General features: G+C 62.2%; 108 protein-coding genes (2 of these 108 running past the window's edge). 48 read left to right on the top strand and 60 right to left on the bottom strand.

Going from position 1 to position 113,336, the window contains the following annotated elements; all coding sequences use genetic code 11:
- Positions 1-1,431, top strand: the 3' portion of a protein-coding gene (gene thrS, locus AC6I6U_RS03735) for a threonine--tRNA ligase (RefSeq protein ID WP_497880715.1). Its footprint begins 462 nt before the window's first position; 1,431 of the gene's 1,893 nt are visible here — the last part of the coding sequence; its start codon lies beyond the left edge, outside the window; it ends in the stop codon at positions 1,429-1,431.
- A 138-nt stretch (positions 1,432-1,569) separates the two neighbouring features.
- Here the strand turns inward: thrS and AC6I6U_RS03730 are convergent, their stop codons facing one another.
- Positions 1,570-2,085: a DUF3617 domain-containing protein gene (locus AC6I6U_RS03730; RefSeq protein WP_497880714.1), complete on the bottom strand. Its 516-nt coding sequence runs from the start codon at positions 2,083-2,085 to the stop codon at positions 1,570-1,572.
- Between the two features lie 128 nt (positions 2,086-2,213).
- Between AC6I6U_RS03730 and cls the strand changes: the two genes are divergently transcribed.
- A complete protein-coding gene (gene cls, locus AC6I6U_RS03725; protein ID WP_497880713.1) occupies positions 2,214-3,653 on the top strand; it encodes a cardiolipin synthase in 1,440 nt (479 codons plus the stop codon).
- Between the two features lie 2 nt (positions 3,654-3,655).
- Here cls and cfaB read toward each other — a convergent pair whose 3' ends face one another.
- The 5 genes from cfaB to hflK (AC6I6U_RS03700) form a co-directional block, all read right to left on the bottom strand.
- Positions 3,656-4,840 carry a C17 cyclopropane fatty acid synthase CfaB gene (gene cfaB / locus AC6I6U_RS03720; RefSeq protein WP_497880712.1) on the bottom strand — a complete coding sequence of 395 codons (1,185 nt, stop codon included), beginning with the start codon at positions 4,838-4,840 and terminating at the stop codon, positions 3,656-3,658.
- 119 nt (positions 4,841-4,959) lie between these two features.
- Positions 4,960-6,870 (bottom strand): cation-translocating P-type ATPase, encoded by a 1,911-nt coding sequence (locus AC6I6U_RS03715; RefSeq protein ID WP_497880711.1) that lies wholly within the window; start codon positions 6,868-6,870, stop codon positions 4,960-4,962.
- On the bottom strand, positions 6,867-7,925 hold the full coding sequence (gene hflK, locus AC6I6U_RS03710; protein WP_497880710.1) for a protease modulator HflK: 1,059 nt from the start codon (positions 7,923-7,925) through the stop codon (positions 6,867-6,869). Before hflK (AC6I6U_RS03710) ends, AC6I6U_RS03715 begins: the two co-directional genes overlap by 4 nt.
- Positions 7,922-8,983 carry a protease modulator HflC gene (hflC, locus tag AC6I6U_RS03705; protein WP_497880709.1) on the bottom strand — a complete coding sequence of 354 codons (1,062 nt, stop codon included), beginning with the start codon at positions 8,981-8,983 and terminating at the stop codon, positions 7,922-7,924. Before hflC ends, hflK (AC6I6U_RS03710) begins: the two co-directional genes overlap by 4 nt.
- Positions 8,980-10,941, bottom strand: coding sequence for a protease modulator HflK (gene hflK / locus AC6I6U_RS03700; protein ID WP_497880708.1), 1,962 nt, complete (start codon positions 10,939-10,941; stop codon positions 8,980-8,982). The genes hflC and hflK (AC6I6U_RS03700) overlap by 4 nt, the downstream gene beginning before the upstream one ends.
- A gap of 654 nt (positions 10,942-11,595) precedes the next feature.
- Here hflK (AC6I6U_RS03700) and AC6I6U_RS03695 point away from each other — a divergent pair.
- The 8 genes from AC6I6U_RS03695 to lpdA all read left to right on the top strand — a co-directional run bounded on the left by AC6I6U_RS03695 (position 11,596) and on the right by lpdA (position 19,907).
- Complete coding sequence (locus AC6I6U_RS03695; protein WP_497880707.1) at positions 11,596-11,934, top strand: hypothetical protein; 339 nt, start codon at positions 11,596-11,598, stop codon at positions 11,932-11,934.
- A gap of 237 nt (positions 11,935-12,171) precedes the next feature.
- A complete protein-coding gene (locus AC6I6U_RS03690; RefSeq protein ID WP_497880706.1) occupies positions 12,172-12,786 on the top strand; it encodes a CDP-alcohol phosphatidyltransferase family protein in 615 nt (204 codons plus the stop codon).
- 178 nt (positions 12,787-12,964) lie between these two features.
- Positions 12,965-14,722: a bifunctional alpha/beta hydrolase/class I SAM-dependent methyltransferase gene (locus tag AC6I6U_RS03685; RefSeq protein ID WP_497880705.1), complete on the top strand. Its 1,758-nt coding sequence runs from the start codon at positions 12,965-12,967 to the stop codon at positions 14,720-14,722.
- Entirely contained in the window at positions 14,719-16,080 is a 1,362-nt protein-coding gene (locus AC6I6U_RS03680) for a phosphatase PAP2/dual specificity phosphatase family protein (RefSeq protein WP_497880704.1), read from the top strand. Before AC6I6U_RS03685 ends, AC6I6U_RS03680 begins: the two co-directional genes overlap by 4 nt.
- Positions 16,070-16,525 (top strand): hypothetical protein, encoded by a 456-nt coding sequence (locus tag AC6I6U_RS03675; protein ID WP_497880703.1) that lies wholly within the window; start codon positions 16,070-16,072, stop codon positions 16,523-16,525. Before AC6I6U_RS03680 ends, AC6I6U_RS03675 begins: the two co-directional genes overlap by 11 nt.
- Positions 16,526-16,534: 9 nt before the next feature.
- Complete coding sequence (locus tag AC6I6U_RS03670; protein ID WP_497880702.1) at positions 16,535-17,155, top strand: lysophospholipid acyltransferase family protein; 621 nt, start codon at positions 16,535-16,537, stop codon at positions 17,153-17,155.
- A 1-nt stretch (position 17,156) separates the two neighbouring features.
- Positions 17,157-18,089: a phosphatidate cytidylyltransferase gene (locus AC6I6U_RS03665; protein WP_497880701.1), complete on the top strand. Its 933-nt coding sequence runs from the start codon at positions 17,157-17,159 to the stop codon at positions 18,087-18,089.
- A gap of 417 nt (positions 18,090-18,506) precedes the next feature.
- Complete coding sequence (gene lpdA / locus AC6I6U_RS03660; RefSeq protein ID WP_497880700.1) at positions 18,507-19,907, top strand: dihydrolipoyl dehydrogenase; 1,401 nt, start codon at positions 18,507-18,509, stop codon at positions 19,905-19,907.
- Here lpdA and AC6I6U_RS03655 read toward each other — a convergent pair.
- Positions 19,904-20,386, bottom strand: a complete 483-nt coding sequence (locus AC6I6U_RS03655; RefSeq protein WP_497882974.1) for an Lrp/AsnC family transcriptional regulator — start codon at positions 20,384-20,386, stop codon at positions 19,904-19,906. The genes lpdA and AC6I6U_RS03655 overlap by 4 nt on opposite strands.
- A 145-nt stretch (positions 20,387-20,531) precedes the next feature.
- Here AC6I6U_RS03655 and AC6I6U_RS03650 point away from each other — a divergent pair, with 145 nt between their 5' ends.
- Complete coding sequence (locus AC6I6U_RS03650; protein WP_497880699.1) at positions 20,532-21,158, top strand: LysE family translocator; 627 nt, start codon at positions 20,532-20,534, stop codon at positions 21,156-21,158.
- Between the two features lie 91 nt (positions 21,159-21,249).
- Positions 21,250-22,752: an aldehyde dehydrogenase family protein gene (locus AC6I6U_RS03645; RefSeq protein WP_497880698.1), complete on the top strand. Its 1,503-nt coding sequence runs from the start codon at positions 21,250-21,252 to the stop codon at positions 22,750-22,752.
- 139 nt (positions 22,753-22,891) lie between these two features.
- Here AC6I6U_RS03645 and AC6I6U_RS03640 read toward each other — a convergent pair whose 3' ends face one another.
- The 4 genes from AC6I6U_RS03640 to AC6I6U_RS03625 all read right to left on the bottom strand — a co-directional run bounded on the left by AC6I6U_RS03640 (position 22,892) and on the right by AC6I6U_RS03625 (position 27,523).
- A complete protein-coding gene (locus AC6I6U_RS03640) occupies positions 22,892-24,937 on the bottom strand; it encodes a 2Fe-2S iron-sulfur cluster-binding protein (RefSeq protein WP_497880697.1) in 2,046 nt (681 codons plus the stop codon).
- Between the two features lie 21 nt (positions 24,938-24,958).
- Complete coding sequence (locus AC6I6U_RS03635) at positions 24,959-25,588, bottom strand: glutathione S-transferase family protein (protein WP_497880696.1); 630 nt, start codon at positions 25,586-25,588, stop codon at positions 24,959-24,961.
- 140 nt (positions 25,589-25,728) lie between these two features.
- On the bottom strand, positions 25,729-26,631 hold the full coding sequence (locus tag AC6I6U_RS03630; RefSeq protein WP_497880695.1) for a LysR family transcriptional regulator: 903 nt from the start codon (positions 26,629-26,631) through the stop codon (positions 25,729-25,731).
- A 76-nt stretch (positions 26,632-26,707) separates the two neighbouring features.
- Complete coding sequence (locus AC6I6U_RS03625; protein ID WP_497880694.1) at positions 26,708-27,523, bottom strand: alpha/beta fold hydrolase; 816 nt, start codon at positions 27,521-27,523, stop codon at positions 26,708-26,710.
- 300 nt (positions 27,524-27,823) lie between these two features.
- Here AC6I6U_RS03625 and AC6I6U_RS03620 point away from each other — a divergent pair, with 300 nt between their 5' ends.
- The gene (locus AC6I6U_RS03620) at positions 27,824-29,020 is read left to right on the top strand and encodes a putative sugar O-methyltransferase (RefSeq protein WP_497880693.1); all 1,197 of its coding nucleotides are present in this window, start codon (positions 27,824-27,826) and stop codon (positions 29,018-29,020) included.
- Positions 29,021-29,204: 184 nt separating this feature from the next.
- Positions 29,205-29,618, top strand: coding sequence for a hypothetical protein (locus tag AC6I6U_RS03615; protein WP_497880692.1), 414 nt, complete (start codon positions 29,205-29,207; stop codon positions 29,616-29,618).
- A 37-nt stretch (positions 29,619-29,655) separates the two neighbouring features.
- Here AC6I6U_RS03615 and AC6I6U_RS03610 read toward each other — a convergent pair whose 3' ends face one another.
- The 22 genes from AC6I6U_RS03610 to rpmH form a co-directional block, all read right to left on the bottom strand.
- Positions 29,656-30,927, bottom strand: a complete 1,272-nt coding sequence (locus tag AC6I6U_RS03610) for a carbohydrate porin (RefSeq protein ID WP_497880691.1) — start codon at positions 30,925-30,927, stop codon at positions 29,656-29,658.
- 351 nt (positions 30,928-31,278) lie between these two features.
- Positions 31,279-33,114 (bottom strand): glutamine--fructose-6-phosphate transaminase (isomerizing), encoded by a 1,836-nt coding sequence (gene glmS, locus AC6I6U_RS03605; RefSeq protein WP_497880690.1) that lies wholly within the window; start codon positions 33,112-33,114, stop codon positions 31,279-31,281.
- A gap of 11 nt (positions 33,115-33,125) precedes the next feature.
- A complete protein-coding gene (locus tag AC6I6U_RS03600; protein ID WP_497880689.1) occupies positions 33,126-33,893 on the bottom strand; it encodes a DeoR/GlpR family DNA-binding transcription regulator in 768 nt (255 codons plus the stop codon).
- A 280-nt stretch (positions 33,894-34,173) separates the two neighbouring features.
- Entirely contained in the window at positions 34,174-35,541 is a 1,368-nt protein-coding gene (gene glmU / locus AC6I6U_RS03595; RefSeq protein ID WP_497880688.1) for a bifunctional UDP-N-acetylglucosamine diphosphorylase/glucosamine-1-phosphate N-acetyltransferase GlmU, read from the bottom strand.
- Between the two features lie 111 nt (positions 35,542-35,652).
- Complete coding sequence (locus AC6I6U_RS03590) at positions 35,653-36,078, bottom strand: F0F1 ATP synthase subunit epsilon (RefSeq protein ID WP_010447599.1); 426 nt, start codon at positions 36,076-36,078, stop codon at positions 35,653-35,655.
- Positions 36,079-36,123: 45 nt separating this feature from the next.
- Entirely contained in the window at positions 36,124-37,500 is a 1,377-nt protein-coding gene (gene atpD, locus AC6I6U_RS03585) for a F0F1 ATP synthase subunit beta (RefSeq protein ID WP_010447598.1), read from the bottom strand.
- Between the two features lie 27 nt (positions 37,501-37,527).
- The gene (gene atpG / locus AC6I6U_RS03580) at positions 37,528-38,388 is read right to left on the bottom strand and encodes a F0F1 ATP synthase subunit gamma (protein ID WP_040071850.1); all 861 of its coding nucleotides are present in this window, start codon (positions 38,386-38,388) and stop codon (positions 37,528-37,530) included.
- 50 nt (positions 38,389-38,438) lie between these two features.
- The gene (gene atpA / locus AC6I6U_RS03575; RefSeq protein ID WP_497880687.1) at positions 38,439-39,983 is read right to left on the bottom strand and encodes a F0F1 ATP synthase subunit alpha; all 1,545 of its coding nucleotides are present in this window, start codon (positions 39,981-39,983) and stop codon (positions 38,439-38,441) included.
- Positions 39,984-40,004: 21 nt separating this feature from the next.
- Positions 40,005-40,541, bottom strand: a complete 537-nt coding sequence (locus tag AC6I6U_RS03570) for a F0F1 ATP synthase subunit delta (protein WP_497880686.1) — start codon at positions 40,539-40,541, stop codon at positions 40,005-40,007.
- 12 nt (positions 40,542-40,553) lie between these two features.
- The gene (locus AC6I6U_RS03565) at positions 40,554-41,024 is read right to left on the bottom strand and encodes a F0F1 ATP synthase subunit B (protein ID WP_497880685.1); all 471 of its coding nucleotides are present in this window, start codon (positions 41,022-41,024) and stop codon (positions 40,554-40,556) included.
- A 52-nt stretch (positions 41,025-41,076) separates the two neighbouring features.
- The gene (atpE, locus tag AC6I6U_RS03560) at positions 41,077-41,334 is read right to left on the bottom strand and encodes a F0F1 ATP synthase subunit C (RefSeq protein WP_002555987.1); all 258 of its coding nucleotides are present in this window, start codon (positions 41,332-41,334) and stop codon (positions 41,077-41,079) included.
- Positions 41,335-41,482: 148 nt separating this feature from the next.
- A complete protein-coding gene (gene atpB / locus AC6I6U_RS03555; protein ID WP_497880684.1) occupies positions 41,483-42,355 on the bottom strand; it encodes a F0F1 ATP synthase subunit A in 873 nt (290 codons plus the stop codon).
- Between the two features lie 16 nt (positions 42,356-42,371).
- Positions 42,372-42,779 (bottom strand): F0F1 ATP synthase subunit I, encoded by a 408-nt coding sequence (locus AC6I6U_RS03550; RefSeq protein ID WP_497880683.1) that lies wholly within the window; start codon positions 42,777-42,779, stop codon positions 42,372-42,374.
- Between the two features lie 148 nt (positions 42,780-42,927).
- Entirely contained in the window at positions 42,928-43,800 is an 873-nt protein-coding gene (locus AC6I6U_RS03545; RefSeq protein ID WP_497880682.1) for a ParB/RepB/Spo0J family partition protein, read from the bottom strand.
- Positions 43,801-43,809: 9 nt separating this feature from the next.
- The gene (locus AC6I6U_RS03540) at positions 43,810-44,604 is read right to left on the bottom strand and encodes a ParA family protein (protein ID WP_017902425.1); all 795 of its coding nucleotides are present in this window, start codon (positions 44,602-44,604) and stop codon (positions 43,810-43,812) included.
- Between the two features lie 18 nt (positions 44,605-44,622).
- A complete protein-coding gene (gene rsmG, locus AC6I6U_RS03535; RefSeq protein ID WP_497880681.1) occupies positions 44,623-45,267 on the bottom strand; it encodes a 16S rRNA (guanine(527)-N(7))-methyltransferase RsmG in 645 nt (214 codons plus the stop codon).
- The gene (mnmG, locus tag AC6I6U_RS03530; protein WP_497880680.1) at positions 45,264-47,162 is read right to left on the bottom strand and encodes a tRNA uridine-5-carboxymethylaminomethyl(34) synthesis enzyme MnmG; all 1,899 of its coding nucleotides are present in this window, start codon (positions 47,160-47,162) and stop codon (positions 45,264-45,266) included. Before mnmG ends, rsmG begins: the two co-directional genes overlap by 4 nt.
- A gap of 648 nt (positions 47,163-47,810) precedes the next feature.
- Complete coding sequence (mnmE, locus tag AC6I6U_RS03525) at positions 47,811-49,181, bottom strand: tRNA uridine-5-carboxymethylaminomethyl(34) synthesis GTPase MnmE (RefSeq protein WP_497880679.1); 1,371 nt, start codon at positions 49,179-49,181, stop codon at positions 47,811-47,813.
- A gap of 81 nt (positions 49,182-49,262) precedes the next feature.
- Positions 49,263-50,942 carry a membrane protein insertase YidC gene (yidC, locus tag AC6I6U_RS03520; protein WP_497880678.1) on the bottom strand — a complete coding sequence of 560 codons (1,680 nt, stop codon included), beginning with the start codon at positions 50,940-50,942 and terminating at the stop codon, positions 49,263-49,265.
- A 2-nt stretch (positions 50,943-50,944) separates the two neighbouring features.
- Entirely contained in the window at positions 50,945-51,190 is a 246-nt protein-coding gene (yidD, locus tag AC6I6U_RS03515; RefSeq protein WP_497880677.1) for a membrane protein insertion efficiency factor YidD, read from the bottom strand.
- Positions 51,183-51,584: a ribonuclease P protein component gene (gene rnpA / locus AC6I6U_RS03510; RefSeq protein WP_497882973.1), complete on the bottom strand. Its 402-nt coding sequence runs from the start codon at positions 51,582-51,584 to the stop codon at positions 51,183-51,185. The genes yidD and rnpA overlap by 8 nt, the downstream gene beginning before the upstream one ends.
- Before the next feature lie 16 nt (positions 51,585-51,600).
- Positions 51,601-51,735 carry a 50S ribosomal protein L34 gene (gene rpmH / locus AC6I6U_RS03505; RefSeq protein ID WP_003213577.1) on the bottom strand — a complete coding sequence of 45 codons (135 nt, stop codon included), beginning with the start codon at positions 51,733-51,735 and terminating at the stop codon, positions 51,601-51,603.
- A gap of 564 nt (positions 51,736-52,299) precedes the next feature.
- On the opposite strand from rpmH, the gene dnaA reads away from it, so the two are divergent.
- From dnaA to gyrB, 4 genes are read left to right on the top strand one after another with little or no spacing between them, the layout of a single operon-like run.
- Positions 52,300-53,823 carry a chromosomal replication initiator protein DnaA gene (gene dnaA / locus AC6I6U_RS03500; protein WP_497880676.1) on the top strand — a complete coding sequence of 508 codons (1,524 nt, stop codon included), beginning with the start codon at positions 52,300-52,302 and terminating at the stop codon, positions 53,821-53,823.
- 38 nt (positions 53,824-53,861) lie between these two features.
- On the top strand, positions 53,862-54,965 hold the full coding sequence (gene dnaN / locus AC6I6U_RS03495; protein ID WP_010447564.1) for a DNA polymerase III subunit beta: 1,104 nt from the start codon (positions 53,862-53,864) through the stop codon (positions 54,963-54,965).
- Positions 54,966-55,000: 35 nt separating this feature from the next.
- Positions 55,001-56,104 carry a DNA replication/repair protein RecF gene (recF, locus tag AC6I6U_RS03490; protein ID WP_497880675.1) on the top strand — a complete coding sequence of 368 codons (1,104 nt, stop codon included), beginning with the start codon at positions 55,001-55,003 and terminating at the stop codon, positions 56,102-56,104.
- Between the two features lie 4 nt (positions 56,105-56,108).
- The gene (gene gyrB, locus AC6I6U_RS03485) at positions 56,109-58,526 is read left to right on the top strand and encodes a DNA topoisomerase (ATP-hydrolyzing) subunit B (protein WP_497880674.1); all 2,418 of its coding nucleotides are present in this window, start codon (positions 56,109-56,111) and stop codon (positions 58,524-58,526) included.
- A gap of 55 nt (positions 58,527-58,581) precedes the next feature.
- Here gyrB and AC6I6U_RS03480 read toward each other — a convergent pair whose 3' ends face one another.
- On the bottom strand, positions 58,582-59,469 hold the full coding sequence (locus AC6I6U_RS03480) for a LysR family transcriptional regulator (RefSeq protein WP_497880673.1): 888 nt from the start codon (positions 59,467-59,469) through the stop codon (positions 58,582-58,584).
- 135 nt (positions 59,470-59,604) lie between these two features.
- On the opposite strand from AC6I6U_RS03480, the gene AC6I6U_RS03475 reads away from it, so the two are divergent.
- Positions 59,605-61,236 (top strand): GMC family oxidoreductase, encoded by a 1,632-nt coding sequence (locus tag AC6I6U_RS03475; protein ID WP_497880672.1) that lies wholly within the window; start codon positions 59,605-59,607, stop codon positions 61,234-61,236.
- Positions 61,237-61,451: 215 nt separating this feature from the next.
- Positions 61,452-63,074: an MFS transporter gene (locus AC6I6U_RS03470; protein WP_497880671.1), complete on the top strand. Its 1,623-nt coding sequence runs from the start codon at positions 61,452-61,454 to the stop codon at positions 63,072-63,074.
- Between the two features lie 174 nt (positions 63,075-63,248).
- Here AC6I6U_RS03470 and AC6I6U_RS03465 read toward each other — a convergent pair whose 3' ends face one another.
- The 4 genes from AC6I6U_RS03465 to glyQ form a co-directional block, all read right to left on the bottom strand.
- Positions 63,249-64,019: a lysophospholipid acyltransferase family protein gene (locus tag AC6I6U_RS03465; protein ID WP_497880670.1), complete on the bottom strand. Its 771-nt coding sequence runs from the start codon at positions 64,017-64,019 to the stop codon at positions 63,249-63,251.
- 83 nt (positions 64,020-64,102) lie between these two features.
- Positions 64,103-64,636 carry a D-glycero-beta-D-manno-heptose 1,7-bisphosphate 7-phosphatase gene (gmhB, locus tag AC6I6U_RS03460; RefSeq protein WP_497880669.1) on the bottom strand — a complete coding sequence of 178 codons (534 nt, stop codon included), beginning with the start codon at positions 64,634-64,636 and terminating at the stop codon, positions 64,103-64,105.
- A 9-nt stretch (positions 64,637-64,645) separates the two neighbouring features.
- Positions 64,646-66,703: a glycine--tRNA ligase subunit beta gene (gene glyS / locus AC6I6U_RS03455; protein ID WP_497880668.1), complete on the bottom strand. Its 2,058-nt coding sequence runs from the start codon at positions 66,701-66,703 to the stop codon at positions 64,646-64,648.
- Positions 66,700-67,653, bottom strand: coding sequence for a glycine--tRNA ligase subunit alpha (gene glyQ / locus AC6I6U_RS03450; RefSeq protein WP_186686546.1), 954 nt, complete (start codon positions 67,651-67,653; stop codon positions 66,700-66,702). Before glyQ ends, glyS begins: the two co-directional genes overlap by 4 nt.
- 82 nt (positions 67,654-67,735) lie before the next feature.
- On the opposite strand from glyQ, the gene AC6I6U_RS03445 reads away from it, so the two are divergent.
- The 3 genes from AC6I6U_RS03445 to AC6I6U_RS03435 all read left to right on the top strand — a co-directional run bounded on the left by AC6I6U_RS03445 (position 67,736) and on the right by AC6I6U_RS03435 (position 69,541).
- Positions 67,736-68,299, top strand: coding sequence for a DNA-3-methyladenine glycosylase I (locus AC6I6U_RS03445; protein ID WP_497880667.1), 564 nt, complete (start codon positions 67,736-67,738; stop codon positions 68,297-68,299).
- A 37-nt stretch (positions 68,300-68,336) separates the two neighbouring features.
- On the top strand, positions 68,337-69,224 hold the full coding sequence (locus tag AC6I6U_RS03440; RefSeq protein WP_497880666.1) for a lysophospholipid acyltransferase: 888 nt from the start codon (positions 68,337-68,339) through the stop codon (positions 69,222-69,224).
- Between the two features lie 71 nt (positions 69,225-69,295).
- Complete coding sequence (locus AC6I6U_RS03435; RefSeq protein WP_497880665.1) at positions 69,296-69,541, top strand: PilZ domain-containing protein; 246 nt, start codon at positions 69,296-69,298, stop codon at positions 69,539-69,541.
- Here AC6I6U_RS03435 and AC6I6U_RS03430 read toward each other — a convergent pair.
- The 5 genes from AC6I6U_RS03430 to def form a co-directional block, all read right to left on the bottom strand.
- Positions 69,528-69,851: a tetratricopeptide repeat protein gene (locus tag AC6I6U_RS03430; protein ID WP_497880664.1), complete on the bottom strand. Its 324-nt coding sequence runs from the start codon at positions 69,849-69,851 to the stop codon at positions 69,528-69,530. The two genes, AC6I6U_RS03435 and AC6I6U_RS03430, sit on opposite strands and share 14 nt — an antisense overlap.
- A 207-nt stretch (positions 69,852-70,058) precedes the next feature.
- The gene (gene trkA / locus AC6I6U_RS03425; protein ID WP_497880663.1) at positions 70,059-71,432 is read right to left on the bottom strand and encodes a Trk system potassium transporter TrkA; all 1,374 of its coding nucleotides are present in this window, start codon (positions 71,430-71,432) and stop codon (positions 70,059-70,061) included.
- 51 nt (positions 71,433-71,483) lie between these two features.
- Entirely contained in the window at positions 71,484-72,794 is a 1,311-nt protein-coding gene (rsmB, locus tag AC6I6U_RS03420) for a 16S rRNA (cytosine(967)-C(5))-methyltransferase RsmB (protein ID WP_497880662.1), read from the bottom strand.
- On the bottom strand, positions 72,791-73,735 hold the full coding sequence (gene fmt, locus AC6I6U_RS03415) for a methionyl-tRNA formyltransferase (protein WP_497880661.1): 945 nt from the start codon (positions 73,733-73,735) through the stop codon (positions 72,791-72,793). Before fmt ends, rsmB begins: the two co-directional genes overlap by 4 nt.
- A gap of 146 nt (positions 73,736-73,881) precedes the next feature.
- Positions 73,882-74,388: a peptide deformylase gene (gene def / locus AC6I6U_RS03410; protein ID WP_497880660.1), complete on the bottom strand. Its 507-nt coding sequence runs from the start codon at positions 74,386-74,388 to the stop codon at positions 73,882-73,884.
- Positions 74,389-74,541: 153 nt separating this feature from the next.
- Here def and AC6I6U_RS03405 point away from each other — a divergent pair, with 153 nt between their 5' ends.
- The 3 genes from AC6I6U_RS03405 (at position 74,542) to tsaC (ending at position 77,359) form a co-directional block, all read left to right on the top strand.
- A complete protein-coding gene (locus AC6I6U_RS03405) occupies positions 74,542-75,564 on the top strand; it encodes a LysM peptidoglycan-binding domain-containing protein (RefSeq protein WP_497880659.1) in 1,023 nt (340 codons plus the stop codon).
- Between the two features lie 103 nt (positions 75,565-75,667).
- On the top strand, positions 75,668-76,768 hold the full coding sequence (gene dprA / locus AC6I6U_RS03400; protein ID WP_497880658.1) for a DNA-processing protein DprA: 1,101 nt from the start codon (positions 75,668-75,670) through the stop codon (positions 76,766-76,768).
- Between the two features lie 33 nt (positions 76,769-76,801).
- On the top strand, positions 76,802-77,359 hold the full coding sequence (tsaC, locus tag AC6I6U_RS03395; RefSeq protein ID WP_497880657.1) for an L-threonylcarbamoyladenylate synthase type 1 TsaC: 558 nt from the start codon (positions 76,802-76,804) through the stop codon (positions 77,357-77,359).
- A gap of 311 nt (positions 77,360-77,670) precedes the next feature.
- Here tsaC and AC6I6U_RS03390 read toward each other — a convergent pair whose 3' ends face one another.
- Positions 77,671-78,648 (bottom strand): NADPH:quinone reductase, encoded by a 978-nt coding sequence (locus AC6I6U_RS03390; RefSeq protein WP_497880656.1) that lies wholly within the window; start codon positions 78,646-78,648, stop codon positions 77,671-77,673.
- Positions 78,649-78,817: 169 nt separating this feature from the next.
- Between AC6I6U_RS03390 and hemF the strand changes: the two genes are divergently transcribed.
- Both hemF and aroE read left to right on the top strand, forming a co-directional pair.
- The gene (gene hemF, locus AC6I6U_RS03385; protein ID WP_497880655.1) at positions 78,818-79,729 is read left to right on the top strand and encodes an oxygen-dependent coproporphyrinogen oxidase; all 912 of its coding nucleotides are present in this window, start codon (positions 78,818-78,820) and stop codon (positions 79,727-79,729) included.
- Between the two features lie 78 nt (positions 79,730-79,807).
- Positions 79,808-80,629, top strand: a complete 822-nt coding sequence (gene aroE, locus AC6I6U_RS03380) for a shikimate dehydrogenase (protein ID WP_497880654.1) — start codon at positions 79,808-79,810, stop codon at positions 80,627-80,629.
- A 38-nt stretch (positions 80,630-80,667) separates the two neighbouring features.
- On the opposite strand, the gene AC6I6U_RS03375 is transcribed toward aroE, so the two are convergent.
- The 3 genes from AC6I6U_RS03375 to betC form a co-directional block, all read right to left on the bottom strand.
- Positions 80,668-82,236, bottom strand: coding sequence for a SulP family inorganic anion transporter (locus AC6I6U_RS03375; protein WP_497880653.1), 1,569 nt, complete (start codon positions 82,234-82,236; stop codon positions 80,668-80,670).
- Between the two features lie 172 nt (positions 82,237-82,408).
- Positions 82,409-83,329: a choline ABC transporter substrate-binding protein gene (gene choX, locus AC6I6U_RS03370; RefSeq protein ID WP_497880652.1), complete on the bottom strand. Its 921-nt coding sequence runs from the start codon at positions 83,327-83,329 to the stop codon at positions 82,409-82,411.
- An 18-nt stretch (positions 83,330-83,347) separates the two neighbouring features.
- Positions 83,348-84,862, bottom strand: a complete 1,515-nt coding sequence (gene betC, locus AC6I6U_RS03365; RefSeq protein ID WP_497880651.1) for a choline-sulfatase — start codon at positions 84,860-84,862, stop codon at positions 83,348-83,350.
- 115 nt (positions 84,863-84,977) lie between these two features.
- On the opposite strand from betC, the gene AC6I6U_RS03360 reads away from it, so the two are divergent.
- Together AC6I6U_RS03360 and AC6I6U_RS03355 are read left to right on the top strand one after the other, a co-directional pair.
- Entirely contained in the window at positions 84,978-85,928 is a 951-nt protein-coding gene (locus AC6I6U_RS03360; RefSeq protein ID WP_497880650.1) for a choline sulfate utilization transcriptional regulator, read from the top strand.
- Between the two features lie 38 nt (positions 85,929-85,966).
- Complete coding sequence (locus tag AC6I6U_RS03355) at positions 85,967-86,293, top strand: DOPA 4,5-dioxygenase family protein (protein WP_497880649.1); 327 nt, start codon at positions 85,967-85,969, stop codon at positions 86,291-86,293.
- 22 nt (positions 86,294-86,315) lie between these two features.
- Here the strand turns inward: AC6I6U_RS03355 and AC6I6U_RS03350 are convergent, their stop codons facing one another.
- The 5 genes from AC6I6U_RS03350 to trpB all read right to left on the bottom strand — a co-directional run bounded on the left by AC6I6U_RS03350 (position 86,316) and on the right by trpB (position 91,529).
- A complete protein-coding gene (locus AC6I6U_RS03350) occupies positions 86,316-86,762 on the bottom strand; it encodes an anti-virulence regulator CigR family protein (protein ID WP_497880648.1) in 447 nt (148 codons plus the stop codon).
- A 136-nt stretch (positions 86,763-86,898) separates the two neighbouring features.
- Entirely contained in the window at positions 86,899-88,002 is a 1,104-nt protein-coding gene (locus AC6I6U_RS03345; RefSeq protein ID WP_497880647.1) for a hypothetical protein, read from the bottom strand.
- A gap of 94 nt (positions 88,003-88,096) precedes the next feature.
- Entirely contained in the window at positions 88,097-89,251 is a 1,155-nt protein-coding gene (locus AC6I6U_RS03340; RefSeq protein WP_497880646.1) for a hypothetical protein, read from the bottom strand.
- 248 nt (positions 89,252-89,499) lie between these two features.
- On the bottom strand, positions 89,500-90,309 hold the full coding sequence (gene trpA / locus AC6I6U_RS03335; protein WP_497880645.1) for a tryptophan synthase subunit alpha: 810 nt from the start codon (positions 90,307-90,309) through the stop codon (positions 89,500-89,502).
- Positions 90,309-91,529, bottom strand: a complete 1,221-nt coding sequence (gene trpB / locus AC6I6U_RS03330; protein ID WP_497880644.1) for a tryptophan synthase subunit beta — start codon at positions 91,527-91,529, stop codon at positions 90,309-90,311. Before trpB ends, trpA begins: the two co-directional genes overlap by 1 nt.
- A 111-nt stretch (positions 91,530-91,640) precedes the next feature.
- On the opposite strand from trpB, the gene AC6I6U_RS03325 reads away from it, so the two are divergent.
- Positions 91,641-92,534, top strand: coding sequence for a LysR family transcriptional regulator (locus AC6I6U_RS03325; RefSeq protein WP_497880643.1), 894 nt, complete (start codon positions 91,641-91,643; stop codon positions 92,532-92,534).
- An 89-nt stretch (positions 92,535-92,623) separates the two neighbouring features.
- On the opposite strand, the gene AC6I6U_RS03320 is transcribed toward AC6I6U_RS03325, so the two are convergent.
- Complete coding sequence (locus AC6I6U_RS03320; protein ID WP_497880642.1) at positions 92,624-92,950, bottom strand: ElaB/YgaM/YqjD family protein; 327 nt, start codon at positions 92,948-92,950, stop codon at positions 92,624-92,626.
- A 163-nt stretch (positions 92,951-93,113) separates the two neighbouring features.
- On the opposite strand from AC6I6U_RS03320, the gene AC6I6U_RS03315 reads away from it, so the two are divergent.
- Together AC6I6U_RS03315 and AC6I6U_RS03310 are read left to right on the top strand one after the other, a co-directional pair.
- Positions 93,114-93,329 carry a dodecin gene (locus tag AC6I6U_RS03315; RefSeq protein ID WP_010447520.1) on the top strand — a complete coding sequence of 72 codons (216 nt, stop codon included), beginning with the start codon at positions 93,114-93,116 and terminating at the stop codon, positions 93,327-93,329.
- Positions 93,330-93,454: 125 nt separating this feature from the next.
- Positions 93,455-93,688, top strand: a complete 234-nt coding sequence (locus AC6I6U_RS03310; RefSeq protein ID WP_497880641.1) for a DUF1161 domain-containing protein — start codon at positions 93,455-93,457, stop codon at positions 93,686-93,688.
- Between the two features lie 60 nt (positions 93,689-93,748).
- Here the strand turns inward: AC6I6U_RS03310 and AC6I6U_RS03305 are convergent, their stop codons facing one another.
- Positions 93,749-94,750: an LLM class flavin-dependent oxidoreductase gene (locus AC6I6U_RS03305; RefSeq protein ID WP_497880640.1), complete on the bottom strand. Its 1,002-nt coding sequence runs from the start codon at positions 94,748-94,750 to the stop codon at positions 93,749-93,751.
- A 217-nt stretch (positions 94,751-94,967) separates the two neighbouring features.
- On the opposite strand from AC6I6U_RS03305, the gene AC6I6U_RS03300 reads away from it, so the two are divergent.
- On the top strand, positions 94,968-95,399 hold the full coding sequence (locus AC6I6U_RS03300; protein ID WP_497880639.1) for an OsmC family protein: 432 nt from the start codon (positions 94,968-94,970) through the stop codon (positions 95,397-95,399).
- A 127-nt stretch (positions 95,400-95,526) separates the two neighbouring features.
- Positions 95,527-95,766: a DUF1161 domain-containing protein gene (locus AC6I6U_RS03295; RefSeq protein ID WP_497880638.1), complete on the top strand. Its 240-nt coding sequence runs from the start codon at positions 95,527-95,529 to the stop codon at positions 95,764-95,766.
- 8 nt (positions 95,767-95,774) lie between these two features.
- On the opposite strand, the gene AC6I6U_RS03290 is transcribed toward AC6I6U_RS03295, so the two are convergent.
- On the bottom strand, positions 95,775-96,188 hold the full coding sequence (locus AC6I6U_RS03290) for a PA0061/PA0062 family lipoprotein (RefSeq protein WP_497880637.1): 414 nt from the start codon (positions 96,186-96,188) through the stop codon (positions 95,775-95,777).
- A gap of 135 nt (positions 96,189-96,323) precedes the next feature.
- Here AC6I6U_RS03290 and AC6I6U_RS03285 point away from each other — a divergent pair, with 135 nt between their 5' ends.
- A complete protein-coding gene (locus AC6I6U_RS03285) occupies positions 96,324-97,385 on the top strand; it encodes an aminopeptidase (protein WP_497880636.1) in 1,062 nt (353 codons plus the stop codon).
- 206 nt (positions 97,386-97,591) lie between these two features.
- On the opposite strand, the gene AC6I6U_RS03280 is transcribed toward AC6I6U_RS03285, so the two are convergent.
- Complete coding sequence (locus AC6I6U_RS03280) at positions 97,592-98,236, bottom strand: HAD family hydrolase (protein ID WP_497880635.1); 645 nt, start codon at positions 98,234-98,236, stop codon at positions 97,592-97,594.
- 28 nt (positions 98,237-98,264) lie between these two features.
- Entirely contained in the window at positions 98,265-98,813 is a 549-nt protein-coding gene (locus AC6I6U_RS03275) for a gamma carbonic anhydrase family protein (protein WP_497880634.1), read from the bottom strand.
- Positions 98,814-98,915: 102 nt separating this feature from the next.
- Here AC6I6U_RS03275 and prlC point away from each other — a divergent pair, with 102 nt between their 5' ends.
- Both prlC and AC6I6U_RS03265 read left to right on the top strand, forming a co-directional pair.
- Positions 98,916-100,967, top strand: a complete 2,052-nt coding sequence (gene prlC / locus AC6I6U_RS03270) for an oligopeptidase A (protein WP_497880633.1) — start codon at positions 98,916-98,918, stop codon at positions 100,965-100,967.
- Positions 100,964-101,245, top strand: a complete 282-nt coding sequence (locus AC6I6U_RS03265) for a YheV family putative zinc ribbon protein (RefSeq protein ID WP_497880632.1) — start codon at positions 100,964-100,966, stop codon at positions 101,243-101,245. The genes prlC and AC6I6U_RS03265 overlap by 4 nt, the downstream gene beginning before the upstream one ends.
- 41 nt (positions 101,246-101,286) lie before the next feature.
- Here the strand turns inward: AC6I6U_RS03265 and AC6I6U_RS03260 are convergent, their stop codons facing one another.
- Positions 101,287-101,937 carry a dual specificity protein phosphatase family protein gene (locus AC6I6U_RS03260; protein ID WP_497880631.1) on the bottom strand — a complete coding sequence of 217 codons (651 nt, stop codon included), beginning with the start codon at positions 101,935-101,937 and terminating at the stop codon, positions 101,287-101,289.
- 177 nt (positions 101,938-102,114) lie between these two features.
- Here AC6I6U_RS03260 and AC6I6U_RS03255 point away from each other — a divergent pair, with 177 nt between their 5' ends.
- The 3 genes from AC6I6U_RS03255 to AC6I6U_RS03245 all read left to right on the top strand — a co-directional run bounded on the left by AC6I6U_RS03255 (position 102,115) and on the right by AC6I6U_RS03245 (position 105,875).
- On the top strand, positions 102,115-103,173 hold the full coding sequence (locus AC6I6U_RS03255; RefSeq protein WP_497880630.1) for a PA0069 family radical SAM protein: 1,059 nt from the start codon (positions 102,115-102,117) through the stop codon (positions 103,171-103,173).
- Positions 103,174-103,428: 255 nt separating this feature from the next.
- On the top strand, positions 103,429-104,160 hold the full coding sequence (locus tag AC6I6U_RS03250) for a carbonic anhydrase (protein WP_186686862.1): 732 nt from the start codon (positions 103,429-103,431) through the stop codon (positions 104,158-104,160).
- Between the two features lie 176 nt (positions 104,161-104,336).
- On the top strand, positions 104,337-105,875 hold the full coding sequence (locus AC6I6U_RS03245) for a SulP family inorganic anion transporter (RefSeq protein ID WP_497880629.1): 1,539 nt from the start codon (positions 104,337-104,339) through the stop codon (positions 105,873-105,875).
- Positions 105,876-106,033: 158 nt separating this feature from the next.
- Here AC6I6U_RS03245 and AC6I6U_RS03240 read toward each other — a convergent pair whose 3' ends face one another.
- Positions 106,034-106,684, bottom strand: a complete 651-nt coding sequence (locus AC6I6U_RS03240; protein WP_497880628.1) for a hypothetical protein — start codon at positions 106,682-106,684, stop codon at positions 106,034-106,036.
- A gap of 361 nt (positions 106,685-107,045) precedes the next feature.
- Here AC6I6U_RS03240 and coxB point away from each other — a divergent pair, with 361 nt between their 5' ends.
- From coxB to AC6I6U_RS03220, 4 genes are read left to right on the top strand one after another with little or no spacing between them, the layout of a single operon-like run.
- Positions 107,046-108,173, top strand: a complete 1,128-nt coding sequence (gene coxB, locus AC6I6U_RS03235) for a cytochrome c oxidase subunit II (RefSeq protein WP_497880627.1) — start codon at positions 107,046-107,048, stop codon at positions 108,171-108,173.
- 55 nt (positions 108,174-108,228) lie between these two features.
- Positions 108,229-109,818: a cytochrome c oxidase subunit I gene (gene ctaD, locus AC6I6U_RS03230; RefSeq protein WP_497880626.1), complete on the top strand. Its 1,590-nt coding sequence runs from the start codon at positions 108,229-108,231 to the stop codon at positions 109,816-109,818.
- Positions 109,819-109,834: 16 nt separating this feature from the next.
- Positions 109,835-110,383: a cytochrome c oxidase assembly protein gene (locus tag AC6I6U_RS03225; RefSeq protein ID WP_497880625.1), complete on the top strand. Its 549-nt coding sequence runs from the start codon at positions 109,835-109,837 to the stop codon at positions 110,381-110,383.
- A 34-nt stretch (positions 110,384-110,417) separates the two neighbouring features.
- Positions 110,418-111,314 (top strand): cytochrome c oxidase subunit 3, encoded by an 897-nt coding sequence (locus AC6I6U_RS03220; RefSeq protein WP_497880624.1) that lies wholly within the window; start codon positions 110,418-110,420, stop codon positions 111,312-111,314.
- Between the two features lie 13 nt (positions 111,315-111,327).
- On the opposite strand, the gene AC6I6U_RS03215 is transcribed toward AC6I6U_RS03220, so the two are convergent.
- Positions 111,328-111,531: a twin transmembrane helix small protein gene (locus AC6I6U_RS03215; RefSeq protein WP_497880623.1), complete on the bottom strand. Its 204-nt coding sequence runs from the start codon at positions 111,529-111,531 to the stop codon at positions 111,328-111,330.
- Positions 111,532-111,602: 71 nt separating this feature from the next.
- Here AC6I6U_RS03215 and AC6I6U_RS03210 point away from each other — a divergent pair, with 71 nt between their 5' ends.
- The 3 genes in view from AC6I6U_RS03210 to AC6I6U_RS03200 are tightly spaced (at most 10 nt apart) and all read left to right on the top strand, a layout consistent with a single transcriptional unit that may run on beyond the window.
- Complete coding sequence (locus tag AC6I6U_RS03210; RefSeq protein WP_497880622.1) at positions 111,603-112,349, top strand: SURF1 family protein; 747 nt, start codon at positions 111,603-111,605, stop codon at positions 112,347-112,349.
- On the top strand, positions 112,315-112,908 hold the full coding sequence (locus AC6I6U_RS03205; protein ID WP_497880621.1) for a PA_0111/PP_0108 family redox-active disulfide protein: 594 nt from the start codon (positions 112,315-112,317) through the stop codon (positions 112,906-112,908). The genes AC6I6U_RS03210 and AC6I6U_RS03205 overlap by 35 nt, the downstream gene beginning before the upstream one ends.
- 10 nt (positions 112,909-112,918) lie before the next feature.
- Positions 112,919-113,336, top strand: the start of a protein-coding gene (locus tag AC6I6U_RS03200; RefSeq protein ID WP_497880620.1) for a COX15/CtaA family protein. It continues 662 nt past the right edge of the window; 418 of the gene's 1,080 nt are visible here — the first part of the coding sequence; its start codon is at positions 112,919-112,921; its stop codon lies beyond the right edge, outside the window.

Genomic DNA, 113,336 nt, shown 5'->3' with positions numbered 1-113,336 from the left:
TACAAGGCCGAGCTGATCCGCGCCATCCCGGACGGTGAAATCCTGTCGCTGTACCGCCAGGGTGATTTCGAGGACCTGTGCCGTGGTCCCCATGTGCCGTCGACCGGCATCCTCCAGGCCTTCAAGCTGACCAAGGTGGCCGGAGCCTACTGGCGCGGCGACCGCAACCAGGCGCCGTTGCAACGCATCTACGGCACCTGCTGGGCCGACACCAAGGATCTCAAGGCCTACCTGACGCGCCTCGAGGAGGCCGGCAAGCGCGACCACCGCAAGCTCGGCACCCAACTGGATCTGTTCCACTTCGACGACTGCGCACCAGGCTCAGTGTTCTGGCACGCCAAAGGCTGGACGCTGTTCCAGCAACTGATCGGCTACATGCGCCAGCGCCAGGAGCAGGCCGGCTATGTCGAGGTGAATACCCCGGATGTGATGGATCGCGGGCTGTGGGAAACCTCCGGGCACTGGCAGAACTACCGCGACCATATGTTCACCACAACCACCGAGGACGAGCGGGTGTTCGCCCTCAAGCCGATGAACTGTCCGGGCGCGGTGTCGATCTTCGGCCACGGCCTGAAGAGCTACCGCGACCTGCCACTGCGGATCGCCGAGTTCGGCAAGGTCCACCGCTACGAACCCTCCGGTGCCCTGCACGGGTTGCTGCGGGTGCGCCACTTCACCCAGGACGACGCGCATATCTTCTGCACCCCGGCGCAGATGCAGGACGAGTGCGAAACGGCGATCGCGCTGGTGTTCGATATCTACCGTGAGTTCGGCTTCAGCGAGGTGCTGGTAAAGCTCTCCACCCGCCCGCTCAACCGCATCGGCAGCGATGAAACCTGGGACCAACTGGAAGGTGCACTGATCGGCGCCCTGGGACGGATGGGCATCGACTACCGGGTCAACCCCGGCGAGGGTGCCTTCTACGGACCGAAACTGGAGTTCGTGCTGCGTGATGCCATCGGCCGCGACTGGCAGTGCGGGACGTTGCAGGTCGACCTCAACCTGCCGGAGCGTTTCGACATCGGCTACATCGGCGAGAACGGCGAACGCCAACGGCCGGTGATGCTGCATCGGGCACTGTTCGGCTCACTGGAGCGCTTCATCGGCATCCTCATCGAACACTACAGCGGCGCCCTGCCGCTGTGGCTGTCGCCGTGCCAGGCGGTGGTGCTGAACATCAGCGAGGGCCAGGCCGACTATGCCCAGGATATTGCCCGGCAGCTCAAGGCCCAGGGCCTGCGGGCGGTAGCGGATCTGCGCAACGAGAAGGTCGGCTACAAGATTCGCGAACACAGCCTGCAGAAGGTGCCATACCTGCTGGTGGTCGGTGAGAAGGAAAAGGCGGCGGGGCTGGTCAGTGTGCGCAGCCGGGCGGGCGAAGACCTGGGGACGATGGCTGTCGAGGCGTTACTGCAACGCCTCGCGTCCTGACGAAACAAAACCTCCTGATACACGATACCTGTAGGAGCAGGGCTTGCCCGCGAATGCGACCTCAAGGCCGCCAAAGGCTTCGCGGCGGTTCGGCGCCCCGACAAGCCCTGCTCCTACAGGCTCTCGCGGACCAGAGCTTCAGGACCGCGGCTTCACCGCCCCGCAGTCCTGTCCCAGCCAGACGGCCTTGGTGTCCATGCTGCCATTCTGCTGGATACCGGTGGCATTGAAGGTGCCGCTGACCTTGGTGTTGAACTCGCGGTCACTGACGAAATGCGCGGTGCCCGCCCCCTGGGCCTTCGGACAACTGAAGCGGAATTTCCAGTCCGGGCCCTTGCGCTCGGTGACCTGCTGCTGGCAACCGGACTGAGGGTCGGTCAATGGAATCGACTCGGAAGCCACCTGCTGCGGCGTCAGGCAGACGCGCACGCCCTGCCCGCCCAGGTTGATGCCCTGCTTTTCCAGGGCAGCCCGCTGCTGCGGCGTGGTGTTCTGCTTGAGCACGCCCAACAGCATGCCGACATCCAGCGACTGGTTTTCCACCTGCACATTGCTGGAGGTCAGCTCCCACAACCCTGGCTGCAACACTTGCGCCTGGGCGACGGGAATCACAAAGGCACAGGCGATGGCCAGACCCGGCAGACGAAGGTTCATCGTATAGCTCCTGAGAAATGGTCCTGCTTAGACGTCAGAATCATGCTTGGGTTGCGTGATGAATTAAATAGCGACAATCGCTTCGGAACATGGTCTGTTAGGCATGAGGTTTCAAGATCAGGACCCCCATGGATTTTTTTGGCCCCCATGTATTCGGCTATCTGATAGCCCTGATTCACTCACTCGGGACCCTCGCGGCGATCCACGCCGTATTGACCGTCCGCACCGCCCAGGGCTCGATCGCCTGGGCGCTGTCGCTGATTTTCATGCCCTACCTCACGCTGATTCCCTACCTGGTGTTCGGCCGCAGCACCTTCGACGCCTATATCAAGGCCCGCCGCCAGGCCAACGTGGAAATGCGCAAGGCCATCGCCGACCTCAACTGGCGCCCCTGGGTCGAGGAAGCCCTGGCAGCCCGCAACTCAGAGGCCTATGCCGCACTGCGGGCGATGCCCAAGCTCGGTCGCATGCCCTGCCTGGCCAATAACCAGGTGCGCCTGCTGGTCAACGGCGAGGCCACCTTCGAGGCGATTTTCCAGGCCATCGAACAGGCCCGGCATGCAGTGCTGGTGCAGTTTTTCATCGTCCACGACGACCGGCTCGGCAAGCGCCTGCAGGCCCTGCTACTGAAAAAGGCCGCCGAAGGCGTCGAGGTCTACCTGCTCTATGACGGTATCGGCAGCCACGCCCTGCCCCACGGCTACGCCGACACCCTGCGCGACGGCGGTGTCCGGGTGAAAGCCTTCGCCACCCGCAGTGGCTGGCTCAACCGTTTCCAGGTCAATTTTCGCAATCATCGCAAGGTGGTGGTGGTCGACGGCCTGGTCGGTTTCGTCGGCGGACACAACGTCGGCGATGAATACCTGGGCGCCAAGCCGCCCCTGTCGCCCTGGCGCGATACCCATGTGGAAGTCAGCGGCCCGGTGGTGGCCTGCCTGCAGGAATCGTTCGCCGAAGACTGGTTCTGGGCCGCACGCCAGTTGCCACCGCTGATCCTGCCGGACACCTACCCCGACGACGGCGTGCTCTGCCAACTGCTCGCCAGCGGCCCGGCCGACGCCTTCGAAACCTGTTCGCTGTTTTTCGTCGAGGCGATCCACGCCGCCCGCGAGCGGATCTGGATCACCAGCCCCTACTTCATCCCGGATGAAGCCGTGTTCGCCGCCCTGCGCCTGGCCGCCCTGCGCGGCGTCGACGTGCGCCTGCTGCTGCCCTCGCGGCCCGATCACCGGATCGTCTACGCCGCCTCCAGCCTCTACGCCTTCGAGGCGGTGCGCGCCGGCGTCAAGGTGTTCCGCTATGGCCCAGGCTTCCTGCACCAGAAAGTCGTGCTGGTGGACAACGAAATCAGCGCCATCGGCAGTGCCAACCTGGATAACCGCTCGTTCCGGCTGAATTTCGAGTTGATGCTGCTGACGGTCGACGAGGCGTTCGCCCGCTCGGTGGAGGACATGCTCCTGAAGGATTTCGACCTGGCCCGTGAAGTCACCAGCGAGGACAGCCGTGAAACCCACCGCCTGCAACAACTGGGCATGCGGGTCGCACGGCTGATTTCGCCGATTCTCTGACGTCAGCGATAGAGGTCGGCGCGGGTCCAGGGCAGGTCATGACTGCCATTGGCGAAAGGCTTCACCGCCAGGATCTGGTGCAGGTTGATCCAGCCCTTCTCGAAGGCATAGGCACAGCCGGCCAGGTACAGCCGCCAGATCCGCAGGGCCTTTTCCGGTACCAGCCGGGAAGCGGCGGCGAGGTTGTTCTCCAGGCGCTCGCTCCAGTGGTTCAGGGTCTTGGCGTAGTGCAGGCGCAGGCTCTCGACATCGACCACCTCCAGCCCGGCCTCGCTGACCGCCGCCGAAATCATCGACAAGTGCGGCAGCTCGCCGTTGGGAAAGACGTAGCGGTCGATGAAATCCCCGGCACCGCGTCCGACCGGCCGGCCATCGGTGTGCCTGGCGGTAATCCCGTGGTTCATCACCAGCCCGCCCTCGCGTACCGCGCCGAACAGGATATGGCTGTACTGCTGCAGGTTGGCATGGCCGACGTGTTCGAGCATGCCGACGCTGACCACCTTGTCGAACCGGCCATCCTGCGGCAGGTCGCGATAATCGAGCAGTTGCAGGTCGACCTGGTCCTGCAGGCCCTCGGCCGCCACGCGCTCGCGCGCCAGGGTCAGCTGTTGCTGGCTGAGAGTGATGCCGAACACCCGGGCCCCGAACTCCCGAGCGGCGAAACGCGCCAGGCCACCCCAGCCGCAGCCGACATCGAGCAGGTATTCGCCCGGCTGCAGGCGCAGCTTGCGGCACAGGTGGCGGAGCTTGGCCTGCTGGGCCGCCTCGAGGCCGGTGTCCTCGGTTTCGAAATAGGCGCAGGAATAGACCATGTCGGGGTCCAGCCAGAGCTGGTAGAACGCGTTGGACAGGTCGTAATGATAGGAAATCGACGCGGCGTCGGTGGCCTTGTCGTGGGCCTGGCGCGCGGGAAGACTGTCTCCTTCGTCCTCCAGCAGAGCCTGGCTCAACTCGTCGCAGATCCGCACCACTTCGCTGACCGAGCCTTCGAGTTCCAGCTGGCCCTCGACGAACGCACTGGCCAGCAGCCCCAGGCTCGGCTGGCTGAATTGCGCAACCAGTTGCGGGTCCTTCATGGTGATGGTGATCCTGGGTTGCGGCCCGAGATCGAACTGATGCCCGTCCCAGAGCTTCAGACGCAGCGGTAGCCGCAGATTCTGCAAGGCCGGTGGAAGTTGCGCGAGCATGAGTAGTCCCCCCCTTGGTTTCAGGCGTCTGAATTAAAGGGTAGCGCATTACCGGAAACTGGCAGGCTATCGGCAGGATAGACCCGATTCATGATGTTCACCTGCCGTCACCCCAATCTTCACTCCGGCAATTTGAGCAACGGCTCCTGAAACCGCAGCAGCCGCCCGGCATTGCCCAGGACCAGCAATGTGCTGAGGTTGTGCAGCAGCGCCGCAATCATCGCCCCGGCCACACCCAGCCAACCGAAGGCTGCGGCAGCGACGATCGCCAGGGTCCAGCCCAGGCCGATCACCACGTTGACCTGCAAGGTCCGCCGGCACTGGCGGCTCAGGCGCACACAGGTGCCCAGGCGGCGCAGGTCGCTGCCGATCAGCACCACATCCGCCGACGCCAGGGCGATGTCCGCCCCACCTGCGCCCATCGCCACCCCGACCACCCCGGCCTTGAGCGCCAGCGAATCGTTGATGCCGTCGCCCACCACCATCGGCCGGAAGCCGCTGTCGATCTCGTCGAGCACCCGCTTGAGCTTGTCCTCGGGCAGTGCCTGGGCCACCACATCGCTGAGGCCAACGTCCCGCGCCAGGCTGTCGGCCACACTCTGGCGGTCACCAGTGAGCAGCAATTGCCGCCCCAGGCCCAGCTCGCGCAGCTCGCCCAGCGCCTGCCGGGCCTCGGGCTTGGTGCTGTCGGCGAGCAACAGCCAGCCGAGAAACTCGCCGTCGAGGGCCAGGCCGGCAATCGGCCCGTCGTGCTCGGGTACCGGCGTGGTGGCGATTGCCAAATGGTTGAACAACTCCGGCCGCCCCAGCGCTGCCTGGCCGTGGGCCGTATTGGCGACGACGCCCAGCCCCTGGCGCTCATGCACCTCACTCAGCTCGACATGCTCGGCCGGTTCCACCAGACCAGCCAATGCCCGACTGACCGGGTGGCTGCTCGCCGAACCCAGGCTGGCTGCAAGGCGCCGTAGCGCTTCGCGGTCCTCGACCGCGGTCAGCAGCGATTGCAGGCGCAGGCTGCCGTAGGTCAGGGTGCCGGTCTTGTCCACCACCACCGAGGTCAGGTCGGCCAGCTCTTCGAGAAACGCCGAGCTGCGGATCAGGATGCCGTGCCGCGCCGCCACGGCGATCCCGGCAATCGCCGTGGCCGGGGCCGACAGCACCAACGCACAGGGACAGGCCGCCACCAGCACGGCCAGCATCGCCTGGGCGTCGTTGGTGATGAACCAGGTGACCGCAGCGATCATCAGCACCAGCACCATGTAGCTGCCGGCATAACGCTCCAGCAGGCGGGTGATCGGCGGCTTGGCCCGTTCAGCGCTCTGCATCAGCGCGATGACCTTGCCCAGGGTCGACTCGTGGCCAGTGCGGGTCACTTCGATGCGCAGCAGCCCATCGAGGTTGATCGCCCCGCCGAACACCTGCACGCCGACACTCGCTTCCAGCGGTACCGACTCGCCGGTGATCGGCGCGGTATCGAGGCTCGCCTGGCCGGAGAGCACCACGCCATCGGCCGGCACCCGGTCACCGGCACGCACCTCCACCTGGTCGCCGGCCCTGAGCGTGGCGTTATCCACTTCAAGCACGCTGCCATCGGCCTGTACTCGCCGCGCCTGGCTACGGGTCAGCCGGCCGAGGGCGTCAATGGCTTCCTGGGAGCCGATGACGCTGCGCTCTTCGAGCACGTGGCCGAAAATCATGATGATCGGCAGCAAGGCGGCGGTCAGCAGATCGCCGGTGGCCCAGGCGCCGAGCATCGCCAGGGCGATCAACTGGTCGGTGATGCCATGCAGGCTCGGATAGCGCAGGCTGTACCAGGCCGAGCGCATCACCGGCACCGCTACCAGCACCGACGCGAAGCCGAGCAGCAACTGGCTGACCCCGACCTGCCCCGGCGCCAGCCAGCGCCACGCCAGGCCCAACCCGAGCAGGCCAAGGGCGAGCATCGCCAGCAGCAGTTGCCGGGCCGCGCTGCGCTGTTCGGCACTGCTCAACAGGCTGGCCGGCGGGTTGGCCGTGGTAGACGCACTCATTGTTCAGCTCCCTGGATGATCAGGCGGGAATCGTCCCGGGGGTCGACCGTGGTCACCGACCCGGCCTGTTGCAGAATCTTTGGCATGCGCTCGCGGTAGAGACGCAACAACAGGCCCGGATCGCTGCCGTCCTGTTGCGCCTTCGCCAGGCTTGTCACCGTCGCCGTATCGGCCTGGGCCTTGGCCAGGCGTTCGCTGGCCTGGGCCTTGGCGACCTGCACCAGGCGGTCGGCCTCCTGGGTCGCCGACTGGCCGAGCTTGGCCGCTTCGTTACGGGCGTTGGCCACCGCCTTGTCGGCCTGCTGGCTGGCGGTCAGCACCGCATTGAAGGCATTCACCGCCGGGCCCGGCAAGCTCGACTGGACGTCGACCCGCGCCACCTCGACACCAATCCCCTGCCCGCTCGCCGCCAGTTCGGCCAGGCGCCGATTGACGCCTTGCAGCAGGTCGCCACGCAAACGCTCACGGCGCTCGGCGGCCTGGCTGTCGCTGCCGATCAGTTCCGGGCGCGCCACCAGGATGGTGTCCAGGTCCCGCGCCGCAGTCAGGGCCACCGCGCTACGGCTGACGATCCGGTCGAGGGCCGGCAGCACATGCTCGGCCTGGAGCACGAAGGCGTAGGGATCGGTGACCTTGTAGAACACCCGCACATCCAGCTGCACCACGCCGGCGTCACCGGTCAGCAGGTAGCCGGAGCCGGCCAGCGCGTCGTTGACCGGCGTCGCCAGGGTCGCCTGGCGGTCGGCCTGCAATGCCGCATCGGAACGCAGCAGCCCCTCGACGCGCCGCTCGATCACCCGGTCCGCCGCCGGCAGGATCACCACCTGCTCGAACGGTCGCGGCCAGGCCAGCAGCAGCCCGGCGTTCTGGATGCGCTCCAGCTTCCCGAGGCGCAGGACCACCGCACGTTCCTGGGGATCGATCTGCCGCACGTTGGAGAAGGCCCAGGCCAGCGCCGCCAGTACGGTCACCGCGTACAGGCCGAGAAACGCCAGGCGCCCGGCCTGGATCCACGGACTGTCCAGGCCTCTTGGTTGTTCCGGGTGCCCGCTCATGGCTGCGACCCGGCCTTGCCATCCTGCTTGTCGACCGCACCGGAAGGCCCATCGACCAGCACCCGGAACGGCGCCGCGTCGGTCCGCAGGATCAGCCTGGTGCCCGGTGTGACGATGGTGCCCAGCGTGTCGAGCGAGCGCAGCAGGTTATACAACTGCGGCGAACCGGCGTAGGCGCGGCCATAGATCTGTGCGGCCTCGACCCGCGACTGCGCCTCGATGTCGGCGGCCTTGACCGTCGCATCGGCCTGCAGGATGCGTGCATCGCGCTCGGCGGCGGAACGGATCTGCGCGGCCTCGCGCTTGCCGATCGCCGTGCGTTCGGTGGCGATGGTTTCCCGTTCGGCACGCATGCGGTCGACGGTGGCCGAAAGCGTGACCGACGGCAACGTCAGGCGCTCGACGCCGACCTGCAGGACCCGCACGCCATAGGTGGAGAGCAGTTGCTGGTCGATCTGCTGGCGCAACTGCGCCTCGAAATCGGCGATGCGCACCTGGCTGGCGTCGGTGTTGACCAGACTCGACAGATCGAAGCTGGCGGCGGTGGTTTCCAACGCCGAACCGACGAAGGTGCGGATCTGCCGCGCGGCCTCGTCCGGCTGGTTCTGCACCGCGCGCATGAAACGCTCGACGTTCTGCGGGTCGCCCTGGACCTGCCAGGCTACATAGGCCTGGATGATGATGCGCAGGCCATCGCGGGTACCGACATCCTGCAGGCCACTGGAGGTGGTCCGCAGGCGCAGGTCGACCGGAATCGCCGCCTCGAACGGTGCCGGCCAGCGCCAGCCGAGGCCCGGCTCGAGCAGCACCCGCGACGGGTTGCCGAAGCGGGTGATCACCGTGGCCTCGCCGGAGCGCACCTGTACCAGGCTCGCCGCCGCGACCGCGAACAGGACCAGCAGCAGCGCCCAGCCCATGCGCCGCCACGGGAAAGGCCCGCCGCTGCCAACCTCACCGTGGTGGTGGTGGTGCCCATGATGATGGTGATGCCCGTGATGATGACCGGCATGATCGTGGCCGCCGTGATCGTGCGCTTCGTGGGAATGAGACAGGCTCAAGGGGTGACTCCTTGCTGAACGGCTTTACGTGCAGGCATGGGATCGGCCGGCAGCGTGAATGAACGCAGATCGATGGTAGGGGCGCTATTGGCGCCCAGGCGATGGTCGAGCACCAGCAGCTTGGCCTTGCCCAGCCCCTGGCTCAGTTGCGCCAGGTACTGCTCCAGCACGAAGGCCCGGCCGGCCTGGGCATAGGCCTTTCGCTCGGCGCTGAAACGCAGGTCCGCTGCGCGGGCGCCGGCCTGTACCTCATGGGCGCTGGCCCGGGCCTGGTCCTGGACGATGCTGGCCTGCAGTTGGGCCTGGTTGGCCTGTTCGCTGGCGGCGCCACGTTCGCGGGAAATCAGTGCCTGGGCGCTGATCTGCGCCGCCTGTACCGCGTGATAGGCATTCGCCGCGCCCGCTGGCGGGTGGATCGCCTCGACCACCGTCGCGAGGATCTCCACGCCGCTGTCCAGGCGTTGCAGGTCGGCCTGCACCGCGCGGCCGATATCGTCGGCCAGCGCTGTGCGCTGCTCGCCCAGCAGGCCATCGAGGGTCCGCGAGGCGAAGTCATGCACCAGCACCCGGCTGGCGGTGCTGCGGATCAGCGTCGGCACGTCGGCGCTGTTATAGGTGGCGGCCAGTGCGGCCTGGTCGCTGAGGCCGATGCGATAGACGAAACGCACGTCCATGTTGACCACCTGGAAACCCTGGCGGTCGCCGTTGCGGCTGGCGATCACCTGGGATTTCTCGTTCACGTGGCTGGCGTCCCACAGGCGGTTGGCACTGGTCGGCGCCTCCCCTTCGGCAGGATCGAGCTGGGCGGTAGCGGCGGCATCGACGCTGGTGGCCAACTCGTGGACCACGCCGTTTTCCACCGCCAGCACCCGCCCCAGCGGCCATGGCAGGCCGACATGCAGTCCGGGGCCGAAGACCGCCACCGGCTTGCCGAAACGTTCGTAGATGCCACGCCCCTGCAGTGGTACTTCGCTGACTCCGCTCAACAGCCAGCCCACCGCCAGCACCACCAGCAGCACCGGAGCGAATGCCCGGCGCATGTAGCTGAAGGCCCAGATCTGGCGCAGGTCGATGCCGAAGCGGTGATGCAATTCATCCTGCAAGGCCAGCAACGGCCGAGGCGGCCAGCGCAGCAGCCCGGCAACGAAACTGGTGGCCACCAGCCGGGGCTCCAGGCTGTCGCGTCGCGGGCTGAACAACGACAGCAGCGCCCGCAGCAAAAGCTCCGCCGCCACCAGCGCCGGCAACAGTCCGACCAGCGCCAGCAGGCGTGCCGGCCAGAGATTTTGCGGCCCGCTGAACAGCAGGCACAGGGCACTGACCGCCAGCACGCCGATCGCTACCCGCGCCAGATGCGCCAGGGCCCCGGCTTCCGGCCATTCGGCGGCATGGGCCTGGGCAAACTGGCGCTCCACTACCAGCAAGGCAAACGCCAGCAACAGGCCCAGGGTCGCCGCCACGGAACCGCTCAGGCCCAGATTCGCGCCGGTCAGCGTGAGGTTCCAGGTCTGCTCGATACTCACCAGTACCAGCACGCTCCAGCCGGCCAACCACAGGGTCGATGGGCCGATCTGCGCCAATGTGTAACGCCACAGGTGATCCAGGCGAGCGAGCAGGCGCTCGTAGGCACCCTGCGGTTCAGACGGTGCCGCCATGGACGACTCGCCTGGCTCGACTCGCCCTGGCCCCCTCGCCCACTCGCGCCAACGCGCCACGCCAGCCGCCGACTGCAACGCCGCGACCAGCACCAGCAAGGCCGCGGCGTTGTTGTTCAGTAGGGGCGGCCAGATCGACGCCGGCGCAAACAGCCCGACAAAGAAACCCAGCACCAGTCCGCTGAGTGCCAGCACCGCCAGGCCAATGCCGAGGCGGCGCAGTTGGCGGGCCTGCAAACCCGCCCGTTGGAAGCGCGGCAGGCTGTCGAGGTCGGCCTCCGGTGCTTCAAGATCCACTCGCATGTCCACTCCAGACCCGGTGCCGGCACCGAGGCCATTCATCATAAAAAACGCTGGCACCCTGCAAAACCCCACTGCCACAGGGCCGCCGGGCACAATTGAAACATTTAGTTACCTTATAACAGAAAGGGTGAATATTTCGTCTGCAGGCCGGTTTTTTGTTCGCCCCGTACCGACGCCGGTCTCACGGCAGGTCTCCCCGGATGGAAGCCTGGAGAACAGAGTAAAAGAATGGATGAAGCAGGACTTCGAGAATATTAAAACTCCGAGATATTACTTACATTGACTATATATATGTCCTACAGATAAAACCGATCATGTAAATTAGAAGCGGCGGCAATGTAACAAAATCCAACAAGAGAGTGACTTGATTGGCGAATGCCCAGTGACTAACATCCGGATACCCGGCAACGTTTGTCCTTACTTTCATTCGTTGCTCAACTAAAACCAGAACCTCGGGAAACTCCGGAGATAAAGCAGAAATAACCACAGAAGTTAATTCATTGGATGTTCATAGTCGGCAATGTCGAGATAATTCGATGGACTGCAATATTTTATAATTATATGCCAAACGGCAAACACACTTGACACCCATTGTGCGTGCTGGTGACCCATAATATCGCCAACACTCAGCGCGCACCCAGCAACGGAGCTGCCATGAGTCGTGACCTGAACCAGTATTGTTTCTTCCAGCCACCTTCCGGATCTTTCGGCAACACCAGCGGGATCAGTTGCCTGACCATCAATCAACCCGGCTCACGCCTGGCATTGAACAACCTGCTGGATGTGATCAGCCATGAAATACGCCAGGAAGACAATGAGAAAGTCCATCGATTGACCTTCAAGAGCGGCCAGACGCTGTGCATAAAAGTCGACGCCAACCTGATTACGGTTCGTGGCTCGCGTATCAGTTTCCACAGCGATGCACGTTATCCACAGGTCACTTACCTGGAAGATCCAGCCCTGAGCAATACTAGCAATAAGCTATCAGTCTAACCCCTGCCCCCCTGAATCCCGGCGCCCGTAGCCTGGATTCAGGGCATATCCCATGTTTCGTACAGGGCTCCTTCCAAGTTTATTTCTTGAATGTGCATGGCCGCACGGATTTTTAACCGGAAGCTAATGTCAGCCTCTGTTATTTATGGCAATAATTCGTTCACTTTACCGATAAACGGCTACCCCTGATTCCGAACCTCCTGGACCCAGCCCTTTCAGACAAGGACCGTCGCTTCCATGCCTTCGATCTACCAGCTCAAACCGCGCTTCCAGAACCTGTTGCGACCGGTGGTCCAGCGCCTGTTCGACAATGGCACCACGGCCAACCAGGTCACCCTCAGCGCCGCCTTGATTTCCCTGCTGGTCGGCGCACTCGTCGCGACCTTCGCCCATCACGCCTGGGTCTTCGTACTCATCCCGCTGTGGATGATCCTGCGCATGGCGCTGAACGCCATCGACGGCATGCTGGCCCGGGAGTTCGGCCAGCAGTCGAAACTCGGTGCCTACCTGAACGAGCTGTGCGACATCATCGCCGACAGCGCGTTGATCCTGCCTTTCGCCCTGCTGCCCGGCGTCAGCCTGCCGGCGGTGCTGCTGGTGACGCTGTTCGCGCTGTTCAGCGAATACGCCGGGGTGATGGGGCCGCTGGCCGGTGCCTCACGCCGCTACGACGGCCCGATGGGCAAGAGTGACCGGGCCTTTGTCCTCGGCGTGATCGCCACCGGCGTCGCTCTGGGCCTGCTCAACGCCCTGTGGATAAATGGCCTGTTCCTGCTGATGGCGGCATTGCTGGTGGTCACGCTGATCAACCGCGTACGCCAAGGCCTGAAAGAGGCCGGCCAAGAACGCTGATAGCAGGAACGAGTGGTTTCTTCTGTGGGAGCGGGCTCGCCCGCGAAAAAGGCCTTGAGGCCGCTGGAAGCTTCGCGGGCAAGCCTGCTCCCACAAAAATATTTCATCCTCGGCAGTATCAAAAAAGCAGCCCCTACGGGCTCTCCAACGATCTGCGACACGGCACAAGGACATTGCGATGCGCGAAGAGCAAACCCAGACCTTCACTACCCACGATGACGTCGAGCTGTTCTATCGCCACTGGCCAGCCAGTGCGCCGGTCACCGGCGAACCGCGCAAGGCCATCCTGCTGTTCCACCGCGGCCATGAGCACTCCGGGCGCATCGCCCACCTGGTGGACGAACTGGACCTGCCTGGATTCGACTTCTTCGCCTGGGACGCCCGTGGCCACGGCCAGTCACCCGGCGAGCGCGGCGACAGCCCGAGCTTCGCCACCAGCGTGCGCGACGTGCAGACCTTCTGCGATCACCTGGGTGCAACCCACGGTATCGCCGAGGAAAACATCGCCGTGGTCGCCCAGAGCGTCGGCGCGGTGATCGTCGCCACCTGGGTGCACGATTACGCGCCGAAGATCCGCGCCCTGGTACTCGCCTCGCCGGCCTTCAAGGTCAAGCTCTACGTGCCGTTCGCCCGTCCGGGCCTGGCGCTGATGCGGCGCTTTCGCGGCAACTTCTTCGTCAACAGCTACGTCAAGGCCAAGTTCCTCAGCCACGACCCGCAACGCATCGCGTCCTACGACAGCGACCCGCTGATCACCCGGGCGATCTCGGTGAACGTGCTGCTTGGCCTGTACGAGGCCGCCGAACGGGTGGTCGCCGACGCCAATGCGATCCAGGTGCCGACCCAGTTGCTGATTTCCGGCGCCGACTTCGTGGTCCATCGCAAACCCCAGGAGCAGTTCTTCCAGCGCCTGGGCAGCCTGCAAAAGGAACTGCACGTACTGCCGGGTTTCTTCCACGACACCCTCGGCGAGCGCGACCGGCACCTGGCGGTCAGCCGCGCCAGGCGCTTCATCGAACAGGGCTTCCTGAGCCCGGTGAACCGCCCGAGCCTGTTGGACGCCGATCGCATCGGCGAAACCTGTGCCGAGTCCGAAGCGCTGGCCGCGCCGCTGCCGCGCAACTCGCCACGCGACCTGTACTGGCGCCTGACTCGCGCCGGCATGGCCGTGGGCGGCAAGCTGTCGGCCGGGGTCAAGCTCGGATTCGACACCGGTTTCGACTCCGGCAGCACCCTGGACTACGTCTATCGCAACCAGCCCACCGGGCACACCGCGCTGGGTCGGATGATCGACCAGAACTACCTGAACTCCATCGGCTGGCGCGGCATCCGCCAACGCAAGCTGCATGTCGAGGAACTGCTGCGCCAGGCCATGGCCCAGTTGCGCGAGCAAGGTCGCGAAGTGCGCATCGTCGACATCGCTGCCGGCCACGGGCGCTATATCCTCGAAGCCCTGCAAGGGGTTACGCCGCTGCCGGAGTCGATCCTGCTGCGCGACTACAGCGACATCAACGTCCGTGACGGCAGTGCGCTGATCGCCGAGAAAGGCCTGGGCGAGATCGCACGCTTCGTCAAGGGCGATGCCTTCGACCGCGCCGACCTCGCCGCACTGGACCCCAAGCCCAGTCTGGCCGTGGTCTCTGGGCTGTATGAACTGTTCGCCGACAACGGCATGGTCGGCAACTCCTTGGCCGGCCTGGCCGAAGCCTGTGAACCCGGCGCCTACCTGGTCTACACCGGGCAACCCTGGCACCCGCAGCTGGAACTGATCGCCCGCGCCCTGACCAGCCATCGCCAGGGCCAAGCCTGGGTAATGCGTCGACGCAGCCAGGCGGAAATGGACCAGTTGGTGGAAGCCGCCGGGTTCCGCAAGATCACCCAGCGGGTCGATGAATGGGGGATCTTCAGCGTCTCCCTGGCACAACGGGTGCAATGATGGACGCCACCGCGCGCGAAGCCGGCCTGTTCAAGCGTGCCGTGCTCTGGCTGCTTCTGCTGGCGCCACTGTTCTTTGGCAGCTACGGCTTCGCCACCTGGTACACGAGCCAACTCAGTGATGTCGGCAACTTCGTGTTCGACTGGGAAAGCCGAATACCGTTCTGGGCCTGGACCATCGTGCCCTACTGGTCCATCGACCTGCTGTACGGCCTGTCGCTGCTGCTGCCGCGCAGCAAGCGCGAGCTGGACCGGCACGCCCTGCGCCTGCTGACGGCCCAAGTCATCGCGGTGTCGTGCTTTCTGCTCTGGCCCCTGACCTTCACCTTCGCCCGGCCACCCCTGGACGGCGTGTTCGGTTGGCTGTTCGCGGTGCTGGCCGGCTTCGACAAGCCATTCAACCAGGCGCCATCGCTGCACATCGCGCTGCTGGTGATTCTCTGGGTCATGTACCGCCGGCACTTCAGCGGCGCCGGGCGCTGGCTGGTACATGGCTGGTTCGCGCTGATCGGCCTCTCGGTGCTGACCACTTATCAACACCACTTCATCGACGTGCCCACCGGCGCGCTCGCCGGCTGGCTGTGCGTCTGGCTGTGGCCGGACGACCGTTCCAGCCCGCTATCGGTAGCTCGCCTGGCCCGCGATGGCCAGCGCCTGCGCCTGGCGGCTCGCTACGGACTGGGCGCCGCCTTGCTGGCCGGCATCGCCAGCTATTTCGCAGGTACCGCACTGTGGCTGTTGTGGCCGGCGCTGGCCCTGGCGCTGGTGGCCCTCAACTACGCGCTGTTCGGCGCACAGGGCTTCCAGAAACGCGCCGACGGCAGCCTGAGCCCCGCCGCACGCTGGCTGTTCGCACCCTATCGGTTGGGGGCGTGGATCAACTCACGGCTGTGGACAAGATCTCATCCACAGCCCGATCCGGTTGTGGATAACCTCTGGCTCGGGCGCCTGCCCAGCCGCGCCGAGCTGCAAGCCAGCCCGTTCAAGGCCATCGTTGATCTCTGCAGCGAACTGCCGCTCGCGCCGCAAGGACGGGCTTATCGCAGTATTCCAGTGCTGGATCTGGTCGCGCCGTCCGCCGAGCAGTGCCGGGAAGCGGCACAGAGCATTGAAAACCTGCGCCAGCACGGGCCGCTGCTGGTCTGCTGCGCCCTGGGTTATTCGCGCAGTGCCACGGCGCTCGCCGCCTGGTTGCTGCACAGCGGCCGCGTCAAGGAAATCGACGAAGCCCTGGCACTGATCCGCGCGGCGCGGCCTGGCGTAGTCCTGCAACCGGCGCATCGCCAGGCATTGGAGGCGATGATTCACTTGCCACCCGGTTCGATCCCAACCCAATTGAGGATCGCCGATGCCCGCTGATATCCCCCTGCAGGTGGTCGCCAGCCTGTTGCGTCGTGGCCGCTCGCTGGATCAGTTATCCACAGGGCTGACCGTGCTCGGCGTCTTGCTGGGCCTCGCCCCCCTGCTGATCGGCACGCTCAGCCCCTGGTGCCTGGGGCTCGGCCTGTGGCTGGCGCTGGCGGGCCTGCTGCAGAAATACTGGGCCTTCCGGGTGGCATTCGACGCCGACCTGTTCCAACTGATGGCCAGCGATCCCAGTGCACTGGGCGACCGTACCGAAGCGCTCGATACAGCATTGCAGGACCTTGGCCTGCAACCGCGGCAGGCCCTCAACCGTCCCTGGAGCGAGCGTAGCCGAGGCGCGCTACGCCTGCTCAAGCGCCAGGCCCTGTGGCTGGCGCTACAGTTTTTCCCGCCCTTGATCGTCATCCTGGCCAGCCCCTGGCTGCCCTTCGCCGGATAAGGAATCATCATGCTCGAACCTGTGGTAGCCACCCTCATCACTTCCGCCGCACGCCTGGTCACCGGCGCGCGCAGCCTGTGGATAGGTTGCGCGCCCGCCCCCGCGCAGCGCATCTATTTCGCCAACCACAGCAGCCACGGTGACTTCGTGCTGCTCTGGGCCTCGTTGCCACCGGCGCTGCGGGCCCTCACACGGCCGGTCGCCGGTGCCGACTACTGGAACAAAAGCGCGCTGCGCCGCTACATCATTCGCCGAGTGTTCAATGGCGTGCTGATCGATCGCGAGCGCAAGGAGCCTGGGGATAACCCTCTGCAACCGATGCTCGATGCGCTGGAACAGGGTCATTCGCTGATCATCTTCCCGGAAGGTACCCGTAACCAGGACGAAGGACTGCTGCCCTTCAAGAGCGGGATTTTCCACCTGGCACGGGCTTATCCACAGGCGCAACTGATCCCGGTGTGGATCGCCAACCTCAACCGGGTCATGCCCAAGGGCCGGGTGCTGCCCCTGCCGCTGCTGTGTACCACCGCCTTCGGTGCACCGCTGCAACTCGAAGAAGACGAAAGCAAAGAATATTTCCTGCAACGCAGCCGTGATGCGCTGCTGGCCCTGGCACCGGAGCAACACTGAGATGGATAGGCAGACCCTGATGTTGTTCGCCGGGATCGGCATGATCCTGGTCCTCGCTTCGCTGATCGGCTTCATTCTGAAACGCCGCGCCGGCGATGCACCGAACGCGGTGATCGACAACCTCAACGCCCGGATCAATGCCTGGTGGGTGATGGTGGTGGTGATTGGCCTCGCCTTCTGGCTCGGCACCGGTGCGGTGATCCTGCTGTTCTACGCGGTGTCGTTCTACGCGCTGCGCGAATTCCTGACCCTGACACCGACCCGGCGCAGCGACTACCCGGCGCTGGTGGCGGCGTTCTATCTGGCGCTGCCGTTGCAGTACCTGCTGATCTATTCCGACTGGTACGGGCTGTTTTCCATCTTCATCCCGGTGTACGTGTTCCTGCTGCTGCCGATCCTCGCTTCCCTGGGCGGCGACAGCACGCACTTCCTGGAGCGGGCCTCGAAGGTCCAGTGGGGCCTGATGATCGCGGTGTTCTGCGTGTCGTTCGTACCGGCCCTGCTGACCCTCGACATTGCCGGCTACGAAGGCCGCAACCTGTTGCTGATCGCCTACCTGGTGATCGTGGTGCAACTGTCGGATGTACTCCAGTACGTCTGCGGCAAGCTGTTCGGTAAACGCAAGATCGCGCCTAACCTGTCGCCGTCGAAGACGGTCGAAGGCTTCGTCGGCGGCATCGCCCTGGCCTCGCTGATCGGTGGCGCGCTGTTCTGGATCACCCCGTTCAAACCCTGGCAGGCCTTGCTGATCGCGCTGCTGATCAACCTGCTGGGTTTCGCCGGGGGCATCGTCATGTCGGCGATCAAGCGCGACCGGGGGGTCAAGGACTGGGGCCACATGATCGAAGGCCACGGCGGCATGCTCGACCGCCTGGACTCGGTGTGCTTCGCCGCGCCGATCTTCTTCCACCTGGTGCGCTACTGGTGGACCTGACAACTACTCCCGCCTGATCGACTGCATCGGCCAGACGCTGTGGCGCGGGTCGTGACGCCAAGCGGTGAAGCAACGGGCTCACCGCTGTCCTTGTGGTGAGCGGGCTTGTCGGGACGCCGCACCGCCGCGTTGGGGCGCGCAGCGGCCCTGAAACCGCCTCCCCAGCCTGGCAGGATGAATCGAGGTGTCTGGTCTGCGGCTGCCTCGCAGCCGAGCGCGGGCAAGCCCGCTCGCCACAAGGACGGCGGTGAGCCCCTTCTGGTTTTTGCCGGACACTAATGACGCTCTGGGAAGGCAGCCCTGACGCTCCGCGCTACCGCAGACAAGACAGGCGCTTGACCAATATCCTGCGATACGCTCATATTATGATCATAATATTTTATTTCCCTTGGCGATCTGCCGGGCAGGAGAACGAGCATGAGCAACTACGACGTGATCATCATCGGCGGCGGACCTGGCGGCTACAACGCGGCGATCCGGGCCGGCCAGTTGGGCCTGAAGGCTGCCTGTATCGAGGGCCGCGAAACCCTCGGCGGCACCTGCCTGAATGTCGGCTGCATGCCCTCCAAGGCTCTGTTGCACGCCTCCGAGTTGTACGAGGCGGCCACCAGCGGTGAGCTGGCCCACCTCGGCATCGAGGTGACGCCCAGTCTCAACCTGGCGCAGATGATGAAGCAGAAGGACGAGAGCGTTGCCGGGCTGACCAAGGGTATCGAGTACCTGTTTCGCAAGAACAAGGTCGAGTGGATCAAGGGCTGGGGCCGCATCACCGGGCCCGGCGAGGTCGAGGTGACCGCTGCCGACGGTCGGAAAAGCCAGCTGCAGACCAGGGACATCGTGATCGCCACCGGCTCCGAGCCCACGCCGTTACCCGGCGTGGAGATCGACAACCAGCGCATCCTCGACTCCACTGGCGCCCTCTCGTTGCCGCAGGTACCCCGCCACCTGGTGGTGATCGGCGCCGGGGTGATCGGCCTGGAACTGGGCTCGGTATGGCGGCGGTTGGGCAGCCAGGTCACGGTGGTCGAATACCTGGATCGCATCTGCCCCGGTACCGACCTCGAGGCCGGCAAGACCCTGCAACGCGCCCTCGGCAAACAGGGTATCGGCTTCAAGCTCGGCACCAAGGTGACCAGCGCCACCACCTCCGCCGCTGGCGTGCAACTCCGGGTCGAACCGGCCGCCGGCGGCGAAGCCGAACTGATCGAAGCCGACTACGTGCTGGTGGCGATCGGGCGCCGTCCCTTCACCCGTGGCCTCGGCCTGGAGAACGTCGGCCTCGCCACCGACCCGCGTGGCCAACTCGCGCACCTGGGCCATCGCACCGAAGTACCGGGCATCTGGGTGATCGGCGATGTCACGTCGGGCCCCATGCTGGCGCACAAGGCCGAGGACGAAGCCATGGCCTGCATCGAACGGATCGCCGGCAAGGCCGCCGAGGTCAACTACACGCTGATTCCCAGCGTGATCTACACCCGTCCGGAACTGGCCAGCGTCGGCAAGACTGAAGAACAGCTGAAGACCGAGGGCCGTGCCTACAAGGTCGGCAAGTTTCCCTTCAGCGCCAACAGCCGGTCGAAGATCAATCACGAAACCGAGGGGTTCGCCAAGGTCCTGGCCGATGCGCAAACCGACGAGATCCTCGGCGTGCACCTGGTCGGCCCGAGCGTCAGCGAGATGATCGGCGAATACTGCGTGGCCATGGAGTTCTCGGCCTCGGCCGAAGACATCGCCCTGACTTGCCATCCGCATCCAACCCGTTCCGAGGCCCTGCGCCAGGCGGCCATGAATGTGGAAGGCCTGGCTACGCAGATCTAGTCCGCTTTTAACGGCAGATGATCGAGTGGCAGCGGTCCGGGCGTCTTAACCGCCTGGATCGCGAAGTTGCTGCGAATGTCCCGTACACCCGGCAGGCGCAGCAGTTCGCCGGTTAGAAAACGCTCATAGGCGCGCAGGTCGGGGACTACCACCTGCAGCAGGAAGTCCGACTCGCCGGACACCAGGAACGCCGAGATCACCTGCGGCAAGGCGGTGACCGCCAGCCGGAACGCCTCGGCGTCGGCTTCATGATGGCGCTCGACCTTGACCCCGACGAACACCGTCAGCCCCAGCCCGACTTCGTCTCGATCGAGGTTCACCTGGTAGCCGCGAATCACCCCGGCCTCTTCGAGCATGCGTACCCGGCGCAGGCAGGGTGAAGCCGACAGGCCGATCTCGTCGGCCAGTTCGACGTTGCTCAGGCGACCATCGCGTTGCAAGGCGGCGAGAATTTTCCGGTCGTAGGCATCGAGTTTCAGTTTTGGCATATCTGGCTACCCATGTCTCATACATTGGCATTTTGTGCCAAGTCTAAGCCCATACGAGGTCGAATACGCAAGCACCTGCCCCACTCTTCCGACATAGACTTTCCCCGTTCCCCCCTCAACCAAGAGAACGGCAACGATGCTCCTCTACCTGCTCGCGCTGGCGATGGTCTATCTGCTTCCCGGTCCCGACATGATCCTGCTGCTGCAAACCGGCGCCCGCCATGGCCGCGCCCTGGCCCTCACCACCGTATTGGGCCTGGCCGTGGCCCGTGCCTGCCACGTCGGCCTCGCCGCGCTGGGCCTGGCGGCACTGTTCAAGGCCACGCCCTGGACGTTCGATGTAGTGCGCCTGGCCGGCTCCGCCTACCTGCTGTGGATCGGCTTGCGCATGCTGCGACCCAGTACGCTGAGCGCGCTCGGCGCCGACCTCGAAGGCGACCGAAGCAACGCGTTGGGCTGGAGCAATGCCTTGCGCCAAGGCTTGTTGAGCAGCCTGCTGAATCCCAAGGCACTGCTGTTCTGCTCCGTACTGCTACCGCAGTTCATCGATGTGCACGCTGGAGCGGTTGGCGCCCAGTTTCTCTGGCTCGGGGTGATTCTGGTGGTGGTCGGCATGCTCTTCGACAGCCTCTACGCGCTGGCGGGCTCATGGATCGGCCGCTGGCTGGACAACAGCCCACGGGCCCAGCGCCTGCAACAGTGGTTGTTCGGCGGCCTGCTGATCGGCTTTGCCGCGCGCCTGGCCTTCATCCAGCAAGCCTGACCCCCTTTGTGAGAAACGCCGTTAGCAGGTGAGCCGACGGCGTTTTTCTTATACATTTCATTCCTCATTTATTCAGGCAAGTTCAGTCACCATGACCAGCACGCTCGATCGTCTTATCGCCGGCACTCCCATTCTCTACGCGGGTAATCGGGTTTCCCCGGTGCCGCCGGAATTGGCCGAGCGGTTCCAGCCGGGCGATCACCTGCTGGTCGATCAGGGCAGCGGCGAATTGCTGTTGATCCCGCAGTCGGTGCAACAGCTCGCCGCAAGCGCCATCGATGCCGCCCAAGATGCCTTCAGCGCACTGGCGCAGGTGTCGGACGACGCCATCAGCCGCTTCTTCGACCTGTTCGCCGGCCACCTGGAAGCCGACGAATCCTGGGCCTTGATCGAGGCGGCAAACCAGGCCGACCTGGCTCGGGCCCAGGCACTGGGGCGTTCCACCACGCGTCTGGCGACCAGCCAGGCCATGCGCCGCGACATGATTGCCGGGCTGCGGGCCTGGCGCGATGCGCCGCTGATTCGTGGGCGTGTGCGCGAGTCTGTGGAACATGCAGGCTGGAAAGTCGAGCAGGTAGTCGCTCCGTTGGGCGTGGTGGCGTTCGTTTTCGAGGGCCGGCCCAACGTGTTCGCCGATGCGGCTGGCGTCCTGCGCACCGGCAATACCGCGGTGCTGCGCATCGGTAGCGACGCCCTCGGCACGGCCCAGGCGATCATGAAGCACGCCTTGGAGCCAGCCCTGCGTGAAGCAGGCTTGCCGGAGGGCGCCGTGTCGCTGGTGGAAAGCCTCGATCGCGCGGCGGGCTGGGCAATGTTCGCCGACCGCCGGCTGTCCCTGGCGGTGGCTCGCGGCTCGGGCCACGCGGTGAAACAGCTGGGTGGCATTGCCCAGCAGGCTGGCACTGTCGTCAGCCTGCATGGTACCGGTGGCGCCTGGCTGGTAGCTCACCAGGATGCCGACGCAGCGCGTTTTGCCGAAGTGGTGCGCAACTCTCTCGATCGCAAGGTGTGCAACACGCTGAACGTCTGCGTGATCCACCGCCAGCGGGCGGCGGAACTGGTACCAGTGTTTCTTGACGCACTGACCGAGGCCGGCAAGGCTCGCGGCCAGAGCTGCAAGTTGCATATCGTCAGCGGTGACGAAGGCGTGTTGCCCGAACAGTGGTTGCAGGCGCAGGTACAGGTTCGTCGTGCCGAGGGTGACCGGGAAGAGGCACAGACCGAATCCCTGCCCGAGGAACAACTGGGCCGCGAGTGGGAATGGGAAGACACGCCGGAAGTCAGCCTGAAGATCGTCGACGACCTCGACCAGGCCATCGCGTTGTTCAACCGCTACAGCCCGCAATTCACCGTGTCGCTGCTCAGCGCCGACCGCCAGGCCCATGACTACTTCTACAACAGCATCAATGCGCCCTTCGTTGGCGACGGCTTCACCCGTTGGGTCGATGGGCAATACGCGCTGAACAAACCGGAGCTGGGTCTTTCGAACTGGGAGAATGGCCGCCTGTTCGCCCGAGGCGCGATCCTGTCGGGTGATGGGGTCTTCACCCTGCGGAGCCGGATGACTCAGATCGATACCAGTCTGCGCCGTTGAACCTGATCAGGTTCTGCTGATGGGATGACCCTGTCCCCAAGGGTTTCCCCCAGGAGCAGACTTTCCCGCGAAAGCGTCCTCAGGGCCGCCAAAAGCTTCGCGGGCAAGCCCGCTCCTACATGGCACCACCCACATAGGGTTAGAGATCCAGCACCAACGGTTCCTCGCCCTGGGCCGGTATCGCACAGCAGATCAGCACCTGACCTTCTCCCGGCAGTTCCGCCGGCGGATGCGGATAGTGCACCTGGCCGCTGATCAACCGCGTGCTGCACGTCCCGCATGACCCACCCCGGCAACTGAATTCGGGGCGCAAGCCACGGCTCTCCGCCAACTCCAGCAGGCTGCTCCCCTCCGGTTGCCAGCGGGCCTCCTTTGCCGATTTGTTGAACAACACCGGCACCGCAACGATAGCCGCTGGCGGTTGTTCGATCGGCTTCATCCCAGGGTCCAACTGCCGGCGCAACGTCGATGGCCCGAACGTTTCGGCGTGGATCTGTTCGTCGCGAATATCCAGGCCGCGCAGTTGATCGTACAAACCCTGGGTAAAACCACCAGGACCACAGAGCACGAAATCCACCGCGTCATAGTCGTCGATCAGCAACAGTTGCTGCATGACCGCCGCACTCAGCCGCCCGCGCACATCGTAATCCTTCCCCGGCACCGCACGCTCTTCCGGCTGGCTCAGCACACGCAACACCTGAACGGCCTCCCCGGCCAGCGCCAGCAATTCCTCCAGTTCTTCGGTGAACGGCAGTTCCGCCAGCGAGCGCGCGCTGAGAAACAGCACAGTCGGCCGCATCCGTCGCGTGCGCTTGCCCTGGTAAACCACCTCGCGCAGCATCGACAGCAACGGCGTGATCCCGACACCCGCTGCGAGCAACACCAGCGGGCGTGGCGCACTCGGCGCAACCGTGAAGTGCCCTTGCGGAGCACGCGCCTCGAGCAGATCGCCGACCTGCAGGCGATCGTGGACATGCGACGAAACCAGACCGTCCCGCTTCACGCTGATTCGCAGAAACGCATCCGATGGAGCGCTGGACACGCTATAGGTTCGAATATGCGTCTGCCCGTCGATGCTGAATCGCAAGGGTAGATGCTGCCCAGCCAAAAACAGCGGGCTGCCCGCCCCATCGGTCGGTTTCAGGTACAAGGAGCGGATATTGCGGCTTTCCTCGACAATCCGCTCGATCCGCAGTGGCCGCCAGCTATTGCCCAGCGCTTCGGCCTGCAACCGTGCAGCCGCCTGCTGCCAATTGCCGGTCATCAGGCTATTGGGAGAGAAGCCCTCAAACTTCCAGCGCAAGGTCGATGCAGCCGGGCGACGCAGACAATGTTCCACGTGGAACTTCCACAAACGCTCCGCACCTTGGAAAGCTTTCACCAGCGGACCGTCGAGGATGATTTCGGTACGACCACTCAGTTGCAGCAGGTCTCCGGTATTGAAGTCGATGAACAGCAAGCCGGCCCGCGGATTTACCAGCAGGTTGCCCAAGGTATTGAAGAACAGGTTGCCGGCAAAGTCCGGAATGGTCAGGCAGTCCTCCTCCACCTGCACAAACCCGCTTTGCCCACCGCGATGGGAGACATCCACCGAACGGCCGCCGTCGACATCAACGTAACTGGCGACGAAAAAGGTATCGGCACCACGAATCATCGCCGTCGCCACGGAGTCCAACGTAGTGCCCCGATGCACGACCCGTTGCTCCGGTTCGACCGGCGCCACCCGTTCGAACTGGCGTAATTGAATGTACTGCGGGCAGTTGCCGAAGCTGTGTTCCACAACGACATCCAGGCCCTGCTCACCCAGGCTACGGATGCGCCCATTGAGCCGGTTGCGCCGCCGCGTATGCAGTTCGATACCCAGTAAACCCAGGGCTTCCCCTGGCTGTATGGCGCCATGGAGCGGATCTTCGGGTTGTGGAAAACTGTCGATCCGCAGGAGCTTGGGGTCGGGAGAAAAGGCAAAGCCAGGTTCGCCCTCGAACAGGCTTGCCCAAGGCCTCCCTTCTTCATCAACCGCACCAAACAGCATGAACGGCAACTGGCGGAAGAAATCACGATGCTGGTCCGGCATATAGTCCCGGACTACCCGGGTGCCCAATTCAGCCATCCGCTCGGCGACGCCGGCTCGTGCCTGCATCTGCCGTTCGCCCGCATGCCAGGGTGAAACACCGGACTGGTTCATCGCGATTCCTCCCCTGGGGACTTAGGCCGTCTGCAAGCCGACAACGGTACGTGGCATCGGGACGAAGCCAGGCAGCGCTTCAATGCGCGCCAGCCAGGCCCTGACGTTAGGGTAGTCGGCCAGCGAGACGTTGCCCTCTGGCGCATGGGCGATATAGCTGTAACTGGCGACATCGGCGATGGTCGGTTCGCTACCTGCCAGATAAGGCGTGTGGCCCAGTTCCTGCTCGATCACCTTGAGCAAGGCGTGAGAACGAGTGATCGCCTCGTCGGCATCGAAATTCGCGCCGAACACCGTGATCAACCTGGCCCGCGCCGGACCGAAGGCAATCGGCCCCGCCGCCACCGACAGCCAACGCTGCACCTGGGCGGCGCCGACAGGATCGCTCGGCAGCCAGCGGCCGTTGCCATATTTCTGCGCCAGGTACACGAGAATCGCGTTGGAATCCGCCAGGATCACGCCCTGGTCGTCGATCACCGGAACCTGGCCAAACGCGTTCAGCGCCAGGTACTCGGGCTTCTTGTGGGCGCCGCTGGGCAGGTCGACATGGATCAGTTCCACCGGCAGGCCGAGCAGGGACAGCATCAACTCGGCACGATGGGCGTGGCCGGAACGGGAAAAGTTATAGAGCTTGATGGCAGGCTGAGACATGGTGCACTCCAGAAGCGCCGGGCGATCCTGGATGGATCGCGCTGTGGGAGTCATCTTCCGCTTGCGGCGAAAACAACAGAATCACCAGAAATGGCAATCCGTTATTTCAGCAGGTGAAATAAACCCTGACTGAAGGGGGTTCACTTCCTGAGTGCCAGATTATCCCTCAAGGCAGCCACCACAAAATCGACAAAACTGCGGACCCGTACCGGTGCCGTACGCCCACCCTGATACACCACGTGGATCGGCATTGGCAGCAACTCGAAATCCTCGAGCACCACTTCCAGTTCGCCCGAGGCCAACTGGTCCGCCACCTGATAGGACAGCACCCGCGTAAGCCCCGCCCCGAGGCAGGCCGCCCGAATGGCCGCCTGGTTGGCGCTCACCGCCATACGCGGTTCCAGGCGAATATTGAGCGGCTTGTCGCCGTCGACGAATTGCCAGCTGCGCACCTGGGAAGCCCCCGACGTCATGATGATCCGTGCCTGGCGCAGTTCATCCGGATGCATGGGCCTGCCATGCCTGGCCAGATACCCGGGCGATGCGCAGACGACCCGGCGTACTTGCCCGACCCTCACGGCATGGTGACCACTGTCCGGCAGTTCGCCGATACGCACGGCCACGTCGATACCGTCCTCGACCATGCGCACCACCCTGTCCACCAGCAAGGCGTTGATGCTGACGGCCGGGTACTGTTCCAGATAGCGCACCATCACGGGTGTGACATACAAGTCGCCAAACAGTACCGGCGCAGTCATGGTCAGTTGTCCACTCGGTTGCGCGTGGTTTTCGGCCGCACAGGCTTCGGCTTCATCCAGTTCCGCGAGAATCCGCCGGCAGTCCTCGAAATAGCGCTGACCCGGCTCGGTCAGATACACACTGCGCGTGGTGCGAATCAGCAACTGCGCGCCAATGCGTTTTTCCAGGGCCGATACCGCACGGGTGACGCTGGGAGCCGACAGATTCAGGCGCCGCGCGGCCGCCGAGAACCCCTGCTCCTGGGCCACGGCAAGGAACACCTGCATTTCCTGGAATCTATCCACACCGCCCCCTGTGCACCGCAGCAAAGAAAAGAGCCGCATCGGCGGCCCTCTTCAGCGTATCCAAAACCCGCCGGGATTACCCGGACAGTTTTTCCAGGAACGCCAGCAGCGCCTGGTTCACGCTGGCCGGATTCTCGATGCTGGAAATATGCCCGGCTTCGGGAATGCCGATGTACGGGCAACCGATGAATTCGGCCATTTCCCGGGCTTCGCTCGGCGGCCGTGGCTTGTCCTGCTCGCCGCACATCACCAGGGTGGTCTTGGCGTTCAGCGCGGCCAACGCGGCAAGGCGATCGTCGCGGCCGAAGATCAAGCGGCCAAGGGGCACGATGCTGTTGAGCAACTGCTCGCGGGAGTACTGGGTCAGGGAATGACGGAACGTCTGGTAGAACGGCGTCTCGGGGTCGATGCCGGGCTTGAAGAAGATCGGCACGATGGCATCCAGCAACGGCGGCGGAATGCTGCCGGCATCCTCGATCATCTTCAGCATCGAGAAGTAATACTGGCGGGTGGCTTCAGGTTCCGCACCGGCATAGGTGTCCATCAGCACCAGCCCACGAATGCGTTGGGGCGCCGCCAATGCCAGCCGCGCGCCCCACATGCCGCCAACCGACAGGCCGACCAGGCTGAAACGCTGGATATCCAGCAGATCGAGCAGGGCCAGCACCTGGTTGGCCAGGTCATCGAGGCTGAGGGTGTTGGCCGGCAGTTGCCCGGATTGCCCATGGCCCCAGAGCTCCGGCACGATCACCCGATAGTGCTGGGAAAGCACGGCGATCTGCGGGGCCCACATGGCGCTGTCCCACAGGTAGCTTGAACCCAGGACGACCACCTCGCCCTCCCCCTGGTCCAGGTAATGCAGCGGTTGCCCATCGATAGTCACAACTGGCATGGAATCCCCCTTGGGCGTGGATAAGACGACAAATGCCTGAGCGGCACGCGGTGAGTAAATCTTGCAGGGATCGGACAATATTGGCCAGGAGAGTTCAACCCGCAGAAAACATGCTTTGTAATGAAACATTCTGCATCGACATCGATAATTTAGGCGCGGGATACTGCTAGCGTGTAGATGCCAGGGGCAACGCGAGCCGATTCGTGCCGAATGGAGAGAGCTGGTCGAAATTGACAAGCAGCCGCCATTTACTACCGTTGAACTTTTTCACTCTTGAAACGCAGGACGCAGGGGCAATCAGTGGACATTTCAAGTATTGCGACTCTATCTGAAATAACGGTGCCATCAGAGCCGCAGCGGGATGCGGCCGAACGTGTAGCAGTCGAGGTACTTGCCTCACTGAATAATCGGAATCAAATCATCGAGGATCGAGGGCTCGACGCGAAGTTCGGAAAGCCCGATGCCAACTGGGCCGACGACTCGCCCAACGACTTTCGTGACGCGGTCAAACTGCTTGCCACGCTCGAATGGAAACACATCGACAATCTCAGGCTGATGGCGCAGTGCTTCACCGGCTACAGCCTCAGAGAAATGAAGGGGGCCCGCGGGGTTCGAAGCGTTGCCGAAGTACCGGGCAACTTTGATGAGCGTCTGCGCCAGATAGACCCCACGGAGGTCATTCGGGCCTGGAAGGACTCCGTAAAGGGGGTGCCTGAATGGGCCTGGGTAAAGCCGCCGCATATTTTGGGCGAAGTCGGTTGGTATGTTGACGGCGTGCTGGTCAACTACGATACCCGCGTCTACCAGGAGAGGATGACACTTCTCTATTCATCCGGCGTCCTGGACAGGCTGCGGTCGCTGGGACGCCCGGCGCGAATTCTTGAAATCGGCGGCGGGTATGGTGCCTTGGCGCTGGCCTTGATGGAGGCCGTGCCTGATTGCGAATACGTGATCTGTGACTTGCCCGAGAGTCTGCTGTTCTCCGGTATCTACCTGTCGATTGCGACGCAGAACGTGAAGATGCACGGCGAAGCAGGTGACGAGCGCCTGTCGTTGTTGCCCAATTACCTGTTCGACACCCTGTCCGAAAGTTTCGACCTGGTTATCAACACCCTGTCGATGAGCGAAATGTCGGAGTACCAGGTAAAGAGATACGCATCGGGTATCAGGACCCAGATTTCTGAGCACGGCATATTCTTCGAGCAGAACCAGGATAATACCGTGATGGGGCTTTCATTCGCCGAGGCTCTGTTGGCTCCCGAGTTTGCCGCGCGTTTGCAGATAAAAAGCCAGATGGTACTCACCGAGGGCTCCCCCAACCTCTGGGCAACCTCGCAACAGGTGCTTGATGACCTTGCGCATCCGACAACCGAAGTTGCCGCGGTGAAAACGCCTCAAGCCCAACCTGTATCCCCGCCTGAACCTTCCACTCCGCCAGGTTGGATGGCCAGGATCACGAGCAATATCAAACGCCGATTGGCATCTGCCTCACGCTGAGATTCAGCGCGCATCGTGAGCAAAAGGCTCGCTTCGGCGAGCCCTTTTATTTCGGGCAGATACAGCTGGCCAACGGGCTGTGGATAAGTCGACGGGCACTCATTAACACTTTGAAACCTTCGTTTTCGGCCACAACCGAACGACTGCGCTAACCTCGTGGTTTTCAAGCACCGAAATTTCCTACATGAACTACCCAGGACTTCTCTGCGCCGCCTTGCTGTTGTCGCTTGCCGGGTGCGAACAATCGGCCTCGTCCAGTAGTGGGGTTTCCGCAGCGACCAGCGATGCCAGTGCCCTCAAGGGTGGTTTTCGGGCGACCGGCAACGAGCCGGGCTGGGCTGTTGAAGTCGGCACGGGAACAGAACCGCCGCTGCACCTGGAGATGAACTACGGCCAGCAGAAAACCGAAGTGGCCAAGACCGAATCCACCCCGGATGGATTCTTCGGCAACGCTGCGGACGGTACCGAAATCCAGGTGCTGATCGACAGGAGCACCTGCGCCGACGACATGAGCGGCAGGAAGTTCGAGGCGACCGTGCTGCTCAAGGTCGGGGATCGGGACTACCATGGTTGTGGCGGCTGGTCGGTGGCGCACTAGCATTCACCCACCGTGCCCTCATGGCAGCCGCGGCGGTTTAGAACGTGGCCTTGACCTGCAGGCCCAGTACCAGCGCGTTGTCGATGTCCTTCCCGGAGAAGGCTCCCGGCTCGATGATGTACTGCACATCCGGCCGCAGCATCAGCCACGGCGTGGCCTGGTAGCCGTAGCTCAGCTCGATCAACTGCTCGGCGTTGTCGATGTTGGGGAACGGCCGGCCGGCATCGAACGCGGCGTCTTCCAGCAGAGAGCGACTGCGCGGGTTGGGCACCGCGCGACCGTAGCCCAGGGCCAAGGTGTCGCGCGGGCGGCCTTCGAATGGTTTGTACAGCACCACTCCGGCGCCATACCACTTGGTGAATGGCGAGGCCGCCTCGCTCGAGGCCGAATACTGGCCAAACACATGCAAGCTGCGCCCAGGCGAACCGGCATCATTCCACACCGCCTGCTCGGCCAGCAGGTAGTGGCCGCTACGGCCGGACACTTCCTTGTTGCTGCCAATGCGTTTCACGTCGGAGCTGTCGTAGTAGTAGCCCAGCTTGTACTCGCCCGGCAGTTCGCCCTGCGGCTTGTACACCAGTTCCACCGGCAGCACGGTACCGGTAGTGTGCTTGGGCCCCAGGTGCCAGGCACGGCTGGAGTTGCCGTTGCTTTCCGGGTCGACGTTGAACGCCGCCACGCGCAGTTGCCAGGAGCGCGACAGATCGTACTTCACCCGCGCGCCCAAGCGGGCATTGGGGTAGTTGGTCCAGCCGCTGCCACCGGACATGTTCAGCGGGTGGCCACAGAAGCCAGCGTTCATGAAGTTGCAGAGGATGCCGCTGTCCAGGCCGCCAAGGTCGTTGCCCATGGCCATGTAGCCGATCTTCACGTTCAGCGCCGGGGTGAACAGGCTGTTCTCGTAGCTGAACTCCGTCAAGCGGGTGTACAGGCCCCCGTAGTTTTCCTGGATCGGCAGGCGGTTGCCGACCAGATCTTCCGAGGCGCTCCGGCCGCGGCGGTCGTTGATGGTCAACTGGACCTTGCCGCCGTTTTCCCAACCGTACAGTTTCGACAGGTCGAACTGCACGCCGAGCCGGATGTTCTGCGAGTAGCGTGCCGAGCGGTGCAGGCCACCGTCGGCGTTGTAGGCGGTTTCGCCGCTGTAGTCGCCAGTGAACCGGACGCCATCTTCCTCGAGCTGGTGGCGCAGGCCGCCCCAGTCACCAGTCAGGGTGCTGCGGGACATCAGGTCGGCATCGGCCATGGCGGCACTGCTGACCAGGGCCAGCAACAGGGCAGTCGGGGTATGGCTAATTGAGAGGGGCATTGCGGTATCTCGGTTTGTATTTGAAGAGCTCGTCGGCCGACCTGGCGGCCCCTGGCAGGTGGGATTTCCAGAGGAGGACGGGTGTGGCGCCAGCGGCGCGCCTGCACTCAAGCCTGGGCCCATGCAGGTCAGAGGTGGGGCAGTTTATGCTCTTGCAAATTGAATTAACAGGTTAGTACATTTTGAAAGAAATCGATTATCTCTGGGAATGCGTAACCTGGCAGGTGAGATATCGAAAGATAGGCGTGAGGAAGAAGGAACCCGGTGAAGGGCAAGGCGGGATACCGGAGAGCAAACCTCTCCGGTTCCTGCGACAGCTTTAAAACCAGATGGCTGTGACTGACAGCCCGCTTACTCCACCGTCACCGACTTCGCCAGGTTGCGCGGCTGGTCGACGTCCGTGCCCTTGAGCACTGCCACGTAGTACGACAGCAGTTGCAGCGGGATGGTGTAGAGAATCGGCGCCAGGGTGTCATGGATGTGCGGCATGCTGATGACGTGGGTGCCCTCGCCATTGCTCATGCCGGCCTGTTCATCGGCGAAGACGATCAGTTCACCGCCACGGGCGCGGACTTCCTGCAGGTTGGACTTGAGCTTCTCCAGCAGTTCGTTGTTCGGTGCCACGGTGACGATCGGCATGTCGTTGTCGACCAGCGCCAGTGGGCCGTGCTTGAGCTCGCCGGCCGGATAGGCCTCGGCGTGGATGTAGGAGATCTCCTTGAGCTTGAGCGAACCTTCCATCGCCACCGGATACTGCGCACCACGCCCGAGGAACAGGGTGTGATTCTTGTCGGCGAACAGCTCGGCGATCTTCTCGACCTTGGTGTCCATCGCCAGGGTTTCGCCCAGGCGGGTCGGCAGGCGGCGCAGTTCTTCCACCAGCTCGGCTTCGACACCTTCCGCCAGGGTGCCACGTACCTGGCCCAGGGCCAGGGTCAGCAGCAGCAGGCCAACCAGCTGGGTGGTGAAGGCCTTGGTCGAGGCCACGCCGATTTCGCGGCCAGCCTGGGTCAGCAGGGTCAGGTCCGATTCACGTACCAGCGAGCTGATGCTGACGTTGCAGATCGCCAGGCTGCCCAGGAACCCCAGCTCCTTGGCATTACGCAGGGCCGCCAGGGTGTCGGCGGTTTCGCCAGACTGGGAGATGGAAACGAACAACGTATCCGGCTGCACCACTACTTTGCGGTAGCGGAATTCGCTGGCGACTTCCACCTGGCATGGAATGCCCGCCAGGCTCTCCAGCCAGTAACGGGCGACCATACCGGCATGGTAGCTGGTGCCGCAGGCGACGATCTGCACGTTGCGCACCTTGGCGAACAGCTCGGCCGCCTGTGGACCGAAAGCCTGGACCAGCACCTGGTTCTGGCTCAGGCGGCCTTCCAGGGTGCGCTGCACCACGGATGGCTGCTCATGGATTTCCTTGAGCATGAAGTGGCGGAACTCGCCCTTGTCGGCGGCTTCGGCGCCATCGCGATACTGCACGGCTTCGCGCTCGACGGCCTGGCCGTCGACATCCCAGATCTGCACGCTGTCACGGCGGATCTCGGCGATATCGCCCTCCTCCAGGTACATGAAGCGGTCGGTCACCTGGCGCAGGGCCAGTTGGTCGGACGCGAGGAAGTTCTCGCCCAGGCCCAGGCCGATCACCAGTGGGCTACCACTGCGGGCGGCGAGCAGGCGGTCAGGTTGCTGGGCGTTGATCACGGCCAGGCCGTAGGCGCCGTGCAGCTCCTTGACGGTGGCCTTGAGGGCCTTGGTCAGGTCGCCGAGGTCCTTGAGCTTGTGGTTCAGCAGGTGGGCGATCACTTCGGTATCGGTGTCCGAGGTGAAGACGTAGCCCAGGCCCTTGAGCTGTTCGCGCAGGGCTTCGTGGTTCTCGATGATGCCGTTATGCACCACAGCGATATCGGCACCGGAGAAATGCGGGTGGGCGTTACGCTCGCACGGCGCACCGTGGGTAGCCCAGCGGGTGTGGGCAATGCCCAGGCGACCCACCAATGGCTGGCCGGCCAGGGCCTGGTCCAGCTCGCTGACCTTGCCGGTCCGGCGAGTACGCTCCAGCGTACCGTTATGGGTGAAGACGGCCACACCGGCGCTGTCGTAGCCACGGTATTCCAGGCGCTTCAGACCCTCGACCAGAATGGCCGTGATATTACGTTCAGCAACTGCACCGACAATCCCGCACATGCTCTTTTCTCCTAGCTGACGGCCGCGCAAATCAAATGAATGCCGCGGGCCTGAATCTGTTCGCGTGCCTCCTGGGGCAAGCGTTCATCGGTAATAAGGGTGTGGACGCTGCGCCATGGCAGCTCCAGGTTGGGGATGCGCCGACCGATCTTGTCGGACTCGACCATGACCACCACTTCACGGGACACTTCGGCCATTACCCGGCTGAGGCCGAGCAATTCGTTGAAGGTGGTGGTACCGCGCTCCAGGTCGATGCCATCGGCACCGATGAACAACTGGTCGAAGTCGTAGGAGCGCAGTACCTGTTCGGCGACCTGGCCCTGGAACGATTCGGAGTGCGGGTCCCAGGTGCCGCCGGTCATCAGCAGCACCGGTTCATGCTCGAGCTCGCTCAGGGCGCGGGCAACGTTCAGCGAGTTGGTCATCACCACCAGGCCAGGTTGCAGGCCCAGTTCAGGGATCATCGCAGCCGTGGTGCTGCCGCTGTCGATGATGATCCGCGCGTGTTCACGCAGGCGCCCGACCGCAGCGCGAGCAATGGCCTGCTTGTATTTCGAAACCGCCTGGCCCGCATCGCTGACCAGTTCCTGAGGCATGCTGATAGCACCGCCATAACGACGTAGCAGCAAACCATTGCTTTCGAGCGCAGCCAAATCCTTTCGAACCGTAACCTCGGAGGTTTCGAAGCGCTTGGCCAGTTCGTCCACACTCACTTCACCCTGTTCACTGAGCAAGGCGAGAATGCTGTGGCGACGTTGAGGTGTATTGCGTTTCGACATGGGAGGTTATGTTTCGATTCGAAAGATAATGTTCTCAATCAAAACCTGAAATCGAAATGTCGTCAAGTGAAAGGTTTGTAAATTGAGAGTTGTGGATAACTTTCCGTGGGAGCCGGCTTGCTGCGATAGCAGTGTCATTGGCGCCACAGAATTTCCATGAATGGCCGCCTGCGGCGGATCGCCAGCAAGCCGGCTCCCACAAGGACGGAGTTTTTAAGGAAGAAAGGGCCACTCCCGGTGGCCCTCCCTTTCCACAGCCTTGAAAAGGCTTGTGGATAATTCAGCTCTTCTTGATTTTCACCGGGCGCTTCCAGCCATCGATATTGCGCTGGCGCGCGCGAGCCACACCCAGTTGACCTTGTTCGACGTTCTGGGTGATGGTCGACCCCGCCGCCGTGGTGGCCCCATTGGAGATATCCACAGGGGCCACCAGGGAGTTGTTGGTGCCGATGAAGACGTCGTCGCCCAGCACGGTCTTGTGCTTGTTGGCGCCATCGTAATTGCAGGTGATGGTGCCGGCGCCGATATTGGTCCGCTCACCGATCTCGGCATCACCCAGGTAGGCCAGGTGCCCGGCCTTGGTGTCGTTACCCAGCACAGCGTTCTTCAACTCGACGAAGTTACCCACATGGGCACGCGCGCCCAGCACGCTGCCTGGACGCAGGCGGGCGAACGGACCGGCGTCACTGCCCTCGCCCATGATCGCGCCATCAAGGTGAGTGTTGGCCTTGAGCACCACGCCCTTGCGCAGGGTGCTGTCCTTGATCACGCAGTTCGGCCCGATCACCACGTCGTCCTCGATCACCACATGCCCTTCGAGGATCACGTTGATGTCGATCAGCACGTCACGACCCACGGTGACCTCGCCACGCACGTCGAAACGGGCCGGATCGCGCAGGGTCACGCCCTGGGCCATCAGGCGCAGGGCCTCGCGCTTCTGGTAATGGCGCTCGAGTTCGGCCAACTGCCGACGGTCGTTGGCACCCTGCACTTCCATGGCGTCGTGGGGTTGCTCGGTTTCCACCACCAGGCCATCGCTGACTGCCATGGCGATCACGTCGGTCAGGTAGTACTCGCCCTGGGCGTTGTTATTCGACAGGCGGCTCATCCAGTCGCCAAGACGCTGGGCCGGCAAGGCGAGAATGCCGGTGTTGCCTTCGGTGATGGCGCGCTGCGCCTCGTTGGCGTCCTTCTGCTCGACGATCGCACAGGCCTTGCCTGCGGCATTGCGCACGATGCGGCCATAGCCGGTCGGATCGGCCAGCTCGACGGTCAGCAGCGCCACCTGTTCGGGTGTGGCGTGTTGCAGCAGGCGTCGCAGGGTTTCCACTTCGATCAGCGGCACGTCACCGTAGAGCACCAGCACCGTGTCGGCAGTAATGAACGGTACGGCCTGGGCCACCGCGTGGCCGGTACCCAGTTGTTTGTCCTGGAGAACAAAGTTCAGGTCGTCGGCTGCCAGTCGTTCGCGCACCTGGTCCGCACCGTGGCCGATCACCACGTGAATGCGCTGTGGATTCAATTGCCGCGCGCTGTGGATAACATGTCCAAGCATCGAGTTGCCAGCGACAGGATGAAGAACCTTCGGCAACGCCGAGCGCATGCGGGTGCCTTGGCCGGCCGCGAGAATAACGATTTCGAGAGACATGACTGGCTACCAATCCTGGGTGGTCAGAGTTGTGACCAAGTGTGAAAATCGGAAAAGAAAAAAGGGTAGCCGAGGCTACCCTTTTTAATCAATCGCGCAACAAGCGGAGGCTTAGCCGCCGAACTTCTTGCGGATCTGCTGGACGGTGCGCAGCTGGGCTGCGGCCTCGGCCAGACGTGCAGCAGCGGAACCGTAGTCGAAGTCCGCGCCTTTTTCGTTCAGGGCCTTCTCGGCAGCCTTGACGGCTTCCTGAGCGGAGGCTTCGTCCAGGTCGGCAGCACGTTGCACGGTGTCGGCAAGAACCTTGACCATGTTCGGCTGAACCTCAAGGAAACCACCGGAGATGTAGAACACCTCGGCTTCCCCGCCCTGCTTGATCAAGCGGATCGGACCCGGCTTGAGATTGGTGATCAGCGGCGCGTGGCCCAGGGCAATACCCAGGTCACCCAGCGCACCGTGTGCAATCACCATCTCGACCAGACCGGAGAAAATTTCCCCTTCCGCACTGACGATATCGCAATGGACTGTCATAGCCATCTGATTGCCTCAACCTAAATTAGCGCCCGTTGCCGGGCGCCGGGATTACAGTTTCTTGGCTTTCTCGATCGCTTCTTCGATGCCGCCAACCATGTAGAACGCTTGTTCTGGCAGGTGGTCGTAGTCACCGTTGAGGATGCCTTTGAAGCCAGCAATGGTGTCTTTCAGGGAAACGTATTTACCCGAGGCACCGGTGAAGACTTCAGCCACGAAGAACGGCTGCGACAGGAAACGCTGGATCTTACGAGCGCGGGATACCAACTGCTTGTCGGTTTCCGACAGCTCGTCCATACCCAGGATCGCGATGATGTCCTTCAGTTCCTTGTAGCGCTGCAGCACGTACTGAACGCCGCGAGCGGTTTCGTAGTGCTCGTTGCCGATCACGTTCGGATCCAGCTGGCGCGAAGTCGAGTCCAGTGGGTCTACCGCTGGGTAGATACCCAGGGAAGCGATGTCACGGGACAGTACGACGGTGGCGTCCAAGTGGGCGAAGGTGGTCGCCGGCGACGGGTCGGTCAGGTCGTCCGCAGGTACGTATACGGCCTGGATCGAAGTGATCGAACCTTGCTTGGTCGAAGTGATGCGCTCTTGCAGCACGCCCATCTCTTCAGCCAGAGTCGGCTGGTAACCTACTGCCGAAGGCATACGGCCCAGCAGTGCGGATACTTCGGTACCGGCCAGGGTGTAACGGTAGATGTTGTCGACGAACAGCAGAACGTCGTTACCTTCGTCACGGAACTTCTCGGCCATGGTCAGGCCGGTCAGGGCTACGCGCAGACGGTTTCCCGGCGGCTCGTTCATCTGGCCGTAGACCAGTGCCACTTTGTCCAGAACGTTGGAATCCTTCATCTCGTGGTAGAAGTCGTTACCCTCACGAGTACGCTCACCCACACCGGCGAACACGGAATAACCGCTGTGCTCGATGGCGATGTTACGGATCAGTTCCATCATGTTTACGGTCTTGCCGACACCGGCACCACCGAACAGACCAACCTTACCACCCTTGGCGAACGGGCAAACCAGGTCGATAACCTTGATGCCGGTTTCCAGCAGTTCGTTGCCGCCAGCCTGTTCTGCGAAGGAAGGAGCGGCGCGGTGGATACCCCAGCGCTCTTCTTCGCCGATCGGACCAGCTTCGTCGATCGGGTTGCCCAGCACGTCCATGATCCGGCCCAGGGTCGCTTTACCGACTGGTACGGAGATGGCTGCGCCAGTGTTGTTCACGTCCAGGCCACGCTTGAGGCCTTCGGTGGAACCCATCGCAATGGTACGTACCACGCCGTCGCCCAGCTGCTGCTGAACTTCCAGAGTGGTTTCGGCGCCTTGAACCTTCAAGGCGTCGTAGATGCTCGGTACGCTGTCGCGTGGAAATTCCACGTCGATGACGGCGCCGATGATTTGAACGATACGTCCGCTACTCATAGCTGGATCCTCTGAATATTTGAACCGTTAAACCGCGGCAGCGCCGCCGACGATTTCCGAGATCTCTTGGGTGATCGCAGCCTGACGCGCCTTGTTGTAGATCAGCTGCAAATCGCTGATCAGATCACCGGCGTTGTCGGTAGCGTTCTTCATCGCGATCATCCGCGCCGCTTGCTCAGCAGCGTTGTTCTCGACCACCGCCTGGTACACCTGCGACTCCACATAGCGCACCATCAGGCCGTCAAGCAGCTCTTTGGCGTCCGGTTCGTACAGATAGTCCCAGTGGTGCTTGAGTTCCTGATCCGGGGTTGCCACCAGTGGAATCAATTGCTCCACGGTAGGCTGCTGGGTCATGGTGTTGATGAACTTGTTGGACACCACGGACAGGCGGTCGATACGGCCGTCCAGGTAGGCATCCAGCATCACCTTCACGCTGCCGATCAGGTCGTTGATCGACGGCTCTTCACCCAGGTGGCTGATAGCTGCAACGACGTTACCGCCGAAGTTGCGGAAAAAGGCCGCACCCTTGCTACCCACGACACACAGATCAATCTCGACGCCGTTTTCGCGGTTTACCGCCATGTCCTTGACCAGGGCCTTGAACAGGTTGGTGTTCAAGCCGCCGCACAGACCACGGTCACTGCTCACCACGACGTAACCGACGCGCTTGACGGCGCGGTCGATCATGAACGGGTGGCGGTATTCCGGGTTGGCGTTGGCCAGATGCCCAATTACCTGGCGGATACGCTCCGCATAAGGACGGCTAGCAGCCATGCGCATTTGTGCCTTGCGCATTTTGCTGACCGCCACTTTTTCCATGGCGCTGGTAATTTTTTGCGTGCTTTTGATGCTCGCAATCTTACTGCGAATCTCTTTTGCGCCTGCCATGTAACACCTATCAGGTTAGCAAGCGGGAGCCTTGCGGCTCCCGCTGCGGCTTACCAGGTTTGGGTGGCCTTGAACTTCTCGATACCGGCCTTCAGGCCAGCGTCGATTTCGTCATTGAAGTCACCCTTCACGTTGATCTTGGCCATCAAATCGGCGTGATCGCGGTTGAAGTAAGCAATCAGCGCTTGCTCGAAGCTGCCGATCTTGGCGATTTCAACGTCGGTCAGGAACCCACGCTCAGCGGCATACAGCGACAGCGACATGTCGGCGATCGACATTGGCGCGTATTGCTTCTGCTTCATCAGCTCGGTAACGCGCTGACCATGCTCAAGTTGCTTGCGGGTCGCTTCGTCCAGGTCAGAAGCGAACTGGGCGAATGCCGCCAGTTCACGGTACTGGGCCAGGGCGGTACGGATACCACCGGACAGCTTCTTGATGATCTTGGTCTGAGCGGCACCACCTACACGGGATACCGAAACACCGGCGTTCACTGCAGGGCGGATGCCCGAGTTGAACATGGCCGATTCCAGGAAGATCTGACCGTCGGTGATGGAAATCACGTTGGTCGGAACGAACGCGGAAACGTCGCCAGCCTGGGTTTCGATGATCGGCAGAGCGGTCAGGGAACCGGTTTTGCCGGTCACTGCGCCGTTGGTGAACTTCTCTACGTACTCTTCCGAAACGCGGGATGCGCGCTCCAGCAGACGGGAGTGGAGATAGAACACGTCACCTGGGTAAGCTTCACGTCCTGGTGGACGACGCAGCAGCAGGGAGATCTGGCGGTAAGCCACAGCCTGCTTGGACAGATCGTCATAAACGATCAGCGCGTCTTCACCGCGGTCGCGGAAGTATTCGCCCATGGTGCAACCGGAGTACGGAGCCAGGAACTGCAGGGCAGCCGATTCGGAAGCGCTGGCGGCAACGATGATGGTGTTGGCCAGTGCGCCGTTTTCTTCCAGCTTGCGAACCACGTTGGCGATGGTCGATTGCTTCTGACCAACGGCGACGTATACGCAGAAAATGCCGCTGTCTTTCTGGTTGATGATCGCGTCGATCGCCAGGGCGGTCTTGCCGATCTGACGGTCACCGATGATCAGCTCACGCTGGCCACGGCCGACCGGGATCATGGCATCGACAGCCTTGTAGCCAGTCTGTACAGGCTGGTCTACCGACTTACGCCAGATCACGCCAGGAGCAACTTTCTCGACCGCGTCGGTCTCGGTGTTGTTCAGCGGACCTTTGCCGTCGACAGGGTTGCCCAGTGCGTCGACTACGCGACCCAGCAGTTCCTTACCAACCGGAACTTCCAGGATGCGACCGGTGCACTTGGCGCTCATGCCTTCAGCCAGAGTCGTGTACGCGCCCAGTACCACGGCACCTACGGAGTCTTGCTCCAGGTTGAGTGCCATGCCGTAGACGCCGCCCGGGAACTCGATCATTTCGCCGTACATAGCGTCGGCCAGACCGTGAATCCGCACGATACCGTCAGACACGCTGACGACAGTGCCTTCGTTGCGGGCTTGGGAGGTCACATCGAGTTTCTCGATGCGGCCCTTGATAATTTCACTTATTTCGGAAGGATTGAGTTGCTGCATTGCTCTGCTGCCCCTTCAAACTCAAGATTTCAATGCTTCGGCCAGTTTCGCGAGTTTGCCGCGAACTGAGCCATCGATAACCAGGTCGCCGGCGCGAATGACAACACCCCCGATGAGGGATGCATCTTCCGCAACTTGCAGGCGCACTTCCCGGTCGAGTCGTGCACTGAGAACCTTGGCGAGTTTGTCTTGCTGTTCTTGGTTCAATGCAAAAGCACTGGTGACTTCCACGTCTACCGACTTCTCCCGCTCGGCCTTGTACAGGTCGAACAGCGACGAAATCTCCGGCAAAAGCTGGAGACGGTCGTTTTCGGCAACGACGTGGATGAAATTCTGTGCCTTGGCATCGAACTTGTCGCCGCACACGTCAATAAACGCGGCGGCCTTGTCTGCGCTCGTCAGTCGCGGGGCCTTGAGCACACGCTGCATGGTGTCGTCTTGCGACACCGCTGCTGCCAGGCCGAGCATGGCTGACCAATTGGCCAGTTGCTGGTGGGCCTGAGCGTGCTCGAAGGCCGCCTTAGCGTAAGGTCGGGCCAACGTGGTCAGTTCTGCCATGATCGCCCTCGCTTAGATTTCAGCAGCCAGTTTGTTAACCAGCTCCGCGTGCGCGTTTTGATCGATTGTGGCACCCAGGATCTTCTCGGCACCACCGACGGCCAGGCTACCCAGTTGGGCGCGCAGCGCGTCTTTGACGCTGTTCAGTTCCTGCTCGATCTCGGCCTGAGCCGAAGCCTTCACGCGTTCAGCTTCGACGCGGGCTTTATCAACAGCCTCTTCGACGATCTGGTTACCGCGTTTCTTGGCTTGCTCAATGATTTCGGCTGCCTGTGCTTTCGCTTCGCGCAGTTGGTTGCCCGCTTTCTCTTGGGCCAACTCCAGGTCGCGAGCTGCACGGGTGGCAGCGTCCAATCCATCCGCGATCTTCTTCTGACGTTCGTGCAGCGCCGTGATGACCGGAGGCCACACGAACTTCATGCAAAACAGTACAAAAATGAAGAACGCAACGGACTGGCCAATCAGGGTTGCATTAATGTTCACGCCAACACCTCGCTCGTTCGTTGTCCATCAATCAACTCGAAAATTCGAGTGATTAGCCAGCGAGTTGACCAACGAAGGGGTTCGCGAAGGTGAAGAACAGAGCGATACCAACGCCGATCATGGTAACGGCGTCGAGCAGACCGGCCACGATGAACATTTTAACTTGCAGCATTGGAACCATTTCTGGCTGGCGAGCAGCGCCTTCCAGGAACTTGCCGCCCAGCAGGCCGAAACCAATTGCGGTACCCAGTGCGCCCAGGCCGATCAACAGTGCAACAGCGATAGCGGTTAGACCAACTACAGTTTCCATCTTTCCTCCCGACTTTTACGTCGTATGGTTTAGGTTTTTTTAATTTAAAGCGGTAAAACAAATCGTTTCAGCGGGCCCTGCCGCGGTTTCCCGCTTGGAGCCCTCTCCCGTTTGACCGGGAGAGACATCAGACTGGCCGAAACCGGTCTTAATGGTTTTCTTCGTGCGCCATCGACAGGTAGACGATGGTCAGCATCATGAAGATGAACGCCTGCAGGGTGATGATCAGGATGTGGAACACTGCCCACGCCCACTGCAGGACCACGCCCAGGCCGCTCAGCCAGAGCAGGCCGCTGCCGAACATCACGGCGATCAGGATGAATACCAGCTCACCAGCGTACATGTTGCCGAACAGACGCAGTGCCAGGGAAATCGGCTTGGCGATCAGGGTCACGAATTCCAGCAGGAAGTTGACCGGAATCAGCAGCGCCTGGACCAGGACGTTCTTGCTACCGAACGGGTGCAGGGTCAGTTCGCCGATGAAACCGCCGATACCCTTGACCTTGATGCTGTAGAAAATGATCAGCGCGAACACCGAGAAAGCCATGGCCAGCGTGGCGTTCGGGTCGGTGGTCGATACGGCGCGGAACGGAATCTCGTGGTTGCCGGAGATCGCTGCCGCCAGTTGCGGGATCCAGTCGACAGGCACCAGGTCGATGGCGTTCATCAGGAACACCCAGACGAAAATGGTCAGGGCCAGCGGTGCGATGACCGGGCTACGACCGTGGAAGCTGTCCTTGACGCTACCGTCGACGAATTCGACCAGCACTTCAACGAAGTTCTGCAGGGCGCCAGGCTGACCGGAGGTCGCCTTTTTCGCCGCCATGCGGAACAGCAGGATGAAGATCAGGCCCAGGGCCACGGACCAGCCCAGGGTATCCACGTGGAATGCCCAGAAGCCCATGGCCTTGGCTTCTGCTGCGGAATGGGCAAAGCCCCAACCGCCGCCGTTAGGTAGCTGACCGAAGGTCAGGTTCTGCAAGTGGTGCTGGATATAGCCCGAAGCGGATTCTGCTGACATGTTTGCCTCAAACGCCCTAAGGTCTCAAAAGTCTTGTTTTCATTAGCAGGGGTGCGAACCAGCTGACCGATTGGGTCAGCACGAAGACACCGAATACCGCTATCGGTGCCAATGGCTTCACACCTGCAAACGTCAGTGCAAACAGCACTGCCGTCAAAATCAACTTGCCCGCCTCGCCGGCATAAAAAGACCGGACGATGGACTGGGCTGCTCGGGCGCCGGAAAACCGAAAGGCCCTGTGAGCAAAATATGCATTGGGGAGCAATGCTATCAGGCCTCCGCAGAGTCCCGAGTATCCGGCAACGACACCTCGCCATTGCCAAAGCGCCAGCGCGGCCACCAATAATACGACCAATTGAGCCAATAAAACCGGAAATACCGCCAAGCGATGGAACGGCAACCTGTTTGGCCTGCGGTTTTCCATCACTTGCGCTCCTCACGGGTCGGCCGCCGTAAATCAATAACTTGGCATAAATTGTGCCGACAAAATGCGCGCAGAGTATAGGGGCGGTTCAGCCCCTATTCAACTGCCGGGTAGTCTTTTCCGACTGCGCGCTACATGAGGAAATGTTTCAGCGAATATGCGCGAGGACACCTTGCAACTCGTCGAGCGAGTTGTAGCGGATCACCAACTGACCCTTTCCCTTCTGTCCGTGACGGATCTGCACCGCAGAGCCTAGACGCTCGGCCAGCCGCTGTTCGAGGCGGCTGATATCCGGGTCGGCCTTTGGCGGTTCGACCGGCGCCGGTTTGCCACTGAGCCACTGGCGAACCAGGGCCTCGGTCTGACGTACGGTGAGGCCTCGTGCGACAACGTGTCGCGCCCCTTCGACCTGCTGCTCATCCGGCAATCCGAGCAGGGCACGTGCGTGACCCATTTCCAGGTCACCGTGGGACAGCATGGTCTTGATCACTTCCGGCAGCGCGATCAGGCGCAGCAGGTTGGCCACCGTCACGCGGGACTTACCCACAGCCTCGGCGACCTGCTGCTGGGTCAGCTGGAATTCCTGCTGCAGGCGTTGCAGGGCCAGGGCTTCCTCGATCGGGTTGAGGTCTTCGCGCTGGATGTTCTCGATCAGGGCCATGGCAATGGCGGTTTCATCCGGCACATCGCGGACCATCGCCGGAATGGTTTCCTGACCGGCCTGCTGGCTGGCACGCCAGCGGCGTTCACCGGCGATGATTTCATAGCGCCCGCTGCCGATCGGACGAACCACAATCGGCTGCATGACGCCCTGGGCCTTGATCGAATTCGCCAGTTCTTCCAGCGCCTGGGGGTCCATGTCGCGGCGCGGCTGGTATTTGCCGCGCTGGATCAAGTCCAGCGGCAGGTTCTGCAATTCGCGCTGGTCGGCCAGCACGGCCTGTTCTTCCAGTGCACTGACGGTCGGACCACTCAACAGAGCGTCCAGTCCGCGCCCGAGTCCTCGTTTCTTGACGGCCATGGGGACTCCTTAGGTTGCCGGGGCGGCGACGCGTGAATTTTTGCGTTGCCGACGAACCATCTCGCCCGCCAGGGCCAGATAGGCCACCGCGCCGCGCGATTGTTTGTCGTACGCCAGGGCCGGCATGCCGTAGCTCGGGGCTTCGGCGAGGCGGACGTTGCGTGGAATCACGGTGTCGTACAGCTGGTCACCGAAATGTTCCTTGAGCTGTGCGGAAACGTCGTTCATCAAACTCAGACGTGGGTCGTACATGGTCCGCAGCAGGCCCTCGATTTTCAATTCGGGGTTGAGCAGCTCGCCAATACGCTTGATGTTATCCACAAGGTCGCTCAAGCCTTCGAGGGCGTAGTACTCGCACTGCATGGGGATAACTACCCCATCGGCGGCAACCAGGGCATTGAGGGTCAGCATCGACAGCGACGGCGGGCAGTCGATCAGGATGAAGTCGTAGTTCTCGCGGATCGGTGCCAGGGCGCTACGCAGACGGCTTTCCTTCATCTGCATTTCCAGCAGCACCACTTCGGCTGCCGTCAGGTCGCGGTTGGCCGGCAGCAGTTGATAACCGCCGTGCTCGGAGAAGTGCATGGCCTGCGCCAGATCGCATTCGCCGATCAGCACATCGTAGATGGAGTTTTCCAGGCCGTGTTTATCCACACCGCTACCCATGGTGGCGTTGCCCTGTGGATCGAGATCGATCAACAGCACCCGGCGCTTGGTCGCGACCAGGGATGCTGCGAGGTTGATGCAGGTGGTGGTCTTGCCCACGCCACCCTTTTGGTTCGCTATCGCGAATACCTTAGCCATTCTTGCTTGTGTTCCCAATCATGCCGTGCGGCGCAGTATCAGCAGATGGCGTTGGCCTTGGCAACCCGGTACGGCCAAGGCGTGTTCGCTATCGAGGTGGAAGTCTGCCGGCAATGCTACCAGCTCATCCGTTGGATGGACGCCCTTCATTGCCAGCCAACGTGTGTCGCGGTCACCGAGGTGACGGGTCCAGTTGGTGAAGTTTTCCATGCTGCTGAACGCCCGGGAAATGATGCCGTTGAAGGGCTGTTCAGGCTGGAAGGCTTCGACGCGACTGTGGATAACTTGCAGGTTATCCAGTTTGAGTTCGAGCTTGACCTGGGTCAGGAAGCGGGTCTTCTTGCCGTTACTGTCCAGGCAGGTTACCTGCGAGCCGGGAAACAGGATCGCCAGGGGAATCCCCGGCATGCCGCCGCCGCTGCCGACATCGAGCCAGCGGCCATCCTCGATGAAGGACATCACACTCAGGCTGTCGAGCAGGTGCCGCGAAACCATTTCGTCCGGATCACGCACCGCGGTCAGGTTGTAGGCCTTGTTCCACTTGATCAACAGGGACAGGTAACCCAGCAACTGTTCGTGCTGGGTTGCAGTCAGGTTCACACCGAGCTGGCGAGCACCTGTGGATAACTCTTCGGCGTGTTGCGTGGTGACCAACGAACTCAAGCGGTTTGCTCCAACTGACGGCCGGCGCCGCGTTTTTTCAAATGAATCATCAACAGGGAAATCGCCGCCGGCGTGACGCCGGGAATGCGCGAAGCCTGGCCCAGGGTCTCGGGGCGGGTGGCGCCGAGCTTGCTCTGGATTTCCTTCGACAGGCCGGAAATGGTCGAGTAGTCGATATCCACAGGCAGGCGGGTATCTTCACTGGCGCGCAGGCGAGCGATCTCGTCCTGCTGGCGGTCGATGTAGCCGGCGTACTTGGTCTTGATCTCGACCTGTTCGGCAACCTGTGGATCTTCAGCGCCCTGCCCGGTCACTTCGACCAGACCAGAGTAGTCGATTTCCGGACGACTCAGCAGGTTCAGCAGGTTGTATTCATGGGTCAGCGGCGTGCCGAATTTTTCGGCAATGGCGTCGCCCTGCTCGGTGCCCGGACGAACCCAGGTACTTTTCAGCCGTTGTTCTTCCTGCTCGATGCCTTCGCGCTTCTTGCAGAACGCCGCCCAGCGCGCGTCGTCGACCAGTCCGAGCTCGCGACCTTTCTCGGTCAGGCGCAGGTCGGCGTTGTCTTCGCGCAGGATCAGGCGGTACTCGGCACGGGAAGTGAACATCCGGTACGGCTCCTGGGTGCCGAGGGTGATCAGGTCGTCGACCAGTACGCCGATGTACGCTTCGTCGCGACGTGGGCACCAGCTGTCCTTGCCCTGTGCGCGCAGTGCGGCGTTGGCACCAGCCAACAGCCCCTGGGCGCCGGCTTCCTCGTAACCGGTGGTGCCGTTGATCTGCCCCGCGAAGAACAGGCCACCGATCACCTTGGTTTCCAGGCTGTACTTCAGGTCGCGCGGATCGAAGTAATCGTATTCGATCGCATAGCCCGGCCGCACGATATGGGCATTTTCCATGCCGCGGATCGACTGGACGATCTGCAGTTGCACGTCAAACGGCAAGGATGTGGATATCCCATTCGGATACAGCTCATTGGTGGTCAGGCCTTCGGGCTCGATGAACACCTGATGACTCGCCTTGTCGGCGAAACGATGGATCTTATCCTCGATCGACGGGCAGTAGCGCGGGCCGATGCCCTCGATTTCTCCGGCAGCGGAATACATCGGCGAACGGTCGAGGTTCGCCGCGATGATTTCGTGGGTACGGGCATTGGTATGGGTAATCCAGCAACTGACTTGCTGTGGATGCTGTTCCTTGTTGCCCATGAACGACATGACCGGGATCGGCGTATCGCCCGGTTGTTCAGTCATTACCGAGAAATCCACAGACCGCGCGTCGATGCGTGGCGGCGTACCGGTTTTCAGCCGGCCGACACGCAGCGGCAGTTCACGCAGGCGCTGAGCCAGGGCAATCGACGGTGGATCGCCAGCGCGACCGCCGGAAAAGTTCTGCAGACCGATGTGGATAAGTCCGCCGAGGAACGTGCCGGTGGTCAATACCACGGAGTCAGCGAAGAAACGCAGGCCCATCTGGGTCACGACACCACGAACCTGGTCCTGTTCGACGATAAGGTCATCGGCAGCCTGCTGAAATATCCACAGGTTCGGTTGGTTCTCCAGGATTTCACGGACAGCGGCCTTGTACAGCACACGATCGGCCTGTGCACGAGTAGCACGTACAGCAGGGCCTTTACGGCTGTTGAGAACCCGGAACTGGATGCCGCCTTTGTCGGTGGCGATCGCCATCGCACCACCAAGGGCATCGATTTCCTTGACCAGGTGGCTTTTACCAATGCCGCCGATCGCCGGATTGCAGCTCATGGCACCGAGGGTTTCCACGTTATGCGTCAGCAACAGGGTTTTTGCCCCCATGCGTGCTGATGCTAGTGCTGCCTCGGTACCGGCATGACCGCCGCCGATGACGATCACTTCAAAACGGGAAGGGAAATCCACCACGCACCTCGTGCCTGCTTCCAGGTAGGTAAATAAGAGAAATTTGGACTGAATGACCAAGTATAGGGAATTCGCCCTTCCTAAAGAACCCTTTGCACAAAATTTAACCAGCTGTGGATAATCCCGGGTAATAGAAATCAAAAAGAAAGAAATGTATTAAAACCTTGTTTTTATGTTTATTCTTAGGGCACCACCTATCTGTGGATAAATCTATACAGGCCTTGTTTCTCATGATGTACAGAGATTCATAACTCTGTGGTCATGTGGCCAGGAGGCTTTGGGATAACCGGCTTAAGCCTGTGGATTAATGTGATATTTATCCACAGACGGGTTCATACCCAGTTTTCAAGCCTTGTTATCAACTGGGCTGAGGGGAGGTTATTCACAGGGCTTAATCCACAGAAATGGGTCCACCAGGCGACCGGCGGGCACGAAAATGCCTCTCCTGTGGGAGATTTTTCGAGTCTGGGAACGTTGTCAGCGCAAGTAGCTGCAGGACTTGGGTTCAGGCCCAATGAAAAGTGATGGCGAGGACCGCCATCACCTGGAGCAGAAAGGAGATCGGAGCCGGGTCAGATTATCGGTTCCCGGCTTGCCTTGAGGTGGCAATGCACCAGCAATTGTGGATAACCACACCGCTGGCTGCTGTCATTTCCCGATACAAAAACTCGAGAAGATCCTTCCGAGCAGGTCATCGGAGCTGAATGCCCCGGTGATTTCACCGAGGAATTGCTGGGCCTGACGCAAATCTTCCGCCAATAGCTCTCCTGCCCCGGCAAGAGTCAGCTGCGCATGGCCATGCTCCAGGGCGGAACTGGCGAAGCGCAGTGCTTCCAGATGCCGGCGACGGGCGCTGAAGCTGCTCTCGGAGGTCTGTTCATAACCCATGCAGGCCTTGAGATGGTCACGCAGCAGCTCCAGGCCTTCGCCTGCGGACTTGGCGCTCAGGCTAATAGTGACATGGCCGTCCTCACTGACTTCCAGGGCGATGTTCTCGCCAGTGAGATCAGCCTTGTTGCGGATCAGCGTCACCTTGGCCGGGTCCGGACGTTGTTCAAGGAACTCCGGCCACAGGGCAAAAGGATCCACAGCTTCGGGCGCCGTCGCATCCACTACCAGCAGTACCCGATCGGCTTCGCCAATGGCCTTGAGCGCTCTCTGCACCCCGATCTTTTCCACATGGTCGTCAGTGTCGCGCAAGCCGGCGGTATCGACGACGTGCAGTGGCATGCCATCAATGTGGATATGTTCACGCAGGATATCCCGAGTGGTGCCGGCGATCTCGGTAACGATCGCCGCTTCACGCCCTGCGAGGGCATTGAGCAGGCTCGACTTGCCGGCGTTCGGCCGACCGGCGATCACTACAGTCATGCCGTCACGCAACAATGCACCTTGGCCAGCTTCGCGGATCACTGTGGACAACTCGTCACGGACTGCATCGAGCATCGCCAGCACATGGCCATCGGCGAGGAAGTCGATTTCTTCCTCGGGAAAGTCGATGGCGGCCTCGACGTAGATACGCAGGCTGATCAGTTGTTCGGTGAGGTGATGCACACGCTGGGAGAAAGCGCCCTGCAGGGAACGCAAGGCGTTGCGCGCGGCTTGCGCCGAACTGGCTTCGATCAGGTCGGCGATGGCCTCTGCCTGGGCCAGGTCGAGCTTATCGTTGAGAAATGCGCGCTCGCTGAATTCGCCGGGACGCGCCAGTCGGCAACCCAATTGCAGGCAACGCTGCAGGAGCATGTCGAGGACGATCGGACCGCCATGGCCCTGCAGTTCCAGGACATCTTCGCCGGTGAACGAATTCGGCCCGGGGAAGTACAGCGCCAGGCCTTCGTCGAGCACTTCGCCGGTTTCACCCAGGAACGGGCCATAGTGGGCAAAACGCGGTTTCAGCTCTCGGCCACTGATGGCCAGAGCTGCCGCGTGCGCCAGAGGCCCGGAAATACGGACGATACCGACACCGCCACGACCCTGGGCAGTGGCGACGGCGGCGATGGTTTCCCGAGGGACGTTCATGGAGCGGGCCTCAAAAATGAAAGTGACAGATAGCAAAACGCCCCACTAGGGGGCGTCTTGAGTGTTTATCCACAGCGTAGGTCAGGCAGCGGCTTTCTTGCTGGCTGCTTCGATACGGCTGGTGATGTACCACTGCTGGGCGATCGACAGGCAGTTGTTCACAACCCAGTACAGTACCAGACCGGCAGGGAACCACAGGAAGAAGAAGGTGAAGATGATCGGCATCAGCTTCATCACCTTGGCTTGCATCGGATCCGGCGGAGTCGGGTTCAGGCGCTGCTGGATGAACATGGTGGCGCCCATGATGATCGGCAGGATGAAGAACGGATCCTTGATCGACAGGTCGGTAATCCACAGGATGAACGGTGCCTGGCGCATTTCCACGCTTTCCAGCAACACCCAGTACAGCGACAGGAAAACCGGCATCTGCACCAGGATCGGCAGGCAGCCGCCCAGTGGATTGATTTTCTCTTTCTTGTACAGCTCCATCATGGCCTGCGACATTTTCTGCCGGTCGTCGCCATGTTGTTCTTTCAGTTGAGCCAGTTTCGGCGCCACTGCACGCATGCGGGCCATCGACTTGTAGCTGGCGGCCGACAGCGGGAAGAACAGGCCCTTGATCAGCATCGTCAGGACGATGATCGAGAAGCCCCAGTTACCCAGCAGGCTGTGGATATGTTGCAGCAGCCAGAAGATCGGCTGGGCGATGAACCACAGGATGCCGTAGTCGACGGTCAGTTCCAGGCCTGGGGACAACTGCTTGAGTACCGCCTGGCTCTTCGGACCGGCATACAGGATCGCGCTGGTTTCGGCTTTCTGGCCTGGCGCAACGGTCAGCGAAGGACCGGTGTAGCCAATGATGTAGTTGCCTTGGCTGTCCTTGCGGGTGGTCACGACATTGCTGTCGCCCTTGGCAGGGACCCATGCGGTCACGAAGTAGTGTTGCAACCAGGCAACCCAACCGCCCTGCACGGTTTCTTTCAGCGAACCCTTGTCGATATCTTTCATCGACACTTTCTTGTACGGCTCGGAACTTGTCCACAGGGCAGCGCCCAGGTAGGTCGCGGTGCCGGTGGCAGTACTGGAAGAAGGATCGGCGCTGGCGTCACGTTTCAGCTGGGCGAACATGGCACCCGACCATGGCTGGGCGCTTTCGTTGTCGATCAGGTAGGAAACGGTAACGTCATACAGGCCACGCTTCAGGGTGAAACGCTTGATGTAGTTGACACCGTTGGCACTGAACTTCAGGTCGACGACCAGTTGATCCTGGCCATCGGCCAGTTGATAACTTTTCTTCTCGGAAGCGTACAACGGACGGCCAGCAGCGTTGGAGTCCGGACCGTTGGTGCCGATCAGGCCGCTTTGTGCCAGGTAGACACGCTCGCCGCCATTATCGAACAGCTGGAATGGAACGTCTGGATGATCCTGGCGACGTGGGTACAGTGGCAACTTCAGTTGCGCGACATCCCCACCTTTCGGATCGATGGCAAGTTCCAGCACATCCGTCTTGATCTGGATGAGGTCCTTGCTGACAGCCAGCGGCGCTTCGGCGGGAGCGCTGGTGTCATTGGCAGCTCGTGGAATGTCATCGTTGGCAGCGGCATTGCTGCTGGTTGCGGTATCCGGCAAGCCAGAAACGGTGGTGCTGGCAACATTCTGAGTCGGCAGGGCAGCTTGACCGTAGTCCTGGTTCCATTTCAGAACCATAACGTAGGACACGATTGCCAGGGCGACGATCAGGATCGTGCGTTTGATATCCATGATTACTCGGCCATCGAAGAAGAACGGGAGGTAGGAATAGGTGGAACCGGGTCATAACCACCGGCATTCCACGGATGACAGCGACCTAGACGACGAAAGGTCAGCCAGCCACCGCGCAGGAGTCCATGATTTTCGATGGCTTCGTACGCGTAGCAGGAACAACTGGGGTAGAAACGACAGTGACTGGCCATCAGGGGACTAATGGCATAGCGGTAAAACTGGATCGGAACGAGTGCCAGTTTACGCATCAGGACTGTCTACCCCTGCAGGTTCGGTTTTGACTGCGGCCGCAGGCGCGTTACGGGCCAGGCGTTTCCACAGCTTGCCGAAATGCTGAATCAGTTCGGGACTTTCTATGTCCCCCAAACCTTTGCGCGCGACGATAACGATGTCCCAGCCCACCAGTGAATCCTGGTGCAGACGGAACGATTCGCGCATCAGACGTTTGAGGCGATTGCGCTCAACGGAGAGCTTGACGCTCTTTTTACCGATAACCAGCCCCAGGCGGGGATGATCGAGGTCGTTGCTGCGCGCAAGGAGCAGGAGATTCTTCCCCGGAACCTTGCCGGTTGGGGAGTCAAAGACTGCCTTGAAATGTCGTGGAGTAAGCAGACGCTTTTCCCGACTGAAGTCCTGACTCACCACCAGTGCCGGAGTATCAAACTGCCAGACGGGCACGACCTTTGGCGCGGCGACGCGACAGGACGGCACGACCGTTTTTGGTTGCCATGCGAGCACGGAAACCGTGGGTGCGGGCGCGTTTGATAGTGCTGGGTTGGAAAGTACGTTTCATGGCGTTGCTACCTGGTTCGTCACAACGGGCCGGAATGGCCCCCGTTTTAAGAGACCGGCGATTCTAGAGAAAGCAAGCCCGCAGGTCAATTTCCAACCAGCTTTTCCTTCCTATAGGTATTCCTCCCCCGAGCTTGATCCGCTTGGCCTCCAGATATAGAAATAAAGAAGCGAAGTATTTAAAGCTTTTCTGTAAAGCTTATAGAAGCTTAGCTCGCCGTTATCTGTGGATAAGTGTTCAGAGGCCAGAAAATACCTACTGTACAGAGAATGACAACACGGTGGGAAAACGGTGCCTTGCCTGTGCTGCGCCCGCAAATAACATGTGCATGGAAAGCTGTGTTATCCACAGCCAGGTTACCCACAGACTTTCGATCCTACTTGTGCAACGACCTCAGGGGCGGTTATCCACAGAGCTTATTCACATACCATTGGTCGCCTTGTTCACAACCGGGATGCCTATTGGCTAGTGTCTGGCCGTCATCGACATGTGGATAAGTGGCCAGCCTGCCGGTACAATGGCCGCTTGTTTTTGCCTCACCGGCTTTCAACTTAGGGGATATCCGTGTCAGTGGAACTTTGGCAGCAGTGCGTGGAGCTTCTGCGTGATGAGCTGCCTGCCCAGCAATTCAACACCTGGATCCGTCCACTACAGGTCGAAGCCGAAGGCGACGAGTTGCGTGTCTATGCACCGAACCGTTTTGTGCTCGACTGGGTGAATGAAAAGTACCTGGGACGTTTGCTCGAACTGTTGAACGAGCATGGCAATGGCCAGGCGCCTGCCCTTTCCTTATTAATAGGCAGCAAACGCAGCTCTGCCCCACGTGCCGCACCGAATGCGCCGTTGGCCGCCGCTGCCTCCCAGGCCTTGGCGGCCAGCGCGGCGGCTGCCGCTCCTGCTGCGCCAGTGGTCACTTCCGCTCCGCAAGCTGCGGCGCCGAAGGAAGTGGCAGCAGTCAGTGAAGAGCCCTCCCGCGACAGCTTCGACCCGATGGCCGGCGCCGGCTCGCAACAGGCTCCTGTTCGCGCGGAACAGCGCACTGTCCAGGTCGAAGGTGCTCTCAAGCACACCAGCTACCTGAACCGTACCTTCACCTTCGAGAACTTCGTCGAAGGCAAGTCCAACCAGCTGGCTCGCGCTGCAGCCTGGCAGGTGGCGGACAACCCCAAGCATGGTTACAACCCGCTGTTCCTGTATGGCGGCGTCGGTTTGGGTAAGACCCACTTGATGCACGCTGTGGGTAACCATCTATTAAAGAAGAACCCGAACGCCAAGGTGGTCTACCTGCATTCGGAGCGTTTCGTTGCCGACATGGTCAAGGCGCTGCAACTGAACGCCATCAACGAGTTCAAGCGCTTCTACCGTTCGGTAGACGCCCTGCTGATCGACGATATTCAGTTCTTCGCCCGCAAGGAGCGTTCCCAGGAAGAGTTTTTCCATACCTTCAACGCCCTGCTTGAGGGCGGCCAGCAGGTGATTCTCACCAGCGACCGCTATCCCAAGGAGATCGAAGGCCTGGAAGAGCGCCTGAAGTCGCGTTTCGGCTGGGGCCTGACCGTTGCGGTCGAACCGCCCGAGCTGGAAACCCGCGTGGCGATCCTGATGAAGAAGGCCGACCAGGCCAAGGTCGAGCTGCCGCACGACGCCGCATTCTTCATCGCCCAGCGTATTCGCTCCAACGTTCGGGAACTGGAGGGTGCGCTGAAACGGGTGATCGCGCACTCGCACTTCATGGGGCGCGAGATCACCATCGAGCTGATCCGCGAATCGCTGAAAGACCTGCTGGCCCTGCAAGACAAGCTGGTGTCTGTGGATAACATCCAGCGGACCGTGGCCGAGTACTACAAGATCAAGATCTCCGATCTGTTGTCCAAGCGCCGTTCGCGCTCGGTAGCCCGCCCGCGCCAGGTTGCAATGGCGCTGTCCAAGGAGCTGACCAACCACAGCCTGCCGGAAATCGGCGATGTTTTTGGTGGACGTGACCACACCACAGTCTTGCATGCATGCCGCAAGATCAACGAACTAAAGGAATCCGACGCGGACATCCGCGAGGACTACAAGAACCTGCTGCGTACACTGACCACGTGAGAATTGCAGCGCAGCTTATTAAGGCAAGGGACTAGACCATGCATTTCACCATTCAACGCGAAGCCCTGTTGAAACCCCTGCAACTGGTCGCAGGCGTCGTCGAGCGCCGCCAGACCTTGCCGGTACTTTCCAATGTGCTGCTGGTCGTCGAAGGCCAGCAACTGTCGCTGACCGGTACCGACCTTGAAGTCGAACTGGTCGGTCGCGTCCAGCTCGAAGAGCCGGCCGAACCCGGTGAGATCACCGTGCCGGCGCGCAAGCTGATGGACATTTGCAAGAGCCTGCCGAACGACGCCCTGATCGACATCAAGGTCGATGAGCAGAAACTGGTGGTCAAGGCTGGCCGTAGCCGCTTTACCCTGTCGACCCTGCCGGCCAATGACTTCCCAACGGTGGAAGAAGGCCCGGGCTCGCTGACCTGCAGCCTGGAGCAAAGCAAGCTGCGCCGACTGATCGAGCGCACCAGCTTCGCCATGGCCCAGCAGGACGTTCGCTACTACCTCAACGGCATGTTGCTGGAAGTGTCTGCTGGCGTTATTCGCGCGGTGGCTACCGACGGTCATCGCTTGGCGATGTGTTCCATGCAGGCCGACATCGGCCAGCCGGATCGTCACCAGGTAATCGTGCCACGCAAAGGCATCCTGGAACTGGCGCGCCTGCTGACCGAGCCGGAAGGCAATGTCAGCATCGTATTGGGCCAGCATCATATTCGGGCCACCACCGGTGAGTTCACCTTCACCTCCAAGCTGGTCGACGGCAAGTTCCCAGACTACGAGCGCGTGCTGCCAAAAGGTGGTGACAAGCTGGTACTGGGCGATCGCCAGGCCCTGCGCGAAGCTTTCAGCCGGACCGCGATCCTGTCCAACGAGAAGTACCGCGGTATTCGTTTGCAACTGGCCAGCGGCCAATTGAAGATCCAGGCCAACAACCCGGAGCAGGAAGAAGCGGAAGAAGAAGTGGGCGTCGACTACAACGGCGGCTCCCTGGAGATCGGCTTCAACGTCAGCTACTTGCTGGACGTGCTGGGCGTGATGACCACCGAACAGGTTCGCCTGATCCTGTCCGACTCCAACAGCAGTGCCCTGCTGCAGGAATCGGACAACGATGACTCGGCCTACGTCGTCATGCCGATGCGCCTGTAACCGTGCCTCGCCTCTTTATGTTCAGCACACGCTAGATGTCTCTCAGCCGTGTTTCGGTCACCGCGGTGCGCAATCTGCACCCGGTGACCTTCTCCCCCTCCCCGCGTATCAATATCCTCTACGGCGCCAATGGCAGTGGCAAAACCAGCGTGCTGGAAGCTATCCACTTGCTGGGGTTGGCTCGTTCATTCCGCAGCACTCGACTGTTGCCGGTGATCCAGTACGAGCAACTGGCTTGTACGGTTTTTGGCCAGGTTGAGTTGGCGGAAGGTGGGCATAGCGCCTTGGGGATTTCCCGGGATCGCCAGGGTGAATTCCAGATTCGCATCGACGGACAGAACGCCAGGAGCGCCGCGCAACTGGCGGAGATCCTGCCGCTGCAACTGATCAACCCCGACAGTTTCCGCCTGCTGGAAGGCGCGCCGAAGATTCGCCGACAGTTCCTCGACTGGGGTGTGTTCCACGTGGAACCACGCTTCATGTCAACTTGGCAGCGCCTGCAGAAGGCCCTGCGGCAGCGGAACTCATGGCTGCGGCATGGTACACTTGATGCTGCTTCGCAAGCGGCCTGGGACCGGGAGCTGTGCCTGGCCAGCGCCGAAATCGATGAATACCGCCGCGCCTATATCAAAGCCCTGAAACCAGTCTTTGAGCAGACCTTGAGCGAACTAGTCGAACTCGAGGGGCTGACGCTGAGCTATTACCGTGGCTGGGACAAGGAAAAAGAGCTGAGCGCCGTGCTCGCCTCCTCCCTGCAACGGGACCAGCAAATGGGTCACACCCAGGCTGGACCACAGCGGGCGGATCTGCGCCTTCGATTGGGCGCGCACAATGCCGCAGACATCCTGTCGCGGGGCCAGCAGAAACTGGTGGTTTGTGCGCTGCGCATCGCCCAAGGGCATCTGGTCAGCCAGGCCCGCCGTGGACAATGTATTTATCTGGTGGATGACTTGCCGTCCGAATTGGACGACCAGCACCGCCGCGCACTATGTCGTTTGCTTGAAGAATTACGCTGCCAGGTATTCATCACCTGTGTAGACCACGAATTACTGAGGGAAGGCTGGCAGACGGAAACGCCAGTTGCCCTGTTCCACGTGGAACAGGGCTGTATCACCCAGACCCACGACCATCGGGAGTGAAGGCATGAGCGAAGAAAATACGTACGACTCGAACAGCATCAAGGTGCTGAAAGGTTTGGATGCCGTACGCAAACGTCCCGGTATGTACATTGGCGACACCGATGATGGTAGCGGTCTGCACCACATGGTGTTCGAGGTGCTCGACAACTCCATCGACGAAGCACTGGCTGGCTACTGCGACGACATCTGCGTGACCATCCACCCGGACGAGTCGATTTCCGTTCGCGACAACGGCCGCGGTATTCCGGTCGATGTGCACAAGGAAGAAGGCGTCTCCGCAGCCGAGGTCATCATGACCGTGCTGCACGCCGGCGGTAAGTTCGACGACAACTCCTACAAGGTATCCGGCGGCCTGCACGGTGTGGGTGTATCGGTCGTGAACGCCCTGTCTGAAGAGCTGGTACTGACCGTCCGCCGCAGCGGCAAGATCTGGGAACAGACCTATGTCCACGGCGTACCCCAGGCTCCGATGGCGATTGTTGGCGACAGCGAAACCACCGGTACCCAGATCCACTTCAAGGCTTCCGCCGAAACCTTCAAGAATATCCACTTCAGCTGGGACATCCTGGCCAAGCGGATTCGTGAACTGTCCTTCCTCAACTCCGGTGTCGGCATCCTGCTGCGTGACGAGCGCACCGGCAAGGAAGAGATGTTCAGGTACGAGGGGGGCTTGCGTGCCTTCGTTGAATACCTGAACACCAACAAGACCACGGTCAACCAGGTGTTCCACTTCAACGTCCAGCGTGAGGACGGCATCGGCGTGGAAATCGCCCTGCAGTGGAACGACAGCTTCAACGAGAACCTGCTGTGCTTCACCAACAACATTCCCCAGCGTGATGGCGGTACCCACCTGGTGGGTTTCCGTTCCGCGCTGACCCGTAACCTGAACAACTACATCGAGCAGGAAGGTCTGGCGAAGAAGCACAAGGTCGCCACCACCGGTGATGATGCCCGTGAAGGCCTGACTGCGATCATTTCGGTCAAGGTGCCGGATCCGAAGTTCAGTTCGCAGACCAAGGACAAACTGGTGTCGTCCGAGGTCAAGGGCGCGGTCGAACAGGAGATGGGCAAGTACTTCTCCGACTTCCTGCTGGAGAACCCCAACGAAGCCAAGCTGGTGGTCGGCAAGATGATCGACGCCGCCCGTGCCCGTGAAGCGGCGCGCAAGGCCCGTGAAATGACCCGCCGCAAAGGTGCGCTGGATATCGCCGGCCTGCCGGGCAAGCTGGCCGACTGCCAGGAAAAGGACCCTGCTCTTTCCGAACTGTACCTGGTGGAGGGTGACTCCGCAGGCGGTTCCGCCAAGCAGGGTCGTAACCGTCGTACCCAGGCGATCCTGCCGCTCAAGGGCAAGATCCTCAACGTCGAGAAGGCCCGTTTCGACAAGATGATCTCGTCCCAGGAAGTGGGCACGCTGATCACCGCGCTGGGCTGTGGCATCGGCCGCGAAGAGTACAACATCGAGAAGCTGCGTTATCACAACATCATCATCATGACCGATGCTGACGTCGACGGTTCGCACATCCGTACCCTGCTGCTGACCTTCTTCTTCCGTCAGTTGCCCGAGCTGATCGAGCGCGGCTACATCTACATTGCCCAGCCACCGCTGTACAAGGTGAAGAAAGGCAAGCAGGAGCAGTACATCAAGGACGACGACGCCATGGAAGAATACATGACGCAGTCGGCCCTCGAAGATGCCAGCCTGCACCTGGGGGAAGACGCACCGGGCGTTTCCGGCGAAGCGCTGGAGCGCCTGGTCAATGACTTCCGCATGGTGATGAAGACCCTCAAGCGCCTGTCGCGTATCTATCCACAGGAGCTGACCGAGCACTTCCTCTACCTGCCGGCGGTGAGCCTTGAGCAACTGGCTGACCACTCTGCCATGCAGGAGTGGCTGGCCAAGTACGATGCGCGCCTGCGCTCAAGCGAGAAATCCGGCCTGGTCTACAAGGCCAGCCTGCGGGAAGACCGTGAGCGTAATGTCTGGCTGCCGGAGGTCGAACTGATCTCCCACGGCCTGTCGAGCTACGTCACCTTCAACCGCGACTTCTTCGGCAGCAACGACTACAAGACTGTGGTCACCCTGGGCACGCAACTAGGCTCCCTGCTTGATGAAGGTGCCTACATCCAGCGTGGCGAACGCAAGAAAGCCGTGACCGAGTTCAAGGAGGCCCTGGACTGGCTGATGGCCGAAAGCACCAAGCGCCACACCATCCAGCGATACAAAGGGTTGGGTGAGATGAACCCGGACCAGCTGTGGGAAACCACCATGGACCCGACCGTTCGCCGGATGCTGAAAGTGACGATCGAAGACGCCATTGCTGCGGACCAGATCTTCAACACCTTGATGGGCGACGCGGTCGAACCGCGCCGCGACTTCATCGAAAGCAACGCCCTGGCAGTGGCCAACCTGGACTTCTGATTCCTGATGGTTCGCTGTTAAAAGAGAAGCCCGCGCAAGCGGGCTTTTTATTGGCTCAATCGGCCAGCAATATCTCTTGTTCCTTCGCGCACAGCTCCAGCAGAAAATCCCACACCACTCGCAACCTTACCGACTTGTGCAACTCCCGGCGGGTGCTCATCCAGTAACTGCGCTGGATCGTTTCCTGGGGCAGGACCCGCACCAGTTCCGGATCATCCTTGGCCATGTAGTTGGGCAGCACCGCGATTCCCAGCCCTGCCCTTGCGGCGATCTGCTGGGCGATCACGCTGGTGCTGCGGAAGGTCACATTAGGCGAACGGCAGAAATCATCGAGGAACAGCAGCTCCTGGCTGAACAGCAGGTCATCGACATAACCGATCCACTGGTGCTGTGCGAGGTCGTCGCGACTGGCCAGGCGCGGTGCCCGGGCCAGGTAGTCGGGGCTGGCATAGAGTGCCAGGCGGTAATCGGTGAGCTTGCGGGTGATCAGCATATCGGCGTGCGGCCGGTCGAGGTGGATGCTGATCTCCGCTTCACGGTTGAGGATGCTGACGAAGCGCGGTACCGCCACCTGCTCCACCTCCAGCCCAGGGTAGCGCTCGAACAAGGCACCGAGGCGCGAAGTGAGGAACATGATACCGATGCCTTCGGTCACGCCCAGGCGAATCTTTCCCAGCGGTGCGATGGCCTGGGTGATCTCCTCCTGGGCCAGCAGCGCGACATTTTCCATCGCCTCCGCATGCTTGAGCAGGGCATGGCCGGCGGGTGTCAGTTCGTAGCCTTGGGCGTGCTGGACGAACAAGGCCGTCCCGAGGCTTTGCTCGATCGTCTCGATATGCCGGGCGACGGTGCTATGGGTGGTATTGAGCCGCTTGGCCGCCGTCAGCAAGCGCCCGCTACGCTGTAGCTCGAGGAAAAACCGCAGATCGTTCCAGTCGAACATGGACCTTCCTTGTAGATCGAGGCGTTCACTTGCCCTGTTTGAAAACGCACAGCACTTGCGTAAAAACGAAGGTTTTCATCCCGAAACTAATCAATAACATGGGCTGATACAAGAACAATAAGGACGAGGTCTGCGATGGCATCAGCCCATTTGCCCCATGACTATGTGATCGTCGGCGCTGGACCTGCTGGCTGCGTGCTGGCCAATCGGCTGTCCGCCGACCCGAGCAACAACGTGCTGCTGCTTGAAGCCGGTGGCCGGGACAACTACCCGTGGATCCATATCCCGGTCGGCTACCTGTTCTGCATCGGCAACCCGCGCACCGACTGGTGCTTCAAGACCCAATCCCAACCCGGCCTGCAAGGCCGCAGCCTGAGTTATCCACGGGGCAAGGTGTTGGGCGGCTGTTCCTCCATCAACGGCATGATCTACATGCGTGGCCAGGCCGGTGACTATGACCGCTGGGCTGAACAGGGCAATCCGGGGTGGGCCTGGAACGACCTGCTGCCGTTGTTCAAACGCAGCGAGAACCACTTCGGCGGTACCGACGAATTCCACAATGGCTCGGGCGAGTGGCGGGTGGAGCAGCAGCGTTACTCCTGGCCGATCCTTGATGCGTTCCGTGAGGCGGCGGCGCAAAACGGCATTGCCGGCGTCAGTGATTTCAACACTGGGGATAACGAGGGGTGTGGATACTTCCAGGTCAACCAGCGCTCGGGGGTACGCTGGAACTCGGCCAAGGCATTCCTGCGGCCGGTGCTCAAACGACCCAACCTGACCGTTCTGACCGATGTGCAGGTCGACCGGGTCAACCTGGAAAATGGTCGGGCGACGGCGGTGCTGGCGCGTTGGCAAGGTGAAGAGCATCTGTTCCCGGCCCGTCGGGAAATCATCCTCTGCGCCGGTTCAGTCGGCTCGCCGGGGATTCTGCAGCGCTCCGGCATCGGTCCGCGCCCGTTGCTGGAAAGCTTGGGGATCGGTGTGCGCCACGAACTGCCAGGTGTGGGTGGCAACCTGCAAGACCATCTGCAACTGCGGCTGATCTACAAACTCAGTAATGCCCGCACCCTCAACCAGATGGCCAACAGCTTGTGGGGCAAGGCTGGCATGGGCCTGCGTTATCTCTATGACCGCAGCGGGCCGCTGGCAATGGCGCCGAGTCAGTTGGGCGCGTTCGTGAAGTCGAGCCCGGAGCAGGCTTCGGCGAACCTGCAGTATCACGTTCAGCCGCTGTCGCTGGAGCGTTTTGGCGAGCCCCTGCATCAGTTCCCGGCCTTCACCGCGTCGGTGTGCAACCTGCGCCCGCAAAGCCGCGGGCGAATCGATATCCGTTCGGCCGATCCCTCAGCGGCACCCTTGATCGATCCCAATTACCTCAGCGATCCCGAGGATCTGAAAGTCGCCGCCGACTCCATCCGCCTGACCCGGCGCATCGTTGCCTCCCCTGCCCTGCGTCCATTCTCGCCCGAGGAGTACCTCCCCGGTCCGGCGCTGCAAACCGAGGAACAATTGCACGAAGCGGCAGCGAAGATCGGCACCACCATCTTTCATCCCGTGGGCACCTGCCGCATGGGCAACGGCGTGCACGACGTGGTGGATGCCCGCTTGCGCGTGCATGGCGTACCGGGCTTGCGAGTGGCCGATGCCTCGATCATGCCGCAGATCACCTCGGGCAATACCTGTTCGCCGACGGTGATGATTGCCGAGAAGGCGGCACAGATGATCCTGGCGGATGTGCGCGCGGGCGCACAGGCGGTGATGGCATGACCACCGCCAGCCTGTAGGAGCAGGGCTTGCCCGCGAAGCTTCTAGCGATCGTGGAGGCCCATTCGCGAGCAAGCCCTGCTCCTACAGCAAAACCAATGGAGGCTTAAGGGAAAGCAGTAGCAGAGCAAGACACGGGTTCCGGTGGCGGTCAGCCGGAATCCACAGTGGAACAACAAGAATAATCACTGTGGCCCACGAGGCCGAGGACATCACTCATGTCGGACTACATCCAGCAACAGTCGGCGTCTGTCTCTACCAGCAGCGGCAAGGAAGAGCGCAAGATCATTTTCGCGTCATCCCTCGGGACGGTTTTCGAGTGGTATGACTTTTTTCTCTACGGCGCCCTGGCGGCCGTCATCAGCAAGCAATTCTTCGCCGGGGTCAACGACACCACCGCGTTCATCTTCGCCCTGATGGCCTTCGCCGCCGGCTTCCTGGTACGGCCGTTCGGCGCGTTGGTGTTCGGCCGGCTGGGCGACATGATCGGCCGCAAGTACACCTTCCTCATGACCATCATCCTGATGGGCCTGTCGACCTTCGCCGTCGGCCTGCTGCCGACCTACGCCAGTATCGGCATCGCCGCACCGATCATCCTGGTGCTGCTGCGCATGCTCCAGGGGCTGGCGCTGGGTGGCGAGTACGGTGGCGCCGCAACCTACGTGGCCGAGCATGCACCTGCTGGCAAGCGTGGTTTACACACCGGCTGGATCCAGTCTACCGCGACCCTCGGCCTGCTGCTGTCGTTGCTGGTGGTCCTGGCCAGCCGCTACATCAGTGGCGACCAGTTCGAAACCTGGGGCTGGCGTTTACCGTTCCTGCTGTCGATTGTCCTGCTGGGGATCTCCACCTGGATCCGCATGAGCATGCATGAGTCGCCAGCGTTCGTGAAGATGAAGGCCCAGGGCAAGGCCAGCCAGTCGCCGATCCGTGAATCGTTCGGTTCCTGGCAAAACCTCAAGATCGTGCTGACAGCCCTCTTCAGCATCAACGCCGGGCAGGCGGTGACGTTCTACACCGCGCAGTTCTACGTGCTGTTCTTCATGACCCAGATGCTCAAGATGGACCCAGCCCAGGCCAATACCCTGCTGATCATCAGCGTGGTGATCGGCGCTCCGTTCTTCGTCCTGTTCGGCTGGCTCTCGGACAAGATCGGCCGCAAGCCGATCCTGATGGTTGGCCTGTTGCTGGCGACGGTCTGCTACTTTCCGCTGTTCAAGGCGCTGAGCCATTACGCCAATCCACAGATCGATGCCGCCAGTCGCCAGGCACCGATCGTGGTGATGGCCGACCCGGCCGGCTGCACGTTCCAGTTCGATCCGGTGGGCAAGGCGCGCTTCGACAGCCCCTGCGACAAGGTCAAGACCTTCCTGGTCAAGCAGGGCCTGCCCTACAGCGCCCAATCCGCGGCGCCGGGCAGCGAGGTGACGGTTACCGTCGGTGAACAGAAGATCAGCGGCTTCGACGAGGCCGCGCTGCGTGCGTCGATCACCCAGGCCGGATATCCGTCCAAGGCCGAGGCCGGTTCTGTGAATGAACCAATGGTGGTGTTGCTGATCGTGTTGATGATTCTGATCGCCACCATGACCTACGGCCCGCTGGCGGCAGTGATGGTCGAACTGTTCCCGACCCGGATCCGCTACACCTCGATGTCCCTGCCCTACCACATCGGTAACGGCTGGTTCGGCGGCTTCCTGCCGACCGTGTCCTTTGCACTGGTGGTCTACACCGGGGATATCTTCTACGGCCTCTGGTACCCGGTGCTGATCACCGGTGTCAGCCTGGTAGTCGGGCTGTTCTGCCTGAAAGAAACCCGGGATGTGGATATCGACAAGGTCTGAGGAATTCGCAGGCATAAAAAAACCGGCATTAACGCCGGTTTTTTTATTGCCTGGAAAAACTTATGCACGATCTTCATTGGAAAGTCATACAAGGAAATAAGTATTTAAATCATCTACTTACGTGACTTTTTCGAGAAATATCAAAATCTTGTGCACAAGTTATCCACAGATCGGTCAGGCAGCGCTGGGCGCTTCTGCAGCCGCAGCCGGCGGCAGTGAGCCCATTTCTCGCTGGGTGTCCTCGTTCCAGGCCTGGGCCCGTTCGTTCAGGTCGGCAATGGCCCGTGGGCCGGTGCCTTCGGCGAACATCGGGGCGCCGATCACCACGGTGATGGTACCGGGTTTTTTCGCCCAGCCGGTTTTCGGCCAGTACTTGCCAGCGTTATGGGCGATCGGCAGTACCGGCAGCCCGGCGTTCACTGCCAGGGCGGTACCGCCGCGGGAAAACTTGCCGACGGTGCCATAGGGGACGCGGGTACCTTCCGGGAAGATCAGCACCCAAGTGTTGTCCTTGAGCAGCTCATCGCCCTTCTTCGCCACATGCTTGAGCGCTTCCTTCGGGTTATCGCGGTTAATGGCGATCGGTCGCAGCATGGCCATGGCCCAGCCGAAGAACGGCACATACAGCAGTTCACGCTTGAGCACCTGGCTCAGCGGCGAGAAATAGGCCGACAGGAAGAACGTTTCCCAGGTGCTCTGGTGGTTCGACAAAATCACGCAGGGCCGCTCGGGAACGTTTTCCGCGCCCTTCACCTCGACCCTGATATTCAGGAATACCTTGGCCAGCCACAGTGCGCAGCGGCACCAGTACACGTTGATGAAGCGATATCGCGCCTTGAACGGCAGGAAAGGCGCGATGAAAAAGCTTAGGGAGCACCACAGCAGCGAACTGGTGCCCAGCAGCAGGTAAAAGAAAAAGGTTCTGATGGCCTGCAGGATCGACATAGCGACATTTACCGTTGCGGGCATTGCCCGCCTGTTAATAAGTGAACCCCTGAACAATCCTTGGTCAGGAAGTCAGAAAGGCGCTAGTTGTGGATAAGTTCAGCGGCGACGGCAGCCAGATCGTCAAAGATCAGGGTGCCCGCTGGCAGGGTTTTCCCCAAGGTTCTCTCGCCCTTGCCGGTCTTTACCAGAACGGGTTGGCAATCGACGGCTGTGGCAGCTTCCAAGTCACCCAGGCTGTCGCCGACAAACCATAGTCGAGGTAGCTCGACACCGTAATGCGCAGCGATGGTCTTGAGCATGCCGGGCTTGGGTTTGCGGCAATCGCAGCCCTCGTCCGGCCCATGGGGGCAATACACCACCAGCCCGAGCTCGCCACCCTGTTGCGCCACCAGCGAGCGCAGGCGCTCGTGCATGGCATCCAGGGTCGCAAGATCGTAGTAGCCGCGGGCGATGCCGGACTGGTTGGTGGCCACGGCCACCGTCCAGCCCGCCCTGCTCAACTGCGCGATGGCCTCGATCGATCCGGGGATCGGAATCCATTCCTCCACCGACTTGATGTAGGCGTCGGAGTCCTGGTTGATCACACCGTCGCGATCGAGTATCAGCAGCTTCAAGTCGCGTCCTCAGCCCAGCAGCGAAATGTCGGCGACGCCCAGGAACAGGCCACGCAGGCGCGCCAGCAGCGCGTAGCGGTTGGCCCGCACGTTGGCGTCCTCGGCATTGACCATCACCGCCTCGAAGAACGCGTCCACCGGCTCGCGCAGGGCGGCCAGGCGTGCCAGCGTCTCGTTGTACTGGCGGGCGGCGGCCATCGGCTGGACAGCCTGGTCCGCCTGCTGGATCGCCGAGTACAGCGAGAACTCGTTGGCGTTGTCGAAGTACTTCGCCTCGACCGTGGCCGCGATGCCACCCTCGGCCTTGCCCAGCAGGTTCGATACGCGCTTGTTCACGGCAGCCAGGGCTGCGGCTTCCGGCAGTTGGCGGAATTTCTGCACTGCTTGGACGCGCTGGTCGAAGTCCAGGGCCGAGCCCGGTTTCAGGGCACGGACAGACAGGTAGGTGGCAACGTCGACGCCTTCGTCTTCGTAACGGGCACGCAGGCGATCGAAGATGAACTCCAATACCTGCTCGGCCAGGCCGGCAGCCTTGACCTTGGCGCCAAACGCGCTGACCGCGAAGGCCACGGTCTCGATCAGGTCGAGGTCGAGCTTCTTGTCGATCAGGATGCGCAGCACGCCCAGGGCGGCACGACGCAGGGCGTACGGGTCCTTGCTGCCGGTTGGCAGCATGCCGATACCGAAGATACCGACCAGGGTGTCGAGCTTGTCGGCGATCGCCACTGCGGCACCGGTCAGGGTGCTTGGCAGTTCGGCGGCACCGGCACCGCGCGGCATGTACTGTTCGTTCAGCGCCAGGGCGACGTCTTCCGGCTCGCCATCATTGAGGGCGTAGTAGTAGCCGGCGACACCTTGCATCTCCGGGAACTCGCCGACCATCTCGGTCGCCAGGTCGCACTTGGACAGGAGACCGGCACGGGCTGCGCGCTGGGCATCGCCGCCGATGCGTGGCGCGATGAACGCGGCCAGCTTCGAGACGCGCTCGGCCTTGTCATAGACGCTGCCCAGCTTCTCCTGGAACACCACGTTCTGCAGGCGCAGGTTGAAGTCGGCCAGTGGCTGCTTCTTGTCCTGCTTGAAGAAGAACTCGGCGTCGGTCAGGCGTGGGCGCACGACCTTCTCGTTACCGGCGATGATCTGCTGTGGATCCTTGCTCTCGATGTTGGCCACGGTGATGAAGCGCGGCAGCAGCTTGCCATCGACGTCCAGCAGGCAGAAATACTTCTGGTTGTCCTGCATGGTGGTGATCAGGGCTTCCTGTGGCACGTCGAGGAAACGCTCCTCGAACGAGCACACCAGTGGCACGGGCCATTCGACCAGCGCGGTCACTTCGTCGAGCAGCGCCGGCGGCATGATCGCGGTGCCTTCCTGCTGGGTCGCCAGCTCGGTGGTGCGCTTGCTGATCAGCTCGCGACGCTCGTTGGCGTCGGCCAGCACGTAGGCGGCACGCAGGTCGTCGAGGTAGCTGGCCGGCGAGCCGATGCGGACGTTTTCCGGGTGGTGGAAACGGTGGCCACGGGACTCGCGGCCGGCCTTCTGGGCGAGGATGGTGCAGTCGATGACCTGGTCACCGAGCAGCATCACCAGCCACTGGGTCGGACGCACGAACTCTTCCTTGCGCGCAGCCCAGCGCATGCGCTTGGGAATCGGCAGGTCGTTCAGCGAGTCTTCGACGATGGTCGGCAGCAGGCTGGCGGTCGGCTTGCCCGGAATGCTCTGGCTGTAGCGCAGCTTCGGCCCGCTCTGGTCGATTTCGCTCAGCTCGACGCCACATTTCTTGGCGAAGCCCAGGGCGGCCTGGGTCGGGTTGCCCTCGGCATCGAAGGCGGCCTGGCGTGGCGGGCCGTCGAGGTTGATGCTGCGGTCCGGCTGCTGGGTCTGCAGTTGCTTGAGCACCACCGCCAGGCGGCGCGGCGCGGCGTAGACCTGCTTGGCTTCGAAGCTCAGGCCGGCGGCCTGCAGGCCTTTCTCGATACCGGCAAGGAACGCTTCGGCCAGGGTATTGAGGGCCTTGGGTGGCAGTTCTTCAGTGCCCAGTTCTACCAGAAAATCTTGCGCACTCATTGTGCCGCCTCCAACTTAGCCAACACTTCATCACGCAGGTCCGGGGTTGCCATCGGGAAGCCCAGCTTGGCACGTGCCATCAGGTAGGCTTGGGCGACGGAACGCGCCAGGGTGCGCACACGCAGGATGTACTGTTGGCGCGCGGTCACCGAGATGGCCCGGCGAGCGTCCAGCAGGTTGAAGGTGTGCGAGGCCTTGAGGACCATTTCATAGCTCGGCAACGGCAGCGGCTGATCCAGCTCGATCAGGCGCTTGGCTTCGCTTTCATAGAAATCGAACAGTTCGAACAGCTTCTCGACGTTGGCGTGTTCGAAGTTGTAGGTCGACTGCTCCACTTCGTTCTGGTGGAACACGTCGCCATAGCTCACCTTGCCGAACGGGCCATCGGCCCAGACCAGGTCGTAGACCGAATCCACGCCCTGCAGGTACATCGCCAGGCGCTCGAGGCCGTAGGTGATTTCGCCGGTGACCGGGTAGCACTCGATGCCACCGGCCTGCTGGAAGTAGGTGAACTGGGTGACTTCCATGCCGTTGAGCCAGACTTCCCAGCCCAGGCCCCAGGCGCCGAGGGTCGGCGATTCCCAGTTGTCCTCGACGAAACGGATGTCGTGCACCAGCGGGTCGAGGCCGACGGCCTTGAGCGAGCCCAGGTACAGCTCCTGGAAGTTGTCCGGGTTGGGCTTGAGCACGACCTGGAACTGGTAGTAGTGCTGCAGGCGGTTCGGGTTTTCGCCGTAGCGGCCGTCAGTCGGACGGCGGCTTGGCTGCACGTAGGCGGCGTTCCAGGTTTCCGGGCCGATGGCGCGCAGGAACGTGGCGGTATGGAAAGTCCCGGCGCCTACTTCCATATCGTAGGGCTGAAGTACCACACAACCTTGCTCGGCCCAGTATTGCTGGAGGGCGAGAATCAAGTCTTGGAAGGTACGCACGGCTGGCGTAGGCTGGCTCACGAAATTCACCTGTTACTTGGGCTGCGATTCAAAAGGCGGGAGTATACCCGATTCGGTCGCGCCTCCGCCTCCCTGGAGCCTTATGCCACGCTGCTTTTGGTGCAACGACGATCCCCTGTACAAGGACTATCACGATCGGGAGTGGGGCGTACCGCTGCGCGATGGGCAGCGTCTGTTCGAGTTGCTTTTGCTCGAAGGGTTCCAGGCCGGGCTCTCGTGGATCACCATCCTGAAAAAACGCGAACACTACCGCCAGGTACTGTTCGGTTTCGATGCGCGAAAGATCGCCGACATGAGCGACGGCTACCTGGAGACCCTCCTGCTCGATCCGGGCATCGTGCGCAATCGCCTGAAGCTCGAGGCCGCACGGCGCAACGCCCGTGCCTGGCTGGCGCTGGAAGATCCGGTGAGCCTGCTCTGGTCGTTCGTCGGTGGCCTGCCGCAGATTCACCACTTCAAGGACCGCAGCGAGGTCCCGGCCGTTACCCCCGAGGCCGAGGCGATGAGCAAGGCGCTGAAGAAGCGCGGCTTCGGTTTCGTCGGCCCGACCATCTGCTACGCCTTCATGCAGGCGTCGGGCATGGTCATGGATCACACCACCGATTGTGATAGCTATGCCGCGCTGGCCGCGCCACGGCTACAATAGCCGGCTGACGATTAGCCAAGCACACCGGGAGTGACCTGTGGAAAAGTTTAAAGGCGCCATGCTGGTGGGGGCGTTGCGGTTGTTCGCGATGCTGCCCTGGCGTGCCGTGCAGCGTGTCGGCTCGGCCATCGGCTGGGCGATGTGGAAGCTGCCCAACCGTTCCCGCGACGTGGTGCGGATCAACCTGGCCAAGTGCTTTCCCGAACTCGATCCGGTGGCGCGTGAAGAACTGGTCGGGCAGAGCCTCAAGGATATCGGCAAGTCCCTGACCGAAAGCGCCTGCGCCTGGATCTGGCCGGCCGAGCGCTCGATCGCGCTGGTGCGCGAGGTCGAAGGCCTCGACGTACTCAAGGAGGCGTTGGCCTCGGGCAAGGGCGTGGTCGGTATCACCAGCCACCTGGGCAATTGGGAAGTGCTCAACCACTTCTACTGCAGCCAGTGCAAGCCGATCATTTTCTACCGTCCGCCCAAGCTCAAGGCGGTCGATGAACTGCTGCGCAAGCAACGGGTGCAATTGGGCAACCGCGTCGCGGCCTCGACCAAGGAAGGCATCCTCAGCGTCATCAAGGAAGTGCGCAAGGGTGGTTCGGTGGGCATCCCCGCCGACCCGGAGCCGGCTGAATCCGCAGGGATCTTCGTACCGTTCCTCGGCACCACGGCACTGACCAGCAAGTTCGTGCCGAACATGCTCGCCGGCGGCAAGGCGGTCGGGGTGTTCCTGCACGCACTGCGCCTGCCCGATGGTTCGGGGTTCAAGGTGATCCTCGAAGCGGCACCGCAGGAGATGTACAGCACCGACACCGAAGTATCGGCCGCGGCCATGAGCCAGGTGGTCGAGCGGTATGTGCGGGCCTACCCGAGCCAGTACATGTGGAGCATGAAGCGCTTCAAGAAACGCCCGGCGGGCGAACAGCGCTGGTATTGAATTAATTTATTGGCGATCTGTGGATAACATCGCCGATGATTTATCCACAGCGATTTTCCCAGGGCGCAAAGATGTCCGAGAACAAGAATTATCTGCGCATCAAGATCCAGCATCCGAGCATTGGCGAATGCCTGGGGCGCACGCGCAACCTGTCCAGCCAGGGTGTCGATGTGCAGCATCCGGGGTTGTCACGGTTGCCGACCGGGGCGGTGGTCTACGGCCAGGTACAAGGCCTGCCGATGGCCGCGCCGCGCATTCGAATGGAAGTGATCCGGGTCGACGCCGAAGGCATCGGCCTGCGCTTCATTGATCTTTGAGCGCAGCCTTTTCCAGCTTCTTCAGGAACACCGTCATTTCCTTTTCCGCCTGCTTGTCGCCATGGTTGCGGGCGGCCTCCAGCCCCTGTTCCCAGGCCTGCCTCGCCGCAGCAAGATCACCGGCACCCTGATGGGCCTTGCCCAGCAGCTTCCAGGCGGCCGAGTACTTGGGGTCCAGGTCCACGCAGCGCTGCAGGTGTTCGGCGGCGCGGGTGTGGTCACCGAGGTCCAGGTAACCCTTGCCCAGGCCGAAGCGCAGCAGTGAGTTATCCACACCCTTGGCGAGCATCTTTTCCAGTGATTCGAGCATTGCGATCCTCCTGTTAAAGGCTGAATAGCTTTTGTGGCGAGCGGGCTTGCCCGCGCTGGGTCGCCAAGCGACCCCAAACCCTAGACACCCGGTGTGTCAGATGAGTCTGGCTGGCTGGTTATGCGGCTGCTTTGCAGCCGAGCGCGGGCAAGCCCGCTCGCCACAAAAGCGCTCGCCACAAATTGGGGGCGGCTTCTGATAAGGCTGTCAGAAAAAGCTCAAGCCCACGTGGAACAGCTTCTCCACATCACGGATGTGCTTTTTATCCACAAGGAACAGGATCACGTGGTCGCCGGCCTGGATCACGGTGTCGTCGTGGGCGATCAGCACTTCCTCGTCGCGGATGATTGCGCCGATGGTAGTGCCTGGTGGCAGCGCGATGTCCTCGATGGCCCGGCCGATCACCTTGCTTGATTTCATATCGCCGTGGGCGATCGCCTCGATGGCTTCCGCCGCACCCCGGCGCAGCGAGTGCACGCTGACGATATCGCCGCGGCGCACATGGGCCAGCAGGGTGCCGATGGTCGCCAGTTGCGGGCTGATGGCGATGTCGATGTCGCCGCCTTGGATCAGGTCGACGTAGGCCGGGTTATTGATGATGGTCATGACCTTCTTCGCGCCCATCCGCTTGGCCAGCAGCGAAGACATGATGTTCGCTTCGTCGTCGTTGGTCAGCGCGAGGAACAGGTCGGCATCGTTGATGTTCTCTTCCATCAGCAGGTCGCGGTCCGAGGCGCTGCCCTGAAGCACCACGGTGCTGTCGAGGGTATCGGACAACTGCCGGCAACGGCCGGCGTTCATCTCGATGATCTTCACCTGGTAGCGGCTTTCGATCGCCTCGGCCAGCCGTTCGCCGATCTGCCCGCCGCCGGCGATGACGATGCGCTTGTTGCTCTCGTCGAGCCGGCGCATCTCGCTCATCACCGCGCGAATATGCGCCTTGGCGGCAATGAAGAACACCTCGTCGTCAGCCTCGATCACGGTATCACCGCGAGGCATGATCGGCCGGTCGCGACGGAAGATCGCCGCGACGCGGGTGTCGGCGTTGGGCATGTGCTCGCGCAACTGGCGCAATTGCTGGCCCACCAGCGGCCCGCCGTAGTAGGCCTTGATCGCCACCAGCTGCGCCTTGCCCTCGGCGAAGTCGATCACCTGCAGGGCACCGGGGGTTTCGATCAGGCGCTTGATGTAGTTGGTCACCACCTGTTCCGGGCTGATCAGCACGTCCACCGGGATCGCGTCGTTGTCGAACAGCTCGGTGCGGGTCAGGTAGGCCGACTCGCGCACCCGGGCGATCTTGGTCGGGGTGTGGAACAGGGTATGGGCGACCTGGCAGGCGACCATGTTGGTCTCGTCGCTGTTGGTCACCGCCACCAGCATGTCTGCGTCGTCCGCGCCGGCCTGGCGCAGGATCGTCGGAAACGATGCGCGACCCTGCACGGTGCGGATGTCCAGGCGGTCGCCGAGGTCGCGCAGGCGCTCGCCATCGGTGTCGACCACGGTTATATCGTTGGCTTCGCTGGCCAGGTGTTCGGCCAGCGTCCCGCCGACCTGGCCTGCGCCGAGAATGATGATTTTCATCGGGTAGCTTTCATCCCAGTCGCTCCGTTCGAGTCGCCCCGTCCAATTCGATCAGCCGCGGGCGGCGGCGATCTTGATCAGTTTGGCGTAGTAGAAACCATCGTGGCCACCTTCCTGCGCCAGCAGTTGCCGGCCATGGGGCTGCTTGATGCCGAAACTGCCGGGGATATCCAGCTCGCGGGCCCCGGAAGTGCGGGCCAGGAAGGCCTCGATCACTTCAGTGTTTTCCGTCGGCAGGGTCGAGCAGGTGGCATAGAGCAGGATGCCGCCAACTTCCAGGGTATTCCACATCGCATCCAGCAGTTCGCCCTGCAGGCTGGCCAGCGCGGCGATATCGTCGGCCTGGCGGGTCAGCTTGATGTCCGGATGACGGCGTATGACGCCGGTGGCCGAGCAAGGGGCGTCGAGCAGGATCCGCTGGAATGGCTTGCCGTCCCACCATCTGGCAGTGTCGCGGCCATCGGCGGCGATCAGTTCGGCTTGTAGCCCGAGGCGGTCGAGGTTCTCGCGCACGCGCAGCAGGCGCTTGGCTTCCAGGTCGACGGCGACCACCCCGGCCAGTTGCGGCTGGGCTTCGAGGATATGGCAGGTCTTGCCGCCCGGCGCGCAGCAGGCGTCGAGTACCCGTTGGCCGGGCGCCAGGTCCAGCAGGTCGGCGGCCAGTTGCGCGGCCTCGTCCTGGACGCTGATCCAGCCTTCGGCAAAGCCCGGCAGGTCGCGCACGTCGCAGGCTGTGTCGAGGACGATGCCGTCGCGGCTGTAGTCGCATGGCCGCGACGCGACCGAGGCGTCGGCCAATAGCTGCAGGTAGGCATCGCGGCTGTGATGGCGGCGGTTGACCCGCAGGATCATCGGCGGATGGGCGTTGTTCGCCGCGCAGATGGCTTCCCACTGCTCGGGCCAGAAGGCTTTCAGCGCCTTCTGCAGCCAGCGCGGGTGGGCAGTGCGCACCACCGGGTCGCGTTCCAGTTCGGCCAGCAACTCGGCACTTTCGCGCTGCGCACGGCGCAACACGGCATTGAGCAGACCCTTGGCCCAAGGTTTCTTCAGTTTGTCGGCGCACCCGACGGTTTCGCCGATGGCGGCGTGGGCCGGAATGCGTGTGTAGAGCAACTGATAGAGGCCCACCAGCAGCAACGCCTCGACATCGGCGTCGGCAGCCTTGAAGGGTTTTTGCAGCAGCTTGGCCGCGAGCGCCGCCAACCGTGGCTGCCAGCGGGCGGCGCCGAATGCCAGGTCCTGGGTCAGGCCGCGATCGCGGGCCTCGACCTTGTCCAGTTGCGCCGGCAACGAACTGTTTAGCGAGGCCTTGCCGCTGAGTACGGCGGCCAGTGCCTTGGCGGCAGCCAGGCGCGGGTTCATTGGCCGAGTACCGTACCGAGGGCGAATTTCTCCCGGCGGCTGTTGAACAGGTCGCTGAAGTTCAGCGCCTTGCCACCGGGCAGTTGCAGGCGGGTCAGGCACAGCGCGCCGTTGCCGGTAGCGACGATCAGGCCATCCTTGCTCGCGGCGAGAATTTCACCCGGCTGGCCCTGGCCTTCGGCGGTGCTGGCGGCCAGCACTTTCAGGGCTTCGCCATTGAGGCTGCTGTGGCAGATCGGCCACGGATTGAACGCGCGGATCAGTCGTTCCAGCTCGACGGCCGGGCGCTGCCAGTCGATGCGCGCCTCGTCCTTGTTCAGCTTGTGGGCGTAGGTGGCCAGGCTGTCGTCCTGCACTTCGCCGACCAGGGTGCCGGCGGCCAGGCCGGCGATGGCCTGGATGACGGCGGGCGGGCCGAGCTCGGCCAGGCGGTCATGCAGGCTGCCGCCGGTGTCTTCGGCGTTGATCGGGGTGACGGTCTTGAGCAGCATCGGCCCGGTGTCCAGGCCGGCTTCCATGCGCATCACCGTGACGCCGCTTTCTGCGTCGCCAGCTTCCACCGCGCGCTGGATCGGCGCCGCACCGCGCCAGCGCGGCAGCAGCGAGGCGTGGCTGTTGATGCAGCCCAGGCGCGGGATATCCAGCACTACCTGCGGCAGGATCAGGCCGTAGGCGACCACCACCATCAAGTCCGGCTTGAGCGCCGCCAGTTCGGCCTGGGCCGCTTCGTTACGCAGGGTCGGCGGTTGCAGGACAGTGATGCCGTGCTCCAGCGCCAACTGCTTGACCGGGCTGGGCATCAGCTTCTGCCCGCGCCCTGCCGGACGGTCCGGCTGGGTGTAGACCGCGACGATCTCATGGGGGCTGTCGAGCAGGGCCTTGAGATGTTCGGCGGCGAATTCGGGAGTGCCGGCGAAGACGATGCGCAGTGGCTCAGTCATGGATAGGGCTCGCTTGAGAGAGGACGGGACATTGTCGTAATGCCGCTTTCTGTAGGGGCCGGCGATCCGACTTGCCCGCGAAGCTCTTGGCTATCTCTGAGGCCTATTCGCGGGCAAGCCCTGCTCCTACAGGGTATCTGGTGGGATCAGGCGTTCTGGCGGTGCTGCTTTTCCAGCTTCTTCTTGATCCGGTCGCGCTTGAGCGTAGACAGGTAGTCGACGAACAGCTTGCCGTTGAGGTGGTCGCATTCATGCTGGATGCACACCGCCAGCAGGCCATCGGCTTCCAGCTCGAACGGCTTGCCATCGCGGTCCAGCGCCTTGATGCGCACGCGGGTCGGGCGATCGACGTTTTCGTAGAAGCCCGGCACCGACAGGCAGCCTTCCTGGTACTGGTCCTTGTCTTCGGTCAGCGGTTCGAACTCGGGGTTGATGAACACCCGTGGCTCGCTGCGATCCTCGCTCAGGTCCATGACCACGATACGCTGGTGCACGTTGACCTGGGTCGCGGCGAGGCCGATGCCCGGGGCTTCGTACATGGTTTCAAACATGTCATCGATCAGTTGCCGAACCTTGTCGTCCACCTCGGCCACGGGTTTGGCGATGGTGCGCAGGCGCGGGTCTGGAAATTCGAGGATGTTTAAAATGGCCATAGGCGTATTTGCTGCACATGTGAGGTAAAGTCAGAGACGGCTGCCGAAACATCCCGGCGGGATCGGCTACCGTTGTAAAACGTTCTCCCTGGGAGCGAGCCGCGGGGGGCTCTGGCGTTTCACGCGAAGACACATGATAAAGGGATTCACTGCATGAGGAAAACACTACTCGCCCTGCTGCTGGCCTTTACCGGTGTCGCGCAGGCGCAAGTGCAACTCAAGGATGGTTATCCACAGCACTACACCGTGGTGCGTGGCGACACATTGTGGGACATTTCCGGAAAGTTTCTCCGCGAACCCTGGAAATGGCCGGAGATCTGGCATGCCAACCCGCAGATCGCCAATCCCGACCTGATCTACCCTGGCGATACCCTGACCCTGCAGTTCGTCGACGGCCAGCCGCGACTGGTGGTCGAGCGCGGCGCGTCCCGTGGCACCATCAAGCTGTCACCGCAGGTGCGCCGCTCGCCGGTGGCCGATGCGATTCCGAGCATCCCGCTGGAGAAGATCAACGCCTTTCTGCTGAGCAACCGCATCGTCGACAGCGTCGAGGAGTTCAAGCGCGCCCCGTACATCCTGGCCGGTAGCAACGAGCGGGTGCTCAGCGGCATGGGCGACCGGATCTATGCGCGCGGTGCGTTCGATCCGACGCATAACGTGTATGGCCTGTTCCGCCAGGGCAAGGTCTACACCGACCCACGGACCAAGGAATTCCTCGGTATCAACGCCGACGACATCGGCACCGGCGAGCTGTTGGCCACCGAGGGCGATGTCGGCACCCTGACCCTGCGCCGTACCACCGAGGAAGTCCGTCTCGGCGACCGGCTGTTCGTCAGCGAGGAACGGCCGATCACCTCGACCTTTATGCCGAGCGCACCGCAGTCCCAGGTCAACGGCGTGATCATAGATGTGCCACGGGGTGTTACACAGATCGGCGTCATGGACGTGGTGACGATCGACAAGGGACGTCGCGACGGATTGGCCGAAGGCAATGTTCTCGCGGTGTTCAAGACCGGTGAGACGGTCCGCGACCGGGTGAACGGGCAGTTGGTGAAGATTCCCGACGAGCGTTCCGGCCTGTTGATGGTGTTCCGCACCTACGAAAAGCTCAGCTATGGTTTGGTACTCAATGCCACGCGGTCGCTGGCAGTGCAGGACAAGGTACGCAATCCGTAACGGCGCTCGCAGCGTCTGCGGCCGTTTGCTGAACAGGTTACTCACAGAGTTATCCACAGCTTGTCCCAATTGATCACGACTGCCACGGATCAAGGATGAGCTGATGTCGCTGTCTGTGTGCAACACCCTGTCGCCAGCGGAACTGGAAGCCCGCCTGCGCCTGCATCGCCTGCCGGATATCGGGCCCAGGCGCTTCCGCCACCTGATTGAAACCTTTGGTTCGGCCTCTTCCGCGCTGAGCGCCCCGGCGGCGGCCTGGCGCTCGCTGGGGCTGCCCGCGAGCAGCGCCGAAGCGCGCCGCAGCCCTGCCGTGCGCGACGGTGCCAGTGCCGGATTGGCCTGGCTAGAGCGGCCGGACCAGCATTTGCTGATGTGGGACCAGACCGGCTACCCCGCGCTGCTGGCTGAACTGAGTGATGCTCCGCCGTTGCTGTTCGTCGCCGGCGATCCGACGATTCTCGACAAGCCGCAGCTGGCGCTGGTGGGTAGTCGGCGCGCTTCGCGGCCGGGCCTGGACACCGCCGCGGCCTTTTCCCGCAGCCTGGCCGCCGCCGGTTTTGTCATCACCAGCGGCCTGGCCCTGGGCATCGATGGCGTGGCCCACCAGGCAGCGCTGGACGTTGGCGGGCTGACCGTCGGGGTTCTCGGCACCGGGATCGAGAATTTTTATCCACAGCGCCATCGTGCGTTGGCGCAGGCCATGATGGCCCAGGGCAGCGCGGTGGTTTCCGAGTTTCCCCTGGACTGCGCGCCGCATCCAGGCAACTTTCCCCGGCGCAACCGGATCATCAGCGGCCTGTCCCTGGGTGTGCTGGTGGTCGAGGCCAGCGTCGCCAGCGGTTCGCTGATCACCGCGCGGCTGGCGGCGGAACAGGGGCGCGAGGTGTATGCGATCCCCGGCTCCATCCATCATCCCGGTGCGCGCGGCTGTCACCAGTTGATCCGCGATGGCGCGGTGCTGGTGGAGACGGTCGACGATATCCTGCAGAACCTGCGGGGCTGGCAGCGGATGCCGGCCAGCGTGCTGCCCGAAGTGCCGACCCACCCGCTGCTGGCCTTGCTGCATGCCGCGCCGCAGACCAGCGAAGCCTTGGCCCGGGCCTGTGGTTGGAGCCTGGCGCGGGTGCTGGCGAACCTGACCGAGCTGGAACTGGAGGGACGGGTTGCCAATGATGGCGGACGCTGGTTGGCCCGCATGGGTTAAACTGCCGCCAGCGTTGAATCCGGAGAGCAAGCAATGGTCAAGAGTTGGCGTGTGCAAGAAGCCGCACGAGAAATTCGCGCAGGAGCGGTAATTGCCTATCCAACCGAAGCGGTCTGGGGGCTGGGGTGCGATCCCTGGAACGAAGAGGCGGTGGATCGGTTGCTGGCGCTCAAGAATCGTTCGGTGGACAAGGGCCTGATCCTGGTGGCGGACAACATCCGCCAGTTCGATTTCCTGTTCGAGGACTTCCCCGAGGACTGGGTCGACCGCATGGCCAGTACCTGGCCGGGGCCCAACACCTGGCTGGTACCGCACCAGGACCTGCTGCCCGAGTGGATCACCGGCCAGCACGATACCGTGGCCTTGCGGGTCAGCGATCACCCGCTGGTGCGCGACCTGTGCTCACTGGTGGGGCCGCTGATCTCTACCTCCGCCAACCCCCAGGGCCGGCCGGCGGCCAGGACCCGGTTGCGGGTGGAGCAGTATTTCCGTGGGCAACTGGACCTGGTACTGGGCGGCCACCTGGGCGGGCGCAAGAACCCGAGCCTGATTCGCGACCTGGCGACGGGCAAGGTCGTACGCCCGTCGTAGCCTCTACCCTGTTGCGAGCGGGCCTGTGTGTTGAACAGGGCCTGTGTGGCGAGCGAGGCTTTTGTGGTGAGTAGATCTTTTGTGGTGAGCGGGCTTGCCCGCGCTGGGCCGCAAGGCGGCCCTGGAACCTGTCGACGAGGTCTACCTGGCATACCGGGCGTTCAGGCTTTGGGGCTGCTTTGCAGCCCAGCGCAGGCAAGCCCGCTCGCCACAAATAAGCCATCCGCGTAAAAGCCTGGTGATTCCCAAAAGCCCCACTCATCCACAGGCCCGCCCAGCACAGTTGCACCGCAACAGCCAGAATCGCTACCTCAAGGCAACAACACCGTCGACCCGGTAGTCCGCCGCCCCGCCAGCTCGATCTGCGCCTTGGCCGCCTCGGCCAGCCCGTACCGCGCGCCGATCTCGATCTTCAACTGGCCACCAATCACCAGTCCGAACAACTCGTCGGCCATGGCCTGCAACTGCTGTGGTTGACTGGCATAGGTACCCAGGGTCGGCCGGGTCACGTACAGCGAGCCCTTGGCTGAAAGAATCCCCAGGTTGACCCCTTCCACCGCTCCCGAGGCATTGCCGAAGCTCACCATCAGGCCACGCGGCGCCAGGCAATCGAGGGACGTCAGCCAGGTATCCTTGCCGACGCCGTCGTAGACCACCGGCACCTTCTTGCCATCGGTCAGCTCCAGCACTCGCTTGACCACATCCTCATGGCTGTAGTCGATGGTTTCCCAGGCGCCGAGGGACTTGGCGTAGGCGGCCTTCTGCGGCGAACTCACGGTACCGATCAGCTTCGCCCCGATGGCCTTGGCCCACTGGCAGGCCAGCGCGCCGACCCCGCCGGCAGCGGCGTGGAACAACACGGTCTCGCCGGCCTTGAGTTCGTGGGTCTGGCGCAGCAGGTACTGCACGGTCAGGCCCTTGAGCATCACCGCGGCGGCCTGTTCGAAGCTGATCTGCTCCGGCAGTTTCACCAGGTGCGCTTCCGGCAGCAGGTGAAATTCGCTGTAGGCGCCCAGCGGCCCGGTGCCATAGGCGACCCGGTCACCGACCTTGAAGCGGGTCACTTCGCTGCCCACCGCGTCGACGATCCCCGCGCCCTCGTCGCCCAGTCCGGAGGGCAGGCTCGGCGGTGCATAGAGGCCGCTGCGCCAGTAGGTGTCGATGAAGTTCAGGCCGATGGCCTTGTTCTGTACCCGTACCTGCTGCGGTCCCGGATCGGCGGGGGTGTAGTCCACATACTCGAGGACTTCGGGGCCGCCATGGGCACGGAACTGGATTCGCTTGGCCATCGATACTCTCCTTGAACAGATTTCTTACAAAGCCTGAAGACTGCCTATCGGACTCTTTCGTTTGACCTTCGTCAACTGCGACGGTCATGGGGGCGGTGTTATGCTACGGGCCCTTTGCCGCCGGCACGCCAGACGTGCCGTGTAGTTTTGCCCGATTCAAGGTGATGCCATGACTACCCGCACCGAAGCCGTTAAAGCCTACTTGCTCGACCTGCAAGACCGTATTTGTGCTGCGCTGGAAACCGAGGACGGTGGGGCACGTTTCGCCGAAGACGCCTGGACCCGTCCTGCGGGCGGTGGCGGCCGCACCCGAGTGATCGCCGATGGCCAGGTCATCGAGAAAGGCGGGGTGAATTTTTCCCACGTCTTCGGTGCCGGCCTGCCGCCTTCGGCCAGTGCCCACCGGCCGGAACTGGCCGGGCGCGGCTTCGAGGCGCTGGGGGTGTCGCTGGTGATTCACCCGCATAACCCCCACGTGCCAACCTCCCACGCCAACGTACGCTTCTTCATCGCCGAGAAGGAAGGTGAAGAGCCGGTCTGGTGGTTCGGCGGCGGCTTCGACCTGACGCCCTACTACGGCAACGAGGAAGACTGCGTGCACTGGCATCGCGTCGCCGAGCAGGCCTGTGCGCCATTCGGGGCGGATGTCTATCCGCGCTACAAGGCCTGGTGCGACAGCTACTTCCACATCAAGCATCGCAACGAGCCTCGCGGCATTGGCGGCCTGTTCTTCGACGATCTGAATGAATGGGACTTCGACACCTGCTTCGCCTTCATGCGGGCGATCGGCGATGCCTATATCGACGCCTACCTGCCGATCGTGCAGCGGCGCAAGGCCCAGGCCTGGACCGAACAGCAGCGCGAATTCCAGGAATTCCGTCGTGGCCGCTACGTGGAGTTCAACCTGGTGTACGACCGTGGCACCCTGTTCGGCCTGCAATCGGGCGGGCGCACCGAGTCGATCCTGATGTCGCTGCCACCCCAGGTGCGCTGGGGCTACGACTGGAAGGCCGAGCCGGGCAGCGCAGAGGCGCGCCTGACCGAGTACTTCCTGCAGGATCGCGATTGGCTGGCGGTGTAGGGGCAAGGCCTCTGTCGCTGGAATCCGTGCCCTACTGATCTGACCGCTGGCTCGCCAGCCACCACAGGACCCTGTTTGATGGATCGTTACGTTGTCTTCGGCAATCCCATTGGCCACAGCAAGTCGCCGCTGATTCACCGCCTGTTCGCCGAGCAGACCGGTCAGCAACTGGACTACAGCACGTTGCTGGCGCCGCTCGATGATTTTTCCGGCTGCGCTCGGGCGTTTTTCCAGGAAGGCCGTGGCGCCAACGTCACCGTGCCCTTCAAGGAAGAGGCGTTCCGCCTGGCCGACAGCCTGACCGACCGGGCACTACGGGCCGGGGCGGTGAACACCCTGAGCAAGCTGGCCGATGGTAGCCTGCTGGCTGACAACACCGACGGTGCCGGGCTGGTGCGGGATCTCGAGGTCAACGCCGGCTTCAGCCTGCAAGGCAAGCGCATCCTGCTGCTGGGCGCAGGTGGCGCGGTACGCGGAGCTCTGGAACCATTGCTGGCGCAGCAGCCGGCATCGGTGGTGATCGCCAACCGCACCGTCGAGAAGGCCGAATTGCTCGCCGAGCTGTTCGCCGATCTGGGCCCGGTGGCCGCCAGTGGTTTCGACTGGCTGCGTGAACCGGTGGACCTGATCATCAATGCCACCTCGGCCAGCCTCTCTGGCGATGTGCCGCCGATTGCGCCGAGCCTGGTCGAGCCCGGCAAGACGGTCTGCTACGACATGATGTACAGCAAGGAGCCGACTGCGTTCTGCCGCTGGGCCAGCGAACAGTCCGCGGCAGCGGCGCTGGACGGCCTGGGCATGCTCGCCGAACAGGCGGCGGAAGCTTTCGAGCTGTGGCGCGGTGTACGTCCGGATACGGCACCGGTACTGGCGGAGTTGCGGCGCCTGCTGGCGCTCTGAATGTGGCCGACCTGTGGCGAGCGGGCTCGCTGTAACGCTCAATCCTCGAAACGGATCGGGCACTTATCCACACCCTCGAGCTTCACCAGTTCCTCGACCACCTGCGCCCGTGCCTTGCGCAACGTCAGGCTGCAGCCCTCGCGGGCCAGCCGGCGTGCTTCCTGGTGCAGCATCTCCACCCCGGAATAGTCGATGAAGTTGATCTGCTGTGCCTCGATCACCACCCGCGGCCCTTTCAGCCGTTGCAGGCGCACCTGCAGGTAATGGCTGGCGCCAAAGAAGATCGAGCCGCCAACCCGCAGCACCTCCTCATCGCCATCGCGCCACTGCTGTACCCGTGGCTGCGAGGTGCGCTTGAGGTAGAAGAATAGCGACGCCAGTACCCCGGCGTAGATCGCCGTCTGCAACTCCAGCAGCAGGGTCGCCACGCAGGTCAGCGCCATCACCGCGAACTCGGCATGGCTGACCCGCAGCAGCGCGCGAATACCACGATGGTCCACCAACCCCCAACTGATCAGCAGGATGCTGCCAGCCATGGCCGGAATCGGGATATGGGCGATCAGCGCCGAGCCGCACACGGCGAACAGCGCCACCCACAACGCCGAGAACACTCCGGCCAGCGGCGAACAGGCCCCGGCCTCGTAGCTGAGGGCGGCACGGGTGAACGAGCCGGCGGAGAGGTAGCCGGAAAACAGGCTGCCGAAAATATTCGACAGGCCCTGGGCGCGGACTTCCTGGTTGGCGTCGAGCAATTGCTGGGAACGGGCCGATAACGAACGGGCAATCGACAGGCTCGTCACCAGCCCGAGCATGCCCACGGCGACGGCGCTGGGCAGCAGTCGCAGCACGGCTTCCAGGTCCAGCGGCAACGGACTGAACGGCGGCAGGCGTCCGACGAAGCCCTTGACCAGTTGCACATGGCCGAACATCCCCGGCCACAGCCACACCAGCAGGCTGGCCAGTACCAGGGTGATCAGCAGGGTCGGCCAGCGCGGCAGCAGCGACTTCAGCACCAGGCCGACCACCAGCGTGCCGAGTCCCAGGGCCAGCGAGGGGCGGTCGATGTCGCCGATATGCTGGATGAGCGCCAGCAGGCTGTTGAGTGCGGTGGCCTGGTTCGGTACGTCGATGCCCAGCAGGTTGGGCAATTGGCCGAGGGCGATGACCACGGCGGCGCCCAGGGTGAAACCGAGCACCACCGAATGCGAGACGAAGTTGACCAGGGCGCCGAAACGCAACATGCCCAGTAGCCACTGGAAGATCCCGGCGATGAAGGTCAGCAACAGGATCAGGGTGATGTAGTCCTGGCTGCCGGGGACGGCCAGGGGGCTGACGCTGGCGAACAGGACGATGGAGATCGCCGCCGTCGGCCCGCAGATCAGGTGCCACGACGAGCCCCACAGGCAGGCGATCAGCACTGGCACGATCGCCGCGTAGAGGCCGTATTCCGGCGGCAGGCCGGCGATCAGGGCGTAGGCCACCGATTGTGGCAGCGCGAGGATGGCGCCGCTGAGGCCGACGATCAGATCACGGCTGACGCTGGCGCGGGTCTGCCGGGGCAGCCAGCTGAGAAATGGCAGGAATGCGTGGCGGTGGGTCCGGCCCATAGATCTCTCGGTTGGGTGAGTCGCAATTGGCGGCAGTGTGCCAGGAGCTCTGGCACTGTCCCTTGTAGGAGCCGGCTTGCTGGCGATTGCAGTTTTTCAGCCGACATCGTTGTTGGCTGATACACCGCTATCGCCAGCAAGCCGGCTCCTACGAAGAACGCGTAAGTGAAGCTCAGAGCTTGGCCTTCACCGCCGCCAGCCCGTCCTGGCCATTCGCGGTCTTCACCCCGTCCAGCCACTTGTCCAGCACCGCCGGGTTGGCCTTGATCCAGGCTTTGGCCGCCTCGGCGTTGCTCAGCTTCTTGTTGGCCACTTCGGCCATGATGCTGTTTTCCATGTCCAGGGTGAAGCTCAGGTTGGAAAACAGCTTGCCGACATTCGGACAGGCCTGTGCATAACCCTTGCGGGTCACGGTGTAGACGCTGCCGCTGTCACCGAAATATTTCTCGCCGCCCTTGAGGTAGTGCATCTTGATCTGCACGTTCATCGGGTGCGGGGTCCAGCCGAGGAACACCACGAACTTCTGTTTCTTGATCGAGCGGCCGACCTCGGCCAGCATCGCCTGTTCGCTGGATTCCACCAGCTTCCACTGGCCCAGGTCGAACTCGTTGTTCTTGATGATCTGCGCCAGCGAGGCGTTGGCCGGTGCGCCGGAGCCGATGCCGTAGAGCTTCTTGTCGAACTTGTCGGCGAATGTGTGCAGGTCGGCGAAGTCATGCACCCCGGCGTCCCACACATAGTCCGGTACCGCCAGGGTGAATTCGGTGCCTTCGAGGTTCTTCGCCAACTGCGTGACGTCGCCGCTGGCGATGAACTTGTCATGGAAACCCTGTTGCGCCGGCATCCAGTTGCCGAGGAACACGTCGACCTGGCCGTCCTTGAGACCGCCGTAGGTGATCGGCACCGCCAGGGTGTCGACCTTGGCCTTGTAGCCCAGGCCGTCGAGCAGCAGGCCGGCGATGGCGTTGGTCGCGGCGATATCGCTCCAGCCCGGATCGGCCATCTTCACCGTGTCACAACTCTGGTCGGCATGGGCACCCAGGCTGCCGATGGTCAGCAGCCCGGCGCAGAGCATTGTGGATAACTTCTTCATGGCTTCCCCTTCTGTTCGTTATTGGTTTTGGCAGGGTTGTGGATAACGGGCCTTGCGCTCCAGATCGTCGAGGTCGATATGGTTGCGCATGTATTGCTGACTGGCGTCTACCATCGGCTGGTGGTCCCAGCTCTTCAGCGTTCCACGGGTCAGTGCGTCGGCGACGAAGCGCCGGCGTCGCTGGCTGGCGAGCACCTGTTGGTGGATCGCCGGGATATTCCATTTCGCCCGGGCTTCGGCCAGGAAGTCGTTGAACAGTTGCTGGTGGTCCGGTGACTGGCTGAGTTCTTCCTCTTCGCGTGGGTCATTGTGGATATCGTAAAGCAGGCATGGATCGTTTTCGCTGTAGATGAACTTGTAGGCGCCGCGGCGGATCATCATCAACGGGCTGATGGTGCCTTCGGCCATGTACTCGCCGAACACCTCGTCATGCCCGCCCTCGCCCGTCAGGTGCGGCACCAGCGAACGGCCGTCCAGCGGCAGGTCGGCCTGCAGGCTGCCGCCGGCCAGTTCGACCAGGGTCGGCAGCAGGTCGGCGGTGGACACGGCGGCACTGACTCGCTTGGCGGCGAACTGTCCCGGTGCGCTGATCAGCAGCGGTACCCGGGCCGACATCTCGAACCAGTGCATCTTGTACCAGAGCCCGCGCTCGCCAAGCATATCGCCGTGGTCACCGGAGAACACGATGAGGGTGTCTTCGGCCAGGCCGACGTCTTCCAGGGTCTGCAGCAGCTTGCCGACGTTGCTGTCGATGTAGCTGCAGGCACCGAAGTAGGCGCGGCGGGCGTCGCGGATCTTATCCACAGGCAACGGCTTGTCCCACAGGTCGTAGACCTTGAGCAGACGCTGCGAGTGCGGGTCGAGGCTGTCCTGGGCCGGCGTGTGCGGCAGCGGGATGTCCTCGTCGCGGTACAGGTTCCAGAACGCCTTGGGAATGGTGTACGGGTCGTGGGGATGGGTCATCGACACGGTCAGGCAGAACGGCCGGTCGCCGTCTTCGCGCACATGGTCGAACAGGTATTGCTGGGCCTTGAACACCACCTCTTCATCGAAGTCCAGTTGGTTGGTGCGCACGCAAGGACCGGCCTGCAGCACCGAGGACATGTTGTGGTACCAGCTGGGGCGCACGTCCGGCTCGTCCCAGTTCACCGCCCAGCCGTAGTCTGCCGGGTAGATGTCGCTGGTCAGGCGTTCCTCGTAGCCATGGAGCTGGTCGGGGCCGCAGAAATGCATCTTGCCCGACAGCGCGGTGCGGTAGCCCAGGCGACGCAGGTAGTGGGCGTAGGTGGGCACGTCGGCAGGGAAGTCGGCGGCGTTGTCGTAGGCGCCGATCTTGCTCGGCAACTGGCCGCTGACCAGGGTGAAGCGTGAAGGCGCGCACAGCGGGCTGTTGCAGTAGGCGGCGTCGAACAGCACGCCCTCGGCGGCCAGCCGGCCCAGGTTCGGCAGCTTGATCGGCGACGGGCCATAGAGGGGCAACAGCGGGGCGGCCATCTGGTCGGCCATGATGAAGAGAATGTTCTTGCGCTTCATGGTATCGCGGCGTTCCATAGTCGATTGTTATGCGATAGTGCTGCAATCGAGCATGTCGCCAGTGCCTGTTGACGGTAAAGCCCATGGCAGACAATGACTAGGATAAGTACAGCTTATGTTTGATGCACTGGGTGACCTGTCTCTCGACCTGCTGCGGGTGTTTGAAGCGGCGGCCCGTCATCGCAGCTTCACCGCCGCGGCGGTGGAACTGGGTACCACCCAGCCGGCGATCAGCCAACAGATCAAGCGCCTGGAGGAACAGCTGGCGACGCGGCTGTTCGATCGCATCTACCGTGGCATCGAACTGACCGAGGCCGGCTCGCTGTTGTTCGAACAGGTCCAGGCGGGTCTGGAAAGCATCGACAGTGGCCTGAGCGCGGTGACGGCCCACAGCCGGCATGAGGTTCTGCAGGTCGCCACCGATTTCGCCTTTGCCGCGTATTGGCTGATGCCGCGGTTGCATCGTTTTCACGCGGCCAACCCGCAGGTCGACGTCAGCCTGGTGACCAGCGAGCGTAGCCACAACATGCTGCGCACCGACATCGACGTCGCCGTGCTGTTCGGCCAGGGCCGCTTCAAGCAGGGCGAAAGCCACTGGCTGTTCAGCGAGGAGGTGTTCCCGGTGTGTAGCCCGCAACTGCTGCAGGGGCGTGAGCGGCCACTGACCACCGACCTGCTGCTGGAGTATCCGCTGCTGCACCTCAAGGGCGAGAGCAGCAGCCACTGGTTCGACTGGGCCGGGGTATTCCGCGAACTGGGCCTGAGCGCCGCGCCGGCGCCGGGCCAATTGCGTTTCGACAACTACACCCTGCTGATCCAGGCCGCGATCGGCGGCCAGGGCGTCGCCATTGGTTGGCGGCACCTTGTGGATAACCTGCTGGAGCAGGGCTTGTTGTGCCGGCCGATCAACCAGACGGTACTGTCGACCTTCGGTTACTACGTGGTATTGCCGCCGCGCAAACGGCGCGGGGTGCTGATCCAGCGCTTCTTCGACTGGCTGATGGCCGAACAGGCCAATAGCGCGCAATCGCTGGTAGGACTGGGCTTGCCGTCGATTGCGGTGTAGCGTTGGGTCTTTACCCTGGGGCAATGGAAGAGAGCGGTATGCAACGTATCAAGGGCTATCACGCCCATGTCTATTTCGATGCCTCGACCCTCGATCAGGCACGCGAACTCTGTGAGCTGGCGGCGGCGACGTTTCCGTTGCAGATGGGGCGCATGCATCAGCGCCCGGTCGGGCCGCACCCGGACTGGAGCTGCCAGTTGGCCTTCGACGCCCAGTATGTCGGTGTCGTGTTGCCATGGCTGGCCCTCCATCGCAAGGGATTGGTGGTGTTCCTGCATCCGCTGACCGGCGATGACCTGGCGGATCATCGCGATCATGCGATCTGGATGGGGGCGATTCGCCCGCTGGACCTGTCGATTTTCTAGGTGTTCGGTCCCGCAAGGTCGATCAGTACAGCACGTTGCTCAGCACTTCATAGACGATCCCGGTGCCGATCGCGACCAGCGCGACATCGCCACCGACCCGCCGCCATTCGTAGCCGTGGTAGGCCGGCAGGCGTGCTACGGCGCGTGGGTCCAGGCGCTCGCCGTAGTAGCCGTGGGGCAATGGCTGGCCACGGACGATGCGGATGCCAGGCGGTGGTGGTGCACCACGGGTGAAGTGTTCGCGGTCGTCATGGATGATCTGGCGAACCGGGCCGAAATCCTGTGGCGGGCGACGCCAGTTCGGTTCACCCGGTCCGCGGTCCGGGCCCCTGCCCTGGTCCTGGTGATCGTAGCCGCCGCGATCGTGGTCCTGACCGCGTCCGTCGTATTGCGGCGCCGCTTGCAGCAGCGAACTGACACCCAGCATCAGTACACCCAGGCCGGTGACCAGGCGTTTGGACATTTTCATCGTGGCGTTCCTCATACAGCCAATACAGCAAAAAGGAGGTTTGAAGACGCGGCTTCGAACCTCCTGGGTCTTGCTACTTAGTCTGTTTGAAGAGGTATAGATTCCTTTGTATCAGGAACTTTACCCTTGGCCGGATTCAGTCCCTGGACGTCGAACTCCTTACCTGCCGCAGGTGAATGTGCGTCTTGCCATCGTCCGCCACTTTCACCGACTCCGGAACGTACCTGCTGCCGTGCCTGAATACCTTGTAGTGGGTGCCGCCGGTTTCTGCCTCACTTGGCGCTCCCTCGATAATGAAGACGACATTGGTATCCTTCCTGGCTGAAGGGGCGGGTTCTACCGGCATGAATTTGTCGATAAGAACGGAGCCTTTGTCTTTTAGCCGGTTGTTGTACAGATTGATTTCTTTTTTGGATAAACACGTTTCGTAACGGTAGGTGCTTGTCGATTTCGATGTCCGGTCTGCAAAGCCGTCATTCAACAGCCGTATGATATCGTTGCGGCAGACATTTTTTAATATCTCTGGAAGTTTAGGCTTTTTGTCTGTTTCCCTGTTCAGGTAGTCGACGGTGCCCGGTTCGATAAAAAGATCGAAAGCAGCTTTGGTCATCTCCTGTTTAATAGCCACACGCTCCTGGTATTTTTGTTCCTTGACGTATTTTTTGTTTAAAACCTCTTCATGCTTGTGCATCGAGACTTCGTTCCTGTCCAATGCCTTGTGTTGTATGCTGACGTTAGATATTTCTTCAAGTAATTCGAGGGACGTTCTTTTTTCGACGCCGTCGACTCTTGCGCCGACGTATTCGTTAAGCTGGCTTATTTTGGCGGACGCTTGGTTATATCCACCATCATATTTTGAAGGGGCGACGGTGAGTTCGGTATTGAAAATTCGGTCACATTTTTCTGCCCAGTATATTTTTACTCCCTTTCGTGGGGTTATATATATCTGATCATTTTTTTGACGAACAAAAGGGCGTACGTTTTCGCTCAATTTCCAAGGTGATGTATATTTTCGGTAGGATTTGCAGCGTGGCCTGGCATCGGCTGTCGCACTCTTCAGTTCGCTGGCGATCGCTCGGTGTTCAACGATGCGCTTCTCCTGCGCTAGGAAAATTCCCTCACGATTTTTGACATGCTCCAGTCCTTTAACCAGTTTGCTGATCTTGTCCTGGCAGTTCTTGAGGTCCTGAGGGGCGCTCAATATATCTTGAATATTACGTTTTCCGATATTGAATGGCATATTCAATCCTGTTTGCGGAAATTGAAAGGCAGGTTGGAAAAGATCATGACCACCGATAATGATCTTTTCCCTGTTGTTTTGAGATACCTGCGCTTTATCGCTTAGCGGGCTGGCCCGTTGAGTCGGATGGATTCTGCTTTTCCCAGAATTCTTTCAGGGTTTTAACGTGACCCTCGGTTATTTCCTTCGGGTTACTTGAAGGATCGCTATGGGTTCTCATCAGATTGTTCTGGGCAGCTCCTTTTCGTGGTACCGGAACGGGTTTGGAATCGGGATTGGCGGCCGAGACGCTGCGTTGGACGCGTGGCAATAGCGGTACGCTATGGTCATCAGTCGTTTTTTGCTCGACAGGTTTATGATTAATTGTCCTTTTTAGCGGTGTTGGTTTCACTTGCCTGTCGGGGTTGCCTGCCGTATCGGAGCGTGGCGGTGTGTTTTGTTCTTCAAGGTTTTCAGGAGAGTTTGAAGTATAGGTTTTGTATAGTTCGGCAAGGTCAAACTCTTCGTTGCCGCTTTCAAGATGATTTGAAATTATCGAGTGTAGATGATTTTCGAATTTATTGTTTGGGTCGCGCTCGGGCCATACGCTCAGTTCATCGCCGGTACTGTCGTCTTGATCGTGTAGGGCAGTCGTAGCCTCGATCATTTCGTTGGACGAATTTAAACTTAAATCATTCATCGGGTATTGTTCAGTGGATAGGTGTTCTTCTTGCTTTTCGATGCTGCTCTGAAGAAATTCCAACTGCAGCTTTTGAAAACTAAGTTTTTTATCTATTTCAGAAATGACATTTTTTTTGTTTGTCACTTTTCCAAATTCTAGATCGAGCCCATGAATTTCTTTTTCGAATTTTGCGGCTCCGGCATCACGTAAGCCGAGTACTTCGCCTATTTTGAACGTCTTGCTGAAATAAAGACCTTTTGCTTCGGAGTAACGAAGAATACCTTTAGTTGTTTGATTACTTACGTTATCGATTTTTTCCTTTAGGCTTAGTAGTTTATTGTTGACTTCTTGCGCGTTGCTCTGGTTAGCCCGGAGTTGAGATATGACGAGGTTGATTCTGTCTGTACTCGATGTTTCTTTTTTTATGATTTCGGGAGCATTTACTTTCGTGTTGGCTCCTGTCTTGTCAGGGGGGTTGGTGACAGTTTTGACTTGCTGGCTGGCGTTGGAGGTTTTTCCGGGTTGCTCGCCCTGGAAGAGGCCAAGAGAAATACCTGGAAAATTTAAAACGGGGGCAAAGAGAGGCATTATGAGGCCCATTCTTGAAATCGAAAGACCCAGTACGTCGGTACTGGCGCGATCCGCAGTTATAAACGGCGGTACGCACGTTAAATGGTTGGCGCTAAAACGTAGGCACACTTCCAATAAACGCCCATTGTTGGCGAATCGGTGAGCCCCTCTGAAAACCGGGTAGGGAAAGGATTATTGCGCCCATGAAAAAGGGCTTCAGCACTGTAGTGTTGAAGCCCTTCGGGTACTGCTGGTGATTTGATGGATCAGTTGCGCGCCGCGCGCACTCCTTCCGCCAGCACCGCGCACAGGCTCAGCACACCGTCGATGGCTTGCGCATCGCTTTCGGCCTTGGCGACCTGGTCGATCAGCGCCGAGCCTACCACCACGCCATCCGCCAGGCGGGCGATGGCGGCAGCCTGTTCCGGTGTGCGAATGCCGAAGCCGATGCTGATCGGCAGGTCGGTGTGGCGCCGCAGGCGGGTCACCGCTTCCTCGACGTGTTCCAGGGTGGCCGAACCGGCCCCGGTCACGCCCGCCACCGACACGTAGTAGACGAAGCCGGAGCTGTCATTGAGTACGGTCGGCAGGCGCGCATCGTCGGTGGTCGGCGTGGTCAGGCGGATGAAGTCCAGGCCGGCGGCCTGGGCCGGGTCGCACAGTTCGTTGTTATGTTCCGGCGGCAGGTCGACCACGATCAGGCCGTCGACACCGGCCGCCTGGGCGTCGGCGATGAAGCGCGAGACGCCGTAGTAGTGAATCGGGTTGAAGTAACCCATCAGCACCAGCGGCGTATCGTTGTTGTCGGCGCGGAACTCGCGAACCATCTGCAGGGTTTTCGCCAGGTTCTGCTTGGCGGCCAGCGCGCGGATGTTGGCCAGCTGGATCGCCGGGCCATCGGCCATCGGATCGGTGAAGGGCATGCCCAACTCGATCACGTCGGCACCGGCCTTGGGCAGGCCCTTGAGGATCGCCAGGGACGTGTCATAGCCCGGATCGCCCGCCGTGACGAAGGTCACCAGGGCAGCGCGGTTCTGTTGTTTCAGCTCGGCAAAGCGGGCTTGCAGGCGGCTCATCAGTGTTTCTCCTGCTGGGACTGTTGCATGTGGTGCATGACGGTTTGCATGTCCTTGTCGCCACGACCGGACAGGTTGACCACCATCAGGTGGTCCTTGGGCAGGGTGGGTGCGCGCTTGAAGACTTCGGCCAAGGCATGGGAGCTCTCCAGGGCCGGAATGATGCCTTCGAGGCGGCAGCACTGGTGGAACGCCGTCAGGGCTTCGTCATCGGTGATCGAGGTGTACTGGACACGGCCGATGTCGTGCAACCAGGCGTGTTCCGGGCCGATGCCGGGGTAGTCCAGCCCGGCGGAGATCGAGTGGGCGTCGATGATCTGGCCGTCGTCGTCCTGCAGCAGGAAGGTCCGGTTGCCGTGCAGCACGCCCGGTACGCCGCCGTTCAGGCTGGCGGCGTGCTTGCCGGTCTCGATGCCGTGGCCGGCGGCCTCGACGCCGATGATCTCGACGCTGGTGTCATCGAGGAACGGGTGGAACAGGCCCATGGCATTGGAACCGCCACCGATGCATGCCACCAGGCTGTCGGGCAGGCGCCCTTCCTGGGCCTGCAGCTGGTCGCGGGTTTCCTTGCCGATCACGGCCTGGAAGTCACGGACCATCGCCGGATACGGATGCGGGCCGGCGACGGTGCCGATCAGGTAGAAGGTGCTGTCGACGTTGGTCACCCAGTCGCGCAGCGCTTCGTTCATGGCGTCCTTGAGGGTGCCGGTACCGGCGACCACCGGGATCACCTCGGCGCCCAGCAGCTTCATGCGGAACACGTTGGCCTGCTGGCGCTCGATGTCGGTGGTGCCCATGTAGATCACGCATTGCAGGCCGAAACGCGCGGCCACGGTGGCGGTGGCCACGCCGTGCATGCCGGCGCCGGTCTCGGCGATGATGCGTTTCTTGCCCATGCGCCGCGCCAGCAGGATCTGGCCGATGCAGTTGTTGATCTTGTGCGCGCCGGTGTGGTTCAGCTCTTCGCGCTTGAGATAGATCTTCGCGCCGCCGCAGTGTTCGGTCAGGCGTTCGGCAAAGTACAGCGGGCTCGGACGGCCGACGTAGTCGCGCTGGAAGTAGGCCAGTTCCTCGATGAACGCCGGGTCGGCCTTGGCCGCCTCGTATTCGCGGTTCAGGTCGAGGATCAGTGGCATCAGGGTTTCAGCCACATAGCGGCCGCCGAATGCGCCGAACAGGCCATTGGCATCGGGGCCGCTGCGCAGGGTGGACTGGGTCATGGGAGGCTCCAGGTGGGTGATGGAATGAGCAATGGCTTCACTCTAACCATGACAGGCACGGATGAAAACCGATAAGATCGCCATGACCTGTCAGGAAAACTCACAGATATCATGAGCCGCGACCTGCCCCCCCTCAACGCCTTGCGCGCCTTCGAGGCCACCGCCCGCTTGAACAGCGTCAGCCAGGCGGCGGAACAGCTGCACGTGACCCACGGAGCGGTCAGCCGGCAGTTGAAGGTGCTGGAAGAGCATCTGGGGCTGAGCCTGTTCGTCAAGGATGGGCGCGGCCTTAAACTCACAGATGCCGGCATGCGCCTGCGCGATGCCAGCGCCGAGGCGTTCGAGCGCTTGCGCACGGTCTGTGCCGAGCTGACCCGGGATACGGCGGATGCGCCATTCGTGCTCGGTTGTTCCGGCAGCCTGCTGGCGCGCTGGTTCATCCCGCGGCTGGGGCGGTTGAATACCGACTTGCCGGACCTGCGCCTGCATTTGTCCGCTGGTGAAGGCGATCTCGACCCGCGCAAACCGGGACTGGATGCCCTGCTACTGTTCGCCGAGCCGCCCTGGCCGGCGGACATGCAGGTGCATGAGCTGGCCTGCGAGCGCATCGGGCCGGTGATGAGTCCGCATTTTTCCCGCTACGAAGTGCTGCGAAAGGCACCAGCCCAAAGGCTGGTGGGCGAGCCGCTGTTGCACACCAGCTCACGCCCCCAGGCGTGGCCAAGCTGGGCGCAGAGTAATGGCATCGAGGCGGCTGAATTGAAATATGGGCAGGGCTTCGAGCATCTGTACTACCTGCTGGAAGCGGCAGTGGCCGGGCTCGGCGTGGCGATTGCGCCACAGGCGCTGGTGGCGGATGACTTGCGCGCCGGTCGGCTGGTCGCACCGTGGGGCTTCAACGAAACCCCCGGACGACTGGCCCTGTGGTTGCCGGGGCGCGCCGTGGACGGTCGCGCCCTGCAACTGGCGCAGTGGCTCAAGGCCGAGCTGGACAACGGCGCCTGACTACACGGCCCGTACGCTGCATGCCGCTATGGTACAAGCCGCAGCCCTTGTGGGAGCTGGGGCTCGCCGGCGGAGGGGTCAGCCCAACCTCAATCCCCGCGTTTGCACAGCAGGTAGGCGGCCAGCAATCCCAGCGCACCTACCGCCACACCCGCCGTGGTCCAAGGATGTTCCTGGGCGTAGTCGCGGGTGGCGATCCCGGTCTCGCGGGTCTTGACCTTCACTTCCTCGTAGGCGTCGCTGAGCAGATGACGCGATTGTTTCAGGGCGCTTTCGGCGCTGCTGCGCAGTGCCTTGAGGGTCTTGCGCGATTCGTCCGAAGCGTCGTCCTTCAGGTTTTCCAAGGACTTGAGCAGGCTTTCGATCTCCGCTTCCATGCTTTGCAATGCAGCCTTACGCAACGATGAACTGGCCATGTTGGCTCTCCTCTCAGTGATGGATGGTGCATGTGAAGTCCGACTGCACGCGTTGGCGAAAGTGCAGAAAATCTGCTGTCCAATGTGCTGGAGCAGATCCCGGCACCCCGAATATTCGCTGCTAGGCTGTCCGTGAAGACCCCTCAAGACCAAGGAGAGCACCATGACTGATCATCACACCTACAAGAAAATCGAACTGGTAGGTTCGTCGCCCAACAGCATCGAGGAAGCCATCAACAATGCCCTGGCCGAGGCCGGCAAGAGTCTCAAGCATCTGGAGTGGTTTGAGGTGGTCGATACCCGTGGCCATATTCGCGACAACAAGGCCGCGCATTTCCAGGTAACCCTCAAGGTGGGTTTCAAGATCGCCAATAGCTGAGTAAATGCCGGACTTGTGAACTGCCGCACTGGCCGACTGCCATATAGCTTGCTATATAGAAGGCTCTATCAAGCGCGTCGGCCAGAAGCCGGCGCACTTTTTTTATCCGACCAGGGAATGTACCGATGAAGAAGTTGATGTTGGCGCTGGGTTTGCTGAGTATCGCGGGTACGGCCCTTGCGGCAGGCAAGCCATGTGAGGAGTTGGAACGGGAGATCAAGGACAAGCTCGAGTCCAAGGGCGTGCACGGCTATTCGTTGCAGATCCTCGACCGGGCGACCGGCGAGAAAGGTGCAGACGGCAAGGTAGTCGCTACCTGTGAAGCCGGTACCAAGGTCATCACCTACAAGCGCAAGTAAGCGCCCGTGGGATCAGAGCCGGCGCATTGCGCCGGCTTTTTTGTCGGCGTCGATCAGGTTTCAGCCCTTCATCACCTGTGACAGCAACGCGTAGGAGTGCAGCCGATCGGCGTGTTCGTACAGGTCGCAGGTGAAGATCAGCTCATCGGCCTGGGTCTGTTCGATCAGCACTTCCAGCTTGGCGCGGATCTTCTGCGGGCTGCCGACCATCGCCAGGCCGAGGAAGCTGGCCACCGCTTCCTTTTCGTGGGGCAGCCACAGGCCGTCCATGCTCTGCACCGGAGGCCGCTGCATCAGGCTCTGGCCACGCATCAGGGCGAGGATGCGCTGGTAGACCGAGGTCGCCAGGTAGTCGGCCTGCTCGTCGGTGTCGGCGGCCACCAGCGGTACGCCGAGCATCACGTAGGGCTTGTCGAGCACGTCGGAAGGCTTGAAGTGGTTGCGATAGACGCGAATCGCTTCATGCATGTAGCGCGGCGCGAAGTGCGAGGCGAAGGCGTAGGGCAAGCCGCGCTCACCGGCCAGTTGGGCACTGAACAGGCTTGAGCCGAGCAGCCAGACCGGTACCTGGGTGCCGGTGCCCGGTACGGCAATCACCCGTTGGTCGGGGGTTCGCGGGCCGAGGTACTTCACCAGTTCGGCGACGTCTTCCGGGAAATCGTCCGAGCTGCCCGAACGCTCGCGCCGCAGGGCGTGGGCGGTCATCTGGTCGGAGCCGGGCGCGCGGCCCAGGCCCAGGTCGATCCGACCGGGATAGAGACTTTCCAGGGTGCCGAACTGTTCGGCGATCACCAGCGGGGCATGGTTGGGCAGCATCACGCCGCCGGAACCGACCCGGATGCTCGACGTGCCGCCGGCCAGGTAGGCCAGCAGCACCGAGGTGGCCGAGCTGGCGATGCCGTCCATGTTGTGGTGCTCGGCGACCCAGAAGCGGGTGTAGCCGCACTTTTCCACATGCCGGGCCAGATCCAGCGAGTTGCGCAGCGATTGCGCCGGGCCGCCGTCCTGGCGCACGGGCACCAGGTCGAGGGTGGAGAATTTGACGTCGGACAGTTGCTTCATGAGCCTGCTACTCCTTTTGGGGGGACAGGCTTGCGATACGCGGCGAAGGACCTGTCGATGTTCTGGCAATATGGGCATATACCCGAGTTTCAAGGGCAGTCTGAATTTTTAGCCTTCAGAAATCAAAGACAACTCCTACAAGATGAACTTTGAGAGGCCGACTATTCTCAAAAATTTCGTCAGGCGCGAACCCGCGTCGGCTAATTTGGAGGCTGTCATGAGCATCAAGAAGAAAGCATCGGCCCACTGGGAAGGCGACCTGAAAACCGGCATCGGTTCCATTTCCACCGAAACCGGCGTGCTGCGCGAGGCGCCGTACGGCTTCACCGCGCGTTTCGAGGGTGGCCGCGGCACCAACCCCGAAGAACTGATCGGCGCGGCCCACGCCGGCTGCTTTTCCATGGCCTTTTCGATGATTCTCGGCGAAGCCGGACTCAAGGCCGACAGCATCGACACCAACGCCGAGGTCACGCTGGACCAGGTGGATGGCGGCTTTGCCATTACCGCGGTGCACCTGATCCTCAAGGCGAAGATCCCGGGTGCCAGCCAGCAGCAGTTCGACGAACTGAGCAAAAAGGCCAAGGAGGGATGCCCGGTGTCCAAGGTGCTGAACGCGAAGATCAGCCTGGAGGCGACGTTGCTGGGTTGATCGCATGGGACCCGCTTCAGGTGGTGAGGCGGGTCAGAACTTGATTCTCTCGTTTGTGGTCGAATCAGTATGTGGCAACTGATTGCGTACGCCCTTGCGACGCGTTGCCGCCAGAAGGAGTCTGATCATGAAACGCATTGCCCTGGGAATTTTCTGTTGTGCGCTGGCAGCGCAGGCCTTGGCGGCCCCTAAGGACTGCCAGGAGTTGAAGAATGAAATCGAGGTGAAGATCCAGGCCAACGCCGTGCCCTCCTACACCCTGGAGATCGTCTCCAAGGAGGAAGCCGAGAAGCACGACGTCGCCATGGTGGTCGGCTCCTGCGAAAACGGCACCAAGGCGATCATCTACCAGAAGAACGACACCTGAGGCCGGGCCTAGGGGATGCAGATCACCCGCTCGTCCGAGGCGATCTGCACGCCTTTGTCGTCATACAGCCGGGCACTGGCCTGGAAGCCGAGGGCGACGCCTTCAAGGTGATAACGCCGCCCGGCCTCGAAGTTCGGATAGGCCACGCTGAGGTAGCAGATCCGCTGCAGAGGGTCGGTATTCATTGCCATGCCACCGATATACACGTCGTAGTCGAAGCGCACGGTCAGTTCATGTGCCCCCGGTGTCACCTGGAAGTAGCGCCCGTCATCGAGGCGTTGCTTGTCCAGGGTTTCGGCCATGACCAGGGTGCCGGTGCGGGTACCCATGTCGATCCAGGCCATGTTCGGGTCGACCGCTGGCAGTGGCCCGGCACAGCCGCCCAGGCTGGCGAGGGCAAGGAAGCAGATAAGCTTGCGCATGTTGGAGTTCGCTCGATGATGTAGGCCCAGCATACCTGTGAACGGCAGCCTGGAGCGCTTGCGTGGAGAATCATTCATGGAACATTGTTGCCTGCGCGCGATAGGCTTGCGGCAAATCTCGACTGGATGATCCGCATGCCGCACCGGCCGCTCGTTCCCGTTCTACGCCTCGGACTGGCGGGCCTGCTGCTGCTTGTGGGCGGCTGCAGCAGCCTGGACTACTACAGCCAGCTGGCCAGCGGGCAACTGGGGTTGTTGCGCGCCCGCGAACCCGTGGCCGAGGTGATTGCCGACCCGGGTCGCCCCCAGGTGCTGCGCGAGCACTTGGTCCAGTCCCAGTTGGCGCGGGATTTCGCCAGTGAACACCTGCATCTGCCGGACAACCGCAGCTATCGGCTGTATGCCGACATCAAGCGACCCTATGTGGTGTGGAACGTCTTCGCTACCCCAGAGTTTTCCCTGGCGCCGCAAAGCCATTGCTTCCCCATCGCCGGCTGCGTCGCCTATCGCGGCTACTACAGTCAGGGCGCGGCCCGTGGCGAAGCTGCGGTGCAGCGCCAGCAGGGCCTGGATGTGTATATCGGCGGGGTCGAGGCCTATTCGACCCTGGGCTGGTTCGATGATCCGATCCTCAGCTCGATGATGAACTGGGGTGACGAGCGCCTGGCCACGTTGATCTTCCATGAACTGGCGCACCAGCGCTTCTATGTGAAGGACGACACCGAGTTCAACGAGTCCTACGCCAACTTCGTCGAGCAGGAAGGCACCCGCCAATGGCGCGCGGCACGGGGCCTGCCGGCGAGCAAGGGTAATGAAACGCTGCAAAAGGACCAGTTCATCGAACTGGTGCTGGAAACCCGCAAACGCTTGCAGGCGTTATATGCGTTGCCACTGTCGGTCGAGCAGATGCGCGCGCGCAAGGCCGCTGAATTCGAGCGCCTGCGCCAGGAGTACCGGCGGTTGCAGGCGACGCAGTGGGCGGGTGACAAGCGCTATGACGGCTGGATCAACACGCCGCTGAACAACGCCAAGCTGCTGCCGTTCGGGCTGTATGACCAGTGGGTGCCGGCGTTTGCCACGCTGTTTCGGCAGGTCAACGGCGATTGGCCGGCGTTTTTCCAGGCGGTCGAGAAGCTGGGCGGTTTGCCGGTGGTCGAGCGCAAGGTGGCATTGCAGAAGTTGATGGATGGCCGCTAGCACGCTCGATTGAGATGAGCGGGCATGTGTGGCGAGCGGGCTTGTCGGGATGCCGCACCGCCGCGCTGGGGCGCGAGGCGCCCCCAAAACCTGGCAACCAAGGCTTGTCTGCCACTCCGAGTGCCCTGGATTCAGGGCCGCTCCGCAGCCCGGCGCGGGCAAGCCCGCTCGCCACAGGACCCTGCAAGGGCCAGGGTTCCGTGGCGTTACAGGAACGCCCGATGCAACTCGTCCAGCGTCTGGAAGTGATACTCCGGCTGCTCGGCATTCAGTTCCTCGAAACTGCCAAATCCGTAGCCCACTGCCGCTGCCGCCAAACCATTGCGGCGCGCACCGATCAGGTCGTGCTTGCGGTCGCCGATCATCAGCGTATTGCCCGGCTCCAGGCCTTCCTCGGCGACCAGGTGGGCGATCAGTTCGACCTTGTCGGTCCGTGTACCGTCCAGTTCGCTGCCATAGATCACCTTGAAGTGCCGGGCAAAGTCGAAGTGCCGGGCAATCTCGCGGGCGAACACCCAGGGCTTGGAAGTGGCGATATACAACGTGCGCCCTTGCCCACCAAGGCTTTCCAACAGCGGCACGACGCCATCGAACACGCGGTTTTCATAGAGACCGGTGACCTTGAAGCGCTCGCGGTAGAAATTCACCGCCTCCCAGGCCTTGGCTTCGTCGAAGCCATAGAACTGCATGAACGCCTGCAGCAACGGTGGGCCGATGAAGTGTTCCAGCTTGCCCAGGTCGGGCTCGTCGATGCCCAGCTTGGCCAAGGCGAACTGGATCGAGCGGGTGATGCCCTCGCGCGGGTCGGTCAGGGTGCCGTCGAGGTCGAACAGAATCGTCTGGTAATGCATGAAATGTCCCAGTTCGTACAAAGAATGATCAGTCGGCGCGGTCGTAACCTTCGGCGATGTGTTGGTCCTTGAGCTTCACGTAGTTCGAAGCGCTGTAGGTGAAGAACGCCTTTTCCTTGTCCGTCAGCGGTCGTACCTGCTTCACCGGACTGCCGACGTAGAGAAAGCCGCTGGCCAACTGCTTGCCCGGCGGTACCAGGCTGCCGGCGCCGACGATCACCTCGTCCTCGATCACCGCGCCATCCATGACGATGCTGCCCATGCCGATCAGGATCCGGCTGCCGACGCTGCAGCCGTGCAGCATGACCTTGTGGGCAATAGTCACGTCATCGCCGATCAGCAACGGGAAGCCATCGGGGTTGAAAGGCCCGGCGTGGGTGATGTGCAACACGCAGCCGTCCTGCACGCTGGTGCGCGCGCCGATGCGGATGCGGTGCATGTCGCCACGGATCACGGTCAACGGCCAGATCGAACTGTCGTCGCCGATCTCGACATCGCCGATCACCACCGCCGACGAGTCGACAAAAGCCCTGGAACCCAGAGACGGCGTGTGGTTCTGGTAGGTGCGAAGGGTCACGATAGGCACTCTCTCTGTTGCTGATAGCTGCGGTGGGGATTGATTGTAATTAAGATGGCCCCATCTTTGTTCCTACATGTTTTTTCAGCCAAGGTGTCCACCGTGAGCGCGAACAACCCTCTTCTGCAGTCCTACGACCTGCCGCCGTTCTCGGCGATCCGTGCCGAGCACGTGCAACCGGCCATCGAGCAGATCCTCGCCGACAACCGCAAGGCCATCGAAGGCATCCTGCAAAGCCAGGGGAAAAATCCGAGCTGGGCCGGCCTGGTGCTGGCCATGGACGAACTCAACGATCGCCTGGGCGCCGCCTGGAGCCCGGTCAGCCACCTCAACGCGGTGTGCAACAGCCAGGAACTGCGCGAGGCCTATGAGGCCTGCCTGCCGGCACTGAGCGCCTACTCCACCGAGCTGGGCCAGAACCGTGAACTGTTCCAGGCCTTCGAAGCCCTGGCCAACAGCCCCGAGGCCGCCGGCTTCGACGTGGCGCAGAAAACCATCCTCGAACACTCGCTGCGTGATTTCCGCCTGTCGGGTATCGACCTGCCCGAGGCCGAGCAGAAGCGTTATGCCGAAGTGCAGAGCAAGCTGTCGGAGCTGGGTAGCCGCTTCTCCAACCAATTGCTCGACGCCACCCAGGCCTGGACCAGGCACGTCACCGACGAAGCCGCCCTCGCCGGCCTGAGCGCCTCGGCCAAGGCGCAGATGGCAGCCGCGGCCCAGGCCAAGGGGCTGGAAGGCTGGCTGATTACCCTGGAATTCCCCAGCTACTACGCGGTGATGACCTACGCCGAAGACCGCGCCTTGCGCGAAGAGGTCTACGCGGCCTACTGCACCCGTGCCTCGGACCAGGGCCCGAATGCCGGCCAGTTCGACAACGGCCCGGTGATGGCCCAGATTCTCGACCTGCGCCAGGAACTGGCCAGGCTGCTGGGCTTTGCCAGCTTCTCCGAGCTGAGCCTGGCGACCAAGATGGCCGACTCCAGCGACCAGGTACTGACCTTCCTGCGCGACCTGGCCAAGCGCAGCAAGCCGTTCGCCGCCCAGGACCTGCAACAGCTCAAGGCCTATGCCGCCGAACAGGGCTGCGCCGAACTGCAGAGCTGGGACAGCGGCTTCTACGGGGAAAAGCTGCGTGAGCAGCGCTACAGCGTCTCCCAGGAAGCCCTGCGCGCCTACTTCCCGATCGACAAGGTGCTGACTGGCCTGTTCTCGATCGTGCAAAAGCTGTACGGCATCGAGATCGCCGAGCAGACCGGTTTCGACACCTGGCACCCGGATGTCCGCCTGTTCGAAATCAAGGAAAACGGCCAGCACGTCGGCCGCTTCTTCTTCGACCTGTATGCCCGCGCCAACAAGCGTGGCGGCGCCTGGATGGACGGCGCGCGCGATCGCCGACGTACTGCCGATGGTGTGCTGCAGAGCCCGGTGGCCAACCTGGTGTGCAACTTCGCCCCGGCCGACAGCGGCAAGCCGGCGCTGCTGACCCACGACGAAGTGACCACCCTGTTCCACGAATTCGGCCACGGTCTGCATCATTTGCTGACCCGCGTCGAGCATGCCGGCGTCTCCGGCATCAACGGCGTGGCCTGGGATGCGGTAGAGCTGCCAAGCCAGTTCATGGAGAACTGGTGCTGGGAGCCGGAAGGCCTGGCGCTGATTTCCGGTCATTACGAAAGCGGCGAACCGCTGCCCCAGGACCTGCTGGAGAAAATGCTCGCGGCGAAGAACTTCCAGTCCGGCCTGATGATGGTGCGCCAACTGGAGTTCTCGTTGTTCGACTTCGAACTGCACGCCACCCATGGTGACGGCCGTAGCGTCGCGCAGGTACTCGAAAGCGTGCGCAACGAGGTCTCGGTGATGCGTCCGCCGGCCTACAACCGCTTCCCCAACAGCTTCGCGCACATCTTCGCCGGTGGCTACGCGGCCGGCTACTACAGTTACAAGTGGGCTGAAGTGCTGTCGGCGGACGCCTTCTCGCGCTTCGAGGAAGAAGGCGTGCTCAATGCCCAGACCGGTCGCGCGTTCCGCGAAGCGATCCTGGCCCGCGGCGGTTCCCAGGCGCCGATGGTGCTGTTCGTCGATTTCCGTGGCCGCGAGCCGTCGATTGACGCACTGTTGCGCCATAGCGGCCTGAGCGAGGACGCGGCGGCATGAGTGAGGTGGCTGTGACCAAGACCAAGAAGCGCTTCATCGCCGGGGCGGTCTGCCCGGCGTGCAGCGAGCAGGACAAGTTGATGATGTGGAGCGAGGACGACGTGCCGCACCGCGAATGCGTGGCCTGCGGTTATGCCGACACGCTCAATGCGCAAGGCCTGTCGGTGCCCAGGGAACTGAGCACGCGGGTTAACGCGCCGGTGGCGAAGGTCGCCGACAAGAGCGTGCAGACGGTGCAGTTTTTCCCCAATCCGAAGCTGAAAAAGCCGAGTGAGTAAGCGGCACCGCGCGGCTGCCTCAGCCGCGCCCGGTACCGGTCTCAGTGGGTGTCGACCGATGCTGACTTGAACCAGTTCTGCACGTTGCAGGTGGCGAAGGGGCTGGTGCTGCAGTCGCCATTGGCCAGCGCCGTGCGCAATTTCTCGATATCGGCCTTCATCATGTAGCGAATGCCGTCCTTGTGGTGCGAGCTTTCGCCGAAACCACCCTGGGTCATTTCGCTCAGCGCGTCCTCCTTGCTCCAGCCCTCGACGACCACCCGGTACATCGCGGCCATCAGGCCGGTGCGGTCGGAGCCGTGCTTGCAGTGCATCAGCACCGGGCCGTTGCCTTGTGCGTCCCTGATCGCGCGCAAGGCGGCCAGGACGTCGGCGTCGTCGACGTGGTTGGTGCGGTAGGGCAACTGCACCTTTTTCACGTTGGGCGTCGATAGCCAGCTGGAGTCCGATTCCGGCAGGAAATTGATCACCGTACCGATTTTCAACTGTTCCAGCAGCGGCAGGGCATCCGCGTCCGGCAGGGCGCTGCGGTAGAGCGTCGGGCTTATCTGGTTCAGGTTGTACTTGTCGCCGACCGGCTGTGCCCACTGGGGCGGGCGAACGAAACCGCTGTCGGCTGCGGAGGCCTGGGCGGCCATGAACAGGCTGCTCAGGGCGATGCACAGGATCGAGAGTGTGCGAGTGAAGGACATGACAGGTGACCCGAGAGAGGTAGGGGGAAAACTGGCATGCAGCTTGGCGGTCGGCGGATCAAAAGCCTGTGAGGATCCTGTCAACGTTTCGTTGTCGGAAGGGCAACTGCCAGGCGGCGCTAGTCAGATTGGGTCTGCTCGATTACTGTATATAAATACAGTCAAAGGGTCCTGCCAATGTCCACTCCTCTCCCGCCGCGCGGCCGTGGTACTGCGAGCAACCCGCACAACCGCTTCGCACCGAACCGCTCGGTGGTCGAGGATGACGGCTGGTACCAGGAGGTGCCCCCGACCCAGGGCACCGAAGTGCGTATCGAGATGGCGAAGACCATCATCAGCCGCAACACCTCGCCGGACCTGCCCTTCGATCGCGCCATCAATCCCTACCGCGGCTGCGAGCACGGCTGCATCTACTGCTACGCCCGCCCCAGCCACGCCTACTGGGACATGTCGCCGGGCCTCGACTTCGAGACCCGGCTGATCGCCAAGAGCAACGCGGCGGCGGTGCTGGAACAGCAACTGTCGAAGCCGGGTTACCGCTGCGCGCCAATCAACCTGGGCTCCAACACCGACCCCTACCAGCCGATCGAGCGCGAGCACCGGCTGACCCGGCAGACCCTCGAAGTGCTGCTGCGCTACCGCCACCCGGTGACGATCGTGACCAAGGGCTCGCTGATCCTGCGCGATCTCGACTTGTTGGTGGAGCTGGCCCGGCAGCGGCTGGTGGCGGTGATGATCAGCCTGACCACCCTCAATGACGAACTCAAGCGCATCCTCGAACCCCGCGCGGCAGCGCCCAAGGCGCGCCTGCGGGCGATCCGGGTGATGCGCGAGGCGGGCATTCCGGTGGGGGTGCTGTGTTCGCCGATGATTCCGATGATCAACGACAGCGAGTTGGAAAGCCTGCTGGCCGAGGCCCATGCCGCCGGCGCCCAGAGCGCCGCCTACATGATGCTGCGCCTGCCGTTGGAGGTGGCGCCGCTGTTCGAGGAATGGCTGGCGGCGCACTATCCGCAGCGGGCGGCCCATGTGCTGAGCCTGGTTCGCCAGAGCCGTGGCGGCGAGCTGTATGACAGCCGCTTCGGCGCGCGGATGCGCGGCGAAGGCCCGTTCGCCGACCTGCTGGCCCAGCGTTTCGCCAAGGCCCTCAAGCGCCTGGGCCTGGATCGGCGGGAAGGATTCAACCTCGATTGCAGTCTTTTCTGCCCGCCGGGTGCGCAGATGTCTTTACTCTGACGTAAGCTTTCAGTGAGTAATATCGTAGGATATTTCCTTGGATCGCCGGTGCCGGGCATGCTTCCGCCGTTATGTGGAACGCCCGTCCTAGAGCCTCTGATTCAGTTTGAGTTAAGTTTCCACGGTTATGGTGACCAGGCCTGTCTTTTTGCAGGTAGTGTTCAAGGAATCGGGCGTGCTGACCCGAAGAACGCTGGCCCTGAGCAAGCCAAATCAGGAAAATCCCCTTAAATCCGTCAGAAAAGAGGATGAATCATGAGTGACAAGGATAAACAGCCGTTGGCTGCGTCGGCTTCAGTGCTCCCCGAGACCGAAAGCGCCGATGCAGCACTGCAACATATCGTCGATGGTTTTCTGCGTTTTCACCATGAAGTCTTTCCGCAGCAGGAAGAGCTTTTCAAGAAACTCGCCACGGCCCAGGCTCCCCGGGCCATGTTCATCACCTGCGCCGACTCGCGCATCGTTCCCGAGCTGATCACCCAGACCGGCCCCGGCGACCTGTTCGTCACCCGTAACGTCGGCAACGTGGTGCCGCCCTACGGCCAGATGAACGGCGGCGTATCCACCGCCATCGAATACGCCGTGCTGGCCCTTGGCGTGCAGCACATCATCATCTGCGGCCATTCCGACTGCGGCGCCATGCGCGCGGTGTTGAACCCCCACACCCTGGAAAAGATGCCCACGGTCAAGGCCTGGCTGCAGCATGCCGAAGTGGCGCGGACCATGGTCCACGACAACTGCAATTGCGCCGACGAGCGCGAAAGCATGCACGTGGTCACCGAAGAGAACGTGATCGCCCAGCTGCAGCACCTGCGCACCCACCCTTCGGTGGCTTCGCGCATCGCCAGCGGGCACCTGTTCATCCATGGCTGGGTGTACAACATCGAAACCAGCGAAATCAAAGCCTACGACGCGGATCGGGGTGATTTCCTGCCTCTGGATGGCACCCATCCAATCCCCAGCGCGACGCCCAAGGCCCGTTTCTAGATCTTTTCCCGCCAATATTCGCCCTTTTGACGACCCCCGACGTCGTCAGGAGGCGCCGGTGTTGCCGGGACGGGTCACTTCAGCCTAAAGCTTTTCTCAATCGATAGGGTTCTGCCATGACTGCCGTAGAGCGGTCTGGCTTTGCCATGCCTGAAGAAATCCTCAGGAGATTCGTCATGCGTGCTGCGCAACTGAAAGCTGTTTTACCCCGGGAGCTGCTGGCTTCCGTGGTGGTGTTCCTGGTCGCCCTGCCGCTGTGCATGGGGATCGCCATCGCTTCCGGCGTGCCGCCGGCCAAGGGCCTGATTACCGGCATCATCGGTGGCCTGGTGGTGGGTTGGCTGGCGGGCTCGCCGTTGCAGGTCAGCGGCCCCGCCGCGGGCCTGGCGGTGCTGGTGTTCGAGTTGGTGCGCCAGCACGGCCTGGCCATGCTCGGGCCGATCCTGCTGCTGGCCGGCCTGCTGCAACTGGTTGCCGGGCGCCTGCGCCTGGGCTGCTGGTTCCGAGTCACCGCTCCGGCGGTGGTCTACGGGATGCTTGCCGGGATCGGCGTGCTGATCGTGCTGTCGCAGATCCATGTGATGTTCGACGCCTCGCCCCTGCCTTCCGGCCTGGACAACCTGCTGGGCTTTCCCCAGGCCCTGGGCAAGGCCTTGCCGATGGTCGGCGCCGGGCTTGGCTGGCAGGCCGGACTGCTCGGGCTGCTGACCATCCTGGTGATGTGGCTCTGGGAGAAATTCAAGCCGCAGCGCCTGCGCTTCGTGCCGGGCGCCTTGCTGGGCGTAGGCCTGGCGACTCTGGCGAGTATCGTGCTGGCGTTGCCGGTGCGGCGCGTGGAGGTACCGGACAACTTGGCCGAAGCCATCGACTGGCTGCGCCCGGCCGACCTGCTGAACTTGGCCGACCCGGCGATCCTGGTCGCGGCCTTTGCCGTGGCCTTCATCGCCAGTGCCGAAACCCTGCTCTCGGCGGCGGCAGTCGACCGCATGCACGACGGCCAGCGCTCCGATTTCGACCGCGAGCTGTCGGCGCAAGGCATCGGCAACATGCTCTGTGGCCTGCTCGGCGCACTGCCGATGACTGGCGTCATCGTGCGTAGCTCGGCCAACGTCCAGGCCGGCGCCCGTACCCGCCTGTCGACGATGTTCCATGGTCTCTGGCTCTTGGCCTTCGTGCTGTTGCTGGCGAGCGTGTTGCAGAGCATTCCGGTGGCGAGCCTGGCCGGCGTGCTGGTATTCACCGGGATGAAGCTGGTCGACCTCAAGGTCTTCCGCAGCCTGGGGCGCTACGGGCGGATGCCGATGTTCACCTATGCCGCGACCGCATTGGCCATCGTCTTCACCGACCTGCTCACCGGGGTGCTGATCGGTTTCGGCCTGACCCTGGCGAAACTGGCCTGGAAGGCTTCGCGACTGAAAGTCAGCTTGGTTGACCTGCCTGGCGACGGCGAAATGGAACTGCGCCTGACCGGCGCGGCGACCTTTCTCAAGGTGCCGGCGCTGACCCAGGTGTTGTCGGCGGTGCCGCCGGGAACCACGGTGCATGTGCCGCTGAACAACCTGACCTACATCGACCATTCCTGCCTGGAGTTGCTCGAGGAATGGGGGCGTGCCAACGCGGCGAAGGGCTCGCGCCTGGTGATTGAGTCCCGCGGCTTGAAACGACGTCTGGAAGGTCGCCTGCGCACCACGACCGGCATCGGGTCGGCGACTTAGGCTCTGTACGAAATACATCTGCGCTCGCCCAGGCTGCGTTGAAAACCGGCTCGCAATGCTCATTGACTCCAGTCAACTGCGCTTGCTCGCCGGTTTTCGCCTTGCCTGGCCTTCGCTCGAAAGCATTTCGTACAGACCCACGGTGCGCAGCGGCAAGGTCAGGCGGCGGGCTGTTCCAGTTCCAGCTCCACGCCCAGTTGGCGGGACAGGCAAGGCCAGCGTTTCCACGCCGCTTCCGTGTCCGGGCTGTTGAGGCGGTCGCGGTAGGCTTCCACCGACTCGAGCGCGAAGCTCTCTTCGTCGAGCATTTCATCGACAGCGTGATGTACCGCTTCATCCAGTTGGTTGGCGAACGCCTCGCCAATCAGCTGGTGGGCGATCAGGTTGGCCACGGTGGTGTTCAACGGGATCAGCGACTGGCCGAAATGCACGATGTACAGGTCATTGACCTCTTCCACCAGGCGATGCGCCAGATACGCTTCGTCCAGCAGGCCATCGAGGCCGGCATGCCCTTCGAGGATGCTCGGCGGTTGCAGGAAGAACTGCTCGGCAATTTTCAGTACTGGCTTGATCTGCGACTCGATACCCGCTTCGCGGGCGACCGAGTTGGCGGCATCCAGCAGGTCCGGGACCAGGTCGATATAAGCGGTTACAAAGCGGGTCATGACTCCAGTGGCATCGATCTCCGGTAGTTGGATGGCGGGATGCAGGTGTGGCAGTTGAACTTCCAGGTGTCGAATCAGGTGGCCGGTTTCGGCTTCATGTTGATGGGCACGTTGTATTTGCTCGCGCAATGCGGCGGTGTTCATGCAAGCTCCAGTGGGTAATACAAAGGGAAAAAGGGAGACCATAAGGTAGCTGGGTTATAAAAGTTGTTAAGACGTATTTGTAATAATTATTTCATGGTTATATGACTGCGTTATATTGAATTGCCATCATTTTGCCTCAAACCCGCGCCGTGACTGGCTTTCAGGGCAACTTCGGGTTCATTTTTTGTATTGCGTTGCGTGGTCTTGGCCGCTGTCTATACTCGATTTTGTATGTAATTAGCTGATGACGTCCGGCTTTGTGTTTCGGCAAGACCGAATGGTCCGCGTGCGTAGTCCGACCATTTCCCTTTGCCCCAGGTGAAAGCCGACGGGATAACAAGAACGATAAGGGGAACACGCAATGATGCGACATCCACGGGTCTGGATGGGCCTGTTGCTGTGGTCGTTATTCAGCCAGGCACAAGCCGCCTGGACGACGAATATGACGCAGGGAGCGACCGAGGTCAGTCATGCGGTCTTCGACCTGCACATGACCATCTTCTGGATCTGCGTGGTGATCGGCATCATCGTCTTCGGGGCGATGTTCTGGTCGATGATCGTCCACCGCCGCTCCACCGGCCAGATTGCCGCCCGGTTCCATGAAAGCACCACGGTGGAAATCCTCTGGACCGTCGTGCCGCTGCTTATCCTGGTGGCCATGGCGATTCCGGCGACTGCCACGCTGATCAAAATGTACGACACCAGTGAATCGGATGTTGATATCCAGATCACCGGGTACCAGTGGAAGTGGCACTACAAGTACCTGGGCCAGGACGTCGAGTTCTTCAGCAACCTGGCCACGCCCCAGGAGCAGATCCACAACCAGACGGCCAAGGGCGAGCACTATCTGCTTGAGGTCGACCAGCCGCTGGTGCTGCCGGTGGGGGTCAAGGTGCGTTTCCTGGTGACTTCCGCCGACGTGATCCACTCCTGGTGGGTACCGGCCTTCGCGGTCAAGCGCGACGCCATCCCCGGTTTCGTCAACGAGGCCTGGACCAAGGTTGACAAGCCCGGCCTCTACCGCGGCCAGTGCGCCGAGCTGTGTGGCAAGGACCATGGCTTCATGCCCGTTGTCGTCGATGTGAAATCCCGCGCCGACTACGACGCCTGGCTAGGCGAGCGCAAGGCCGAGGCGGCCAAGCTCAAGGAGCTGACCAGCAAGGAATGGACCCTCGACGAGCTCAAGGAACGCGGCGACAAGATCTATCACACCACCTGCGTGGCCTGTCACCAGGCCGAGGGCCAGGGCCTGCCGCCGATGTTCCCGGCGCTCAAGGGTTCGCCGATCGCCACCGGGCCGAAGGAAGACCACCTGCACCGGGTGTTCTTCGGCAAGCCCGGCACAGCCATGGCGGCCTTCGGCAAGCAGCTGTCGGAAGTCGATATCGCCGCGGTCGTGACCTACGAGCGCAACGCCTGGGGCAACAACAAGGGCGACATGGTCACGCCGAAAGACGTGCTGGCGCTGAAACAGGCAGAAAGCAAATGACCGGGCCTATCGCGTTGCCGGGCCGCCCGGTTCAAACCTCTGCAGGAGACAGGACATGAGTGCTGTGATCGATGACCATGGTCATGCCGGTGACCACGCCCACGGTCCCGCCAAGGGCCTGATGCGCTGGGTGCTGACCACCAACCACAAGGATATCGGTACGTTGTACCTGTGGTTCAGCTTCGCCATGTTCCTGCTCGGCGGCTCGTTCGCCATGGTGATCCGCGCCGAGCTGTTCCAGCCCGGCCTGCAGATCGTGCAGCCGGCGTTCTTCAACCAGATGACCACCATGCACGGCCTGGTGATGGTCTTCGGCGCGGTGATGCCGGCCTTCGTCGGCCTGGCCAACTGGATGATCCCGCTGATGATCGGCGCGCCGGACATGGCCCTGCCGCGGATGAACAACTTCAGCTTCTGGCTGCTGCCGGCGGCGTTCGGCCTGTTGGTCTCGACCCTGTTCACCGCCGGTGGCGGGCCGAACTTCGGCTGGACCTTCTATGCGCCGCTGTCGACCACCTACGCGCCGGAAAGCGTCACCTTCTTCATCTTCGCCATCCACCTGATGGGCATCAGTTCGATCATGGGCGCGATCAACGTGGTCTCGACCATCCTCAACCTGCGCGCGCCGGGCATGACGTTGATGAAGATGCCGCTGTTCGTCTGGACCTGGCTGATCACTGCCTTCCTGCTGATCGCGGTGATGCCGGTGCTGGCCGGTTGCGTGACCATGATGCTGATGGACATCCACTTCGGCACCAGCTTCTTCAGTGCCGCCGGCGGCGGTGATCCGGTGCTGTTCCAGCACGTGTTCTGGTTCTTCGGCCACCCTGAGGTGTACATCATGATCCTGCCGGCCTTCGGTGCCGTCAGTGCGATCATCCCGACCTTCTCGCGCAAGCCGCTGTTCGGCTACACCTCGATGGTCTACGCCACGGCGAGCATCGCCTTCCTGTCATTCATCGTCTGGGCGCACCACATGTTCGTGGTCGGCATCCCGCTGGTGGGCGAGCTGTTCTTCATGTACGCGACGATGCTGATCGCGGTGCCGACCGGAGTGAAGGTGTTCAATTGGGTCAGCACCATGTGGCAAGGCTCGCTGACCTTCGAGACGCCGATGCTGTTCGCCGTGGCGTTCGTCATCCTGTTCTCCATCGGCGGCTTTTCCGGGTTGATGCTGGCGATTGCGCCAGCGGACTTCCAGTACCAGGACACCTACTTCGTGGTGGCGCACTTCCACTACGTGCTGGTGCCGGGGGCGATCTTCGGCATCTTCGCCTCGGCCTACTACTGGCTGCCGAAGTGGACCGGCCACATGTACGACGAAACCCTCGGCAAGCTGCACTTCTGGCTGTCGTTCGTCGGCATGAACCTGACCTTCTTCCCTATGCACTTCGTCGGCCTGGCCGGCATGCCACGGCGGATTCCCGACTACAACCTGCAGTTCGCCGACTTCAACATGGTCTCGTCGATTGGCGGCTTCATGTTCGGCACCACCCAACTGCTGTTCCTGTTCATCGTCATCAAGTGCATCCGTGGCGGACCGGCGGCGCCGGCCAAGCCATGGGATGGCGCCGAGGGCCTGGAATGGAGCATTCCGTCACCGGCGCCGTACCACACCTTCACCACGCCGCCGCAAGTGAAATGACCGGGAGGACCGTCCGATGAGCGACTCTGTTTCACTCAGGCGCCTGGTCACCCGGCTGCTGCTGGTGGTGGTGGCGATGTTCGCCTTCGGTTTTGCCCTGGTGCCGATCTACGACGTGATGTGCAAGGCGTTCGGCATCAACGGCAAGACCGCCGGCCAATACGAGGGCGAGCAGGTGGTGGATGCGTCACGCCAGGTCGGCGTGCAGTTCCTCTCCACCAACGCGGTGGACATGGTCTGGGAGTTCTACCCCAAGGCCGACCGGATCGACGTTCATCCCGGTGCGGTGAACGAGATGATCTTCGTCGCCCACAACCCCACCGACCGGGTGATGAAGGCCCAGGCGATCCCGAGCATTTCCCCCGGGAATGCGGCGGTGTACTTCCACAAGACCGAGTGCTTCTGCTTCACCCAGCAGACGCTCAAGCCCGGCGAGCGGATCGAGATGCCGGTGCGTTTCATCGTTGACCGTGACATGCCCAGGGACGTGAAGCACCTGACGCTGGCCTACACGCTGTTCGACATCACCGCCCACAACCCACCCGTGGCCCATTCGGGCGGGTAGGCCATTCGGCGTGCCCGACAAGGAGAACAATGAAATGGCAACTCCAACCCACGAGCACTATTACGTTCCGGCCCAGAGCAAGTGGCCGATCATCGCCACCTTTGGTCTGCTGGTCACGGTCTACGGCCTGGCGACCTGGTTCAACGACTTGAAGGCGGCACGCCCGGAATCCCATGGCCCGCTGATCTTCTTCGTGGGTGGCCTGTTGCTGGCCTACATGCTGTTCGGCTGGTTCGGTTCGGTGATTCGCGAAAGCCGCGCCGGTCTCTACAGCCCGCAGATGGATCGCTCGTTTCGCTGGGGCATGAGCTGGTTCATCTTTTCCGAGGTGATGTTCTTCGTCGCCTTTTTTGGCGCGCTGTTCTATGTGCGGCACATGTCGGTGCCGTGGCTGGCCGGTGAAGGCGGCGCCAAGGGCCTGGCCCATTTGCTCTGGCCGGAGTTCGAGAAAGCCTGGCCGCTGCTGAACAACCCCGATCCGAAACTGTTCCCGGCGCCCAAGGGCACCATCAGCCCGTGGGGCCTGCCGCTGCTCAACACCGTGCTGCTGGTCAGTTCCAGCGTGACGGTGACCTTCGCTCACCACGCGCTGAAGAAGGGCCATCGCGGTGCGCTGAAAGCCTGGTTGGCGCTGACGGTGCTGCTGGGCCTGGCGTTCCTCGGCTTCCAGGCCGAGGAGTACCTGCACGCCTATCACGAACTGGGCCTGACCCTCGGTTCGGGCATCTACGGCGCGACGTTCTTCATGCTTACCGGGTTCCACGGTGCCCACGTGACCATCGGCACGCTGATCCTGTTCGTCATGCTGATGCGCATCCTGCGTGGGCATTTCGATGCCGAGCATCAGTTCGGTTTCGAGGCGGCGAGCTGGTACTGGCACTTCGTCGACGTGGTCTGGATCGGCCTGTTCGTTTTCGTCTACGTGCTGTGAACGCGGCGCCCGCCTACCAGGGGGCGCTGGAGACCAACTGGCCGCTGTAGAAACCCCAGGTGATCAACGCGAGGGTGATCACGGCCAGGCTGACGCGAATCGTCAGTGCGGTGAGCAGGCGACGGGACGGACCCTCGTCCCTGACCAGGAAGACCAGGCCGCTGAACAGGCTGGCCACCGTGGCTATCAGCATCAGGACAATCGCCACTTTGAGCATGGTGAGACTCCGGGGGAGATGCGCATGTACTTGAGTATAGCGAGCCCGCTTCCTGCCCAGGGGGTGCCAGCATGAGGCGCTTGCGCTTTGGCCTGGCCCCGACCCTGGCGGTGCTGCTGTTGCTGCCGCTGCTGGTATCGCTGGGCTTCTGGCAACTGCACCGCAGTGAGGAGAAGCGCCTGCTGCTCGACAGTCATGCCCAGCGGCGCACAGCCGAACCGCTCAGCGTCGGGCAACTGCAGGGCAATCCCGACCCGGCCTTTCGCCGGGTGCGCCTGCGCGGCCAGTTCGACGGCGAACACAGCTACCTGCTGGACAATCGCATCCGCAACGGCCGGGTCGGGGTCGAGCTGATCCAGCCGTTTCACGACCAAGCCAGTGGGCTCTGGTTGCTGGTCAACCGCGGCTGGCTGCCCTGGCCGCAACGGCGCATGCCGCCGCAGTTCAGTACGCCGGGGCAGGCGCTGAACATTGATGCCTGGGTCTACGTGGCGCCTGGCGCGACCTTCCAGCTGCACGCCGACCCGGCCGATGCCGCCTGGCCGCGGCTGGTGACCGCAATCGACCCCGACAAGCTGTGGAAGGAACTGGGGCGCGAAGGCTTCGCCTACGAACTGCGCCAGGAACCCGGCCCCGGCAGCTACGAAACCGACTGGCCGGTGGTGGCCGAAGGCATGGGCCCGGAGAAGCATCTCGGCTACGCCGTGCAATGGTTCGCCATGGCCCTGGCCCTGTTCGGTCTCTATCTCTACCTCGGATGGCACAACGCAAGGGAGAAACGCCATGGGAGCGACCATGAATCGATTCGACACCACTGAGCCACGGCGGCCGGGAGCGCGCGCCCGTGGCCGCTGGCAACTGGTCCTCATCGTGCTGATGGTCGTCGGCCCGATGATTCTCGCCACCGGCATGTACAAGCTGCAGTTCTGGGTGCCGGAAAGCCGCAGCTACCACGGTGAGCTGATCGGCAATGGCCAGGGCCGCGTCGACCTCGGCGTGCAGGCCGACGAGAGTCGCTGGCAGCTACTGGTGACCGCACCGCAGGAATGCTCGGTGGACTGCCAGCAACTGGTCTACCTGGCGCGGCAGATCCATATCGGCCTGGGGCGCGATGCCTCGCGGGCCAGCCATGCGCTGGCGACCGTGCAGCCGCTGAGCGAAGACTACGGCGCCAAGCTGCAACGCGAATACCCGCAACTGCAGCGCTATCCGCTCGACCTGGCCGCCTACACCCGGGAGGCCAAGGGCAGCGGTGCGCCACAGCTGTGGATCATCGATCCCCACGGCAACCTGGTGCTGCGCTACGACGCCCGGGTCAAGGGCAAGGACCTGCTCAACGACCTGCGCCAACTGCTGAAACTGTCGAACATCGGCTGAGGACAACGGCATGGCCAAGCCAGGATTCCGTCTCGCGTTGTTTGCCACCCTGCTGGCGCTGCTCGTCGTGCTGCTTGGCGCCTATACCCGGCTGACCCATGCCGGCCTCGGCTGTCCCGACTGGCCGGGCTGCTACGGCTTCATCAGCGTGCCCAAGAGCGAAGCCCAACTGGCCCATGCCGAGCTGCATTTCCCCGACTCGCCGGTGGAGGCGCACAAGGGCTGGAACGAAATGATCCACCGCTATTTCGCCGGTACCCTGGCGCTGTCGATCATCGTCCTGGCGGCACGCTCGTGGATGGAGCGCCGGCGCGAAGGGCAGCCGCTGAAGCTGCCGCTGTTTCTCCTGGCCGTGGTGCTGGCCCAGGCTGCCTTCGGCATGTGGACGGTGACCCTCAAGCTCTGGCCGCAGGTGGTGACCGGCCATC

Source organism: Pseudomonas sp. UTLPPB19802 (genome assembly GCF_059730225.1).
The sequence above is the reverse complement of the archived record's forward strand: the minus strand, read 5'-3'. Positions and strand labels throughout refer to the sequence as shown.

Coding starts and splice junctions, on each gene's coding strand:
- AC6I6U_RS03730 (WP_497880714.1), bottom strand. CDS start 2,085: ATGAACCTTCGTCTGCCGGGTCTGGCCATCGCCTGTGCCTTTGTGATT.
- cls (WP_497880713.1), top strand. CDS start 2,214: ATGGATTTTTTTGGCCCCCATGTATTCGGCTATCTGATAGCCCTGATT.
- cfaB (WP_497880712.1), bottom strand. CDS start 4,840: ATGCTCGCGCAACTTCCACCGGCCTTGCAGAATCTGCGGCTACCGCTG.
- AC6I6U_RS03715 (WP_497880711.1), bottom strand. CDS start 6,870: ATGAGTGCGTCTACCACGGCCAACCCGCCGGCCAGCCTGTTGAGCAGT.
- hflK (WP_497880710.1), bottom strand. CDS start 7,925: ATGAGCGGGCACCCGGAACAACCAAGAGGCCTGGACAGTCCGTGGATC.
- hflK (WP_497880708.1), bottom strand. CDS start 10,941: ATGCGAGTGGATCTTGAAGCACCGGAGGCCGACCTCGACAGCCTGCCG.
- AC6I6U_RS03695 (WP_497880707.1), top strand. CDS start 11,596: ATGAGTCGTGACCTGAACCAGTATTGTTTCTTCCAGCCACCTTCCGGA.
- AC6I6U_RS03690 (WP_497880706.1), top strand. CDS start 12,172: ATGCCTTCGATCTACCAGCTCAAACCGCGCTTCCAGAACCTGTTGCGA.
- AC6I6U_RS03685 (WP_497880705.1), top strand. CDS start 12,965: ATGCGCGAAGAGCAAACCCAGACCTTCACTACCCACGATGACGTCGAG.
- AC6I6U_RS03680 (WP_497880704.1), top strand. CDS start 14,719: ATGATGGACGCCACCGCGCGCGAAGCCGGCCTGTTCAAGCGTGCCGTG.
- AC6I6U_RS03675 (WP_497880703.1), top strand. CDS start 16,070: ATGCCCGCTGATATCCCCCTGCAGGTGGTCGCCAGCCTGTTGCGTCGT.
- AC6I6U_RS03670 (WP_497880702.1), top strand. CDS start 16,535: ATGCTCGAACCTGTGGTAGCCACCCTCATCACTTCCGCCGCACGCCTG.
- AC6I6U_RS03665 (WP_497880701.1), top strand. CDS start 17,157: ATGGATAGGCAGACCCTGATGTTGTTCGCCGGGATCGGCATGATCCTG.
- lpdA (WP_497880700.1), top strand. CDS start 18,507: ATGAGCAACTACGACGTGATCATCATCGGCGGCGGACCTGGCGGCTAC.
- AC6I6U_RS03650 (WP_497880699.1), top strand. CDS start 20,532: ATGCTCCTCTACCTGCTCGCGCTGGCGATGGTCTATCTGCTTCCCGGT.
- AC6I6U_RS03645 (WP_497880698.1), top strand. CDS start 21,250: ATGACCAGCACGCTCGATCGTCTTATCGCCGGCACTCCCATTCTCTAC.
- AC6I6U_RS03640 (WP_497880697.1), bottom strand. CDS start 24,937: ATGAACCAGTCCGGTGTTTCACCCTGGCATGCGGGCGAACGGCAGATG.
- AC6I6U_RS03635 (WP_497880696.1), bottom strand. CDS start 25,588: ATGTCTCAGCCTGCCATCAAGCTCTATAACTTTTCCCGTTCCGGCCAC.
- AC6I6U_RS03625 (WP_497880694.1), bottom strand. CDS start 27,523: ATGCCAGTTGTGACTATCGATGGGCAACCGCTGCATTACCTGGACCAG.
- AC6I6U_RS03615 (WP_497880692.1), top strand. CDS start 29,205: ATGAACTACCCAGGACTTCTCTGCGCCGCCTTGCTGTTGTCGCTTGCC.
- AC6I6U_RS03610 (WP_497880691.1), bottom strand. CDS start 30,927: ATGCCCCTCTCAATTAGCCATACCCCGACTGCCCTGTTGCTGGCCCTG.
- glmS (WP_497880690.1), bottom strand. CDS start 33,114: ATGTGCGGGATTGTCGGTGCAGTTGCTGAACGTAATATCACGGCCATT.
- AC6I6U_RS03600 (WP_497880689.1), bottom strand. CDS start 33,893: ATGTCGAAACGCAATACACCTCAACGTCGCCACAGCATTCTCGCCTTG.
- glmU (WP_497880688.1), bottom strand. CDS start 35,541: ATGTCTCTCGAAATCGTTATTCTCGCGGCCGGCCAAGGCACCCGCATG.
- AC6I6U_RS03590 (WP_010447599.1), bottom strand. CDS start 36,078: ATGGCTATGACAGTCCATTGCGATATCGTCAGTGCGGAAGGGGAAATT.
- atpD (WP_010447598.1), bottom strand. CDS start 37,500: ATGAGTAGCGGACGTATCGTTCAAATCATCGGCGCCGTCATCGACGTG.
- atpG (WP_040071850.1), bottom strand. CDS start 38,388: ATGGCAGGCGCAAAAGAGATTCGCAGTAAGATTGCGAGCATCAAAAGC.
- atpA (WP_497880687.1), bottom strand. CDS start 39,983: ATGCAGCAACTCAATCCTTCCGAAATAAGTGAAATTATCAAGGGCCGC.
- AC6I6U_RS03570 (WP_497880686.1), bottom strand. CDS start 40,541: ATGGCAGAACTGACCACGTTGGCCCGACCTTACGCTAAGGCGGCCTTC.
- atpE (WP_002555987.1), bottom strand. CDS start 41,334: ATGGAAACTGTAGTTGGTCTAACCGCTATCGCTGTTGCACTGTTGATC.
- atpB (WP_497880684.1), bottom strand. CDS start 42,355: ATGTCAGCAGAATCCGCTTCGGGCTATATCCAGCACCACTTGCAGAAC.
- AC6I6U_RS03550 (WP_497880683.1), bottom strand. CDS start 42,779: ATGGAAAACCGCAGGCCAAACAGGTTGCCGTTCCATCGCTTGGCGGTA.
- AC6I6U_RS03545 (WP_497880682.1), bottom strand. CDS start 43,800: ATGGCCGTCAAGAAACGAGGACTCGGGCGCGGACTGGACGCTCTGTTG.
- AC6I6U_RS03540 (WP_017902425.1), bottom strand. CDS start 44,604: ATGGCTAAGGTATTCGCGATAGCGAACCAAAAGGGTGGCGTGGGCAAG.
- mnmE (WP_497880679.1), bottom strand. CDS start 49,181: ATGAACGTCCCTCGGGAAACCATCGCCGCCGTCGCCACTGCCCAGGGT.
- yidC (WP_497880678.1), bottom strand. CDS start 50,942: ATGGATATCAAACGCACGATCCTGATCGTCGCCCTGGCAATCGTGTCC.
- yidD (WP_497880677.1), bottom strand. CDS start 51,190: ATGCGTAAACTGGCACTCGTTCCGATCCAGTTTTACCGCTATGCCATT.
- rpmH (WP_003213577.1), bottom strand. CDS start 51,735: ATGAAACGTACTTTCCAACCCAGCACTATCAAACGCGCCCGCACCCAC.
- dnaN (WP_010447564.1), top strand. CDS start 53,862: ATGCATTTCACCATTCAACGCGAAGCCCTGTTGAAACCCCTGCAACTG.
- recF (WP_497880675.1), top strand. CDS start 55,001: ATGTCTCTCAGCCGTGTTTCGGTCACCGCGGTGCGCAATCTGCACCCG.
- gyrB (WP_497880674.1), top strand. CDS start 56,109: ATGAGCGAAGAAAATACGTACGACTCGAACAGCATCAAGGTGCTGAAA.
- AC6I6U_RS03480 (WP_497880673.1), bottom strand. CDS start 59,469: ATGTTCGACTGGAACGATCTGCGGTTTTTCCTCGAGCTACAGCGTAGC.
- AC6I6U_RS03475 (WP_497880672.1), top strand. CDS start 59,605: ATGGCATCAGCCCATTTGCCCCATGACTATGTGATCGTCGGCGCTGGA.
- AC6I6U_RS03470 (WP_497880671.1), top strand. CDS start 61,452: ATGTCGGACTACATCCAGCAACAGTCGGCGTCTGTCTCTACCAGCAGC.
- AC6I6U_RS03465 (WP_497880670.1), bottom strand. CDS start 64,019: ATGTCGATCCTGCAGGCCATCAGAACCTTTTTCTTTTACCTGCTGCTG.
- glyS (WP_497880668.1), bottom strand. CDS start 66,703: ATGAGTGCGCAAGATTTTCTGGTAGAACTGGGCACTGAAGAACTGCCA.
- AC6I6U_RS03445 (WP_497880667.1), top strand. CDS start 67,736: ATGCCACGCTGCTTTTGGTGCAACGACGATCCCCTGTACAAGGACTAT.
- AC6I6U_RS03435 (WP_497880665.1), top strand. CDS start 69,296: ATGTCCGAGAACAAGAATTATCTGCGCATCAAGATCCAGCATCCGAGC.
- AC6I6U_RS03430 (WP_497880664.1), bottom strand. CDS start 69,851: ATGCTCGAATCACTGGAAAAGATGCTCGCCAAGGGTGTGGATAACTCA.
- trkA (WP_497880663.1), bottom strand. CDS start 71,432: ATGAAAATCATCATTCTCGGCGCAGGCCAGGTCGGCGGGACGCTGGCC.
- rsmB (WP_497880662.1), bottom strand. CDS start 72,794: ATGAACCCGCGCCTGGCTGCCGCCAAGGCACTGGCCGCCGTACTCAGC.
- fmt (WP_497880661.1), bottom strand. CDS start 73,735: ATGACTGAGCCACTGCGCATCGTCTTCGCCGGCACTCCCGAATTCGCC.
- def (WP_497880660.1), bottom strand. CDS start 74,388: ATGGCCATTTTAAACATCCTCGAATTTCCAGACCCGCGCCTGCGCACC.
- AC6I6U_RS03405 (WP_497880659.1), top strand. CDS start 74,542: ATGAGGAAAACACTACTCGCCCTGCTGCTGGCCTTTACCGGTGTCGCG.
- dprA (WP_497880658.1), top strand. CDS start 75,668: ATGTCGCTGTCTGTGTGCAACACCCTGTCGCCAGCGGAACTGGAAGCC.
- tsaC (WP_497880657.1), top strand. CDS start 76,802: ATGGTCAAGAGTTGGCGTGTGCAAGAAGCCGCACGAGAAATTCGCGCA.
- AC6I6U_RS03390 (WP_497880656.1), bottom strand. CDS start 78,648: ATGGCCAAGCGAATCCAGTTCCGTGCCCATGGCGGCCCCGAAGTCCTC.
- hemF (WP_497880655.1), top strand. CDS start 78,818: ATGACTACCCGCACCGAAGCCGTTAAAGCCTACTTGCTCGACCTGCAA.
- aroE (WP_497880654.1), top strand. CDS start 79,808: ATGGATCGTTACGTTGTCTTCGGCAATCCCATTGGCCACAGCAAGTCG.
- AC6I6U_RS03375 (WP_497880653.1), bottom strand. CDS start 82,236: ATGGGCCGGACCCACCGCCACGCATTCCTGCCATTTCTCAGCTGGCTG.
- choX (WP_497880652.1), bottom strand. CDS start 83,329: ATGAAGAAGTTATCCACAATGCTCTGCGCCGGGCTGCTGACCATCGGC.
- betC (WP_497880651.1), bottom strand. CDS start 84,862: ATGAAGCGCAAGAACATTCTCTTCATCATGGCCGACCAGATGGCCGCC.
- AC6I6U_RS03360 (WP_497880650.1), top strand. CDS start 84,978: ATGTTTGATGCACTGGGTGACCTGTCTCTCGACCTGCTGCGGGTGTTT.
- AC6I6U_RS03355 (WP_497880649.1), top strand. CDS start 85,967: ATGCAACGTATCAAGGGCTATCACGCCCATGTCTATTTCGATGCCTCG.
- AC6I6U_RS03350 (WP_497880648.1), bottom strand. CDS start 86,762: ATGAAAATGTCCAAACGCCTGGTCACCGGCCTGGGTGTACTGATGCTG.
- AC6I6U_RS03345 (WP_497880647.1), bottom strand. CDS start 88,002: ATGCCATTCAATATCGGAAAACGTAATATTCAAGATATATTGAGCGCC.
- AC6I6U_RS03340 (WP_497880646.1), bottom strand. CDS start 89,251: ATGCCTCTCTTTGCCCCCGTTTTAAATTTTCCAGGTATTTCTCTTGGC.
- trpA (WP_497880645.1), bottom strand. CDS start 90,309: ATGAGCCGCCTGCAAGCCCGCTTTGCCGAGCTGAAACAACAGAACCGC.
- trpB (WP_497880644.1), bottom strand. CDS start 91,529: ATGACCCAGTCCACCCTGCGCAGCGGCCCCGATGCCAATGGCCTGTTC.
- AC6I6U_RS03325 (WP_497880643.1), top strand. CDS start 91,641: ATGAGCCGCGACCTGCCCCCCCTCAACGCCTTGCGCGCCTTCGAGGCC.
- AC6I6U_RS03320 (WP_497880642.1), bottom strand. CDS start 92,950: ATGGCCAGTTCATCGTTGCGTAAGGCTGCATTGCAAAGCATGGAAGCG.
- AC6I6U_RS03315 (WP_010447520.1), top strand. CDS start 93,114: ATGACTGATCATCACACCTACAAGAAAATCGAACTGGTAGGTTCGTCG.
- AC6I6U_RS03310 (WP_497880641.1), top strand. CDS start 93,455: ATGAAGAAGTTGATGTTGGCGCTGGGTTTGCTGAGTATCGCGGGTACG.
- AC6I6U_RS03305 (WP_497880640.1), bottom strand. CDS start 94,750: ATGAAGCAACTGTCCGACGTCAAATTCTCCACCCTCGACCTGGTGCCC.
- AC6I6U_RS03300 (WP_497880639.1), top strand. CDS start 94,968: ATGAGCATCAAGAAGAAAGCATCGGCCCACTGGGAAGGCGACCTGAAA.
- AC6I6U_RS03295 (WP_497880638.1), top strand. CDS start 95,527: ATGAAACGCATTGCCCTGGGAATTTTCTGTTGTGCGCTGGCAGCGCAG.
- AC6I6U_RS03290 (WP_497880637.1), bottom strand. CDS start 96,188: ATGCGCAAGCTTATCTGCTTCCTTGCCCTCGCCAGCCTGGGCGGCTGT.
- AC6I6U_RS03285 (WP_497880636.1), top strand. CDS start 96,324: ATGCCGCACCGGCCGCTCGTTCCCGTTCTACGCCTCGGACTGGCGGGC.
- AC6I6U_RS03280 (WP_497880635.1), bottom strand. CDS start 98,236: ATGCATTACCAGACGATTCTGTTCGACCTCGACGGCACCCTGACCGAC.
- AC6I6U_RS03265 (WP_497880632.1), top strand. CDS start 100,964: ATGAGTGAGGTGGCTGTGACCAAGACCAAGAAGCGCTTCATCGCCGGG.
- AC6I6U_RS03260 (WP_497880631.1), bottom strand. CDS start 101,937: ATGTCCTTCACTCGCACACTCTCGATCCTGTGCATCGCCCTGAGCAGC.
- AC6I6U_RS03255 (WP_497880630.1), top strand. CDS start 102,115: ATGTCCACTCCTCTCCCGCCGCGCGGCCGTGGTACTGCGAGCAACCCG.
- AC6I6U_RS03250 (WP_186686862.1), top strand. CDS start 103,429: ATGAGTGACAAGGATAAACAGCCGTTGGCTGCGTCGGCTTCAGTGCTC.
- AC6I6U_RS03245 (WP_497880629.1), top strand. CDS start 104,337: ATGCGTGCTGCGCAACTGAAAGCTGTTTTACCCCGGGAGCTGCTGGCT.
- AC6I6U_RS03240 (WP_497880628.1), bottom strand. CDS start 106,684: ATGAACACCGCCGCATTGCGCGAGCAAATACAACGTGCCCATCAACAT.
- coxB (WP_497880627.1), top strand. CDS start 107,046: ATGATGCGACATCCACGGGTCTGGATGGGCCTGTTGCTGTGGTCGTTA.
- ctaD (WP_497880626.1), top strand. CDS start 108,229: ATGAGTGCTGTGATCGATGACCATGGTCATGCCGGTGACCACGCCCAC.
- AC6I6U_RS03225 (WP_497880625.1), top strand. CDS start 109,835: ATGAGCGACTCTGTTTCACTCAGGCGCCTGGTCACCCGGCTGCTGCTG.
- AC6I6U_RS03220 (WP_497880624.1), top strand. CDS start 110,418: ATGGCAACTCCAACCCACGAGCACTATTACGTTCCGGCCCAGAGCAAG.
- AC6I6U_RS03215 (WP_497880623.1), bottom strand. CDS start 111,531: ATGCTCAAAGTGGCGATTGTCCTGATGCTGATAGCCACGGTGGCCAGC.
- AC6I6U_RS03210 (WP_497880622.1), top strand. CDS start 111,603: ATGAGGCGCTTGCGCTTTGGCCTGGCCCCGACCCTGGCGGTGCTGCTG.
- AC6I6U_RS03205 (WP_497880621.1), top strand. CDS start 112,315: ATGGGAGCGACCATGAATCGATTCGACACCACTGAGCCACGGCGGCCG.